Origin of the sequence: Hahella chejuensis KCTC 2396 (assembly GCF_000012985.1) — a bacterium.
Lineage (GTDB): Bacteria > Pseudomonadota > Gammaproteobacteria > Pseudomonadales > Oleiphilaceae > Hahella > Hahella chejuensis.
Map to the genome: position 1 here is coordinate 5,719,093 of NC_007645.1, position 115,343 is coordinate 5,834,435.

The 115,343-nt window shown below is 51.8% G+C and carries 115 protein-coding genes (2 of these 115 only partly in view); 47 read left to right on the forward strand and 68 right to left on the reverse strand.

The features are described from left to right. Positions 1-62, reverse strand: the beginning of a protein-coding gene (locus HCH_RS25095; RefSeq protein ID WP_011399315.1) for an alanine/glycine:cation symporter family protein. 1,486 nt of this gene lie to the left of the window's left edge; 62 of the gene's 1,548 nt are visible here — the first part of the coding sequence; its start codon is at positions 60-62; its stop codon lies beyond the left edge, outside the window. A 284-nt stretch (positions 63-346) separates the two neighbouring features. Between HCH_RS25095 and HCH_RS25100 the strand changes: the two genes are divergently transcribed. The 5 genes from HCH_RS25100 (at position 347) to HCH_RS25115 (ending at position 3,686) form a co-directional block, all read left to right on the forward strand. Next, entirely contained in the window at positions 347-1,669 is a 1,323-nt protein-coding gene (locus HCH_RS25100; protein ID WP_011399316.1) for an RNA polymerase sigma factor, read from the forward strand. Between the two features lie 131 nt (positions 1,670-1,800). After that, positions 1,801-2,628 carry a YciI family protein gene (locus tag HCH_RS25105; protein ID WP_011399317.1) on the forward strand — a complete coding sequence of 276 codons (828 nt, stop codon included), beginning with the start codon at positions 1,801-1,803 and terminating at the stop codon, positions 2,626-2,628. Between the two features lie 41 nt (positions 2,629-2,669). Further along, positions 2,670-3,107: a YybH family protein gene (locus HCH_RS25110; protein WP_011399318.1), complete on the forward strand. Its 438-nt coding sequence runs from the start codon at positions 2,670-2,672 to the stop codon at positions 3,105-3,107. 78 nt (positions 3,108-3,185) lie between these two features. Continuing rightward, complete coding sequence (locus tag HCH_RS34880) at positions 3,186-3,302, forward strand: YciI family protein (protein WP_274377855.1); 117 nt, start codon at positions 3,186-3,188, stop codon at positions 3,300-3,302. A gap of 15 nt (positions 3,303-3,317) precedes the next feature. Continuing rightward, the gene (locus HCH_RS25115) at positions 3,318-3,686 is read left to right on the forward strand and encodes a YciI family protein (protein ID WP_011399319.1); all 369 of its coding nucleotides are present in this window, start codon (positions 3,318-3,320) and stop codon (positions 3,684-3,686) included. Positions 3,687-3,756: 70 nt separating this feature from the next. Here HCH_RS25115 and HCH_RS25120 read toward each other — a convergent pair whose 3' ends face one another. From HCH_RS25120 to HCH_RS25135, 4 genes are all read right to left on the reverse strand, one after another. Beyond that, on the reverse strand, positions 3,757-4,164 hold the full coding sequence (locus tag HCH_RS25120; RefSeq protein WP_011399320.1) for a DUF3052 family protein: 408 nt from the start codon (positions 4,162-4,164) through the stop codon (positions 3,757-3,759). A gap of 62 nt (positions 4,165-4,226) precedes the next feature. Further along, on the reverse strand, positions 4,227-4,889 hold the full coding sequence (locus HCH_RS25125) for a hypothetical protein (RefSeq protein ID WP_011399321.1): 663 nt from the start codon (positions 4,887-4,889) through the stop codon (positions 4,227-4,229). A gap of 191 nt (positions 4,890-5,080) precedes the next feature. Next, a complete protein-coding gene (locus tag HCH_RS25130) occupies positions 5,081-8,134 on the reverse strand; it encodes an efflux RND transporter permease subunit (protein WP_011399322.1) in 3,054 nt (1,017 codons plus the stop codon). Beyond that, positions 8,131-9,213, reverse strand: coding sequence for an efflux RND transporter periplasmic adaptor subunit (locus HCH_RS25135; RefSeq protein WP_011399323.1), 1,083 nt, complete (start codon positions 9,211-9,213; stop codon positions 8,131-8,133). The genes HCH_RS25130 and HCH_RS25135 overlap by 4 nt, the downstream gene beginning before the upstream one ends. A 448-nt stretch (positions 9,214-9,661) precedes the next feature. On the opposite strand from HCH_RS25135, the gene HCH_RS25140 reads away from it, so the two are divergent. The 7 genes from HCH_RS25140 (at position 9,662) to HCH_RS34460 (ending at position 14,711) form a co-directional block, all read left to right on the forward strand. Continuing rightward, a complete protein-coding gene (locus HCH_RS25140; protein WP_011399324.1) occupies positions 9,662-11,071 on the forward strand; it encodes a hypothetical protein in 1,410 nt (469 codons plus the stop codon). A gap of 50 nt (positions 11,072-11,121) precedes the next feature. After that, positions 11,122-11,574 (forward strand): hypothetical protein, encoded by a 453-nt coding sequence (locus HCH_RS25145; RefSeq protein ID WP_148212659.1) that lies wholly within the window; start codon positions 11,122-11,124, stop codon positions 11,572-11,574. A gap of 30 nt (positions 11,575-11,604) precedes the next feature. Beyond that, positions 11,605-12,549, forward strand: coding sequence for a DUF4123 domain-containing protein (locus HCH_RS25150; protein ID WP_011399326.1), 945 nt, complete (start codon positions 11,605-11,607; stop codon positions 12,547-12,549). Positions 12,550-12,825: 276 nt separating this feature from the next. Next, positions 12,826-13,218 (forward strand): hypothetical protein, encoded by a 393-nt coding sequence (locus HCH_RS33970; RefSeq protein ID WP_011399327.1) that lies wholly within the window; start codon positions 12,826-12,828, stop codon positions 13,216-13,218. 72 nt (positions 13,219-13,290) lie between these two features. Further along, complete coding sequence (locus HCH_RS33975; protein ID WP_148212660.1) at positions 13,291-13,506, forward strand: hypothetical protein; 216 nt, start codon at positions 13,291-13,293, stop codon at positions 13,504-13,506. 8 nt (positions 13,507-13,514) lie between these two features. Then, a complete protein-coding gene (locus HCH_RS25160; protein ID WP_041598920.1) occupies positions 13,515-14,066 on the forward strand; it encodes a hypothetical protein in 552 nt (183 codons plus the stop codon). Between the two features lie 399 nt (positions 14,067-14,465). Beyond that, a complete protein-coding gene (locus tag HCH_RS34460) occupies positions 14,466-14,711 on the forward strand; it encodes a hypothetical protein (protein ID WP_193359408.1) in 246 nt (81 codons plus the stop codon). A gap of 9 nt (positions 14,712-14,720) precedes the next feature. Here the strand turns inward: HCH_RS34460 and HCH_RS25170 are convergent, their stop codons facing one another. The 4 genes from HCH_RS25170 to HCH_RS25185 form a co-directional block, all read right to left on the reverse strand. After that, positions 14,721-15,134, reverse strand: a complete 414-nt coding sequence (locus tag HCH_RS25170; protein WP_011399330.1) for a hypothetical protein — start codon at positions 15,132-15,134, stop codon at positions 14,721-14,723. Positions 15,135-15,160: 26 nt separating this feature from the next. Further along, on the reverse strand, positions 15,161-15,877 hold the full coding sequence (locus HCH_RS25175) for a hypothetical protein (RefSeq protein WP_041598921.1): 717 nt from the start codon (positions 15,875-15,877) through the stop codon (positions 15,161-15,163). A gap of 98 nt (positions 15,878-15,975) precedes the next feature. After that, positions 15,976-16,419, reverse strand: coding sequence for an IS630 family transposase (locus HCH_RS25180; RefSeq protein WP_274377856.1), 444 nt, complete (start codon positions 16,417-16,419; stop codon positions 15,976-15,978). A 163-nt stretch (positions 16,420-16,582) separates the two neighbouring features. Then, positions 16,583-16,981, reverse strand: coding sequence for a helix-turn-helix domain-containing protein (locus HCH_RS25185; RefSeq protein ID WP_011395272.1), 399 nt, complete (start codon positions 16,979-16,981; stop codon positions 16,583-16,585). 440 nt (positions 16,982-17,421) lie between these two features. Here HCH_RS25185 and HCH_RS25190 point away from each other — a divergent pair, with 440 nt between their 5' ends. Together HCH_RS25190 and HCH_RS25195 are read left to right on the forward strand one after the other, a co-directional pair. Next, positions 17,422-18,105 carry an endonuclease/exonuclease/phosphatase family protein gene (locus tag HCH_RS25190; RefSeq protein WP_041598922.1) on the forward strand — a complete coding sequence of 228 codons (684 nt, stop codon included), beginning with the start codon at positions 17,422-17,424 and terminating at the stop codon, positions 18,103-18,105. A 525-nt stretch (positions 18,106-18,630) separates the two neighbouring features. Then, the gene (locus HCH_RS25195; RefSeq protein WP_041598923.1) at positions 18,631-19,332 is read left to right on the forward strand and encodes a hypothetical protein; all 702 of its coding nucleotides are present in this window, start codon (positions 18,631-18,633) and stop codon (positions 19,330-19,332) included. Positions 19,333-19,413: 81 nt separating this feature from the next. On the opposite strand, the gene HCH_RS25200 is transcribed toward HCH_RS25195, so the two are convergent. Both HCH_RS25200 and HCH_RS25205 read right to left on the reverse strand, forming a co-directional pair. After that, positions 19,414-20,370, reverse strand: a complete 957-nt coding sequence (locus HCH_RS25200; protein ID WP_011399337.1) for a hypothetical protein — start codon at positions 20,368-20,370, stop codon at positions 19,414-19,416. Next, positions 20,367-21,542, reverse strand: a complete 1,176-nt coding sequence (locus HCH_RS25205; protein ID WP_011399338.1) for a hypothetical protein — start codon at positions 21,540-21,542, stop codon at positions 20,367-20,369. Before HCH_RS25205 ends, HCH_RS25200 begins: the two co-directional genes overlap by 4 nt. Positions 21,543-21,793: 251 nt before the next feature. Between HCH_RS25205 and HCH_RS25210 the strand changes: the two genes are divergently transcribed. Beyond that, on the forward strand, positions 21,794-22,114 hold the full coding sequence (locus tag HCH_RS25210; RefSeq protein ID WP_011399339.1) for a helix-turn-helix domain-containing protein: 321 nt from the start codon (positions 21,794-21,796) through the stop codon (positions 22,112-22,114). Between the two features lie 193 nt (positions 22,115-22,307). On the opposite strand, the gene HCH_RS25215 is transcribed toward HCH_RS25210, so the two are convergent. Beyond that, entirely contained in the window at positions 22,308-22,724 is a 417-nt protein-coding gene (locus tag HCH_RS25215; RefSeq protein ID WP_011399340.1) for a 4-oxalocrotonate tautomerase, read from the reverse strand. Between the two features lie 120 nt (positions 22,725-22,844). Between HCH_RS25215 and HCH_RS25220 the strand changes: the two genes are divergently transcribed. The 4 genes from HCH_RS25220 (at position 22,845) to HCH_RS25240 (ending at position 26,172) form a co-directional block, all read left to right on the forward strand. Beyond that, on the forward strand, positions 22,845-23,489 hold the full coding sequence (locus HCH_RS25220; protein ID WP_011399341.1) for a TetR/AcrR family transcriptional regulator: 645 nt from the start codon (positions 22,845-22,847) through the stop codon (positions 23,487-23,489). A 414-nt stretch (positions 23,490-23,903) separates the two neighbouring features. Continuing rightward, positions 23,904-24,395, forward strand: a complete 492-nt coding sequence (locus tag HCH_RS25230; protein ID WP_011399344.1) for a DUF2924 domain-containing protein — start codon at positions 23,904-23,906, stop codon at positions 24,393-24,395. Beyond that, on the forward strand, positions 24,392-25,747 hold the full coding sequence (locus tag HCH_RS25235) for a recombinase family protein (protein ID WP_011399345.1): 1,356 nt from the start codon (positions 24,392-24,394) through the stop codon (positions 25,745-25,747). The genes HCH_RS25230 and HCH_RS25235 overlap by 4 nt, the downstream gene beginning before the upstream one ends. Further along, on the forward strand, positions 25,744-26,172 hold the full coding sequence (locus HCH_RS25240) for a hypothetical protein (RefSeq protein ID WP_011399346.1): 429 nt from the start codon (positions 25,744-25,746) through the stop codon (positions 26,170-26,172). Before HCH_RS25235 ends, HCH_RS25240 begins: the two co-directional genes overlap by 4 nt. A gap of 15 nt (positions 26,173-26,187) precedes the next feature. Here HCH_RS25240 and HCH_RS25245 read toward each other — a convergent pair whose 3' ends face one another. The 3 genes from HCH_RS25245 to HCH_RS25255 form a co-directional block, all read right to left on the reverse strand. Next, on the reverse strand, positions 26,188-26,706 hold the full coding sequence (locus tag HCH_RS25245) for a GNAT family N-acetyltransferase (RefSeq protein ID WP_011399347.1): 519 nt from the start codon (positions 26,704-26,706) through the stop codon (positions 26,188-26,190). After that, on the reverse strand, positions 26,703-26,981 hold the full coding sequence (locus HCH_RS25250; protein ID WP_011399348.1) for a DUF1778 domain-containing protein: 279 nt from the start codon (positions 26,979-26,981) through the stop codon (positions 26,703-26,705). Before HCH_RS25250 ends, HCH_RS25245 begins: the two co-directional genes overlap by 4 nt. 364 nt (positions 26,982-27,345) lie before the next feature. Then, positions 27,346-28,488 carry a hypothetical protein gene (locus HCH_RS25255; protein ID WP_011399350.1) on the reverse strand — a complete coding sequence of 381 codons (1,143 nt, stop codon included), beginning with the start codon at positions 28,486-28,488 and terminating at the stop codon, positions 27,346-27,348. 140 nt (positions 28,489-28,628) lie between these two features. Here HCH_RS25255 and radC (HCH_RS25260) point away from each other — a divergent pair, with 140 nt between their 5' ends. The 6 genes from radC (HCH_RS25260) to HCH_RS34320 all read left to right on the forward strand — a co-directional run bounded on the left by radC (HCH_RS25260) (position 28,629) and on the right by HCH_RS34320 (position 33,988). Then, the gene (radC, locus tag HCH_RS25260) at positions 28,629-29,180 is read left to right on the forward strand and encodes a RadC family protein (RefSeq protein WP_011399351.1); all 552 of its coding nucleotides are present in this window, start codon (positions 28,629-28,631) and stop codon (positions 29,178-29,180) included. A gap of 349 nt (positions 29,181-29,529) precedes the next feature. Next, entirely contained in the window at positions 29,530-30,054 is a 525-nt protein-coding gene (locus HCH_RS25265) for a hypothetical protein (RefSeq protein ID WP_011399353.1), read from the forward strand. Positions 30,055-30,407: 353 nt separating this feature from the next. Then, a complete protein-coding gene (istA, locus tag HCH_RS25270) occupies positions 30,408-31,949 on the forward strand; it encodes an IS21 family transposase (protein WP_011395130.1) in 1,542 nt (513 codons plus the stop codon). Between the two features lie 11 nt (positions 31,950-31,960). Beyond that, positions 31,961-32,716: an IS21-like element ISSpu5 family helper ATPase IstB gene (gene istB / locus HCH_RS25275; RefSeq protein ID WP_011395129.1), complete on the forward strand. Its 756-nt coding sequence runs from the start codon at positions 31,961-31,963 to the stop codon at positions 32,714-32,716. A gap of 504 nt (positions 32,717-33,220) precedes the next feature. Beyond that, positions 33,221-33,685, forward strand: coding sequence for a hypothetical protein (locus HCH_RS33980; protein WP_148212661.1), 465 nt, complete (start codon positions 33,221-33,223; stop codon positions 33,683-33,685). A 129-nt stretch (positions 33,686-33,814) separates the two neighbouring features. Then, positions 33,815-33,988 carry a hypothetical protein gene (locus HCH_RS34320; protein ID WP_158304993.1) on the forward strand — a complete coding sequence of 58 codons (174 nt, stop codon included), beginning with the start codon at positions 33,815-33,817 and terminating at the stop codon, positions 33,986-33,988. Between the two features lie 159 nt (positions 33,989-34,147). Here the strand turns inward: HCH_RS34320 and HCH_RS25280 are convergent, their stop codons facing one another. From HCH_RS25280 to HCH_RS25305, 6 genes are all read right to left on the reverse strand, one after another. Continuing rightward, the gene (locus HCH_RS25280; RefSeq protein ID WP_011399356.1) at positions 34,148-34,867 is read right to left on the reverse strand and encodes an HNH endonuclease; all 720 of its coding nucleotides are present in this window, start codon (positions 34,865-34,867) and stop codon (positions 34,148-34,150) included. 137 nt (positions 34,868-35,004) lie between these two features. Next, on the reverse strand, positions 35,005-35,436 hold the full coding sequence (locus HCH_RS33985) for a hypothetical protein (protein WP_148212662.1): 432 nt from the start codon (positions 35,434-35,436) through the stop codon (positions 35,005-35,007). A 1,129-nt stretch (positions 35,437-36,565) separates the two neighbouring features. Further along, a protein-coding gene (locus tag HCH_RS33305) for an IS5-like element ISHch3 family transposase (RefSeq protein ID WP_085944396.1) occupies positions 36,566-37,388 on the reverse strand; the annotation gives its coding sequence in 2 pieces (ribosomal slippage) (positions 36,566-37,064 and positions 37,063-37,388; 825 coding nt in all). Positions 37,389-37,631: 243 nt separating this feature from the next. Then, positions 37,632-38,588 carry a DUF2971 domain-containing protein gene (locus HCH_RS25295; RefSeq protein WP_011399357.1) on the reverse strand — a complete coding sequence of 319 codons (957 nt, stop codon included), beginning with the start codon at positions 38,586-38,588 and terminating at the stop codon, positions 37,632-37,634. A 256-nt stretch (positions 38,589-38,844) separates the two neighbouring features. After that, positions 38,845-39,414 (reverse strand): hypothetical protein, encoded by a 570-nt coding sequence (locus HCH_RS25300; protein WP_011399358.1) that lies wholly within the window; start codon positions 39,412-39,414, stop codon positions 38,845-38,847. A gap of 348 nt (positions 39,415-39,762) precedes the next feature. After that, a complete protein-coding gene (locus HCH_RS25305; protein ID WP_238384929.1) occupies positions 39,763-40,227 on the reverse strand; it encodes a hypothetical protein in 465 nt (154 codons plus the stop codon). 620 nt (positions 40,228-40,847) lie between these two features. On the opposite strand from HCH_RS25305, the gene HCH_RS25310 reads away from it, so the two are divergent. Both HCH_RS25310 and HCH_RS33990 read left to right on the forward strand, forming a co-directional pair. Then, positions 40,848-52,436 (forward strand): Ig-like domain-containing protein, encoded by an 11,589-nt coding sequence (locus HCH_RS25310; protein WP_011399360.1) that lies wholly within the window; start codon positions 40,848-40,850, stop codon positions 52,434-52,436. Next, positions 52,433-52,921, forward strand: coding sequence for a hypothetical protein (locus HCH_RS33990; protein ID WP_148212663.1), 489 nt, complete (start codon positions 52,433-52,435; stop codon positions 52,919-52,921). Before HCH_RS25310 ends, HCH_RS33990 begins: the two co-directional genes overlap by 4 nt. A gap of 510 nt (positions 52,922-53,431) precedes the next feature. Here the strand turns inward: HCH_RS33990 and HCH_RS34885 are convergent. From HCH_RS34885 to HCH_RS25450, 27 genes are all read right to left on the reverse strand, one after another. Next, positions 53,432-53,971 carry a hypothetical protein gene (locus HCH_RS34885; protein ID WP_011399361.1) on the reverse strand — a complete coding sequence of 180 codons (540 nt, stop codon included), beginning with the start codon at positions 53,969-53,971 and terminating at the stop codon, positions 53,432-53,434. Next, on the reverse strand, positions 53,971-54,375 hold the full coding sequence (locus HCH_RS25325; RefSeq protein WP_049781088.1) for a DUF5675 family protein: 405 nt from the start codon (positions 54,373-54,375) through the stop codon (positions 53,971-53,973). Before HCH_RS25325 ends, HCH_RS34885 begins: the two co-directional genes overlap by 1 nt. 18 nt (positions 54,376-54,393) lie before the next feature. Next, positions 54,394-54,684 (reverse strand): DUF6127 family protein, encoded by a 291-nt coding sequence (locus tag HCH_RS25330; protein ID WP_011399364.1) that lies wholly within the window; start codon positions 54,682-54,684, stop codon positions 54,394-54,396. Between the two features lie 59 nt (positions 54,685-54,743). Then, positions 54,744-55,097, reverse strand: a complete 354-nt coding sequence (locus tag HCH_RS25335; protein ID WP_011399365.1) for a DUF2793 domain-containing protein — start codon at positions 55,095-55,097, stop codon at positions 54,744-54,746. Then, positions 55,097-57,283 (reverse strand): phage tail protein, encoded by a 2,187-nt coding sequence (locus tag HCH_RS25340; protein ID WP_011399366.1) that lies wholly within the window; start codon positions 57,281-57,283, stop codon positions 55,097-55,099. Before HCH_RS25340 ends, HCH_RS25335 begins: the two co-directional genes overlap by 1 nt. Beyond that, positions 57,273-57,488 carry a hypothetical protein gene (locus HCH_RS25345; RefSeq protein WP_011399367.1) on the reverse strand — a complete coding sequence of 72 codons (216 nt, stop codon included), beginning with the start codon at positions 57,486-57,488 and terminating at the stop codon, positions 57,273-57,275. The genes HCH_RS25340 and HCH_RS25345 overlap by 11 nt, the downstream gene beginning before the upstream one ends. After that, positions 57,485-57,718, reverse strand: coding sequence for a hypothetical protein (locus tag HCH_RS25350; protein WP_011399368.1), 234 nt, complete (start codon positions 57,716-57,718; stop codon positions 57,485-57,487). The genes HCH_RS25345 and HCH_RS25350 overlap by 4 nt, the downstream gene beginning before the upstream one ends. Positions 57,719-57,727: 9 nt before the next feature. After that, positions 57,728-58,537: a phage BR0599 family protein gene (locus HCH_RS25355; RefSeq protein WP_011399369.1), complete on the reverse strand. Its 810-nt coding sequence runs from the start codon at positions 58,535-58,537 to the stop codon at positions 57,728-57,730. Next, positions 58,534-60,225: a hypothetical protein gene (locus HCH_RS25360; protein WP_011399370.1), complete on the reverse strand. Its 1,692-nt coding sequence runs from the start codon at positions 60,223-60,225 to the stop codon at positions 58,534-58,536. The genes HCH_RS25355 and HCH_RS25360 overlap by 4 nt, the downstream gene beginning before the upstream one ends. Positions 60,226-60,227: 2 nt before the next feature. Next, complete coding sequence (locus tag HCH_RS25365) at positions 60,228-61,160, reverse strand: hypothetical protein (protein WP_011399371.1); 933 nt, start codon at positions 61,158-61,160, stop codon at positions 60,228-60,230. Then, positions 61,160-62,404 carry a discoidin domain-containing protein gene (locus tag HCH_RS32740; RefSeq protein ID WP_011399372.1) on the reverse strand — a complete coding sequence of 415 codons (1,245 nt, stop codon included), beginning with the start codon at positions 62,402-62,404 and terminating at the stop codon, positions 61,160-61,162. Before HCH_RS32740 ends, HCH_RS25365 begins: the two co-directional genes overlap by 1 nt. A 9-nt stretch (positions 62,405-62,413) precedes the next feature. Continuing rightward, complete coding sequence (locus HCH_RS25375) at positions 62,414-65,623, reverse strand: tape measure protein (RefSeq protein WP_011399373.1); 3,210 nt, start codon at positions 65,621-65,623, stop codon at positions 62,414-62,416. Positions 65,624-65,625: 2 nt separating this feature from the next. Beyond that, entirely contained in the window at positions 65,626-66,273 is a 648-nt protein-coding gene (locus HCH_RS25380; protein WP_011399374.1) for a DUF6441 family protein, read from the reverse strand. Continuing rightward, positions 66,263-66,454 (reverse strand): hypothetical protein, encoded by a 192-nt coding sequence (locus tag HCH_RS25385; RefSeq protein WP_011399375.1) that lies wholly within the window; start codon positions 66,452-66,454, stop codon positions 66,263-66,265. Before HCH_RS25385 ends, HCH_RS25380 begins: the two co-directional genes overlap by 11 nt. Next, positions 66,451-66,840, reverse strand: a complete 390-nt coding sequence (locus HCH_RS25390) for a DUF6631 family protein (protein ID WP_011399376.1) — start codon at positions 66,838-66,840, stop codon at positions 66,451-66,453. The genes HCH_RS25385 and HCH_RS25390 overlap by 4 nt, the downstream gene beginning before the upstream one ends. An 8-nt stretch (positions 66,841-66,848) precedes the next feature. Then, positions 66,849-67,601, reverse strand: a complete 753-nt coding sequence (locus HCH_RS25395; RefSeq protein ID WP_011399377.1) for a hypothetical protein — start codon at positions 67,599-67,601, stop codon at positions 66,849-66,851. Between the two features lie 2 nt (positions 67,602-67,603). Next, positions 67,604-67,783, reverse strand: coding sequence for a DUF7210 family protein (locus HCH_RS25400; protein WP_011399378.1), 180 nt, complete (start codon positions 67,781-67,783; stop codon positions 67,604-67,606). After that, the gene (locus HCH_RS25405; RefSeq protein ID WP_011399379.1) at positions 67,780-68,214 is read right to left on the reverse strand and encodes a hypothetical protein; all 435 of its coding nucleotides are present in this window, start codon (positions 68,212-68,214) and stop codon (positions 67,780-67,782) included. The genes HCH_RS25400 and HCH_RS25405 overlap by 4 nt, the downstream gene beginning before the upstream one ends. Beyond that, on the reverse strand, positions 68,211-68,510 hold the full coding sequence (locus HCH_RS25410) for a head-tail joining protein (protein ID WP_011399380.1): 300 nt from the start codon (positions 68,508-68,510) through the stop codon (positions 68,211-68,213). Before HCH_RS25410 ends, HCH_RS25405 begins: the two co-directional genes overlap by 4 nt. After that, positions 68,507-69,508, reverse strand: a complete 1,002-nt coding sequence (locus HCH_RS25415) for a major capsid protein (RefSeq protein WP_011399381.1) — start codon at positions 69,506-69,508, stop codon at positions 68,507-68,509. The genes HCH_RS25410 and HCH_RS25415 overlap by 4 nt, the downstream gene beginning before the upstream one ends. Before the next feature lie 22 nt (positions 69,509-69,530). After that, positions 69,531-69,902, reverse strand: a complete 372-nt coding sequence (locus tag HCH_RS25420) for a head decoration protein (RefSeq protein ID WP_011399382.1) — start codon at positions 69,900-69,902, stop codon at positions 69,531-69,533. Between the two features lie 3 nt (positions 69,903-69,905). Beyond that, positions 69,906-71,129: a S49 family peptidase gene (locus HCH_RS25425; protein WP_011399383.1), complete on the reverse strand. Its 1,224-nt coding sequence runs from the start codon at positions 71,127-71,129 to the stop codon at positions 69,906-69,908. Between the two features lie 7 nt (positions 71,130-71,136). Continuing rightward, entirely contained in the window at positions 71,137-72,609 is a 1,473-nt protein-coding gene (locus HCH_RS25430) for a phage portal protein (RefSeq protein WP_011399384.1), read from the reverse strand. Then, positions 72,609-72,812, reverse strand: coding sequence for a phage head-tail joining protein (locus tag HCH_RS25435; protein ID WP_011399385.1), 204 nt, complete (start codon positions 72,810-72,812; stop codon positions 72,609-72,611). The genes HCH_RS25430 and HCH_RS25435 overlap by 1 nt, the downstream gene beginning before the upstream one ends. Before the next feature lie 7 nt (positions 72,813-72,819). Further along, positions 72,820-74,787: a phage terminase large subunit family protein gene (locus tag HCH_RS25440; protein WP_011399386.1), complete on the reverse strand. Its 1,968-nt coding sequence runs from the start codon at positions 74,785-74,787 to the stop codon at positions 72,820-72,822. Beyond that, entirely contained in the window at positions 74,784-75,296 is a 513-nt protein-coding gene (locus HCH_RS25445) for a hypothetical protein (RefSeq protein WP_011399387.1), read from the reverse strand. The genes HCH_RS25440 and HCH_RS25445 overlap by 4 nt, the downstream gene beginning before the upstream one ends. A gap of 324 nt (positions 75,297-75,620) precedes the next feature. Further along, positions 75,621-76,139, reverse strand: a complete 519-nt coding sequence (locus HCH_RS25450; RefSeq protein ID WP_041598929.1) for a hypothetical protein — start codon at positions 76,137-76,139, stop codon at positions 75,621-75,623. A 340-nt stretch (positions 76,140-76,479) separates the two neighbouring features. Between HCH_RS25450 and HCH_RS25455 the strand changes: the two genes are divergently transcribed. The 5 genes from HCH_RS25455 to HCH_RS25475 all read left to right on the forward strand — a co-directional run bounded on the left by HCH_RS25455 (position 76,480) and on the right by HCH_RS25475 (position 78,650). Next, the gene (locus tag HCH_RS25455) at positions 76,480-76,992 is read left to right on the forward strand and encodes a DUF3489 domain-containing protein (protein ID WP_011399389.1); all 513 of its coding nucleotides are present in this window, start codon (positions 76,480-76,482) and stop codon (positions 76,990-76,992) included. Between the two features lie 76 nt (positions 76,993-77,068). Next, positions 77,069-77,344 (forward strand): hypothetical protein, encoded by a 276-nt coding sequence (locus HCH_RS25460; protein WP_011399390.1) that lies wholly within the window; start codon positions 77,069-77,071, stop codon positions 77,342-77,344. Positions 77,345-77,403: 59 nt separating this feature from the next. Next, positions 77,404-77,685: a hypothetical protein gene (locus HCH_RS25465; RefSeq protein ID WP_011399391.1), complete on the forward strand. Its 282-nt coding sequence runs from the start codon at positions 77,404-77,406 to the stop codon at positions 77,683-77,685. Positions 77,686-77,847: 162 nt separating this feature from the next. Beyond that, a complete protein-coding gene (locus tag HCH_RS25470; RefSeq protein WP_420794880.1) occupies positions 77,848-78,198 on the forward strand; it encodes a hypothetical protein in 351 nt (116 codons plus the stop codon). Positions 78,199-78,293: 95 nt separating this feature from the next. After that, positions 78,294-78,650 carry a hypothetical protein gene (locus HCH_RS25475; protein ID WP_011399394.1) on the forward strand — a complete coding sequence of 119 codons (357 nt, stop codon included), beginning with the start codon at positions 78,294-78,296 and terminating at the stop codon, positions 78,648-78,650. A 3-nt stretch (positions 78,651-78,653) separates the two neighbouring features. Here HCH_RS25475 and HCH_RS32745 read toward each other — a convergent pair whose 3' ends face one another. The 12 genes from HCH_RS32745 to HCH_RS25535 form a co-directional block, all read right to left on the reverse strand. Further along, positions 78,654-79,331, reverse strand: coding sequence for a hypothetical protein (locus HCH_RS32745; RefSeq protein WP_011399395.1), 678 nt, complete (start codon positions 79,329-79,331; stop codon positions 78,654-78,656). Positions 79,332-79,385: 54 nt separating this feature from the next. Next, positions 79,386-80,603, reverse strand: a complete 1,218-nt coding sequence (locus tag HCH_RS25485; protein WP_011399396.1) for a site-specific DNA-methyltransferase — start codon at positions 80,601-80,603, stop codon at positions 79,386-79,388. Positions 80,604-81,019: 416 nt separating this feature from the next. Further along, a complete protein-coding gene (locus tag HCH_RS25490; RefSeq protein WP_011399397.1) occupies positions 81,020-81,415 on the reverse strand; it encodes a DUF6362 family protein in 396 nt (131 codons plus the stop codon). Beyond that, a complete protein-coding gene (locus HCH_RS25495; RefSeq protein ID WP_011399398.1) occupies positions 81,408-81,620 on the reverse strand; it encodes a hypothetical protein in 213 nt (70 codons plus the stop codon). The genes HCH_RS25490 and HCH_RS25495 overlap by 8 nt, the downstream gene beginning before the upstream one ends. Then, entirely contained in the window at positions 81,607-82,086 is a 480-nt protein-coding gene (locus HCH_RS25500) for a crossover junction endodeoxyribonuclease RuvC (RefSeq protein WP_011399399.1), read from the reverse strand. The genes HCH_RS25495 and HCH_RS25500 overlap by 14 nt, the downstream gene beginning before the upstream one ends. 116 nt (positions 82,087-82,202) lie before the next feature. Further along, positions 82,203-84,533 carry a phage/plasmid primase, P4 family gene (locus HCH_RS25505; protein WP_202945273.1) on the reverse strand — a complete coding sequence of 777 codons (2,331 nt, stop codon included), beginning with the start codon at positions 84,531-84,533 and terminating at the stop codon, positions 82,203-82,205. Beyond that, entirely contained in the window at positions 84,476-85,222 is a 747-nt protein-coding gene (locus HCH_RS25510; RefSeq protein WP_011399401.1) for a PD-(D/E)XK nuclease family protein, read from the reverse strand. Before HCH_RS25510 ends, HCH_RS25505 begins: the two co-directional genes overlap by 58 nt. Next, on the reverse strand, positions 85,219-85,677 hold the full coding sequence (locus HCH_RS25515) for a DUF6511 domain-containing protein (protein ID WP_011399402.1): 459 nt from the start codon (positions 85,675-85,677) through the stop codon (positions 85,219-85,221). The genes HCH_RS25510 and HCH_RS25515 overlap by 4 nt, the downstream gene beginning before the upstream one ends. A 75-nt stretch (positions 85,678-85,752) precedes the next feature. Further along, positions 85,753-86,364, reverse strand: a complete 612-nt coding sequence (locus tag HCH_RS25520) for a hypothetical protein (protein ID WP_011399403.1) — start codon at positions 86,362-86,364, stop codon at positions 85,753-85,755. Then, on the reverse strand, positions 86,361-87,236 hold the full coding sequence (locus HCH_RS25525; RefSeq protein ID WP_011399404.1) for an ATP-binding protein: 876 nt from the start codon (positions 87,234-87,236) through the stop codon (positions 86,361-86,363). Before HCH_RS25525 ends, HCH_RS25520 begins: the two co-directional genes overlap by 4 nt. Further along, the gene (locus tag HCH_RS25530) at positions 87,233-87,703 is read right to left on the reverse strand and encodes a hypothetical protein (RefSeq protein WP_011399405.1); all 471 of its coding nucleotides are present in this window, start codon (positions 87,701-87,703) and stop codon (positions 87,233-87,235) included. Before HCH_RS25530 ends, HCH_RS25525 begins: the two co-directional genes overlap by 4 nt. Further along, complete coding sequence (locus tag HCH_RS25535) at positions 87,700-87,912, reverse strand: helix-turn-helix transcriptional regulator (protein WP_011399406.1); 213 nt, start codon at positions 87,910-87,912, stop codon at positions 87,700-87,702. Before HCH_RS25535 ends, HCH_RS25530 begins: the two co-directional genes overlap by 4 nt. 415 nt (positions 87,913-88,327) lie before the next feature. On the opposite strand from HCH_RS25535, the gene HCH_RS25540 reads away from it, so the two are divergent. Beyond that, on the forward strand, positions 88,328-89,029 hold the full coding sequence (locus tag HCH_RS25540; RefSeq protein WP_011399407.1) for a hypothetical protein: 702 nt from the start codon (positions 88,328-88,330) through the stop codon (positions 89,027-89,029). A gap of 85 nt (positions 89,030-89,114) precedes the next feature. Here HCH_RS25540 and HCH_RS25545 read toward each other — a convergent pair whose 3' ends face one another. Both HCH_RS25545 and HCH_RS25550 read right to left on the reverse strand, forming a co-directional pair. Further along, positions 89,115-90,065 carry a hypothetical protein gene (locus tag HCH_RS25545; RefSeq protein WP_011399408.1) on the reverse strand — a complete coding sequence of 317 codons (951 nt, stop codon included), beginning with the start codon at positions 90,063-90,065 and terminating at the stop codon, positions 89,115-89,117. Beyond that, a complete protein-coding gene (locus HCH_RS25550) occupies positions 90,062-90,496 on the reverse strand; it encodes a hypothetical protein (RefSeq protein ID WP_148212664.1) in 435 nt (144 codons plus the stop codon). Before HCH_RS25550 ends, HCH_RS25545 begins: the two co-directional genes overlap by 4 nt. Before the next feature lie 264 nt (positions 90,497-90,760). Here HCH_RS25550 and HCH_RS25555 point away from each other — a divergent pair, with 264 nt between their 5' ends. From HCH_RS25555 to HCH_RS25620, 14 genes are all read left to right on the forward strand, one after another. Further along, entirely contained in the window at positions 90,761-91,096 is a 336-nt protein-coding gene (locus HCH_RS25555) for a helix-turn-helix domain-containing protein (RefSeq protein ID WP_011399410.1), read from the forward strand. 370 nt (positions 91,097-91,466) lie between these two features. Then, positions 91,467-93,488: an AbfB domain-containing protein gene (locus tag HCH_RS25560; protein ID WP_011399411.1), complete on the forward strand. Its 2,022-nt coding sequence runs from the start codon at positions 91,467-91,469 to the stop codon at positions 93,486-93,488. Between the two features lie 841 nt (positions 93,489-94,329). After that, positions 94,330-94,821 carry a DUF2924 domain-containing protein gene (locus HCH_RS25565; protein WP_011399412.1) on the forward strand — a complete coding sequence of 164 codons (492 nt, stop codon included), beginning with the start codon at positions 94,330-94,332 and terminating at the stop codon, positions 94,819-94,821. Continuing rightward, the gene (locus tag HCH_RS25570; RefSeq protein ID WP_011399413.1) at positions 94,818-96,173 is read left to right on the forward strand and encodes a recombinase family protein; all 1,356 of its coding nucleotides are present in this window, start codon (positions 94,818-94,820) and stop codon (positions 96,171-96,173) included. The genes HCH_RS25565 and HCH_RS25570 overlap by 4 nt, the downstream gene beginning before the upstream one ends. After that, positions 96,170-96,652 (forward strand): hypothetical protein, encoded by a 483-nt coding sequence (locus tag HCH_RS25575; protein ID WP_011399414.1) that lies wholly within the window; start codon positions 96,170-96,172, stop codon positions 96,650-96,652. The genes HCH_RS25570 and HCH_RS25575 overlap by 4 nt, the downstream gene beginning before the upstream one ends. Positions 96,653-96,777: 125 nt before the next feature. After that, positions 96,778-97,329: a RadC family protein gene (radC, locus tag HCH_RS25580; RefSeq protein WP_011399416.1), complete on the forward strand. Its 552-nt coding sequence runs from the start codon at positions 96,778-96,780 to the stop codon at positions 97,327-97,329. Between the two features lie 628 nt (positions 97,330-97,957). Then, positions 97,958-98,470: a DUF6484 domain-containing protein gene (locus tag HCH_RS25585; protein WP_011399417.1), complete on the forward strand. Its 513-nt coding sequence runs from the start codon at positions 97,958-97,960 to the stop codon at positions 98,468-98,470. 66 nt (positions 98,471-98,536) lie between these two features. Beyond that, entirely contained in the window at positions 98,537-99,526 is a 990-nt protein-coding gene (locus tag HCH_RS25590) for a DUF2169 family type VI secretion system accessory protein (protein WP_238384931.1), read from the forward strand. A gap of 46 nt (positions 99,527-99,572) precedes the next feature. Beyond that, positions 99,573-100,610 (forward strand): 3-oxoacyl-ACP synthase, encoded by a 1,038-nt coding sequence (locus HCH_RS25595; protein WP_011399419.1) that lies wholly within the window; start codon positions 99,573-99,575, stop codon positions 100,608-100,610. Between the two features lie 27 nt (positions 100,611-100,637). Next, a complete protein-coding gene (locus HCH_RS25600) occupies positions 100,638-101,420 on the forward strand; it encodes an AHH domain-containing protein (RefSeq protein WP_011399420.1) in 783 nt (260 codons plus the stop codon). Positions 101,421-101,433: 13 nt separating this feature from the next. Beyond that, the gene (locus HCH_RS25605) at positions 101,434-102,018 is read left to right on the forward strand and encodes an imm11 family protein (RefSeq protein WP_011399421.1); all 585 of its coding nucleotides are present in this window, start codon (positions 101,434-101,436) and stop codon (positions 102,016-102,018) included. A gap of 25 nt (positions 102,019-102,043) precedes the next feature. After that, complete coding sequence (locus HCH_RS25610) at positions 102,044-102,628, forward strand: imm11 family protein (protein WP_083769824.1); 585 nt, start codon at positions 102,044-102,046, stop codon at positions 102,626-102,628. 36 nt (positions 102,629-102,664) lie between these two features. Continuing rightward, entirely contained in the window at positions 102,665-103,048 is a 384-nt protein-coding gene (locus tag HCH_RS25615; protein WP_011399423.1) for a DUF4150 domain-containing protein, read from the forward strand. A 1-nt stretch (position 103,049) separates the two neighbouring features. After that, on the forward strand, positions 103,050-104,084 hold the full coding sequence (locus HCH_RS25620; protein WP_041598931.1) for a hypothetical protein: 1,035 nt from the start codon (positions 103,050-103,052) through the stop codon (positions 104,082-104,084). Positions 104,085-104,112: 28 nt separating this feature from the next. Here the strand turns inward: HCH_RS25620 and HCH_RS25625 are convergent, their stop codons facing one another. The 6 genes from HCH_RS25625 to HCH_RS25650 form a co-directional block, all read right to left on the reverse strand. Next, entirely contained in the window at positions 104,113-106,140 is a 2,028-nt protein-coding gene (locus HCH_RS25625; RefSeq protein WP_011399425.1) for a UvrD-helicase domain-containing protein, read from the reverse strand. A gap of 40 nt (positions 106,141-106,180) precedes the next feature. Then, positions 106,181-107,836, reverse strand: coding sequence for a hypothetical protein (locus HCH_RS25630; protein WP_011399426.1), 1,656 nt, complete (start codon positions 107,834-107,836; stop codon positions 106,181-106,183). Further along, complete coding sequence (locus HCH_RS25635) at positions 107,815-109,179, reverse strand: DUF5710 domain-containing protein (protein WP_011399427.1); 1,365 nt, start codon at positions 109,177-109,179, stop codon at positions 107,815-107,817. Before HCH_RS25635 ends, HCH_RS25630 begins: the two co-directional genes overlap by 22 nt. Next, complete coding sequence (drmB, locus tag HCH_RS25640) at positions 109,166-111,001, reverse strand: DUF1998 domain-containing protein (protein WP_011399428.1); 1,836 nt, start codon at positions 110,999-111,001, stop codon at positions 109,166-109,168. The genes HCH_RS25635 and drmB overlap by 14 nt, the downstream gene beginning before the upstream one ends. A gap of 2 nt (positions 111,002-111,003) precedes the next feature. Beyond that, positions 111,004-114,153, reverse strand: a complete 3,150-nt coding sequence (locus HCH_RS25645) for a helicase-related protein (RefSeq protein WP_011399429.1) — start codon at positions 114,151-114,153, stop codon at positions 111,004-111,006. Positions 114,154-114,256: 103 nt separating this feature from the next. Continuing rightward, on the reverse strand, positions 114,257-115,343 hold the 3' portion of the coding sequence (locus HCH_RS25650) for a hypothetical protein (RefSeq protein WP_041598932.1). The gene runs 566 nt beyond the window's last position; 1,087 of the gene's 1,653 nt are visible here — the last part of the coding sequence; the start codon falls outside the window, past its right edge; it ends in the stop codon at positions 114,257-114,259.

Sequence of the window (115,343 nt, forward strand, 5' to 3'; positions counted from 1 at the left end):
CACAGGTAGATCAGAGCTGGGCTCCAGATCAGGCCGTTCAGATAGTTAACAATTTCTTGCATCAAAAATCTCCACGTAGAGTCTCTGTCGAATCGGACGCCGCATGCTGGCTACAGATTTGGATGAGACTGTTATTTTTGTAATGAAACGCTCGTGCGTATGGGATTTTCCCGGCGCCGCTTTGGTTGACCAACCTAACGCCCTAGGCTTCCCGGCATAAAAACCGGGGCGGATTATACAGCATCTTAGCCCCGTGTCTTCAGCATGCGACGAATATCCTAACGGCGCATCGTGCAAAAGTTAGTCAGCACTTCCCGCAATTCCCCTCATCACTTAGGATGGGATATTGGCATTCAACAAGTTACGAGGGAAAGCCGAAGTGCCGCAGCAGGAAGAAAATGCAAAATTGAGCGCCCGTCAGCAACTTGAGGCGGTATATCGGGCGGAATCCCGACGTATTTTGGCGACTCTGATTCGATTATTGGGCGATTTTGAACTGGCGGAAGAAGCCATGCATGAGGCCTTCGCCGCCGCAACCGATCAATGGGAGCAGGCAGGCGTTCCCGCCAATCCACGCGCCTGGTTAGTGTCTACAGGGCGTTTCAAAGCGATTGATCATCTACGTCGCCGCGCACGCTTTGACGCCTCGCTAACCGACATCGCCGAACGGCTTTACGCGGAAGCGACAGACGCGGAAGACAAACAGAACGAAGATATTGAAGATGATCGCCTGCGCCTGATTTTCACCTGCTGCCACCCCAGCTTATCCACAGAGGCGCAAGTAGCGCTGACGTTACGGGAGATATGCGATCTCACCACCGAGGAAATCGCACGCGCTTTTCTTGCTTCCCCCAGCACAGTGGCCCAGCGCATTGTACGCGCCAAATCTAAAATACGGGACGCCCGCATTCCCTATGAAGTACCGAGCGAATCCGAGTTGCCGGAACGCTTGGAGTCCGTGTTGCATGTCATTTATCTGGTATTCAACGAAGGCTACTCCGCGTCTACTGGCGATAGCCTTACACGTAGCGACTTGTCTGCTGAAGCTATTCGGTTGGGGCGCTTGCTGGTGGAATTGCTGAAGTCCAAAGGGGAGGCGTCAGAAGCCATGGGATTGCTTGCTTTGATGCTACTCAGCGATTCCCGCCGCGCCGCCCGCACCGATATGAAGGGCGACCTGATTCTGCTCGACGCGCAAGACCGATCACTGTGGAATAAAGCGCAGATAGAAGAAGGCGTACAGTGGGTCACTAAAGCCTTAAGCGCCCAGAGCATTGGAACCTACAGTCTGCAAGCGGCCATCTCCGCCATCCACGCAGAAGCGCCCAGCGCAGAGGCCACTGACTGGTCTGAAATCATTGGACTGTACACGCTACTGCTGCGCATCAACCCATCACCGGTGGTGGCGTTAAATCGCGCTGTGGCGGTGGCCATGCGCGACGGCCCGCAACGCGGGCTAGAGATCATTGACGGTATCTTCGCCGAGGGAGAGCTTCATTCTTATCACCTCGCCCACTCCGCCAAGGCGGACATGCATCGCCGTCTGGGACAGTTTGAGCAGGCGCGGGACGCCTATCAACAGGCGCTGGCATTAGCAAAGCAGGAACCCGAACGCCGATTTTTAGAAAGGCGTCTGGAGGAACTGGCTGTGTCATTAAAGGATGTTTAAAATTTTTTTGAATTTTTTTCTGCCGCATGTCGATTTGCCGTTTTCCCAATCGACAAGGAAGTACATCAAGGGGATAGCTTTATTGAAACGCCCCTGACAATCAAAGACTGAAATAGAAATGGAGCGTCAACATGCGATTTATGATCATACGTAAAGCAGACAAAAACACGGAAGCCGGCGTCATGCCTGAAGACGACCTGATATCCGCCATGGGGAGCTACAATCAGGAGTTGGCGAACGCCGGGGCCATGCTTGATGGGGCGGGTCTGAAGCCCAGCGATAAAGGGGCGCGCATCAAATTTTCCGGCGGCAAGCCCACCGTCTTCGACGGTCCTTTTGCGGAAACCAAGGAACTCATCGCCGGCTACACCATGATTCAGGCGAAATCCAAAGAAGAAGCCATCGAGTGGGCGTGTCGCTGGCCGGCTCTGGATGGCGACGGAGAAGTCGAGCTGGAAATCCGCCAGCTCTATGAACTGGAAGATTTCGCGCCCAGCGAGGGATTGGAGCGGCACAGCGCGCTGCAAGCGCAATTGTCAGCGAAGCCGCCTCAGGTGAATACCTATCTATTCTTCAATGGCCAATGCAAAGAGGCTTTCGAATACTACGCGCAAGTCCTGGGCGGAAAAATTGAGTATTCAGTGACCTTCGCAGAATGTCCCGACCTGACTCAGAACCCTCCAGGTTGGGAGGACAAGATCATGCACATCTGTATGGCGGTCGGAGATAGAAGATTGATGGCCTCCGATACGCCTCCCGGGCGCTTTGAAGAGCCCAAAGGCTTCTTCGTGCAACTTGATACGGATACCCCTGCAGAAGCCGACCGCCTGTTCAACGCATTGCTGGAAGGCGGTCAAGTGCGCATGCCATTGCAACAGACCTTTTGGTCCGTACGCTTCGGCATGCTGGTGGATCGGTTCGGCACGCCCTGGATGATTAACTGCAGCCAAGAAGCCTGATCACAGTCGAACTGACAAACAAGCAAAATAAGGAGACGGTTATGAGCGCAACAAATACCACTGAGAGCCAGATACGTCAGGCCCTGGGCAGCTGGGTGGAGGCCGCCTGCGCCAAGGATCTGGACCGCATCATGAGTCACTATGCGCCAGACGTGCGCGCCTTCGACGCGATCCTGCAATTGCAATTCGACGGCGCGGAGGCCTATCGCAAACATTGGGAAACCTGCTTGTCTTACACCTCTGGCCTCATGATCTTTGAAGTGGAAGATTTACGCATAGAAGCAGAGGGAGACCTGGCCGTCGGGCACTTTCTCAACCGCTGCGGCTGTGTCAATGAGCAAGGGGAAGCGCAAAGTTCCTGGATGCGCGGCACGGTTTGCTATCGCCGTCGCGAAGGCGCGTGGAAAATTGTGCATGAACATTACTCAGCGCCGTTCAGCGTGCCTGATGGCGCAGCGCTGTTAAACCTCGAACCCTGACAGAGCGGATCAGGGCGGCGCACTGATTAACTGTCGCCGCCCTCTTCTCTGTGCATTCGTCCCAGCAGGAAAGGCCCCATTGTTTCAGATGGTCCGTTTTTAGAAACCAAGGAGCAAATTGGCGGTTTCTTTATGATTGAGGCGAATAGTCTGGAAGAGGCTATTAACTCACTTAGGGTGATCGCGCCCCATTAATCTGGAGACCTTGTTATGAAATATCTGTGCCTTGTTTACTACGATGAAAACATTATTAACGCCATGACCAAAAACGAATGGGACTCTCTGAACGGAGAGTGCATCGCCTTCGGCGATGAGGTCAGAAAAAGCGGCCACTTCGTTGGCGGCAACGCTTTGCAACCAGTGGAAACCGCCACCACCGTGCGCGTCCGTAACGGCCGCGTCACCACCACAGACGGCCCTTTCGCGGAGACAAAAGAGCAGCTGGCTGGCTTTTACATGATGGAAGCCCGCGATTTAAATGAGGCTATCCAACTCGCCGGCCGCATTCCTCCCGCCCGCCTGGGCAGCATTGAAATTCGTCCCATTCGTGAACTGCAAGCGCCAGAGTCAGCCGGGTAAACCGGCGGCCTCTGGCGTGGAGGTCAAACAATGCTTGTGGAAAGAATAATAGAACGCAAACGCGCTGGACTTACTTCCTGTTTTCTCTGCGTATCACCAGCTTGAGGCCAGACCAAACTTCATCTACTGCGCATACTTTCACGTCCACCAGGCCCATAGGCAAAGCGATACGTCGGATTTCATCTTCCGTCATATCCGTCTTAACCTTGGAGGCCTTTTTAGGCCAGGATATCCATATCATGCCATTCTGCTTGATATGGTCAGCCAAGTTCCCAAGCTCCGCTTCCAGCTCATCTCGGCTTTTAGTGAAAAAATGGATCATGTCCAAATCAGGACGAAGCGCATCAACAATCAGTACATTGTCAGGCAGAGGGCTAACCAGCGCAGGGTAATCAGCTGGCGCATTTGACGGATAAAGCACAAAACCTTCTTTGACGCCCAGCTTTTTAGATAGTGGATTCTTGGAATAACCCGCCATACATTTTCCCCGTTTATGGAACAAGGCCAGGGGTCCGCCCCCTGGCCTGATCGTCAATAGTCTCAGTCGTATTGCGCTTCCCAAGTCACAGTGTAAACCGCCGTAATGCTTTGGGTTTTAGAGCCGCCTGACGTACCGTTGCCAGAGCTAAACTGCACCAGGTAATCCTTGCCTTCCTGCACCGGTATCTCCAGATATGAAACCCCGTCTTTAAAGCCGTTTTTGGGCGTGAATTTGATGGTTTCCCGATAGCCGTTTCCTGTCACGGTGACCTCCCCGTCAACACTCATGCACACCGCCCGTTCCGGGCAGTCGACCAATAAAGTGTCGATATTGAAATTCACTTTCAGCAAACCACTGTTTGTCGCACGAAACTTATGATTAACTGCGCCGCCATGTCCCAAGTCGACGGAAGCTCTGCTTTCTTCATCGCGCTGGATTTCGCCATCAATGGAATACCTTAATACAGCGCCGTTGTCATAGGGAGAATAGTCCAGGTCGTAGCGCATGGAGGATGTCGCGCCATTGCCGGAAGCGCTTAGGTTATAGGATTGATGTATCGGCGTCGCCTCTCGGTATGTCGTGGACTCCCACTCTGATTTTCCAACCCCGTCTACCTTGGCTCTGGCGGTTGTTTTGTAATATTCGAAGAGGGTGTCCGCCGACATGGCGGGCGTGGAGATGATTGAGGCGGCCAAAGCCAGCATTGCGAATTGCGTTTTCATTAATGAAGTTCCTTTTAAGTATTAGCCTGCTATCGAGAATCAGGTATTCAGTGAGACAGCCGTGACTGGCGCTGCCGGACCTGAACCCGTTCCCGACGCAGGTTAACCAAGCGCTCCATGCCTGACTTGTAAAAAAGTACTGTCCTACCCGACATTGTCGTCGCCAATGCCGGGTAGGTTCGCCAACCTGACTAAAACCGCACGCGGTAGAACGTGGCGTACAGCACGGGCACCACACAAAGGGTCAGGATCGTGGAGAACAGCAGGCCCGCCATGATGGCGATCGCCAATGGCTCCCACATTTCCCCCCCACCCAGATACAACGGCAACAGCCCCAGCACTGTGGTTGCTGTCGTCAACAAGATCGGTCTGGTGCGTTGTTGCGCAGCGTTGATAATAGCCTGGCCATGCTCAACGCCTTCCGCCAGTTCCAGATTAATGCGCTCCAACAACACGATCGCGTTGTTGATGACAATCCCCGCTAATGACACGATGCCCAGGAAGGTCATAAAGCCCATAGCGCTGTTCAACGCCAACAGCCCCGCCGACACGCCAATCAAACCCAGCGGAATCGTGCTCAAGATGATGATTGCTTTGCGGATGGAGTTGAACTGACCGACCATCAAAATCAGGATGACGAAGCCGGCGATAGGCAGCTTATCCACAATAGACTGGTTCGCCTTGCCGGAACTCTCCGATTCGCCGCCCAGTTCATAACGAGTGCTGGTCCCCCACTCTTTCTGCTGCTCCTTGAGCCAGGGCGTCAACTCAGCGAATTTCTCCGCCGCGGTGATATCCCCTTCCAGCTGAGCGCCGACGGCGACGGTCTTCAGACCGTTGCGACGAAAGATCTTCGCTGTATCCCAAACGACTTCGATATCCGCCACCTGCGAAAGCGGAACAGATTTGCCAGTAGACTGCACATAGACCGACAACGAGCGAACGCCGCTGATATTGTTGCGATTGGAGCCTTCCGCCCGCACCATCACGGGAATGATATCCTCCCCTTCCCGGTATTCCGTCAACTCCAGCCCGCTGATTCCCGCTTGCAGAGACACTGCTATATCCTGACTCGTAACGCCTGATCTAAGCGCCCTGGGTTGATCTATATGGATCACCAGTTTCTTGATGCGTTGCCCCCAGTCATCAGTGATATTGGTCAGGCCGCCAATCTCACGCATCCTCGCTTTCAAAGCGTCGACGTGCCGGAACAGCACATCCGCATCCGATCCGCTTAACCGCACTTCCACTGGATGCGCTACGGAGGGTCCATTGGCCATGGGCTTGATCGTGGCCTCAAGATCAGGGTGGTTATCCAGAGCATAACGGCCGATCCGCTCTATCAGGTTTGGTACAAGCCTGGCGTCGCTGGCGGTGACGATCATCATCGCATAGCTGCTGTTATTGGGTTTCGGGTTATAGGAGAGAATAATTCTGGGGCCTGCGTTGCCGATGTAGCTGACCCACTTGGTCACCCCGTCTTTGCGCGAGTCCGTGACCTGCAGGTCGGACTCAACAAAGCTCTCCATGTCGTTTACGACTCGGCGCGTCTCTTCTATCGCCGTACCTTCCGGCAGCTTCAGCTCTACCTGAAAGTAATTCCGGTCCGAAGGCGGGAAGAAGATTTTCGGCACGTAACCAAAGCCTTTCATCGCCACGAGAAACACCAGAACCGTCACCAGCAAGGTCGCCGCACGGTTGCGCAACATGCTCGTCAAGATACTGCGATAGGTACGATAAAACACCGAGCCGTAACTCTCTTCCTGCTGGGTGACTTTGAGGAAATACACGCACAACATGGGGATCACCGTTAGAGAAATGACCCAGGACGCCAGCAAGGTAATCGCCACGACTTTAAATAAGGACGAGGTGAACTCGCCGACATTGGACTCCGCCAGATAAATCGGCAGGAATGCGGCGATAGTGGTCAACGAGGCCGTCAACAACGGGATACGCAACTCCATGGCCGAGTCGATAGCGGCCTCGGTGGCGTTTTTGCCCTTCTCCATGAGCACCATGATGTTTTCCGCCATCACAATCCCGTTATCCACCAACATCCCCAAGGCGATAATCAGCGCCGCCAGAGAAATCTGATCCAGCCCGATATCCAGATAGGACATCACCAAAAACGCCAGCAGCATGGATAAAGGGATCAACGTGGAAACCACCAGCCCGGTTCTCAGGCCCAGGGTGAACAACATGACAATGGACACCACCGCGATCGCCTGCAACAGGTTGGAAACGAAATCGCTGACTTTCTGGTCCACTTCCGCCGGAGAAAAGCTGACCAGATCAAACTCAATGCCGTAAGGATATTGCTGCAACAGCTCGTTCATCATGGCCGAGACCTGCTCGCCCAGCTCGATATTATTACCGCCGTCACGCATGGCCACCGCCACCGCCAGCGCGAACTCACCGGAGGAGTGCAACAAGGATTCCGGCGGGTCTACATAGCCGCGCACCACCGTGGCGATGTCTTTCAGATACATCAAGCGATTGGCGCCGGGGATGTTGATGATGGTCTGCTCGATATCCTCCACCGACTCGAAATTGCCGCTTGGCTCAAGCGATATGCGCTCGCGCCCCAGATTAAAAGAGCCGCCGGAAATAATAATGTTGCGCGTTTCCAAGGCCTGCGACAGCTGGCTTGGAGACAGGCCCAGCTCAGACAGGCGAGCGTTGTTATACTCAACAAAAATGCGCTCTTCCTGTTCACCCCAGATTTCTACCTTGGCGACATCGGGAAACCGCAGCAACTCCGTTTTCACATCATCAGAAATCTTTTTCAGTTCCGCATAATTGAAACCTTCCGCCGTAATGGTCATGACAATGCCGAACACATCGCCGAATTCATCATTCACATAGGGGCCAACAACGCCGTCAGGAAGATCCGTGGAAGTAGACTCAACTTTGCGCCGCAGGTTATCCCAGATCGGACGCATGTTCTTGTAACTTTCCTTGATGTTCACCGTGACGATGGAGACGCCGGTGCGGGACTCGCTCTTCACGAAGTCCAGCTCGGGAATTTCCTTCACTGCTTCTTCAATCTGCGAGGAAACCAGCTCCTCCACGCGCGCGGGACTGGCGCCGGGGAAGTAAGTCACCACCTGCGCCGCACGCATGACGAACCCCGGATCATAAGCGCGGGGCATGCCCAGAAAGGTCAGGGTTCCGGCCACAGCAATCACCAGCAGGAGAACAATCGTCAGCCGGTTATTCTCTATCGCAAGCCGTGTGATATTCACTTGCTTCCCTCCGTGGTCAGGCGCACTTGCAAGCCGGAGTGCATCTTACTCATGCCTGCCGCCACCACTTCATCGCCCTCTTCCAGGCCGGACAGAATTTGAATGCCGTTATTCTGAATCGCCCCAGTCGACACTGCGCGACGACTGACCACGCCCGTCGAGTCGTTTTCATGGCTGACCGTCCACACATAACGGCCGTCGCCGTCTTCCTGCACCACATGCGGAGGAACAAAAATAGCGCCATCCTGCCCCGTCGCTTGCGGTGGACGCCCTCTAACGGTGACGGTCATGCCAGGCAGAATGTTGTATTTAGGATTGGCCGGCATGCTGAAGGTCACATTGAACAAACGCGTGGCTTCATCCGCGCGGGAGGACACTTCTTTCAGTTTCAGGGGGAAACTCTCGCCGGGAATACCTGAGAACAACGCCTGCACTTCCGGCTCAGTCCCTTCCTGCGCGGTAATCATCAGGCCTTCAGGAATATCCACTTTCACCAACAGAGAAGAGATATCCTGCAGTGCGTAGATCGACTGCATGGCGGACACTTCTTCATAGTTCTCAACATAACGCTTAGCGATCCTGCCACTGAACGGAGCCTTCAATTCGGTGTACTCCAAATTTCTCTGCGCGGACTCCAGCGCCGCCTGGGCCGCAATATCCTGCGCCTGTAATTTGCTGAAATCCGATTGCGAGATTACGCCTTTACCGATCAGGGATTTACCCCGCAAGAAATCATCATGGGCCTGCTGATAATCCGCCTGACGACTTTTGAGCTGAATAAGAAAGTCCGTATCGTCCAGCTTCGCCAGCACCTCTCCTTCCTTCACAATCTGCCCTTCATTCGCGTTCAGACTGTGCAACTTGCCCGACACCCGAAACCCCAGCTCCGCCTTCTGCGCTGCATCCACCGTACCGGGAAATTCACGCCAGTTCGCATTCTCCACCGCTCCCACCACAAGGGTCCTGACGGGGCGCAAAGGCTTCTCCTCTGTCGTCTGTTGGTCCGTTTCAGAACAACCTTGCAATACCCCAAGAGAAAGCAAAATCGCCATAAAACTGAACTTGCTTAGACTGGTCATCGTGACTCCCTAGCTGTTGATCTACTGTTAAATTTAACCGGGCGAACGCAAAGAAACGCTGCGTCTTGGAATGGTGGAATTATGGCTGGTAAGGGGGAGTGGGGCCAGTTTTCGTTTTATTAATATGGCAATGATATTGGCATGTTAATAATCAGGCGCATGGATGCGCCTGCGCGGCGGCTGGCCGCGGGAGACAGGGCCTGACCTGTGCAGGCCCTGTCGTTGCAGACAAATAGAAGGAAGCTATTTGTTTGCCTGATTAATAGTCTGGAGTCAAGATAGCGAAGCCTCCCCTAGCCATATATTCCTATACCGATAGAGCAATACGCCCAAGGCCGCTCACTCGGTAAAATGCACTTGCATTGTAACCGTACGTAACTTGTTTTTGAGCCCCACTTCATTTCGCTCCAACCATTAGAAATGATGTAATACAAGGGATGTTTCCTGCATGTATTCCACCCGCTCTTACGCGTTTAAGCATTGGTCTGATATCACTGTCGCCGACCTCCCATTTATCGAGTCTCCCTTTTTTGCAGCGAGCTTTGCCGACCGTTGCTTGAGCAATGACTTCAAGGTCAGTGATGTCGCCAGCAATTTATGCGGCTATCATTTCCGCTCAGGGTTTGGCGCTTTTCCCGGGCGTGGTTCTCTCCACTTTCGCAAGTGGAAGGATGACTTTGTCAGAGGCGTTGAGCGCGCCGAAATACTGTTGGTTTTTTCTGATAAGAAAAAGCCTTTCTGTCCAGTTATCAACGAGAGCGAAGAAGGACCAGTACCTGTCAGTTCAGAGGCGAGACTGGCCGAGCGTTTGATTGCTCTCGCCAATCCAGCCCCACCACCGCCGCCTGCGGTGACGGGAGAAGTTATGGATGTCACCTCTCTAAGTGGAAATCCCGGTTGGTCAAGCGCTCCCAACGAAGCGCGAAACTCTCCACCTTCTACTACAACACTCAGTTCGCCGGCGCCCGCCCAATCATCAGCCAGGCAACAAGAATCTGATAGCGCTCAGGTTCAGAGTAATAAAACTGCGGCTCAAGACGCTCAGCCCTTTTGTGAAGACTACTCATCTAACCCAAAGCCGGCTAAACCAAAAGCTCAACCTTCAAACGAAACCGAGTTCAACCAGCCTGAAAACTGTAAAGGATGGGGGTTAACAACTGATGAGTGTGTAGGCGAATATACAGCTGAAGTGAAAGATGTTTTCAGCCGCTGGGAAACACTATCCCCCAGTGAAAAACTAAAAGAACTTGGCGCAAAGCTAAATAGACAGTTAACAAAAGAGGGAATTCCAGGGATATTTATTCACGACGAATCAATTAAAGGTGCACAGTTTGACTTTAGGGAGTGGAAGATAGTGGTTGATAGTAGCCTTATTATGAAGTCATCACTAACTCAAGACGAACAGATGCAGCTCGCTGACCACCTGCTCCATGAAGCTAGACACGCAGAGCAATGGTTTGGAATGGGGCAGCTTCACGCAGCTAACGGCGGTCACCCGTCAGAAATAGGGCTACCTGGAGTTGTCGCAGAGGCGGCAAAAATGACCCCTTTGAATCCAGAGTCTGATAAGGGACAGGCAATCGACAAAATGTTCCAGTATGTCTACGGGGACAACTTCGAAGATCGTGATGCAGTCTATGACCAATTAGACGAGTCAGAGGCGGCATTGAAAGCCGCGATTGATAGGCGCGAAGCGATACAAAAAGATCCAAGCGCACCCACAGCAGCTATTGAACTGGCCCAAGCAGATGTCGCTGACGCAAATATTCAATACGTGAAGGCAGTCAAGGCGTATCAAAACTTACCAGAAGAAGTCGACGCATGGGCCACTGGAGCCAAAGTACGAAAGATCTGGTAGCCTGAACAAATACAAACTAATTAGCAGTCTATCATTTGGGGGATTTAATTGTGGACGTATCTAAAGAGTTAGTGGAAATTGCGGACATGTACCTAGCCGGAAAAAAAAGTGCGGCCGAATTACTAGCAGTAATTGCAACAGATATCGATCAAGATCGTATTTCTTTAGGCAAGATTTCTTTTACACCAGCCAGCACAAATTTTGATTCAGGCAGCTTATTTTTCCGTACTAAAGAAAGTACCTTCATAGTGGAGCATTTGAAACTCGCTCTTACACCAAAAACGACGTTATCTCTATCCGATTTGAATAAATATTGGGGGGAGTTTAGAAAAGTTCCAACCGGACCAGATCGCCTCCGCCACAATTATGCATTCCTTAAGGTATTAAAGCCTGAATACCAATATTCAGGATATATCAACGTGCGACTAAGCGCCCCAGTCGACACACCTGATTCAAAAGTGGTTACTATCATGATCCGCCGCGACCCTATTTCTAAAGCGTAATAATTTCATGACTTAGGACGTAATAACTTTATGGATATGGCAGCGACTATTGAAACACTTAAAGCTCAGTGCCCTAACTTCGAGTATTACTATGCCATCGTGGATTGCGCTCAAGATGATAGCCTGTATGAAAAGATACAATTAAGTGAGTGCCAATATTCAGCACTACTTGAAGCTGAAGCGAGCGAGGAACTGCTACGAGTTTCGCCTCACATTATTGAACTAAGAGAAAATGCATTTTGTTCGTGGCTTCTAGCTCGCGGATGGGGACGCTCCTGGGCGATTTATATCGCCAGCCAGCGTCCAATTGGTTATCTCATACGACACTTCAAAAAATTATCTAAGGTCACAGGCCCACAGCGTCAAAGTTGGTTCTTCCGATACTATGACCCAAGAGTATGCCGAGACTTGCTCCCCATATGCGACGCATCTCAATTAAACCGAATCATAGGTAACGCAGGTATTTTCTGGATGGAGGGTTTAGATCCCACAACTACAATAAAATACTCATGGAAATCCGGCCAGCTAGAATGCTCCACATACCTGGTTAACGGTGACAATCAAGCCATTAAGCAAATCATTCACCATCCAGATAAAGGACCGGCTGCTGACGATAGTGATTCATATATGAGTGTAAGCCAGAGTCAATATGACACTCTGAAGGAAGGCGCGCACCGTAACTTCATATTGAGCTTAATTAGAGAAGTTTCCACACGTCATCCAGACAAAGCCAAAGTATACAGCCAAGAACAGCTAATTAGATATATTGAATTCGCCTTAACACAGATGAATGAGCTTGGCGGACATGGAGTACATTCAGCTACTTGCTTTATCGAAGCCTGCTTCTCATTCGGATGGGACTTTTTATCCAATCCCGATTATTTCTGGGTCAGAGAAAAATTCCTAGATAACAAAAGCATAGGGGATACAAATAATCGATTAGATACGCTATTTAATTACTTAAAAAAACAATAAAAAAAACAACACACTCGCAAAACTTTCCTTCTCCGCAAAAGCATGAAAACATTTCTTCACACATTAAAGTTACCCCCCTAATTAACAACTTTAACTCACTCCATATTTATGATTATAAAATACCATTTACATCAACAGTCCATTACAGTGACTGATTTTGTGATAATCATGAATTTTAAATCAAATGCGGGGAATATTAATATTTTTCGATGAGTTATTATCGCTGAAAAAATATATTATTATAAGCGCCCTTTAACGAATTTTCTGGAAAAGATAGTGAAGACGTTTTCTTTAGACGCTATTGGGTACTGGTCTGCTTTCTATGAAAATGAAGTGACGCCAGCATATCTATGCGGAGAGCTAAATGCAGATTTGAAGTCCAGAGTGTCTAACTATCTGAAAAATGGAATTCGTGGCATGTCATTTTTAGGCTATGCCAGGTGCCGTTTTGAATGCGAAGACTCAGAAACGAACGCGCTTGGCTGCGCTGATATGACCACTACAATCAGCTCGCACGAATGGAATGCATGGCTAAAAGAAATGGGTGAAGACGAGTATTTAAAATCGCCTGTCATCGTGCCTAAGAAGGTGCATAAATTCGATCCTGACTACGACCCCATAGCAATGGCTCACTTAATGTTTGGGGACGACGATAATCAAAAATTCTGAATTCTGTTTACTCAAGAGATTTGCCATGGTCACTCACTTAATCTTGTGAGAGGCGCGGGATAGGATAGTTTTATGTTGGACGACTCTAGCTTGCAGCGCTTCAAAGAACATTGCCCCGGCTTTCGTCATTACCACGCGCTGTACGAATTAGATGAACAGAAGGCTGCCCAGCGCACTGAAGCGAAAGGTAGCCCCCTCACGAATGAAGAGCTAAATTCTTGTTTGCGTCCTGTAGGGGAAGGATTTGAAACCTTCACGCCTAATGGTTCATGTTCTACCGTCGCATAGGAATAAACATGAAAGTCACCACTTTGAATGAAGTCGGTTTCTGGTCGAATAATTATGAAAGCGGAGTCACACCGAGCTTTCTGTGCGGAGATATCGGCTCTGACAAAGAAAGTATCGTAAGTTACCTGAAGAATGCCGCGCGCGGCGATGGTTGGCTTGGGTACGCACGCTGTCGCTTTGAATGTGAACACTCAGAGAGTAGCCCGCTTGGTTGTGCTGAACGGACTGATGGAAAGTGGTATTGGCCAGAAGGGCTGGCTCACTACGTTGAGGCCCATAATTTATTGCTTCCCCCACAATTTCTGGAACACATCAGGTCGTTAAGCTACAAGGTCCCAGAGCTAGAGCCCGTGTTTTTAAAGGCGATCCGTAACGCATCCAACCAAAATGAAAACGACGAGCTCATGATCAAGTTCAGTAATCACATCTGGCTGAGCTGGCTCAGTGAAATGGGGGAGGAAGGCTATCTAAAACACCCTGTCGTTGTCCCTAAAGCAAAGCCGGCAGCTAGTTCGACTTTCGATCTGGATAGTTTACTACCGGGTGACGGAGACCTATAGGAGCTACGACTGGGGCGCTTGTTCTTGGCTGCCCAACTTTCGGCGACACTTTAAAATCAGGAAGAGTTGTACAGAATGCAGGACTTTTTCAATTTATCCAACTTAAAGGGCCATTGCCCCGGCTTTCGTCATTATTAATCAGGCAGACAAATAGCTTCCTTCTATTTGTCTGCAACGACAGGGCCTGCACAGGTCAGGCTGCGGCTCGTCGCCGCGCAGGCGCATCCATACACCTGATTATCAACATGTCAATATCACTGCCATGTTAATACTACGCGTTAGCCGACTGCGCCATTGACGAGTCTAGTGGGATCTTGTACGAGAGACAAACGCCCAGAACCTGGAACAGAAGAGTTTTACAAATGGCTAAATGAGAGGGCCAAGGCTTGGAGGCGGGAGATGCTTAAGAGAGGGTCTGTAGAATTTGACGAACATGGAGTTATTTTTGGCGGTGAAGAGTTTCTCAATTCTACTGATGCTGAAGCCTTCCCTGAGGAAGTTGGGGAGTTCGCCAAGCGCAGAAGCCGCAAACTCAAGAAAATATCTGAAAGCGTCGACGAGCCTGATTACCTTGCTTCAGGTACGCAGAAGTCTATAGAGGATATTTGTCAGGATAATGAAAATGACGGCGACCAAACCAACTGATCAAACAGATCAAGTGCCACAAGGCCCTTCTTTGTAATCCACCATGTCAATGCGATAGCCCCCATAGCCTGACTGGAATAACCGCATGGTGTTAACAGGATATTTGTGTAAATAGCCTTTGATGCAAACACCAGTTCCCGTTTTCTGCGCTAAATGAGCCCATTGTTCTTGAAGTGTGTCTTTGTCTTTTTCACTGCTGTAGGGGTAAATAGTTTTCCCTATGTATTGGCTCAAGTCTGAATTGTCTACGCTGGAAATGATAAACCCAACACAATGTCCATCAGCGCAATCATAGGTCGTCGCAGTGGCTGAAATCAGCGTTGGGTTTTCAAACTTTAGACTTCTCAGGTAAGGGCCGAGTAGTATTCCAACGAATACCAAACCAATTACAGTGATGGCGGCATAAAGAAGTCGCTTTGTCATTATTACCATCCTGAATTTGATTAATTTTAAAAGGATTCGTCTAAATAGCCTTTCTGTTTTGTCGTAAGAACCAGTTTTCCATTGCTGTAAATTTTGCGCTCACCATGGCGGTAATCTTGTTGAAGTAGTGTAGTGTTTTTTCCATTAATTAAAGGATTTCCGCGAGTTGTGTGACCAATGACAAGAGCTTTGCTTTTGCCCGCAGACTGCAATTCATCTGATATTTGTTCAACGATGTTATCTACCAGAATAGGAAAGATTTTCTTTCCATTGGGAGCTCTAAACCAGTCACTTGCTGTTAGACAGCCATGGAGCTGCACTCTGGCATTATCAGTGAATTTACTCCAATTAATATCCGACACGGAACGAGCTTGGGAGGTGAATGAATAGCTGCCATCATCATCACTGTAATAAGATTCGATGGCTTTTTTGCCTAACCAACTAGCGTAAAACCCACAAGCTTCGTAGGGTTTTAGCGAGAAATTTAATGTTAAAGGACTGCCATGACAAAGAATGTCTAATGAAGCAATGCTAGAAGTTTGTAGTGATGAAATGAAGTTCACTATATCTTGTGCTGTGGTGATCTTTTTCAAAATAACGCTGTCACCAAACTTTTGGTAAGTCTTTTCAACATTCAATGCTGCAAACTTGAAAGCACTATTGTCATTGATCCCTATTGTTCTGGCAGAGCCGTCAGCATTCATCTCCCTTGCACCGCCATAAAAGATAATCCTTGTCTTCATCTTAAGCCTTTCTTTATACCTTGCAGTCGAATTTCTCTAGGCGCGAGATGTTAGCATGTTTATGTGCTGGGCTATAACTGGCGCTTTAGACTAAGTACCTAAACAAAATTAATCTTATATTCCTGTCCAAACTTTGACAGGATGTCGTTCACTGACTCTTTCAGCCTGTCGAAAGTCTCATACGAATCCAAAGGCAGCCAGCTGTACTTCACCTTTCGCCACAAGATCTCTATCAGGTTTAGCTCCGGTGAATATTTCGGCAAATAGATCGGCCAGATGCCTTTATCTATCCAATCCAACCTATGTCGGCGAAACTCCGCAGAGCGATGCATGGAGGCGTTGTCCAGAAGCACCACGGCAGGCTTAAGCGGATCTTTGCTCTCCGCCAGCTTATTAAAAAGCGCTACGACTTTGGCGGAATCCACCCGCTCCTCTGTGGCATGGAATATCAGCTTCTGGCGGCGACTCATAAACCCCAGAACGTTCAGTCTCTTATTGTGTGGATAGGATTTCATTTGCGTCGGCTTCCCACAGGGCTCCAGCCATAAGGTAAGTTAGAACGCTGACTGAAGCCTGATTCATCAAAGTAGTAAAGCTCGATTTCGCCCGCATCCTCCCAGGATTGAAGATCTTTCACAAAGCCCTGAAACTGGCGGAAGGCGTCTTCATCCCGAAGCGCGCAGCGAAAAGCGGAATCGCTTGAAGCTATACTTTGATTTTTTTTAAGTTCCGTTTAACGGTCTCCAGACTGGCGCTTTTTCCAGTTTCTTTTTCCAGACGTACCTGGACGTCTCGTAGTTGTTGGGGCTGCTCGTCAATCCACTTACAAACCTTTTCTTGTTCCTGCTCCGTGTAAATGGGCGGTCTTCCCGGGGAGGCGTCGCTAATGAGGCCGCATATTCCCATGCTTTCCCACTGCTCAATCCAGATCGAAATGGTGTTGCGGTGGAAGTCGATAATGTCGGCAATTTTATCGATTTTATACCCTTTATTGCTGAGCAATATGGCGTGACAGCGAATACGGAAGCGGGAGCTCGGGCTGTAGCGAAATCCATCGGTAAGAGTCTTTATTTCAGCGGGCTTAAGATGATTGACGTACTTCACGGTGCAAAATATGATCAGATTGAGTGGTCGTAAGTCGCCTATTTTATTAGGAAATTTTTATTTTGCTACTTAGCTTTGGGTCGTGTTTCGTTCCATCCAAATTTTCAACAAGCGTAATTAAAGCGCGAACGGGTAGTTATTCCCGTCACTCTTTTCCACTCTTGCACTTGAGCCAGAAGTCATAACGCCATATCCAAAATAAGCGAAAACCACCGTGCCATGAACACTCATTTGGGGATAAGGGGGAGCAGTGCGCTATTAGGTTGTGCTGTGATACTCAGCTTTCCTTGACGCTCTTTTATACTTCTAACGCATTAAACATTTTGAAGACGAATTTATAGCAGCCATGCACCCAATTTTATTAAATAGGTGCCGGCGTCATAGCCTTGTATTAATATTCGTATTCGTTTAGCCCATGCAAATTTGAGAGGAGTTAGTTTGTGACGGATATCAATATTCTTACGTGGAATCTTCAGGGGTTCAAAGATGGGGCACTTGGCGGCAAGATCAGGGGGCTGCTAAAAGAAAAAAATATTCATATTGCTTGTTTGCAGGAAGTAACTTCAATGGGAGGCTGGGGAGGCGAAGAAAATGCTGAAAAGATAACCCAGTTTGGGGAGTACGACATGTTTTGGGTGCCATGGGAAGGGCCCAAGAAGGGAAACGCTCGTTGCTCCATGGCGGTCTTGTGGGATAGAGAAAGTGTGGCCAAACCAACAATCACATATGTCCCGTCAACAGTTGAAAGTTGTCGAGGACTCATCTTTGGCAAGTTTTCGGTTGGGCGGAAGAATTTTAACTTGGCGAACTATCATGGATTTGGAGAAGATCGTATCGTCGAAGCCATACGTTATATGAAAGTCCACTCTGGTCAGGCTGTGCGGTGGATGATCTTTGGCGACTTTAACTTCGAAGGAGCGAGCGCAGAAGGTGGCGTGAAAGAATCGGAAAGAGTTCAGATCTTGCGCAGCGGGCAGGTGACAAGGCCGGCGAGTGGTAAAGAATTGGATTATGGATTTGCCAGCCTTGAGGGACTAGAAAAGAATGGCGCAGTTGCCTTGGATAATGGAGGGCAGTCAGATCACCTTCCTGTTATTGCAAGTGTAAGCCTAACACGCGCGTAACTCTGACAGTTTTTGATGAGTTAAAATAGTTCTTATAGCTTACAGTAGCGCCCTGAAATCAACAGGGCGTTACCTGTTACACGGAAATGCGCCTTAGGCAAAAAAGCTTCGAGTTTTTGTAATACCAGCACAAAAAGAATAGACCCCTCCTATCATTTTTAATCAAAGTATTCCATAGCGGACGCTGTCCCCTTTAAGCAGAGTCCGATGAAATTCCTCATTAGTCTCCACTTCCGCGTTGATAAGGTCTTTATGTGTGCGTCCCCCTTCACGATATAGGGTTCTCATTGCTACAGGTGCTTAAGGATTTAGACACCGCAAGCACACCGGGGCATGTCTCGTGCTGCAACCGCTATTATGAACACATGCTTCCCCCTCCAAAACACAATAGAAATCCAACTTTCAGCCAAGAAAAGCAAGTCGCCCATGAAATGTGAAAGAAATTAGCAAATCAAAAAACATACGAAGGGTTCGCTCTCACGTTTTCGCTTCTTGAGCATCGCAAACAAAAAGAGATTATTGATCATGCCAATCCAAGCTAATAACTTTGTTTTTCAAGGGGCCAATGACATACCGCAATTGCCTCAATTGAATAATCGAAAAGCTATGATGAAATTCCAGACTAGCACGCAAACGATAGTAAATAACGGCATATATGTGCCCCAACAAGGTTATGTCATCGTCAGTAGAACTGACAGAGCTATCGCGGCTAATAGAAGGTATCTATATACGAACAGTGTTAACCCATGTGTTGCTGTATATATTTTGGTTAAATACAATGGGGACAATGATCTTGTGGCTCTTGCACACTTTGATTCGGATGCAATTGATGTGCAAAACTGCTTAGTAGGAAAAGTCTTCCCTGCGCTTGTAGAGAAAATGCATATCATGCTTAAACGCCGCTTTGCGGCTGTGGGCAACACATACGTCCAGACTTTGTTTGGGATAAACCCAAATAATACAAGCCGACAAATTAGGGACAGCATCAGAAATACTTGCCAGCAAAACAATTACGTTATTTCTCCAAATCCTGTATTTAACGGCCCTAACAATGGGTTGCGAGCCTTTCAGTCGACGGCTATGGCTTGTGACCTGAGAAATGGCGCCCACCGCATAATGAGTGAGAATGCAATCAATATACAGGATGACGTAGAAGAGCAGAGAAACCAAACATATGCAGCGCAAGGAATACTAGTTGCGGGCAGGCTAACAACTTCACTAACTTAAAGAACGCAAGCCCCCTGTGGAAATACTTCTACAGGGGCATTTGACGCTAAATTTGGGCTGACAAATACACCGTTCGTAAGTCTATAAGCGCCCATCGAGGAAATAATATCCACCACCTTCTTTTTTGATGAGCGTATTCCAAAGTGGATGTAATACCCATTTCCCGTCGATTTTATTCCGCATAATGCGATGCAACTCTTCATTGGTCTCTGCCGCCGCGCGCAGTAAATCTTTGTGCGCGCGTCCACCCTCTCGATGCAGCGCTTCCATCACGGCGGACTGCTTCTTGGTTAAAGCGTAGCTCTCTCCATTCCAGTACACGCGACGATAGTCGGAAGTGAAGCTCAATCCAATGCCGCCTTCCTCGCTCATCGCCACCGAGGAGCCTCGCAATATAGCTCTTATGGACAGGTCATCCAGAAAGCAGTGTTCATGGGATCGGCTCATCAAACTGACCAATGGCTCCAACGCCATGTCCCTTGGCAACCCCATACGCTCAGGCAGGCGGGATGAAGAACACACCACTATGGCTGGCGCTCGCGAAGCCTCCCGCTCCAACGCGCTCATAAACGTCAGCAGTCTCTCCGTAGAATCCAGGCTCCGCACAAAATACACATGAGTCAGGCATCCATGAAATCGAGTGGAGCCAAGATGCCAAAAGCGATCCGGGATCAAAGACGTTATCCGATGGTGAACCCCTATGCCGAACAAGCCCTGCAGCCAAATCAGCAATACAGCGACGTCCACCATGTAACGATTGATGCGTTCGGCGGAGACCTCCACCCAGCCAGCGCTGACGGAAAAGTAACGATGTCGACGAATTTCCGGGCACCAGACCAGATCGGCGAAGCCTTGGTGCCCATCAGTGAGATATCCCAGGCATCCTGTGGGTTTCAGAAACAGACCGCTTACCAGTTCCCCCGCCACCGCAGGAAACTCTTCAAACAGCAAGCTTCCAGAAATGCCCGGAGAGGGACTGTTTAACAAACGCAGCAACAATGCCAAAGCGTTCAACGTCAGTAGGGTTTCCGTCATCATCCATGAATATCGTTCAGCAGCCCCCACCGTTTGAGGTATTTCTCCCCAATCAGTCGCTCTTTATCCGTCCGGCTACGCAGGTCGCAGCCATTGGGCAGGGTAATGCGCACAGGCAGCGTTTTACTGCGAGCGCTGCCGTTATCCGGATGAAAACGAATCACCAGTTTCGCCTGTGTGGGTACGAACCCACCGGACGTCAGCGGGCTATGCTCGCTGAAATACTCCTGAGCGTATTCATGCAATCCCATGATGCTTTTCGCTGGCGTCTCTATTTGCAGGCGTCCCAAACCCGCCAGATCTTTTAATTTGAGCATAACCAAATGAACGGACTCAATGCCATCGGATGCATCCCAGGTCAAAGTCTGATTAGCCATCAGCGGTTCCAGATCGTATCGCCGCAACGGGGTCCGTTCCGCTTCCACGCCACGCGCCAGGAGGGCTTCGGTGAACGCCCGCGCGATAGCGTCCCTTCGCTCCGCTTTCGCTGCGACCACCTCGACCGCCCCATTGGACTCGCAGTAAATGATCGCGTGCTCGGAGATAGGACGCCTGATTCTGGAAACGATGTCGTTTTCTCCCTCGAATTCGAGGTAGGAGTCCGGCAGCCCTTCCTGATACACCATTATCTGGAAGACTTGAGACTGACCGCCGTCCTCCGCAGCCAACACTCGCTGAAACATATCCACTTTGACTTTTTCGCCCAGTCCGAACAGCGAACGAACCCTATCCTTAAACACTTCAAGGGACATTTCGTCCGAACGTAGCCTTAGACCTGTCTCAACCTGATACCCACTCCAATTACGCCCATGACGATACTGATCGGCGTAGCGAATATCCTCGGCGTGACGGAAACTTTCAGATTCATGCAAATAGGTCCAGAGACTGCGATCCTGGGCGGACGGTAAGCTTTTTAGTTTTGTCACATCTCGGACCGCTCCCAACAGCGCAGCTTGTCCCACCTCGTCGGACATCTGCTGGACACGCTCCATATCGACACGCAGCCGAACTCTTTCCTCCGGCGTAAACGTGTCCACCCATTGGGTCAGCGTGTGTAATAAAGTGGACCGGTCTTGTGTCCAGTCCACCCCGTCAACGGGGGGCCTTTTTCGGCTAAAATAGTCACGCATAATCTCGACCGACGCATGTCGGACGAATTGGCGAATGATAGGCATGAACAACAACCTTCACTGGTAATATTAACGATCAAACATAGGACGCCGAGTGGTGGAAGTCAGGAATGTGAGCTTCGCGGCATGCGTCCTCGTGGCGCCAGGTTTCCTCCCTGTTAAGTGCGGAATGGCGCGCTTGGTAGGCCAAAAGGATTATTTCCGTCAATCTTCATTCTGTCAAGTGGTACGTATTCGTTCATTATAGTGGTACTATTTTCTGAACGGCGATTAATAAATATAAAAAGGAGCATACTGTGCCATCAACACTAGGTCGCAAACTTCGAAAGTTACGTGAACAACAAAAACTCAGCCTTGAGCAACTGGCGGTGCTGTCCGACTCCAGTAAAAGTTATTTGTGGAACCTAGAGAACTTCGAATCGAGCAATCCTTCGGTGGATAAGATAGGCAAGATCGCTACAGCGCTTAAAGTCACCTCGGAATTTTTACTGAATGACTCCGCGGCCACGCCAGATCAAGGTGTAATTGATGAGGCCTTCTTCCGTAAGTACAAATCCCTGCCGGAAGCAGACAAGAAAAGGCTTCGTCAGATCGTCGAGGCTTGGGCTGGTGAATAATCCTCCCCCTTCCTCCTCAAGCAGTCATTCAGTATTGCAGTTATTGACTTCAAGTCATTGGTGGTAGGTTTATCTCAGCGGTAAAGATAGTGGTTCAGGTTACCGAATTGGAATCTCTTATCAAACCAGCCTGAAAAGCCCACTCCATCGATACCGTGCAGGAATGGGCAATCAACTATCGAAGTGGAACGACTTAACCTGCGGCGACGGCCTCCAGCAGCGTCAGGTTACTCACGGCCTGACCATTAAGACTCCATGCGCCATCCACCGCATGGGTTACATTGACATAGATATTCTCCTTGGGCTGCTTGCCTCCAGATAGCTCTTGAATAACCTGGGTGGCTTCAGCAAAGAAGCCTCTTCTGATTTCTTGGTCATTGAAAGCGAAAGACGGCGTCTTCCATTCAATCCATGCTCCCGCCACTGGCTTCCCGCCTGCAAATGTCGACTGCTTCGGTAAGACATGCACGGTAGCCGTGACGTTTGGGGTCATCACATTATTCCCCGTCAGGTTATGCCATTTAAGCATTGCGTCTGTAATGCGAACGACGGCCTCTTGTTCAGCTCCAGGCGGCAGCACGCCTTCGGTAAGAGTAATAGTGAGCGGCATGAGTGTGACTCCTGATGTTAATGAATGAGCTCTGGTTTTCCTTAAATCGCCATTAAATAGCGACCGTTATATTATTTGTGTAACGACCGTTATTTTGTCAAGAGTAACGACCGTTATTTTATGCTAGAATTTCATTTTCATTGCCAAAAGAGCGCTTTTGAAGGAGGTGACATGAGATATAAAGCAGGCCAAAAAGAAGAGACTCGCAAACGTATTATGCAGGCGGCGGGGCGTAGCTTCAGAAAGAACGGCTTCAGTGGTATTGGTGTAGACGGACTGGCCAAAGAAGCAGGCGTCACTTCCGGCGCGTTTTATGGACACTTCAAATCCAAAAAGGAGGCGTTTGAAGCGGCAGTCACTTCGGGGCTGAGGGAATTGGGTGAAGGCGTCACACATTTTCGCGAGCAATACGGCGATGAATGGTGGTCAGAGTTCGCAAAGTTTTATATGCAGGAGAAACGAACTTGTGACTTGGCTGAAAGTTGCGCGTTACAAAGCCTAACCTCAGAGGTAGGTCGTTCGGAAGCAGATATTCGCACCTTGTTTCAAACTGAGCTGTTGAAGGTCGTTCTATCGGCGCAAGGAAATGAAAACTCCATCAAGCAAGGGACCGAAAGAGAGAATCTCGACAAGGTGTGGGCTCGATTAGCCATGTTGATAGGCGGCGTTACCTTAGCGAGAGCCGTGGCGGATGAAGAACTGGCCTCAAGTATCGCTGCGGCTATAGAACGCACAATAGAAACTCACAATGGTAGAGGTCGTTGATGTCGAATCATATACACAATGTGCTTACTCACGTGTAGACCATATAAACATTAAATTTTTTACGCCGTTTCCGCATATGCCTGCAATCCCCCGCAACTGTTCGCAACAACCTGAAACTCCCTCATGGCCGAATGGGCGGCCTGGTCCGATAATGACGCACTCATCAAGCAGTTTGACAGTCAGGACCGCCCAGCAATGCAGCCACACCATTCCCCCTGTAATCCATGCCAAGCCATTCCTCCAGAGCGTATGAGCGCAGAACAACGTAGACAGGAAGTCGCTCTTATCCTGGTTCATGGACTCATCCGCTTGCGCGAGACCAATTATCAAAAAGAGAGCTCGGTGGGACTTGCCTTCCAGGGCCAACAGAGCGTTCATCCAACCCCGTCAAAAAACTGAGAGAACGGAGGTCAAATGAGCCAAACCGAACTTAAACCCACCCTTTCCGTTACAGCCCAAGTGGCCGCTTTGCCCACGCTGCCCATGCCCCAGCTCCGAGGTCTCTGGCGCAAGCTGTTCGAGACCGACGCCCCGACGCATGTGCGCGCCTTCCTAGAGCGCCGTATTGCCTATCGGTTGCAGGAGGTGGAGTTCCGCAAGACAAATCAGAAGCTGCTAGAGAGCAACCAACGCCGCATCGATGATCTCGTGGAGGCCACCAATCCGAACAAGCCTGTCCGTGACAACCAGCCGCCCGCGGGCACGGTGTTAACGCGAGAATATCGCGAGGTAGAGCACCATGTGACGGTGCTCGCAGATGGGCAATATGACTATCAAGGTCGGCTGTATCCCTCCCTGTCCATGATCGCTCGGGAAATCACCGGGACGCGTTGGTCTGGCCCGGCGTTTTTCGGACTGAAGTCAGCCACGAAGCCGAAAGGCGCGCGTAAGGGAGGCAAACGATGAACGATGCAGTTAAACGTCGGCTGCGTTGCGCGGTCTACACGCGTAAGTCCCATGAGGAGGGACTGGACCAAGAGTACAACTCGATCGACGCCCAGCGCGACGCCGGGCATGCCTACATCGCCAGCCAACGTGCGGAAGGATGGATTCCTGTAGAGGATGATTATGACGATCCCGCTTATTCCGGCGGCAACATGGATCGCCCAGCGCTATTACGACTGCTGAGGGACATCGAAGCGGGGAAAATCGATGTCGTTGTTCTGTATAAGCTCGATCGACTAACACGCAGTCTGACGGATTTTTCCCGGATGGTGGAAGTCTTTGATCGCCACAACGTCTCCTTTGTTTCCGTCACGCAGCAGTTCAACACGACCACGTCCATGGGGCGTCTGATGCTGAATATCTTACTTTCCTTCGCCCAATTTGAGCGTGAGGTAACGGGTGAGCGTATTCGCGACAAAATTGCTGCAAGTAAGCGAAAAGGAATGTGGATGGGCGGTATTCCTCCGCTGGGTTATGACGTCAAGGACAGGCGTCTGGTCCCCAATGAGCGCGAAGCCAAGCTGGTCCATCATATCTTTCGACGATTTTCCGAGCTGGGTTCCAGCACGACGCTGGTGAAAGAGTTGCGCTTGGATGGCGCTACGTCCAAATCCTGGACCACGCAGGACGGCAGGTTTCGTAAAGGCAAACCCATCGACAAGAGTCTGATCTATAAACTGCTGAACAATCGCACCTACTTGGGTGAGTTACGCCACAAGGATCAATGGCATCAAGCGGAACATCCTCCCATTATCGACCAGGAGCTGTGGGAGCATGTCCAGGCGATCCTATCGAAAAACGGTCGTGCGCGCGCCGCCAGCACCCGCGCGAAGGTATCTTATCTACTGAAAGGCATTGTATTTGGCTATGACGGGCGGGCGCTGTCGCCCTGGCACACCACCAAGAAAAACGGCAAACGATACCGCTATTACATTCCGCAACGGGACGCTAAAGAAGGCGCTGGCGCGTCCGGCCTACCGCGCCTTCCTGCGGCGGAGCTTGAGGCGGCAGTACTGGAACAGTTACGAGGAATACTGCGCTCGCCCACGTTATTACGAGAGATGGCTCCAGTCGCTGCTGGGATTGATCCTGAACTCGACGAGGCGAAGGTCGCCGTCGCGATGTTGCGGTTAGATGAGATCTGGGAGCAGTTGTTCCCAGTGGAGCAGTCGCGCATTGTCAGACTGCTGGTGGAAAAAGTAGTGGTTTCGCCCAATGACCTGGAGGTGCGGCTGCGCATGAATGGCATTGAGCGAATGGCGCTGGAGTTACAACCCTCCATAAATTCATCTCACGAGGGAGCCGCCGCATGAGTGGAACGCGTATCCAGAGTACAGGGAAAACCAGTCTGATCACGGATAGTAACGGCGCCGTGACGCTTACCACGCCGATCCGCTTCAAGCGGCGCAGTGGACGCAAGCTGGTGACGCTTCCAGAGGAGAGTCAAGATCCAAGGCCTTGGGATAAGGCGGTCACGCCGCTGCAGGTGGCGCTCGCCAGGGCGCATCGATGGTGGGCGCTCTTAGCCTCAGGAGAGGCGGAAACGCTACGCGACATCGCCGCCAAGGAAGAGGTGGATAACAGTTACGTCAGCCGCATCCTCAATCTGACATTGTTACCGCCTGATATCGTGGCGGCCATCCTGGACGACGCATTGCCCAACCACATCACGCTGTTTGATCTGGCGGTTGATCCACCGTTGCTATGGGAGGAACAGAGGGCGCGGGCTAGGCTTTGAGGTGGCGACACCACCTCAGTCCAACAAGCTCTTAAGATCCTTGAGCATTAGAAACAGGTGATACGGATCGGTCGGGCTGGGCTCAAATTCCCAGGACTCGTACCAGCGCCGCGCCGCATCGTCCTTGGCATGCACCAGCAGGCAACGGATGCCAGCGATGTCGGCGGCCTGTGCTGTGCGCAGCAGCGCATCCTTGAGCAATGCCTGGCCTAGCCCCTGACGCTGATGTTCCTTATCCACCGCGAGCCGGGCGAGGATCATGACCGGTACCGGATGGCGCGCCAGTCCCTTCATCACCCTCGACGGCGCAGCTTCCGGGTCGACGCTTCCGACGGCGAGGCTGTAGAAGCCGACCACCAGATCTCCCAGGCGGCAAACGTAGGTCTGCGCGCTGTTGGCCTTCTGGTTGACGAACGCGTAGCGCTGCAGGAACTGGTTCAGCGCGACTTGGCCACAGTCGAACGCATCGACCTGATCCGTTGCCGCAAGTTTGCGAACAGGTTCGTAGGGCGACACCCTGGCGTCGCTGGTCAACCCAGCACCCCGGGCTCACGCAGCAGCTTCTTCAGACGCGGTTTGCTTTGCACCGGACGATCAAGCGCTTCCTGGAAAGCCTGCCACTGTGCCTCGCCCAGCACGAACTGGCGACGATCCGCCAGCGTCTGCGTGGCGGCCGTCACGCCCGCATCAAGCAGGAACTCGCTGACGTTCTTGTGGCAGACGCGTGCAGCTTCCTGTAGCAGTTGCTTGACCGGCGTGCTTGCACGGACGTCAATACGTTCGGTCTTGGAAACATTCGGGGTGCTCATGCACTGATCCTCCGGACTTTGAATGACTCCATTTTAGTTGTCCGGACGGTGTCCTGACAAGTTGTTTCTTGTCTCAACCCTCCGCCATGCGCATGCATCTGTTGCAATGTGTCGGCAGTGATCGATAACTACCGACAAAATGCAGCAACAGTGCTTCTCTTTCTCCACCCAGTGCCCCAATCAGGACGGTGCGTTGCCAAATGATCGTACCTTGTTCTATATGGCGGTTGATTCAGTGCTTTTATGGGAAGAGTAACTGATGAGAATTGTGTTCTATTCCAAGGAGAAACAACAGGGCGGAAGGGGCGGCAGGCACATATCGCAAGTCTGCCACTGGCATTAACTAAGTTATCTCTTCAGGATTTTAAGCAGGCTCGGGAAGAATATCTTTTAGCAACTGATTAAACCCACCATCGTCTGTGCGCAGCAGAGTATTAAACAATACCCTGCTCACTTCCGACTGAGGCATCTCATAGCGCCGTTTAAATGACGGAACTTGCCAACTGTTCGCTAAAGCCCTTTCAATCTGCTTGTCTATGTTGCCCACAACAGTGTTCGCAGCATGCCGTTTTTGTGTCCCGCTTCGCACATAAAAAGCAACTGCGTCTTTGCTTGCTCTCCAAATAAAGCTGCACACTTGGGATACAGAGAAATGTTCCAGGGCTTTATTTAATACCAGATTTGTCTTTTCTCCAGGGCTGAAGCTGAGTTGATGCTCATTCAAGGTAAACTTTAGATACGCGATACATTCCCTCAAGGATATCTCTTTACAAAGTGAGATAACTTCTTTACATGACTCCGTTAAGAAATCCTGCGTGTTCAGCTTTCTTTCCAGGTTTTCAGTAAAACTTATGGGTCCGCCTTCCTGAGGGTTTAATGGAAGCGCCCACCTTACCATTCCAAAATTTCTGGAAAGTGAACCATCTTCATTGTACCTAACGGAATCTAGGCTTGTCTCAGGGGAAACGGCGATAATGTTTTTGCGAGCAAGCTCAACTATAATTTCTCCGCTATAATCTAAATCAGGTGAAAAAACATCCGTCTTATTTTCTCTGAACGCATTCAGATATTGCAGATCCTCACTTCCGCTATAGCGAATTAGAGCCATTAGGAATACGGCATGACGAACGCTAAGGTCTTCAAGTGAATATGCTCTTTTGGCGGAGTCATCCCAGAGAATTTGAAGCATTTCTCTTTTCGCTCTCTCCTCCATGGACTTCATGATGTCGCGGCAGTCATCGCATATCCAATGGATATTTAAAGGAACAGAGTTGTAGTCATTACGACTATCATACTCATATGGCTCCTGACAGGTGTCACAACCTATGCGACTTGAATAGGCGATTGAATTCGCTTTGACTATTTTGTGTATATGGTGGTATGGAACAGAGTACTCCTTGGCCAAGGCAGATACTGTCCACTTAAATTTTCCTAAGTCGTCAAGCTCCCAATATTTTTCACACAAATCGGAATATTCCATTCCATCTTCGAAAACAACTACTTCCATTAAATATAAAAACCACTATTACCTTAATTATATTGCAATACACCTACGATTGAGCGTTCATAGGCTACCTCTAATCGCCGGCGCTGAGTGCGGGAACACCCAACGCCGACTAACCACAACCAACTTGTAAGGAGTTGATCATGGCTGACGTCGAGTCTACTACGGCCACGCTTCATTTGAACAGGCGCACCGGGGAATTTACCCTATCCGCGCCCTTGGATTCGGACATCGTTTTAAAGGCCGCCAAACGCGCCCTGGCGCAACGGTTTAAACGTCATTCCTGCCACATGGATGACCCGGGTAAAGTGAAAGAGTATCTGATGATGCATCTGGCGCCAGAGCCGCGCGAAACGTTCGTAGGACTTTTCCTGGATACTCAGAACCGATTGATCGCCTACGAAGTGCTATTCCGTGGCGCGATCGACGAGGCCCATATTTATCCTCGCGAAGTGGTGAAAGCGGCATTACGCCATAACGCTGCTAAAGTCATTGTCGCCCACAACCATCCCTCCGGCGATCCCAAACCTAGCGTTAACGACCAGCTCATTACCTACCGTTTGCTACAGGCGCTTATGCTCGTTGAAATTCCGCTTATCGATCACTTTGTGGTGGGAGGGGATCAAGTTGTAAGTATGGCGGCGCAGGGTATTTTCGGGAAACGGCCACGGAAGCTGCCTGAGCCAGCAATGTAAAAATACTATGACGACGGGTACAGATAATGCCCGTCGTTTTATTCGCTACTCTTTCCCATAGGCAGCGGATATATCCTCACCGAAAGGCATGCCGCCACTGCATGCCAGGATAGCATTGAGTTCCTGTTTCGGCGTCATGTTGGCAAATAGGTAATTCATACGCTTACAACAAGCGACCTCGTTGTCTCGATAATTATCTCCATAGAGAGATTTTGTCAACAAAAAACCTCATTGAAATCAATAAATTAATTGAGATAACCCTAGTTGTTTTCGCCAATGGGAGCTCTTATACTCCCGCCCGCATTTATAACAAATAATTCTGTGCAACTTTCTAACAAAGGCAGTGTTCGTGAAAAAATTAATAAATACATTAGGTGTTGGTCTCTTGTGCTCACTTTCTATGCAAGCAATGGCAGGCGAAGGGCACGCCAAGACATATATTGGTTTTACAAATGCCACCTCTGAAACATTACATTTTGAGCTAAGTAGCTCAGGCGTGGTTGTTGATGAAGTGACGCTATTGCCTGGGACTGGGTATAAAAGCAAGGAAGCAGATAGCTTTTTATCGTATCCCGGACAATCTAGCGCCTCAAAAAGGGTGGAATTTGCCAGCTTTGTCAAAAAAGGGAAAAAGGAAAACCATCACGTTGATCTAGTCGTTAGAAATGATGAAGGCAGAATAATTGGAATTTATCAGCAGGATTTGCAATTCATTCGGGATAAAGAGAGTGCTTTTGAATCAACAAATAGATACGCTGAATGCCATTTAAAAAACGAAACTTTGGAATTTTTCAAAGACCATTTCGAAGGATGGAATGTGTTTTCTGACTACCGTCAATCTATTGATTGTGTACTCTACTTGAAATTTTATTAATACCTACAGGCACTATTTGATAGTCAAAAAGCATACACACAGAGAGTCTGCCTAACAGGATGGACGCTTAGCTGTGCTTTTTAGAATGAGATCGTCCTCTGCAAAAATAGTGGGGATTTCTCCTGCTCTTAACTCCCTGACTACAAAAATACGGGAGTTGGGAGCAAGGCTGCGTATTCCAGACCAAGGTTGCCACTGATTCCAGACGAAGCCTGCCACCCATTCCACGGCAAAGCTGCCACTGATTCCACGGTAAAGCTGCCACCCCGGCACGCTGCCTGAATTACCCATCAAAACGTCCGGCGCGGGATAACTAACGGTACTCTTGACCCTTTTCATCCGGAGAGGGCCAGATGCCAGCGAAGAGGTTATCCATGCGTAAAATTAAAGAAGTCCTTCGCCTCAAGTGGGAGCGAGGGCTGAGCAACCGGCAGGTTGCAGAAGCCTGCGGCATCAGCCGCCCCACCGTAAGCGAGTATCTCCGACGGGCCGCCGAAGCGGATGTTAGCTGGCCGTTGCCAGAGAATCTGAGTGGAGCCCAGTTGGAGCAGTTGCTCTTCCCGCCGCCGCCAGACCTGCCAGCACAGGCCCGGGGTATTCCGGACTGGCGGCGAATCCACGAAGAACTCCGGGGCAAGAACGTCACCCTGTTCCTGCTCTGGCAGGAGTACCGGGAAGCCAATCCGAACGGCTACCAATACAGCTGGTTCTGCGAGCACTACCGAATCTGGCGCGGCAAGCTGGACTTGGTGATGCGCCAGGACCATCGGGCCGGTGAGAAGCTGTTTGTGGACTATGCCGGGCACACCGTGCCCGTTATTGACCGCACCACCGGTGAGATCCATGAAGCACAGGTTTTTGTGGCGGTGATGGGCGCATCCAATTACACCTATGCCGAAGCCACCTGGAGCCAGTCGTTGCCAGACTGGATTGGCTCCCACATCCGGGCCTTCGAGTTCTTGGGCGGGACGCCGGAACTGGTGGTTCCGGACAACCTTCGCTCCGGTGTCAGCAAGGCCCACCGCTACGAACCGGATCTCAACCCAACCTATCAGGACATGGCCGCCCATTATGGCGTCGCCATTGTCCCGACAAGGGTTCGTAAGCCCCGCGACAAGGCCAAGGTGGAAGGCGGCGTATTGATCGTCGAGCGTTGGATCCTGGCGGCCCTGCGCCACCGTCAGCACTTCTCCCTGGGGCAACTCAACGCCACCATTCGTGAGCTACTGGAGACGCTCAACAACCGCCCCTTCCGTAAGTTGCCCGGCTGCCGGCTCGATCACTTCAAACAGCTGGACAAACCGGTTCTACAACCGCTACCCGCAGAGCCGTATGTCTACGCTGAGTGGAGGAAAGCCCGGGTACACATCGACTACCACATCGCCATCGACGGGCATTACTACTCGGCGCCTTACACCCTGATCAAGAAAGAGGTGGAGGTCAGGATGACCCACAACACCATCAAATGCTTCTACCGAGGCAACCGGATCGCCAGCCATCGGCGTTCGGATCAGAAGGGCCGGCATAGCACCATCGCCGCTCACATGCCAGAGTCCCATCGCCAAGCCGGTGAGTGGTCTGCGGAGCGGCTAATCGCCTGGGCGGCCAAGACCGGGCTGGCGACGGAGAAGCTTATCCGCACCGCATTGGGCGCCCGCAAACACCCACAGCAGGCTTACCGCTCCTGCCTGGGCATTCTCCGGTTGGGGCGGAGCTATGGGGAGACACGGCTCGAAGCCGCCTGCCAACGGGCGCTCACGCTGGGTAGCTACCGCTACAAGAGCATTGAGTCCATCCTCAAGCATCGCCTGGATCAGCAACCTCTGGAAGAGCAGCAGGAGCTGGCCCTGCCCGACACCCACGACAACATCCGCGGTCCCGCCTACTACCACTAAAGGAACCTGACATGCTGAAACATCCCACACTGGATAAACTCCACGCTCTCAAGTTAACCGGCATGGCCGCCGCCCTGGAGGATCAGTCGGCCACCCCCGACATCAGCGACCTGAGCTTCGAGGAGCGCCTTGGATTGCTGGTCGACCGGGAAATGACCGAGCGGGACAACCAGCGCATGAGCAGCCGGTTGCGCCGGGCCAAGCTGCGACACGCCGCCATCCTCGAAGACCTGGATTACCGGAACTCACGAGGCCTGGATAAAGGACTGGTCCAGTCACTGGCTGGATGCCAGTGGGTAAAGGAGCGCCTGAACGTGCTCATCACCGGCCCCACCGGGGTCGGCAAAACCTGGTTGGCCTGCGCCCTGGCGCATAAGGCCTGCCGGGAAGGCTACACCGCACAGTATGTGCGCCTGACCCGACTGTTGCGGGAGCTGATCATTGCCAAAGGCGACGGCCAATACTCGAAACTCCTGACCAGCCTCGCCAAGGTTGACGTGCTGATCCTGGATGACTGGGGGCTGATGAAGCTGAGCGCGGAGAACCGAAGAGACTTGCTGGAGGTTCTGGAAGACCGGCACGGAGGGCGCTCCACCATCGCCACTAGCCAATTACCCATTGAGGAATGGCACGGACTGATCGGTGACGCGACCCTCGCAGATGCCATTCTGGATCGTCTGGTTCACAACGCCTACAAGATCAATCTCAGGGGCGAGTCCATGCGGAAACAGCAGGCAAAGTTGACGGGCGCCGAGACTTTGGAGTAAGAAGAGAAACCCCGCGTCGCTACGCTCCGATGGGTGGCAGCCTTGCTCCGGTCCGGGTGGCAGGCTTCACGTGGAATGGGTGGCAACCTTCAGCGGTTTACGCAGAAAAAGAGCAAGAAGAAATATTCGATATAAAAGAAAAAATAGTTGAACTAGCTGAAGAAATATTCAGTGCTTGAAATCATGCAGCCAAGCCTTCAAATGCCCTTTAGTCCAGCTCCAAGGGGAACTGGCTGAGAAACACACTTATTATACAGATCATCAGGAACCATGGTCGCCCGAGATTGTAAGCAGAAGCGCATCTTGCCGCTGCCTTCAACCGCTTTGAACTATATTCTTGGTCTTAAGTTGATGACATTGACCTAAAGCCAGGATGAGTTATCGTAAACGATATCAAAACTTTCCAGAAGAAGCTGACGCATGGGCTACAGGCGCAAAAGTACGCAAACTTTGGTAATTGACTCACCTGCTTATCATCTAAATATACTATCAGGGTAGCTCAATATGTGCATATTAAGAGAAATAGAGGAAATTGTAGACCAATATCTTATGGGAAAATACAGCTCCCATGAGTTTTTAGCGCTAATATCCACAGAAATGAGAGAGGACTTCATATCTTTAGGCAGCACTAACTTTAAACCCGCCAACATCAATTTTGACTCTGGTAGCATATCATTCCGCACAGAGAAAAATCCCTCAAGGGTAGAATATTTAGAACTCCACTTGTCTCCTAAGCTAGATGTTACTCTATCCGAGATGAGTAAACTTTGGGGAGAATTCAAAGTGGTCCCAGTTGGCCCAAGTCGCATACGTCATAATTACGCTTTTCCCAAGGTATCGACAGCCTCCTATCAATATTCAGGATATATTCGCGCACAACTGAGCGCCCCAGTCGATACACCTGATTCAAAAGTGGTTACTATCATGATTCGCCGCGACCCTATTTCTAATAGATTAATAATCGCATGATTTAAAATGCAGTTAATTTATGGATATGACAAGAACTCTATAATCCATCAAAGTCCAGTACCCTAACTTCGAATATTGTTATGCTATTGTGGGTTCTGTTCAAGATGACCCGCAACAGAGATCGAGTAGATGAAACAATTACTGGAACACGCAAAGCTTTCTATCGAAAATGACCCAGAGCATCATTTACAACTTCCCATTCGGAAAAAACTCTGGTTAGCAATAGGACCTGTCGAAGAAGGTGCAGATGGACATGCAGTAAGAAGCCTCGCCTATAAAACCCGGGTAATACTATCCACATAACGTCCATGCAGGTCACCAAAGTGGTCATCTAGTCAGATTTCGGAACTGAAGCCAATATGGCTGGATAGGGAGAATTGCTGAATCTGCCCTTGAGAGATTAACGCCAGCGTAACGGGCCTGTTTGGAGCGCCAGCGGAAAACCGGCCCGTTACGCATTTGTTAGCGATTCGGGTCGAAGAAGCTACGGTGGACACGTAAGTATTTCCTATGTCGGTCGTCTAATTTTCTCAATTTCATGCTTTTGGAAAGGCCAAGATCTGCAGAGAGCCGCTTCGCCGACTCCGAGAGTATTATTCGACCGCTATCATCGAAGGAGATATATCCTCTATCGAAAAGAGCATCGTAGGTGGGAGAGAGCAAAATCCCATTGAAAGGGTCGAGCCGTTCTGTATGGTCAGACTCCCTCCACGGCTTGATGTGAGATGCCTTTAGTATTTCGGGAAGCTGGAGGCCACTCAGCGCGCAACCTCCCCAATACTCCATAAGCGCACTGCGGAATCTCTGTTGGCCTACTCGGGTCTTGATGGTCGCCGAACCGTCCGTATTTAGTTCGTTAAGGGGTGGTGAACCTTCATTCTCTTCCACATTAAGGACACGAACAACGAAGTAGGAGTTCGGGTTGTTCAAAACTATAGGCCTAATGATATCCTGTAATTCCTGGGGAAATCTGACCTCACGTCCACTAGTAATCTGAAAATAATCTATCAGATCAATGCCGAAACGTGGCTCAAAGGTAATTTGGAGTAACCGTTTCGTTCCGTCTTTCAGTTTGCAATACTCTGCGACCTCACTTTGAGAGGTCCACAAGTGAACTTCTTTTTTTCGGTCTCGGAATGGTTGTTCCCACGAGGTATTTGAGAGCTTTACTAGCTTAGCCATAATTCCTATATCCCCTCTCGCTAACGCCTCAAAAACCAGCTTGGTGAAGTTGGCGGCTTTTTTGAAGCGCAGCCCGAAAAAGGTGACAGTTTGCCCAACTCCGGCAAGATACACTTGTTAGAAACAGCCGTCCCTCGTTACTCAACTGGAACCTCAATTAAAGAGCTTATTGCCCAATAAAAATATGAGAATGCAAAGATAAAAATTAAGCCAAAAAGAGTGAACCCTGACGCGTTTGAACTGCCAGTTACAAACCAGCATACAGCTGACACTGTACAACTACCGGATAAGAAACTTACGACTTTAGCTGAGCCTTTTATTGACCTAACCGAAATATATTTAGTTAGGATATTGAGAGGTTGTTTTTTGTAGTGGGATATACCTAAAAGAACTGCCGCAATTAGAATTGAAAATACCAATAGATAACCGACACCTGAAACATATTTCAGAATTAGCGTTGGTATTGATGATGTACCAAATAACCAAGCAAAAATGCCAGTAAATGCTCCTACGCCATACCATTTATAGCATTCTTTCTTATCAACGTGCTGTTCCTGATTATCACTCATAGTCACTCCTTTTTTGTTTCTAACACCTTTGTTTAGCGGCGAAAATGTAGCGAAGCGAAATGGGCGTCCGGTGTGGGGCCGAAGGCCCTAAACATACTACAACAATTTGTTAAAGCAGACTAACTCTCATCTCTGTATGTCGCCCAAGCCCACAAAAACCGTAGCTGGAACCAGAATAGGCCTATTGCGAAAGCAGTGGCACAAGCAAAGCCTCGATAATCGTATACCCCGTAGACGAGCCAGAAAGGCAGCGTAGCGAGAATTACATTGGGGATATTGAAAATCATACTCAGCCAATCCCCATCGCGATAATTCTTCCGGAGCTCATCGATTATGATCATTGGCATCCAAGGCAAGATCATCCAGCCAACAGAGAAAAAAACTCCAGCGAAGGCTCCAATTACTATTTCAATTAGCACGTCCATTGGGTGCCTTTAACATTTATATATCACACATGCGCGATTCTCCATTCCAACACTTTGAAGATAGTTCCTTCAGATCAATGATTCCAGTGTAAACATCCCGGAAAGGCAAGCTACCTCACTTACAAGAAACCGTGCGTGCGCATATACACTTTCTTGGGGGGCTCGTTATCACAACGGGCTATAACCCCAAGTCATTGAGTAGAAGTACTTTTCAGGGCTTCATCATCGGAAGACTGAGCCATTCGGTAAGAAAAAGCGGAAGAGCACTTTGGCTTGCTGCACCGATACCATCTCCATGACAAAGCGTAATTAAGATTTTTAAAAACAGCGAGCTATAGGCACCCTCCAAGTGAGGGAGAGGATTGAAACGAGCCGACTAGAGATTAGGGCATAGACACATCGGAAGTAGCCCCCACGAGCGGCGACTTTTTTCTCTCACTTACAATTCATAACTCCTCAAAAATTTTCAATAAATGAACTTCAGCCCTTCCAGCGCGAGGGCCTCTCTGTTTTAGGGCTTTCCCTGCACAAAATTTTTCGCAAATAGCCTTGGAAGCAAGGGTATAGGGACCTAAAGTCCCTCAGTATTTGATACTGTGCCGGTTCAATTCCGCCCCTAGGACACCACTTAAATTCCAAAAAAAACAGGAAGTTCGATTTCTCGTAACTTCTTGTTTTTTACGCTTAGTAACTATCTCATAACCTCATTGACGCCCCTGTAGCCGCCACATCCGCCGAAACCATAACAGACCACATGCCAATTGCAGCAATCCCAGATAGTTGCTGTCCTTTTTGTCATAGCGAATCAGTAACGCACGGCACTTAGACAGCCAACCAAACGTGCGCTCCACTACCCAACGCCGGGGCTTTCCACTTGGATGACGGTCCGCTGGCTGCGCCTCCTCGCCAATTCGGCAGATATGCGGTATGTAGTCATGCCGGGCTGCCACGTCTTCGCTCGCCACATTGTCATACCCCTTATCCAGGCATAAATGCTGCCGCGCCTCCACCGTTGGAGCCGGACGCTCTACCACAATCGACTCCAGCGTCGCTTCCAGCAGCTTATGGTCGTTGACATTGGCTCCGGCGATGACGAGTCCCAAGGGGCCTCCCTCGGCTTCCACCAGCAGGCTTTTCTTGGTTCCCTTCTTGCCTCGGTCTGTCGGGTTCGGCCCCACATTCTCCCCCCCCAAAGCGGGCTTTCCCCAGCCAGCCGTCCGCACTTTGCCATTCCCAGTCCACCCCTTCCAGTTCCTGGCAGTCTCGCAATAGACTCGCCCAGATCTTCTCCATCACGCCGTTTTTACTCCAGCGCTGAAACCAGCGATGGACCGTGGCGTCATCCCCAAATCGGCGGGGCAACTGGTTCCACTGACAGCCTGAACGCATCCGAAAAATAATCCCGTTCAAATAGCCCCTCCAGTTGCCGATGGGGCGGCCACCCTTGGCGCTGGGTTGCCAGTCTTCTTTTAAAATGGGTTCGATTCGTAGCCATAGCTCGTCCGGTACTTCCCATAGAGTGTCCAGGGGTTTCGATTTACTGGACGGGGCGCTTGAGTCCTTTTGTGACATGACGTTTCCTTATCAGAGAAGTGGCGCCTCAGTGAACCGGCAAAGGTTAAAAAATTCAAGTGGGGGTTATGAGATAGTTACTTAGCCCAAAAGTGTCAACACAATTTCAAAATAGGCATTTTTCGAATATTCATTGTCGCTGCTTTAGCGGCGGTATCACCGCAAAGATTTTGGTTCTTCTCCACTATGGGTATCCAGTCACCCTGACAAATCAGTAACTAGCTCCCCAAACATCTCAATACCCGACATTGCAGTGTATGGTAGAAATGCTTGCATTTCACCAGTATCCACTGGCCTCCGTAATAGATTGAAACTTCCCCGCCTACGATATATTTCATAGAACTTTACCGCACCACTCCTCGATTCAAGGGCTTTAATTACGGAGTGCTTAATTGCCACTGGACAGCGAAGCCCAAAAGTAACGTCCACAAGTGCTAGAGGTGAGTCCTGAAGCCCTCTATCACCTATCAATCGCCATTCGCGCTCATATTTCCATGGGGATGCCTTTCGGAGCAACACATCACGATCAAGCTTATCCTGAGATTTTTGATCCTTCTCAAGAAACGCTTTAGTTATCAAACTAGTCTTTACCTCCCGGTTACCACCGTATTCAACTTTGTGTACAGTCGGTATGGGAGTTCGATTAAGCGTATAACCAATGCAAAGTCCATGATGCTGATCTCCGTAGTGGCTCCAAAGAAGGGGGTTATTAACCGTGGACGAAAAGCAGCAGACTCCACGATCGTACTGCTTCAAAAGCTCGCTCTCGATTTCACTGGTCAAAAGCCAATTTTCAGCCTCTTCTTTGCCACACTCATATTCTGGATTCGTGGAATGATAGGCAATACTTGAAAGCTCAAATTCGGCCGCTTGTGCGCCCAGTTTTTCTGCATGATTTCGGGCTCTATCTCCACCAATACTTGCTTTCGTTAAAGAGGCGATCGATTGGGAAGTAACTCTCCGCTTTATTAACTCTGACAGGAGCTTACGTAGCGTCTTGTTGTCATTGTCAGAAATTACAGATGGTTGACAATCTAAAGGGTCATTAAAGTTCGCTGGACTTGAGAAGTACAAATTGTCGTGACACAGCGACTCAATTGTCGTTGCACTAAACTGACGGTAACGATAGAGGTTTTTGGGTTGATCAGAAGACATGGGTTATTCCTAGTAGTCATCTACTTAAAGGAGGTACCAGCGTGGCGAAACTTTTATCAAGGGTATCCATTCTATTTTTCCCACTGTTGCTGCACAGAATAACAGTAACCCATAACCATGCTGGTATCGGATACGAAGCTGCATGTCATCTCCTGTATCTAGACTATCATAGTCTTCAATGGGTAACTTTGTCATTTTGCAGCCTTACTTCATCCTAGTTTTCCATTTATATAATATTTAATCGCCAGAATCTCGTTTAAGCACACTCACGGTCTTTATTAGAATGGCTCTTTACGAAATTCAGCGGAGCTACATCTGCAAGCTGCCTCCTCTTGCGTTTAACTATTGAATGTATTAGTGCAAAAAGCAACAATGACAATGAAATTCCAACAATAAATATATTGTTTTTAGTCCACTGCGCAACTGCACCAATCTCCACCCCATTTTCAACTTTATTTAAAGAAGTCGTTTCAATATTTTTTTCACTTTTAACTTGCTGTTGAATCTTGTCACTTAAGAGGTCCATCTGATATTTTAGCGAAGATAGATCTATCCTTATTTTCTCTAAATTTTCATTTTTCTCAGTTGTGTCAGATTTTTTTTCAATAGTCGATATTTTCTGATTGATTTGATCAACTTGAGTTTGAATTTCTTCCATTTTATTTTTAAGTGAATTCAGTCTCTCTTCTTGTTGAGATAGCCGCTCTTCTGTCTGCGGAACTCTTTTGGGGGCGGATTTCAAGAAGTCAAAGTCTATTTTGAAGAGTAGGACATATAGTATGATTAAAATAACAAGCCACTGAACGCACTCATTTACTGTCTTCATATCCTATCCTAATAGATTGAACGTAACACATCCTTAGATCGAGATAGAAAGAAAAGGAAGTTACAATCTGGTATCTGAAAAGTTCAATCCGCTTCAGCCTACAAAAATGCCTTTTTACACAAAGGGTAAAAGCAAATATAGCACTTCCACCAATATCTGCTTTAGATGAGTAGGAAATAGTGGAGCCTTATGGCATTACCCCTGTGATCTGACTTTTCAAAGCGCCCGCGCGGCTCGCCTGGCTGCTATGGCTCCCATTGCTTGATGGTGTCCCGTTTCCTCCTCCGCCATGTGTATCGCTTGCCATCGTACTCGCCAACTCCTGAACCACTCCAATTAGATCCGCAATCACCTGCAACACATCCCCCCCCCACTCATGGCGATAATCGGTGCTTGGATGGTCACAGCGGCGCTTGCTTTCAGTTCGATGACTTGCGCTTGAATCTTCCTGGCTGCGTTGGCTATGTTGGCGGTGTCGGTATGGCTTCCCTGAAAGTTTATGGTTTTGTTGGCGCTGGTCTGAGTGTCGCTGCCGCTGATCATCGCGGAGCGCGAGCCGCCCATCATTACGCTGTCGTCGCCTTGGATCGACGCCTTTCTGTCCCGCGCGACCGCTTGGTTAAGATCGGCGGCGGTGGTCAGATTCAGGTTATCCGCCGCCGATAGGTTTAACCAACACATGGTCAATACCGGCATTTTCAGCCTCGAGCGGACTTCGGCAGTAAAAACAGTTCCAACAACAAACCTTGCAAAGAAGCCATATTTCTCTCTTGTACTGTAAGCTTCAGAGTTAATCTCCTCTATCTTGTGCATTTTCTCCACCGAATCAGCTATCAAACCGCTCGATTAGTCCGCCATGTAACTAGCTGTTTACAAAGGAAAAGTGGTTTTGGAAAGTCGCGGACTTCAAGGTTAGCGGAGAGTGAGGGAAGAGAGAGAAATGGCCAGGAGAGAGCGAAACAGGGGCAAATACCCGGTTCTGGGGTGACTCGCCAAGTCCGCGAGAACCCGCAGAAACCCGCGACAGTACGCAGTAGCAGGCAATAAAAAAGGCCAACCCGAGAAGGTTGGCCTTTTGAATTTGGTGGTGGGGCGGCAAGCGTGGAACAAACCATGTTGACGGTAGTATTTCTTAATACTTCTGGTTTGTGCGTGTTCCTTCGGGGCCTTTCAAATACTCTTGCAGTCAAGTTCACTGAGCTGAAAATTGTGATAGAGCCCTCCCCGGCCAACGAAAAGCCTAATCCTTAAGTGTCGTGTTTGTTCGTGCGGATATCTCCCTTTTGGGTTAAAAAATGTAAAAAATTACAAAAAGTTTACTTAAAGACTATTCCTGTCGCTTCCAATCCGTATAATCGCGCCGTCGCTCGGTTTGCCCCCTAGTCAGGGCGTTGCGAACCGCCCCACGATCAGGATGTAATCAGGATAGTTAAATGACTAAGTATGTCGCCTCCTTTCTCTCGACCGTCATTCTCGGTCTGTTCAGCTTTCAGGTTTCCGCCAAAGATTTTGGACCCGCACAGCGCTTTAACGCTTTGGTGTTCGATGAGTTCCTGGCGTTGTCTTCCGATGTGGAAGGTCGTCTCGCTGCTGGCGGCGACATCTCCCTGAATAACTACAGCGTAGGCGATAAGCTGAATGCGTCTGAGGCGGGCGACGTATTAATCGCCGGGGGCGATATCAAGTTTCCCAGTGGGCGTGTTTACTATGGCAACGTGATTGCCGGCGGCTCTGTCACAAACATTGGCGATGCTGTACGACATGGCATGGCCCAAGGCGCCAAGATCAAGGGCGGAGCGACGCCCTCCGTCGACTTTCCAAGTGTGCAGGCCTATTTAGAGCAACTGTCGCAAGATCTATCCAAGTTGAAAGCCAATGGCAAGGTGGAGTCCAAGTGGGGCGGGCTTTATCTGACGGCGGCGTGCGACAGTAATCTGCAAGTCTTCCAGCTTTCCGGGGATCTGGTTTTTCCCGCGCATACCTTTGAAGTGGATCTTTCCTGCGCGCCAGCCGACGCGACTTATATCTTGAATATTGATGGCCAACAAACCGGTATGTCCGGAATGAGCCTGCAGTCTCTAGCCAATGTGGCGGACAAAGTCGTTTTCAATTTCTTTGAAGCGCAGGTACTAGAGCTTCAGTCTATTGGTGTGGAAGGCTCTGTATTGGCGCCGCAGGCGGTTGTGATTGAACCCCAGGGCGTACTTCGCGGCCATCTGTTCGCCAAGGCCTGGTATGGGGAGATGCAGATCAACTGGTTTCCTTTTACGGGGCGCCTGCCTGAGTCCACTCCCTCCAAGCCGGAGCAATGCCAGCTTTATCCCATCACGTTTGATTATGGCTCGCTGCCCTCCAGAGTTGGAGAAACCGTGATCCTGTATCCTGGTATGGATCAAGGGAACTTCATCTGGCTGTCCTGGGCAGGCAGCGTCAAGCAGAGCGATCTGGTGAGCTCTCTCACCTCCGCTAATGCCGATACCTATATCAATCCGCTGGATGGGCAGGACCGCGTCCTGAACCGCATGGACTGGATCAGCGCCGTGCCTGGCGTGAAGAACAGCAAGGCCGTACGTACCGCCATGGACGGACTATTGAATAAAGAGATTATCGTACCGGTTTGGGGCGATCTGCAGGGCGGCGGCGCTAACCGGATTTATCAGGCGGCGACGTTCGCCAAAATCGCGATCACGGGATACAAGCTCAACGGTAAGGGCTATCTCACGTTCAAGTATCTGGGCGAGGAAAACTGCGGTGAAGCGACCGTTGAGCCACCCGTTGCTCAGGACCAGGACGTCAGCACGAAAGAAGATCAGTCGATCGATTTTACGCTGAAGGCGACGGGAGACATCTCCGGCGAAGCGGAGTTTGTTATCACTCAGGCCCCGCAACACGGGACTATCGCACAACAGGGTGACGCGATTACCTATACCCCGAATGCTGATTTTCACGGTCAGGACAGTTTGCGATTCAAATTGGTCGACGGCGACGTTGAATCCAATGAAGCCACTGTCAGCATTGCAGTCGTTCCAGTGAATGATGCGCCTTCCGCCAACGATCAGGCGCTGACGGTTGCAGAAGACCAGACCCTGGCGATTGTGCTGACTGCGCAGGACAACGATGCGGACGCACTGACTTTCACCTTGGTGAGCCAACCTGTTAATGGCGTTCTAACGGGCGATGCGCCGACACTGACTTATACGCCTAAAGCCAACTTCCACGGCGACGACGCCTTTATCTTTACCGTCAGCGACGGCCAGGGCCAGTCTGAACAGGCTACAATTTCCATCACCGTTACACCTGTAAACGATCTTCCTATCGCTCAATCACTCGAACTGACGCTGGATGAAGACGCCTTTATCGATGTGATCTTGCAAGGCGCTGACATAGACAGCGACAGCCTGACTTTCTCCGTACTTGAAGGTCCGGCCCACGGAACGCTGAGCGGCGAAACGCCTACGCTGCGCTATACGCCAAGCGCCAATTTCAATGGTGTTGATTCCTTCACCTACCGCGTCAACGATGGCTTGGCTGACTCCACCGTCGCGACAGTGACGCTGACAGTACGTCCGGTGAGTGACGCCCCAGTGCTGACTGGCGAGCCGCTCACTGTTACGCCGGAAGGTTTAGTTTACGCTTATACAGCGAACGCTACTGATCCAGATGGCGACGCCTTGGCGTTTCACCTGGATCAAGCCCCGCAAGGCATGACCATCGATACCGTCAGCGGCCAGATCAGCTGGACGCCGCCGCAAGATTACGTGCAATCCGTTAAAGAGCTGAACAGCCAGTGCTACGTCACCCATATTGGCGACGTGAGTACGGACAGCAGTGGTTCAACCACTGGCGCCCAAGTTAATCATCCCGATCTTCGCCTGGGCTCCATCGCGCTGGAAGCTGGGGCGGACCATGTGTATCAAGTTAGCGTAGCGCTATCGAATCGTGGCCTGGCGGACGTCAGCGCGCCGGTGGATGTGTCTTTTTATGTAGGCGCGCCGGAGAACGGCGGTTTACTGGGAACGCAGCGTCTGACCCATCTGGCCAGCGGAGAAACCGCTCGTCTCAGTCTGGGTGTTTACGATTATCTGCTGACTGACGATATTTATGTGACCATGGCGGTCAGCCAAGTGGTGGAAGAGTGCGACATTCGCAATAACCAGGCCCGTGCGGCTCTGGTTTCGTTACGCGTATCCGATGCCAGCGACCTTTCAGACACGCGCCTGTTCGCAATCAATGTGGAAGACCGCAATGCCGACCCTGTCATCACCAGTGATGCGGAACTGAAACATCAGGCAGGTCAGACGCTCAACTTCCAAGTTAAAACCACCGATGCAGACATCGGTGACGCTCACCACTTTACACTGGTGTCCGGCCCTGATGGCCTGAGCATTGATCCTCGCACCGGCCGTTTGATCGCAAACATTGGCGACCTGGCTGCTGGCGATTATCAGATCGTCGTGCAAGTAGAAGACCTGCGCGGCGCTACAACCCAACAGACGCTGACCTTGTCCATCGCGGAGAACTTGCCGCCGCAGATTGTGAGTGCGCCGGTATTAACCGCCAGTACGACACTGCAGTACGGCTATGATGTAGAGGCGACAGACCCTAATGAAGGCGACAAACTTACCTACGCCTTAGTCAATCAGCCTGCTGGAATGAGCATTCAGCCCAAGTCTGGTCTTATTACCTGGCTCGGCGATGAGCGCTACGTGGATAACCGCGCGGATGATAATGGTTACTGCGCAGCAGACCCACAAGACTTGCGAACGCTTGATCCGGTTATCAAGTGGTCCTGGCCACTGGACGGCGAGTCCATACCCCATGACGAATATAACCAGGTCATGCATACCCCACTTGCTGTACCACTCTATGACACAAATGGCGATGGCAAGCTGAATGATAAAGACGACATCGCCATTATTTTCCAGTCTTTCAGGAAATCTGGTTACCAAAACGCGGGATTCCTGCGCGCCATCTGGGCCAAAGACGGGACGCATATCTGGACGTCCGAGTCCGTCCGACCCTATCCGCTAAGGTCAATGGCTGCGGCGGATTTGGATGGCGATGGGACGACGGAAATTGTCATCATAGACATCACGGAAAAGCTGAGTGTCGTCTCTCATGAAGGCGAGCTGGAATGGCAGGCGAATACACTGGAGCAAGCTCAGTGGGGCGGACCTTCTATCGCGGATCTCGACCAGGACGGTTCGCCGGATATTATCCTGGGGCGTGCGTTGTACGATAACCAAGGCAATCTCAAATGGCTGGGTAAAGCGCCCTTTGGCGCTAACCCGCAGGGCGAGAACGCCAGCGGTCCGCTTACCTATGCGGCGGATATCGACCTGGATGGCGATATGGAGTTGATCGCCGGCCCTACCATCTATGACCACACTGGCAGACGTATTATCACCAACGGTGAGGGTACATCCGCGTTAGGAAACTTCGATAGCGATGACTTCCCTGAAATCGTCAACGTTTATGACGGCTATCTCTCTCTGTATAACCATGATGGCAGTGTCATCTGGAAAGATAAGAAAATTGAGGGCGGCGGACGCGGCGGCCCGCCTGTGGTGGCGGATTTGGACGGCGACGGCGTGCCTGAAATCGGCGTCGCCGGCAAAACCCGCTATGGGGTCTACAACGCCAATGGCGACGTTGTCTGGAGCCAGCCTACCCGGGACCAGTCCTCTGGCGTAACCGCGTCTTCCGCTTTTGACTTCAATGATGACGGACGCATGGAGATTGTGTACGGGGATGAGTATTACTTGCGCGTCTATGACGGCGTCAGTGGCGATGTCATTTACGAAATTGAAAATGTCAGTGTGACCGCACACGAATATCCTGTTATTGCGGATATTGATCACGATGACCATGCGGAAATTATTGCCGTCAGCAATAGCTTCTTTGATGTGACCAACAAAGGGTTGCATGTCATTGAAGACGCCACGGATTCATGGGTGGGGACGCGCAGCATCTGGAACCAGCATGCGTACAACGTTAATAACATCAATAATGATCTAAGCGTTCCTGTGCATCCCACAAAAAGCTGGTTGGATCATAACAGCTTCAGGGCCAATGTATTTCCAGATCAGCCCGGCGTAGGCCAGGCGGATTTGACGGTATACGGATTGCGACTGGATGGCGGCGCTATCTCTGTGACGGTCAAAAACCGTGGCCGCAAACCCGTAAATACCGCTTTCAATGTTAACCTGTACCACCTTGCGCCTGGCGGCGACAAAGAGCTGCTTGGTTCGCAGTCTATTACAAAATTAAGCGCCAGCGAGGCGCTGAACCTGAACTTCCCAGCGAACATAGACGGATTAACCGGCGATTTGTTGGCGGAAGTCATTACGGACGGAAGCTTTCCTGAGTGTTTGACTAACAATAATCGAGTGTACGCGGCGATTATTCGGGCGTCTGTGTCGGATGAAGCCGGCTTGTCCGACTCCCAGGTCTACGCCCTGTCTCTGCAGAAAGAGAACTCTGCTCCTGCGATTGTCAGCGCCACCATTATTGAGGCGACCGCTGGGGTCTATACGGATATGCAAGTCAGTGTCCAGGACGTGGACAGCGGCGATAGCCATACCTTTGAATTGATTGATCCGCCAGGTAATGTGTCGATTGGGCGCTATTCAGGCTTGCTGAAAGTTAAGAATCCAATAGAAGGCAGCTACTCCTTCCGCGTGCGTGCGACCGACTTATCCGGCGCAAAGGCTGAACAGGTTGTCTCCCTGGTTGTCTCCAGTCCCGATAACCTGGCGCCCGAGTTTACCTCTACACCAGTCACATCCGCCAAACATGGTTTCAAATACGAGTATCAAGCTCAGGCGGTTGATCCAGAAGGCGATGAGGTGATTTACGTTTTAAGCCGGAAACAGGACGGCATGACCATCGATAGTCATACTGGTTTGGTGCAATGGACGCCCGAAGAACGGCACATTGGCGTAAAGTCAGCGGAAATCAGCGCGATCGATGCAAAGGGCGCGGTGCGTAAGCAGTATTTTGTAATTGATGTTAACTGGGGCTATCTACTCAACCACGCGCCTCGCATTGTGTCCTCGCCGAACGGCTCTGTATATGTTGGCCAGCAATATGAATATCAGGTTGTTGTCGATGATGCAGACTCAGATACCGAGTTCGATTATCGCCTGTTAGCTTCCGAAGAGGGCATGACTATCTCCGACACAGGGCTATTCACGTGGCGTCCTTCTGCGGAGTGGGCCGGTAAGACCGCGCGAGCCGAGATTGAAGTGCATGATCGTAAGGGCGGTTACGCAACGCAGAGCCTGAACTTGCCCGTCAACCAAGGGGCGAATCACGCGCCTGCGATTACCAGTGCGCCCCCTTTGAGCGCGGCGGCGAACGATAGTTATGTCTATGTTATTAGAGTGGTGGACCAAGATGGCGATGCGGTTTCTCTGAGCTTGAGTCAGTCGCCTAATGGCATGACTCTGGCTGATGGCGTGATTACTTGGACGCCCTCTCTGGCGCAGGCCGGTCAGGCGCATGAGGTCATTCTACGCGCCGAAGACGCCCGAGGAGCGGCCTTTGTGCAGACGTTTGGGGTGGTTGTGAACGACCCCTTGGCGCCGAATACTGCGCCGGTCATTGATAGCATTCCCAATTCTCCCGCTCGCATTGGCGTGGAATATATTTACCAGGTAACCGCTCGCGATGCGGATGGCGATACGCTGACTTATCAGTTGGAAAATGCGCCAGACGGCATGGCGATTAATGACCTGGGAGCCATTCGCTGGATGGCGTCAGCAGAGCAGCAAGGCCAATACCAGATCACGGTGATCGTTAGCGATAGCCGGGCGCGTGCTGTGCAGCGCTTTACGTTGCAGGCGGTTGCGGCGAATGATGCGAATGCGTATCCCGTTATCGTCAGTCGTCCCTTCGATCAGGCGTCGGTTGACCGGGAGTACAGCTATCAGATACAAGCGACGGACGCGGATGGCGATGTGCTGTCATATGGCCTGATGTCTGGGCCTGTCGGCATGTCTGTCGCCGCCGACGGCGCGCTGCGCTGGACGCCGGGGGCTGATCAGGTTGGCATCCAGGACGTGGTTGTCTATGCGGAAGATGGCGCCGGACGTTCACTGCAGAGCTATAGCATTAACGTCACTCAGAAAGTTAAGCCCCTGACGGCGACGGTCGTTGTCTCCCCCGAATTCGTTAATCCTGGCGATACTCTTTCCATCAACGTGTTTGTGGATGGCGGTCAAAGCGCACCAACTATCGCCTTGTGGCTGGATGGGGTGGAGACGGCAATGGGCGATTTCGGTCAAGTGATCGTTAACGCAGAGACCATTGGCGTACATACCATCGAAGTTGGCGTGACGGATGGTGTGGATACGGTGATTGAAACCGCGCGCTACGCGGTCCGCGACGCCGCTGACGAGAACGCGCCCCTGGTGAGTTTAAGCGCGCCTACTCTGGATGCGACCATCACTGCGCCGACGGATGTGATTGGCTCAGTGCAGGATGCGAATCTGGCGCTTTATAAAGTGATGCTTTCGCCACGAGGACAACAGGCCTGGCAAGTGATTGCTCAAGGCGGTGAAAATGTAAGCGAGGCCAAAATCGCCACCTTTGATCCCTCGTTGCTGCTTAACGGTCAGTACGATGTTGTGTTGTACGCTGAAGACGTAAACGGCTTGAGCGCGACGGCCAATACAGTGATCGCTGTAGAGGGCGACCTGAAGGTCGGCAACTTCTCTATCACCCTGGAAGACCTGAATATTCCTGTGGCGGGCATGCCTGTTCGGGTGACGCGCACCTACGACAGCCGTCGTCGCTCTGAGGCGCTGGACTTTGGTTATGGCTGGAGTTTGGGCTATCAGGATGTGAAGATCGAGGAATCACGCACCCTGGGCGGCCTCTGGGCGTTAAATCAATACAAGCGTGGTCCATTCAGTCTGATTCTCGACTTCTGCGTTGAGCCGCTGGGCGCGCCGACGGTGACGGTGACGCTGCCGGACGGCGATGTCGAGCGCTTTGAAGTCTCCGCTTCTCCTCGTTGTAATACTTATACGGCAATGGAGGATGTTGAGCTGGCGTTTAAGCCGGTTGGCGATACGGCGTCCACGTTGGAAGCGTTGGATGATGCGTCTGGCCGCTATGTGAATGGCAAGCTGGTTGATAATGACACATTTTCCCGCGCGCTGGACCCCAGCCGCTACCTGCTAACCACTCAGGCCGGCTACAAATATTACCTGAAGCAAGGCGTCGGCATAGAAAAAGTGGTCGATCCCAATGGCCACACCCTGACGTACACCAACGATGGGATCTTCCACTCCAGCGGTAAGGCGGTGCGTTTTACCCGTGACAGTCAAGGTCGCATTGTCAGCATGACCGACCCCAATGGAAATGAGCTGACTTATACCTATGACTTTAACGGTGACCTGGAAGTCAGCACCGACCCCATGGCGGCGCAGACCAGCTATACCTACAACCGCTCTCACGGTTTGCTGGATATCATTGATCCGCTGGGCCGTACGATAGTCAAAAACATCTATGACGATGCAGGTCGTCTGATGGCGCAGGAAGACTCCGAAGGCAACCGTACTGAGTTTGACCATGATATCGAAGGACGTCAGTCCGTCGTGACGGATCGTAACGGCAATACGACCTTCCTGTATTACGATGATCACGGCAATGTCACCTCCAAGGTCGACGCGGAAGGCCATACCTGGTCCTACGCTTATGACGATCACGGCAACCAGTTAAGTGAGACAAACCCGCTCGGTTATGTCAGTTCCGCGACATTTGATGAGCGCAATAACCAACTGACGCAAACGGACGAACTGGGCAATACGGCTTCGTTCACCTACAACACCCGCGGCCAGGAACTCACGATTACCGACGCGAGCGGGGACGCTTTTACTAACGTCTACGACTCTATCGGCAACATGTTGTCGGTCACGGACCCGCTGGGGAATGTCGCTGAAAATACCATCAACCGTGACGGCCTGGTGGAGAAGAGCAAAGATGCCCTGGGGAATGAAACCCAGTACACCTATGACAAAGACGGCAATAAGTTAACCGAGGTTGATGCGCTGGAGCAGCGCATCATTTACACCTATGACGACAACGGCAATGTCCTGTCGGAAACCCGCAAGCGTACGGTGGATGGCGTCAAGGTCGATGAAACCACACGTTACGTCTACGACGCGCGCAACCGGGTTATCGAGACCCAGTATGCTGACGGCTCTACCACGCAAACCGAGTATGATCTTGCGGGCAATCAAATCGCCACCATTGATGCGCAGGGACGTCGCACGGATTACGAGTATGACGTCTATGGCCGTCTGTTGGCGACGACTTATCCAGATGGAACCTCGGAGAGCAAAACCTACGACGTGGAAGGCAATGTCCTGACGGAAACCGATCGTCTGGGGCGGGTCACTGTTTTTACCTACGACAAACTGAATCGCGTTGTTCGTACTGAGCTGGCGGACGGCTCATTCTCCAGCGTGACCTATGACGCCGCCGGACAGGTTGAGTCCGAGACGGACGCCAAAGGTAACGTCACTCACTACGAATATGACGCGGCAGGTCGTCGCACCGCCGTGATCAACGCACTGAATCAGCGCCATAGCTTCGTCTACGACGCGGACGGCAACCTGATCAGTGAAACGGATGCGAACGGTCACACGACGACGTATGAGTACAACATCCTGGATCAACGGGTTAAAACCCTGTTCCATGACGGCTCAAGCCTGCAGGAAACCTTTGACGCTCTTGGTCGTCGCCTGAGTAGCATCGATCAAGCTGGTCGAGTGACCCAGTACGGTTATGACAAGCTGGGCCGTTTGATTACGGTGACGGACGCGCTGAATAACGTCACTTCCTTCACCTATGATCAGGCCGGCAATAAGCTGACGCAGACCGATGCGGAAGGCCGCACGACCCGCTGGACCTATGACGCCATGGGCCGTGTGCTGACGCGGACGCTGCCGATGGGACAGGTGGAATCCTTTAGCTATGACGACGCTGGCAGGTTGCTCAGCCATACCGACTTTAATGGTCAGACGACCGTCTATACCTACGATGTGAATGATCAGGTGAGTCGCATCAACTACGCAGATGGTGAGGTCGAAACCTTTACCTATAACACCATTGGCGCTCGTCTCACTGCGACGAATTCTCTGGGAACGACGAGTTATCAATACGACGCATTGAACCGATTGGTGGAAGAGACTCAGCCGACTGGCGCGGTGCTCAGCTACAGCTATGACAAGGCGGGCAATAAAACCTCCGCCACTCTCACCCACCAGGGGAAAGCGGAAACGACGACTTACCTGTACGATGCGTTAAACCGTCTGAGCAAAGTGATCGATCCTCAGGGCGGAGAAACCCTGTACGCGTACGATGCGGTGGGCAACCGTGAGAGCGTGACGCAAGCCAACGGCCAAACCACCGTCTATGTCTATGACGCCTTGAACCGACTGACGCGTCAAACCACGACGGATGCGGCGGACAATGTCGTCACCGACTACCGTTACACCCTGCACAGCACGGGGAGACGGGAGCAAATCGAAGAGCTGCACAACGGCCGGGTGTCGGCCTATACCTATGACGCTCTGTATCGCCTGACGCATGACGTCATCAGCGATCCGGTCAATGGTGACTACAGCGCGGAATACCGCTTCGACAAGGTCGGCAACCGCATCTACAGCATCATCGACGGCGTGCACACCGCCTACAGCTATGACGACAATGATCGCCTGACGCAACAGGGCGGCGTCACCTACGCGTATGACGCCAACGGCAATACGCTGACGGAAACCGAAGACGGTCTGGTCAGCGCTCGTTACACTTACAGCGCGAAGAACAAACTCCTCGCAGTAACCAAAGCGGGCGAGACCACTAACTTCGGTTATAACCCGGACGGCATTCGCACCCGGAAAGCGGCAAGCGGCGCAACCACCGACTTTATCGTCGACCAGAACCGCGACTACGCCCAGGTGCTGCAAGAAGTCGTCAATGGCGCCAAACAAGTTAGCTATGTGTACGGCGACGACCTGCTAAGCCAGGCAAGAGCCGGCGACGTCAGCTACTATGTCTACGATGGCCAAGCCTCCGTCCGCTCTTTAACAAACCAGACCTGCGTCCAAACCGACAGCTACCACTACGACGCTTTCGGCATCCTGCTGCACAGCGAAGGAGACACCCCAAACAGCTACCTGTATACCGGAGAGCAGTATGATGCATCGCTGGATCAGTATTACCTAAGGGCGAGGCATTACGACCAGGGTGTGGGCCGTTTTACCCAACAAGATACTTACCAAGGACGTATGGGAGAGCCTGCGACCCTTCATAAGTATGTTTATACACATTCAGACCCTGTAAACAGCGTTGACCCTAGTGGCCATATGACTTTAGGGGAGATTGGTGTCGGTTTGAACTCAAATTTACAAACGACGTTAGGGGCAACTCTCAGCTATGTAAGGCTTGGCTTGAGATTACAAAATGCTGCGGAGTTTCTAGGTACAGGCTACGAAATTCTTGGAGCACTTCAAAATGTATTAAGCCAATCAGGATCAAATGAAAATATAGGAAAACCCCAAAACCCAGGAGCTAGGGGATGGACGTTTGCAGATGCTGCCGACAGTTGTTTGGTTTATTGTCCGAGGGCAATAGCTGCCGGGATTTCCGATTGGAGTAGTGGTTATGCCAAGCTAAAAGGCAAAGATATAACATCTATTGAAATATATGCTCCAAGTTTTGTTGGCATGGGGAATAAAACTGGTTACACCCCACCTCTTCCAATCGGTAAAAAGATACGATTTGGAAAGAAACGAATACCTTTAAGAATGGTTTTTGGAGGACCCAAAAATACTGGGGATACTCTGTATGGCGTAGGGATAACTGTTGGCAAAAAAGGTACTATGCAATTAATCAGAACTGATATTGGGCCAGGCCATAAAAATGCAAAAAAATCTGAAGTAGTTGCGCCTTTAAATGATAACAACCAATTTCACTACCATGTATATAAGTGGGGACAACAAACCATATGATTCTTGAAGATAGGCCTAAACAATGGCCAGAAGATGACTGTTTAGATGATTTCTGGATTATGTTGTCGATAATATGTTCTACAAAGAGTGATATAGAAGGTGTTTTGCCTGGTCGAATTCCAAGTAAGGATAGCCCTTACTTGGAAGATGGCAGATACAACCCTCTTATATCATTCCTGTCTTTGGTATCAACATCAGGTGGTTGGTGGTGGGTAGATTTACCAGAAGTAGAAGACGAGATTCACGCGCTAACAGATTTTATTAACGCTGGATACTCTAAACATGACCCTTGGGAATTGCATTCAGTAGAAGGATTGAGTTCAAAATGGTGGGAAGAACTTAAAAACCTTGCGGAAAAAGTTCTTCAAAAAGGAGTTGGAGGCAGTAGAGCCAAATTGCCAAAAAAATTTGATCCATGTGACTATAATGAATTTGAATCATGCCAGTTTGATGTTGACTATGATTCTTTATATCCTAAATATTAGATGTACTAAAAAGTGGCAGATTGGTTTTTATCTGACTAACACCTAAAAAACGTCAGAGTCAGTCTGGTACATTTCCATCTATAGTTGCTTCGATCGGTTATCAGTTAGCGCAACATTTCTTGTCGAAAGCCGGATTTAGGCTCCGCTCATCTGATGTTGGGCGGTAGAGCCCTTGGAGTGGAGTCGTAAAAAAGTATTGGTCATAATCCTGTTCAAAAAAGCCGGGTTGCTGTGCGACAGTAGATGTGTATGAAGGCACCTTTTTGATAAGTAATACTACACTTGCTCCAGAATAGATATATAAGATTCTTAGGAGCAGCGGCTAACCATGGGTGGCAATTAATCCTGAGACTTGGTCTACGAACAAAGGGCGCAGAGAATTTGGCCGCTTTGCAAGAAAAAATAAGTTTGTCGCAAAAATTGCTCAAGTTGTTGGTTGTGCAGCAGGTACATCATTAGGTTGCGTCGCAGTTTCAGCTATAATCACCTACTGTGTTTCTGCCTCCAAATTTATTGGCGTTTTAGCTGTCGCAAACTACTCGGCCTTGACCCAAACCACCAGGTAACGGCCGTCGTTGTCAGAAATAACAGCTGCGCGATGGCCTCTTTGTACAGAACCATTAACTCGACCGGGCTCAACGCGCCAGCACCACCGAGATGGCGGCTAATATTCAGGGTGACAAACGTCGCCAGAATAAGCAGATAGACAGTAATCAGCGGTCGCATCAGGCCCCGGATAGCGTCCACAAACCACATCCCATACGTTTGACTCTGCTCTTTAAGCCCATCCTTGAACGCCGCGGTCTCCGCGATATCTCTGTTTATCCTTCCTTCCGTGTCCGCTCTTAGAATTTGTTTGTCCGCCAGCGCCAGTTCATGGTCGTACTGAAGCTCCGCTTCCTGTTTGCGAAGCGTGGCCATTTTCAGCTCATAGGTGAGCCGGAATTGCTGATCCTTGCGTTCTTCTCGTTTGGTTAACCAGCTGCCAAACATGCCCACCAACGCGCCTAACCCTGACGAGGAAAACAGCGCCAGCAGTCCTTCCAGCATTAGTGTTCCCCTTGAATGGTCAGCCGCAGTGGTTCTCTATTGAGAAGTTCGGTGAATACATGGAGGGCTGAGCGGGAGTTGAGGACGGCGGGTTTACCAGAGAGCCAGCCACGGCGATCGCCAATCAGAAGGCATCCCTGTGTGTGAGTGACAATATTGCCATTGTGAATCAGGATGCCGGTTCTATCTGGCACATCCTGCAGCCAGTAAACGTTCTTGTACTTGCCGCTGCTGGAGCGTTCCAGAAACGTTGCTTCATAAACGCCAGCAGGAATGCAGCTCACCTTCGGCCGGTTATCTAACCAGGGCCGCTCAAGGATCTGAAACGTCGCCCCTTTCACTGTCAGCGTACTGAGAATACACCCCGAGTGAATTTCATCCCGGATCATCATTGCCTCAATCATCGTTTGCTCCTTGCGCGATCAAGACTGAAACAGTTTCAACTTAATCGCCGCACCGACCAAAAATGCCGCTAACAGCCCGGTCGTCATGGCTTTCACCAGCGTGCGCCAGGCAGTGCGTCGAGCATCGCGCCAAGCTTCAAGCAAGTCTCGTAGTTCTCTGATGTCGCGAGCGGCATGACCGTTCTCCAAGCCAAGATGAGATAGCACGCGCAAGGCGCCTTTTTCCGCCGCATGATCGAGTAGTTCGTCCAGTTCTTCCCGCCGCAACAGCAGGATATCTTCGGGCACAGAGAGATTCGTCTCCGTCATTAGGGAACTCCAAAGAAAGTTTAGATCGTTTTCTTAAATGGGATGGGACGCTGTCGGCGTCAGAGCGAGACGCCAGCGCTCCAATCCGTTCCGGTATAAGCGCAAAGCCTAGCTTCCTCTTCCACAAAGCACAGCCATCCCGTTTGAGGTGTGTAATAGTCCCAGGCGTTTTGAATACGGACGGCGACCTGTCCGGCCTTGTTCTCCCATTCCCCGGTCGCATTGACGGGAATCAGATAACGATCGCCCTCTTGGGCGGTAGCAGGTGGAGCGCTTGTATGTCGCCCCTTCACGGATAGGCCCACCAACGCGCCAAGGCGTTTAAGGTTGGCGTCCATCCCCGCGGCCCATCCCGACTCCCCCGTGCTCCAACCGTAGTTCAATCCAAGATTGGGGTCAGTACGTGCAGACATTAATGCCCTCCATAATATTGGTCATAGTTAAGGCCATACCCCGCGCGCTCGACACTGATGTTGTGCTTTTGCCAACTGGCGAGCCCATTCCTCATGGCTTCTAAAGTGATGAATAGACGCCCGTTGGGACGCCCCAGTCCGGTATCTGTTATTTCCTGCTCTATTGAATAAGTCAGAGAGGTTTCCTGCAGAGAGGGAACGGAGAGAATCCGGCGTTTGGTTTCGCTATACACACTTAAGACGTAAGTCACACCCGGCTCAGGCCCAATATTCCCCATGCTTTGAGACGTTAATTCCACCGTTTGCGTGAGCCGATCACGATGCGCCCACGAGACCGTTAAGGCCCCAGTGATGACGTCAGGATAGGCGGCGCCGTTAACTTTCAGATTGCCTGGCGGGTAAGGTCGGTCCTGACGCCGATTCATCGATAAGGACTCGACAGGCGCGGAGTCCAACGCCAAGGTTCCCTTCCCTGTCACGGTCAGCAAGCGCACATCCACCTTTTCGCCGGCGGCGTATTCCGTAGCGTCCACGCCCTGAAACCCATCGGCAAACCAAAGGCGACTGCCTGCAGGATGCGCCACGGGTACCGTATCGAGCACGCCACGCAACAGGGTGAGACTGCGCTGCGACAGGTCCATCGCAGTCACCGCCACAACTTCATCGTTCAAATAGGCGTACCCGCCAATCTCCACCAAGTCGAGATCGCGCTCTTCTATGACCATCACTGTCGTTTTTACCTGAGGGCCAATCTCATCGGCCAATACCGCGGAAGGACAGAACTCCCCCTGACCTCGCCGTTGGTAATGGGGCGCGGTATGCGACTTACTGTGCAGCTCATAATTGAGCGCCCCAGATGAGGGACGCACCGCCAACGTCTGCAGATAACCCTCAGACGGCTCCAGATACTCCAGGTCCGCAGGCTTTAACGACCTTACAAGGTCCCAGTATGGGGCTTCCACCAAGCGTCGATATGGGGAGGTTGATGGCGCTGGGACAGGATCGCTCCATCCTGTTGGCTGAGCGGAGGTATAACTGGCCGCAGGTAAGCCAAACACGTCTTCAACCGCTTCTATATGAATCGCGCCCTGGGTCAGGGTTCCGCCATCGATGGCGGCGATGCGTAACACCAGTGACTCAATGCCTAATGCCGGCCAGGTGAGGATAAACACATCTCCCGGCGCCAGCCGCCATCCATTGCGGTTTACCTTGAGACGGACCTTCGCCAGAGGTGTGGAAACGGCGGTTAAGTCGCGCATGGCCACCCGGGACGCCAGCACATCCGATGTAATGCCAGGGTATCGCCGGGTTTGGGATACCACTGCGCCCTGGGCCTGGATATTGGCCAGGTCCTGCACCGTCACACTGGTTTCCTTGAAACTCTCGGGATGGGTGTAGATCAGCACCAGCTCGTTGGTGGTTTCTCCCCAGGCCGCTCGCTGAAAGCTCTCCAGTTCGATCACAGTGTTTGGACCAAAAACCGGTAAGGCGGACTGCGCATAGTTGGCTCGCACCAGCTTCAGCACAAAGCGCCCGTTGGTGGGAGAGGTCGTCAGAACGCCGCCAATATGATCCAGCACCTCTTTCACAAACTGCTCGATTTTACTTTGCTGCGACCAGATCAGGCTTAATCCGAAGCCTTCCTGATACAACGCATCGGCCGCCGCCCGAAAACCGCCGTCATCCAAACTGATGGCGGGATAGCCCATGCCCCATACGGGGTTGGTCAGACACTCGTAAAGGATATGGGCCGGATTCGCGGCGCCATGAATCTCCGCCTTGTCGGGATACCAGGCCCTAAAGCAACGCTTCACCCGCACCGCCCAGGGTTTGATATAGGGATTGTTGGCGGCGAGGCAGACCTGCCTCAGAATGAGGCTGAACAATCCGCGATAGGCGGGCTGAGGATCTCCCTGGACGGCTTTAAGGTAGTCGTTGGGTAGTTGCGTCTCTTCCCCAAACGCCGCATCCACGGAGCCATAGACGCCGCCCTCACGTTTGTCGCCGCCAAATAACTCTTTCTCGTTGAGCTGAAGTCGCCCACTAGTTTTGAGGTCGCCTTTCCAGGCTTGGCGATCGCCGACCTGAATTTCGGTGAGGGCGTCCACCGGGCCGTGGCAGATCGCCAAGTGCATCCCGAGGTAGTATCGATACCCAACGGTGACCGACTTACTGCTACCGCCCATCCTGCTCCTCGTCTTGGCGTGTTTGCGCCTGAGCCACGACCGCTTGGGCCATGACGTCGCCGGTGGCCAGCAATGTCTTCGCCGGCAATCCCACTTCCAAAAACCGGGACCAGTCCAACCCATGGCGAGCGAACCAGGCGCGGCCGCCGCGATTGCAATAGCCTAGCGCCCGCATATCGGCGTGAGTGACAGTCAATGATTTCATTTCTTACCGCCTTTGGATTTGATGGGCGTGGTGCGCAGATCGCCGTACCAGACCACATTGGCGCTGCGCACCAGCACTGTTCCAAACACCACGGGAATGGGACGCCCCTCGTCGGCGGTGGGCGCGTCCAAGTCCTTTAACTCCGCCGCCGGCGGTTGCGGCGGTTTGGGCGCCAGCGCGTACTGAACCAGTGTGGCGACGATCCACACGACGATTTGCATCCAAGGCATGAAAGGTCCTCAGTAAATTGGGCTGCCGCCGAACGGGTTCTTGGAGGGAATAAAGGGAAAGCCGCCGTAGTTCAGACTATTGCCAAACTTGGCGTCACAGGTCATCAACGTGTGGTCGCAGCCTGGATACAACATCACCGCTGCGCCAACGCGAAGACCCGGCGGCGCTGTGGACAGCGTGATTGCGTCGCCACTCTGGCCGACGATCATGCGCTTTTCCGTCAATCCCTCGGCGGACCAGGTGGCGAATCCTCCCGCGAAATAGCCGTCCGCATAGTCGGCCGCGGCGGCGACGTGAATGACAGGGCCTTCCAGGGCCATCACATTCCCCTTAATGCGATGCGCCGTGGGACTGGCTCCGCAGGCCGCGCCATAGAGCGCATGAGGACAGTTGCGTTGATACAGGCGACGCAAGCCCGTTCGCTGCAAACTGGTATAGACCGGCTCGCAATTGAACTCCACTTCAGAGCCGCGCCACTCCGCATTCAGCACCCGTCCCATCCACACAGGAACCGTCTCCGGGTCATCCCGATGTCGCCGGTATACCGTCAACAACGTCACTTCAGAGGGAGGCGTGGTAATAAACGCTTGGGCCACCGTCACATCCCGAGGCAGGGTGACGCGAAAACCTGCGCGTCCGCTTTGCGCGCTGCGCTCTATCACGCCGCGCTTGAGTGCGATGGCGGCATAGACAAACGCGTTAAAGCGTTCATCCCTGGCGGCGCTGGTATAACGCCAGACGCGCGTTCCCCGGCGAAACTCATAGAGCTCGACCGGACAGGCTTTGTCCGTTGATGTCTCTCGGTCTGCGTAACTCATAGATCGTCCCGTAAACTCATTAAGGGCAAGCTGACTTCCGCCAGCGCATCGGTATGGTGGGAAATTTCGACGGCGTCAGCATCCAAACGCATGAGCGTCATAAAAGAAATTCGAGCGATCTCCGCGGGGGAGAGAGAAACGCCAAGCGGTTGGTCCAATGCAATCAGCTCACGCTGCGCGTCCACCTCAGAGGCGCCGGTAATACGACGATAGAAGCGTTCTCCTGAAACTGTCTGAATAAGCAGATCTCGTCGTCCCGCCCAGGCGGCGGGACCTGCGGCGTAACCTCTGTTATCGATGGTCCAGGCCGCATCCTGCGCTCCAAATGGCGCGACGACGGCGATGTCCGATTGAAAGCTAGGGAGCCAGAACGGTTTCAAACGCCCAGCCCGGGCCGCCAGCCAGCGCCTGAAATCCGCAATGGCGGGACGTCCCGCCAACAGCCAGCGATGGACGCGCCGGCGGCGATCGACCCCGGTCAGGTCGTCCACGACCCGGCGTCCGGTCAGATAATCCAACTCCCGAAGGTCTCGCATTACCGAGGCGTCCAAATCATCACGCCAGTTTGGCGGGACCCTAAGCACGGGATAGCCTTGGTAGTCGGGCTCTTCCGTCATTGCAATCAGCGCGCATTCCTCCTCCAACCGAAACTGAGTTTTGGCGGCGACAATGGCGTCGGTCACGTAGGTCAGATTCTGGCTACTCCCCACGCGAGCGGAGTGTACCGGCGCTATTCGGGTTCCAGCGGGCCAGCTTTGCTCCAGGGGCCGTTTAAGGTGCAACTGGTTTGGCTCGACCGCGGCGATCTCCGCAAACTCCGCACGCAAATCGTGTACGAGCGTCAGCAAGCCGCCGACCGCATAATCACGGTGCGACGTATCGACGGTAAGCGTCTGGACGCCGGCGGCGATGGGGGTTGCGGAAACGGCGGCGTCTATCCACCATGGCAGTCCATACACGCGCGCTTGCCAAGAGATAAGCAGGTTCTCCATCATCACACGGGGGCGATCCACACCTGCCAACACTCTGTATTCCAGCATGCGTCGAGGATGCGCCCGCACTCTGACTCGCTGTTCCACGCCAGAGTGGGAGCGCATCACGTCAGTGAGCCACTCCAAGCGTTCAATGACGGGTTCAGACCAGTCCGGGGATAGCGTCCAGCCGACAATGCGTCGCCCTGTCACCCCTAGCGTGGGCGTATCCGAGCTAAATAGAAACCGAAATCGCGCCTCCACCTGCGGCGGCCCATTGGGAGCCACGGACAACGAATAGCGGCGCGACTCCAAGGCGCCAAACTGCGTCGGTGGCGAAGCCGGCCCGGTCAGCGTCATGCCTTCGGCGGCTTCACGCGCCACGGAGTTGAGCGTCTGGGGCTGCATGTGCGCATTCCAGACTTCTATCTCGCGCATCTGCACCGAGGCCACACTGCCCAGATCAATGCGCTCAGGCAGAACATGCACCCGGTGATACCAATCCACGCCAAAGCTGGCGGCGAGCGTCCCTTCTTGAGGTATACGCGGCGTAAACGTGGCGGCTTTGCGTTGTGAGCGTGTCGACGCAGGGCTGGCGATGGCGCTCACGTCGGGCGGCCAGGCCGGCAGCGCGAGATGCTCCATGTCCTGCGCCAAGCGTGGGTTGTTCCATACGGCGCTACAGGACGCGGGGATAAAGCCTTCTACAGCGGTCATGGTCAGGGACCGTCATAGCGTACGGCGAAACCAAACGTGCCCGTCGAGAGCCGCGATCCCGCAGAACTGCCATAGGAGCCATTAGGACTCTGAATGTCTTTTTCCCACCAGGGGAACACTTTCCAGCGCTCGCCCCCTAACGTGAGGATATCCCCGGCGTTGTAGTAATTGAGCCGCAGGCTGCGCCAGTGCTCCAAATGCCCTAACAGCGAAATGTAGCCGTCTGAGCGCGGCAGCCACAACCACATCGGCGTCATCACCGATTGCTGGCTCCAACTGTTGGGCTGCCGCATCTGAATGGGATGCGCGTACTGGGCAAAAGACGGCCAGACCGTATTGTTGGCGTTCGCGCCGGGCCAGATATTTCCGTCCACCCGACAGTGCAGAAAGCTCGCCCGATAATGCTGAAAGCCGTTGGAATGAGAGTCTGTATTACGAGTGTTCCAAAACGGCGCCGCCGGTGAGCGCCAGTAGCCCGCTCGGTATTGGCCTTCTCCCGCCTGCGTTGGTGTGAAATAGAACCCGTTCGTCGATTTGGCGGCCATGCAGTGGGACGCCGCAAACCAGTTGCCGCCCTCCCAGGCGCCGTACTTCTGAATGTCGCCAAAAGCCATCCACTGATGCCGGGACACGGAGTAATTCACGACACAGAGCATCAGGTCGGGCGACTCATGGGCGAACAAGTGATAAGTGACGGGCCACGCAGAGCTGGGCAGCCAGATACGCGCCTTTTGCGGACAAGGATCGACGCTGAAATCCGCGCTGTTGGCGCCGGCGATAACCACTTGGTCGGGATCAGCCAATGTCAGACTCACATGATTGACGCCTTTACTGAGCGAATCCCCCTGAACGCGCCAACCATTGGCTTCGGCAAACAGCATCATGGCGTCCCTCAGCGCGGAGTTAGAACCGACCTGGCCAGTTTCATACGCCATTACGCCAACCTCAGCGCAAAGTAGTCGCGCACGCCCGTGCGAAACACATCCTGGACCACCAGATGCTCGAGGCCGTCGGCAACGACAGTGCTTTCCACCGCGTTGGCGAACCCCGGCACAAAATACACGCCGTCCAGTTCGCCGTAGGTATTGGCGGGATCATTGAGCACAATCGGCATGAGCGGATAATGGCCTTCCGTGTCGCGGGTGATCACGCTGTTATTCCAGGGCCAGCTTTCTGGCTGGAGCCATTCACCGTCGATGAAGCGGAATTTGAAGTTCGCGCGATTGCCTTTGTAGGGTAAAACCAGCGAACCATCCGAATAGCGGGTCAATGCATCGGTGGGAGTCATACCGGCGGCCAGCAAGGGATAAGGAAACTGTCCTGGTGTGGCGTAAGGGAGAAACTTGCCCAGGTAAAACGTCATGTACGACGTATCCACTTTCACCACACAGACAATGCGTTGGCCGTTGGCCACGAACCAGTACGGCATCGCCGCATTCCACACAGGAAACCCCATCATGGGCGATGCGCCTGGCTGCTTGCTGAAGCCATTCGCTTCGACAAACCCTGAAAAGCCCGCCAGGCGCCAGTTGAAGATATCGGTGGTGGGCGACGCATAGGTTTCTATTCCCACAAAAACGGCGTCGTTACCGGACAGTCCTGGCCCCTGCAGAATCAACTGCGCGGGGACGCCATGGCTGATGCGGGAGGTCTCCAGCGTTTCCAACAGATCAAAATCCCGCAGCCCGCTGTAACCCCAGTCGCCGTTATTGGCGTGAATCAGAATGCGCCAGTGGGTTTTCGCGCCGATGCTTGGCGTACTGACGCTGTATTCCCGAAACTGCGCATTACTCCAACTCTGGTCATTCCAGGTTTCCTGAGCGGTCCACACCTCGCCATCGTCCGACCCTTCCAAGGTGAAGGATTTGGGGGAGCGCGAGGCTTTGCCCGCTCCCCTCAGGGTAAATGCCCGCACTTCCAGAGGGCGCACCAGTTCCAGCCCCAGATGAGACGGCGCCGCCTGACTTTGCGCGGTTAACCATTCGCTGGCGCTGTCCGCGTCAAAGCCTCTGAAGGCCTCATAACCGCCCAGTTCGCTGCTGCAAAAAATGCGCTTATACCCAATCCAACGCAGCGCCCGCCAACGCTGCTCAACAGGCGTCATCGTTTGCGTCACGAATTGGTATAAGCGCATCAGCAAGTCGACGTAATCGCCCGCCGTGCCGGATTCGTAGGCCATAAAAAAGTCTCAGCTTAATAATTGCCGCACCGCGCCCGCGTTGCGTTGCAGAATGTTCAGGATGGTTTTCTCCCCGGAGGAGGATGTGAGGTAGTCGGCCGCCATCGCCGGATCGACGACATTCACGATGCGGACGGCGGAGCCGCCATTCGCGCCAGGCGCCCCTGCCGCTGCGCTCGCCGACGGACGCGGGCCAGTGGGAACCAAACCGCCGCTGGCGAAGCCCAAGGCGCCGCCTTGCAGGCGAGGACCGGCGGACAGGCCGTTGATAGAGTGCAATAAGCCCACGCCGACACGGCGTACGGCGGCGGCATTGACGACGAACTCCCCGGCGGACAACCGCGCGGGAATGGAATCGCTGGTGGACGTTCCAGGTCCGCTGACATAGCCGCCTTGGGCAAAGCCTTTGAACAAGGAAGACAATATGGCGCCGGGACCGCTGGCGGAGCCGACGGAGCCAAACAGACCGCCAAACAACGACTCAGCGAGCTTTTGCGAGGCCATGCGTTGAATCGTCCCCAGTACGGAACGGCCAAAATCCGCAAACGCGGCGCTGGCGCTCTTGGCCCCAGCGCCCACCGACTCGAACAGATTCGCCATCCCGTCGCGCAGTGAGCCGTCAAAGGACACCGCCACCTCATCCACGACCTGATTAACCCGGGTGATTTCGTTTTTCCAAGCCTGCACCCGCGCCAACGCGTCCGGCCCGATCGCGGAAGCCGCCGCCTCTAACTTGGGCAACATGGATGTAAGCTCATCGCCTGTCGCCTGGTGTAGCGCCAGTAGTTCCCGTTGAGCCTGCGCCTCCCCCAATTGTCCCGCTTGCCGCTGCAACTGAATGGCTTGCTCTGCGGCATTCATGTTCGTCAGGGTTTGATGAAAGCGCTGCTCCCAGGCCGCCAAATCCGCCTCCGCCGCCTGCACGTCGATGAGTCGGTTCACCAGGGCGGCGCCTTCCTGATCGCCTTCCGCCTGCAGTCTCGCCACCAGGGACTGATATCGCTGGGCCACTTGCGCGCGTCTGTCCGCGCTATCGGCGACGCCCGTTAATTCCCTTAACTCGGCTTTGACGCGCGCAAGCTCGTCGCCGAGCTCTTTCTCCGCCTGCGCCGCCCGACGCGCATTGGCGACTTCCGCCTCCGTCCGCTGTCGGTTGAGCAGGGTCAGCTCCGCTTCCAGTTTCACCAGATCCGCTTGCTCCTTGGCGCGCCCAGCAACGTCCTGGTTCGTCTTTAGCAATGCCTTCTGACGCTGTATCGCCGTGCGCACCCGCTCGATGTTCGCGTCGATGTCGCGCTGTGCGAGTCGCGTTTTTTCGGCGTAGTACTCCCGCAATGACAGCTGACGTTCCGCCAAAGCGCGATCCAATTCGGCGTTTTCCCGCGCCAACGAATCTTTGAGCAGGCGCAGTTCCGCGTCGGCGCGCGCCTGGTCCAGGGTCAGTCGTGCGCCTTCTGCGCCCGGCGCCGCGCCTGCCGGTTGGTTGCGTCCAAATACGCCCGGTTCATGGGTTTCTGGTTTGATGCGTGACGCGATCGCCCGCGCCGCCTCGCCGACATAGTCCCGGGAGAAGGACTTGCGTAGCTCCCGAGAAACTTGCCGCCCGTAGACGCCCACCTCCCCAAGTTGACGCGTCATGGTCGTCTTTAGAGACTGCATGGAGAAGTCGCCCTTGAAAGCCGCGTTCACATCGCGTCCCAGCGCCCTCGCCATTTCTCCGATATTAGAGAAGGCGCGCCGAAACCTTGTGACCAGAAAAGCCGCTGTGATTCCCGCCACGCGTCCGACCGCCGTAAAGGTTCCAAGCACCAGATTGATTCCGCTACGGACCGACGCGCCAAGTTCCCGCAGTTCCCTGATCGCTGCCTCACGCACTCGCCGCCAGCCGACTTCGCCTGCGCCCATGAACTGCCCCAGCGCCTCGATGGCGGCGCCGATTTTCTCGGTGACAAGGTCCCAGGTCGCCGCCGCAATCTGCTTGAGTGTGGCGGTCTTTCCGCCGAATTGAACGGTGGCGTCACGGGCGGAGTACAGCATGCCCGCCACCACGCCCAAGGCCGTCACTAAGGCGCCGACGGGGCCGCCTAACAAGGCCAGCGCGCCGCGCAGTACTGTCAAACCCCGTCCCCAAAGCGTGGCGGAGGCGGCCGCCTGAGCAAAGGCGGAAGACGCCGCCATCGCCTGGGTGCGGGTTTTCGCCACATCCGCGACTAAGGCCCCAGTCGCCACGCCTTGCGCACGGGCCTGGGCCAACGCCGCCAATGCGCTTTGATGCCGGGCCGCCGCCTCCGCCGACAGTATTTTCAGACTGGCCAGTCGCGCCGCATTTTCCGCCCGGGTGGCGGCAAGACTCGCCGTCAAAGAGGCGATCATGCGTCCCATGGCGGCCACCAGCGCCACGCCAGCCAGATCGATCAACACCTCCAAATGCTGCGCCAGAAACTGCAGACTCTGAGCCAGTGCGGCGGTCACGCCGCTATGGGAGTCCCGCTCGCCAAACGCGCGTAGAAAGGCGTTTTTCAGGCGCACCAACGCGCCCGACACGGTATCCGGTAAGCTCGCCATTTCCAGCGTCAGGCGCGTCTTCTCATTTTTTAGCGCATCCATGACCGCCTTGGCGGTGATCTTGCCTTCCTGCGCCAGAGCACGCAGCGCACCCATGGGAACGCCCATGCCATCCGCAATCGCCTGCGCCAATCGCGGCGTCTGTTCCACGACCGCGTTAAACTCCTCGCCGCGCAGCTGCCCTGACGCAAACGCCTGACCCAACTGCAGCAGCGCCCCCGCGGCGGCTTCGCTGGAGGCGCCGGATAAGGCGACCGCCTGACTGATGGTCTCCGTCACCGCCAAGGCTTCGCTTTGCTCCCTCCCCAGAGCGCGGACTGAGGGCGCCAGTCGCGCATACAGCGTGACCGTCTCCGCCAACGGCGCGCGGTTGCGTTGAGAGATCGCGTAGAGTTCGGCGTCGGCGCGATTGAACTCTTCCTGCGAGGTGACGGCGAGCTTGAGTCGCGCCTGCAGGTTCTTATATTGGTCGGCCGTCTCCGTCAGCTCGCGCACGCCCAGTCCAAGCCCGATCAATCCGCCCAGTCGGGACAGCAGATCCCCTAGCTGGTTGGCGTGTTCACGAAGGTGCGAGAGGCTGCCGTTGACGGAGGTGAATGCGCGCCGGGTATCATCGACGGCGGAGATAAGGATTTGAGCCCGTGGTGAAGCCATGGTCAGAGTCGTTTAAGGATGACGCGCAGCGACGCGGTCAATCGGGGCAGTTCCGCGCGCACTGACTGCTGCAGGTCGAAGCGCTTTTTCAAGGTGACTTTGGAGACCAGCACGGCGATAGGAATGGCTTCGCCGCGGGTCAGTCGACGAACGCCTCGTCGCTCACGCTCGGCGCGGCGAAATCGAGACAAAACCCGCGACGACTCTGGCGTGCTGTGCGCCATCAGAATCAGTTTGCCGTGGCGCTTAACGAAGGCGGTGAGATTCGCCCGTCGTAAGTCGTCAACCAGGCGCGCGAAGGCCTTGCGTCCGATTCGTTGATGCGCAGGCAACAAAGGGATCAACATGCGTCCCCGTATCACCTTGCCGCGCTCATGAACGCCCAACCAGGGAATCTTGGACCCCACCCACAAGGCGGGTAATTGGTTTGACTTGGCGTCATACACTTTGGCGCGCACGGAACGCAGCAGCGCCGGCGACGTGCGTGAGAAACCGCGACGCATGTCATCACGCACCCGCGTCACCATGTCCCGGCCGGAAGCGCGCATGACTTTGCCCACCGCCGAATGCACCGCCTGACGCTTTTCTTTGCGCCAGGCGTTAAATCTCCGCCGATCCAACAGGCCATCCGCGACCAGATCAATCCGCAAAGCGTAACGCCTCTCGCAAACGACTCACATCCTCAGGGCCGCCCTGGGCCGCGATATTCAACATCGTCAACTGCGCCAGCATCCGTTCGTTTTCATAACGCTGGTCCGCAATAAGAAAAGTCTGGATTTGGGCGGGGGTGTACGTGAGCAGATCCGGGTAGCGGTGGCCTGCGCGAATCAAACGGGCGATGGCGTCGCTCCAGGTAATCGGGCGGCCAGTCGTTGCGCCAGCTGGTCGAATCCCGGAGCCACCCTTTGCATGAAAAAATCGGCGTTCGCCTCGAACAACGCGGTCGCTAATTTCAATGCGTCATCCAGCGCCAACGCTTCCACCCAGGGTAACGGTTGCCGGCTCGCTATCGCCAACGCCGTCAGAAGCGAGTCGGCGTGGTCGCAGAATAACGCCAACCAGTCCGGCTCGCCGCCCAATTGGGCGATAAAAGGCCGCACGGCCCGAATCAACGCGGGCAGTTCGCCCAAGGTTAATGGCGAAAGCGTGAGCGTAACTTCCGCAATATCCAGGGTATGTGCGGGCGGCGCCAGCACGTCCCATTCCGATGTGTCCACGCGTCCTCCTACAACAACACGATGCGGCCGAACTGACCCAGGTCGCCCTGCGCCGATTTCAGCGTGTCCGCCAAGACCTGGCCGGACAATTCGAATTTCATCAGCTCGTCGGTAATGATCGACAACTCTTTGGCGGGATTGATCGCCACCCGGTACAGATCGATGACGACCTCGCGGTTGCCGTCGGCGGTGTTCAGTCCCTCAAAGCGAATCCAGCGCTCGGGCAGCGGCTGGGTGAACATGGCGGTGCTCTGCGCCGTTCCGTAGCTGTAATCCACCTTGAAGGGCTCGACAAAGGGGCCATTCTCGGATTTATCGAGCACTGTCAAAGAACCATGCTTGGCGTTCACGCGGTACTGCGCCTGGGCCAGGGTTTTCGCTGGCGAACCGGAGTCTTTGATCATGACCTCGGACAGATTCTGCTTCGCCAGCAGGTATAGCTCGCCCGGATTCAGCGGATTCGGCAGCGTCTCCGCGGTCACTGTGCCGGCGGTTTGTTCGGTGGAGACGCCATAGAGTCCTAACGCCAGGTTGGACGGAATCAACTCCTCCAAGGTGCAGGAAAATTCGCCTTTCTTGGTTTTGATCAACTGCAGATCCGTCAAGCGTTGTCCGCTGACGGACTCCTGGTGCTCAAGGGTTTCCACCGACAGCGACACTTTCAACTCAGGAACGTTGCCCACGTAACTGAGTCCCAAGGGATGGCCGAGGGGATCGCGCGCGCCGATATAGACGCGCCCCTGGCCGGAGAAATACGACATGTTCAGTTTCCTTTTTGGTGGGGAGTGCGATCTTTGGCCTGGGCCGTTTTCGTCGATGTGATGGCTTCAGCCACGCCAAGCTCGATCAGCCAACGGGCGGCGGCCGCATCGACCTCAATACAGTCGCCGGGACCATAGGCGACGCCGGCATGGATGTGAGGACATAAGAGCTTTAACGTCACAATACGCTTCCGTCTCGGGTTAAATCATGGATGTGTGTGCGATATCGCACTTCATAACGCAATGGCAGTGCGACGGCGCCGGCATCGGCGTCTTCCGCGTCCCATTCCGCGTCGATTTCCAGTAATGCGTAAGCCAGTCCGCCCATATTGGCGTCGCGCATCAGCGCCGTATGGGCCGCGACCGCGAGTCGGTCCGCTTGTTCAAACGCATCCCGACCACGGGTGATCGCCACCAGACGAATATTCAGTGCGCGTTCAACCCGGTCATTCACGCGGGCGAGGACGACGTCCGACTCCGTCATCAATAACAGGGCCGGACTTGCTTCCCGATTGATCGGGGCCGTGGGATAACGCCAGACCGGGACCGGAGCCAGCGCCTTCTTGAGCGTGTCCAGGCAAGTGCGTTGAATGCGTTCACGAATGGAATTCACCTGAGCGGCTCCAACCGGGTCAGATCCGCCCGTCGTTCTGCGCCATCGCCCACGGCCCGGATATCGCGAACCTGATAGCGAACGCCGGCGATGTAAATCTCGTCATCCACCGCCAAGGTGGGAAGCGCTGACGCCGGATAGCGAATCGCGTAGTCAGCAGACAGCGCCAAGCCGTCAAGCACAGGTTCGTCCGGCGCGCGGAATTCCACCGACGCCGAGCCCCCGTCAGTCTCTGCGCGAACTAACAATCCTGCTCGATCAGCGGCGTCATATAACGCCTCCAGGCGCGCGATCATGCGGCCAGGCGCACCAGCACACCCGGGCGTCGACACATCGGCAGCGGATTGGACTGGGTATGCAAATCCGTGCCGCGGCCAAACTTGCGCGGTTCCTGTTTCGCATACAGCGGCTTACCGATGGTATTGACCGTTTCATTGAAGTCCGCTGGCGCGCAATGTGTGGCGAAGGTGTCGATCGTGCCTACGGGAAACGCATGCGCTTCGCCGGGCGCGATAAAGCGACGTGCGACGCCATCGATATCGTTGGCCTGGCCGCGATACTCTTCGAAGACGATGCCGCCGAAGGTGAATCCGGAGCGCACATCGTTAATCAATATCGCGCCGTCCTGCCAACGCTCGTAGGCTTTCTCCACTTTGGCGTGGCCCGTCAGCGCCGCGAAAAACTCCGGCGAACACAGGCAATGCACCCCGGTCATGAACTCGCCGCGAAGGTTGTCCTCGATGTGCGCCAACACTTTGATGCAGCGATCCTTAACCGCCGTAGCGGCATTGCCCAGGTTAAAAGGAATGGTGGTCGGGGCGATGTCGAACTCGTCGTACAGGTCGTACAGCACCGATCCATCGGCGTCCAGAATGACGCCTTTCAAGGCGCCCATACGCAGATGCTCCAGCGTGATGGCGTGCTTGTTGCGCATGGTTTGCAGGTTGCGCGCCATGATGCCTGCGATCGTCTCCATGTCGGTTTCAGATCCGAAGGCGCGCACGCCTTGCACCTCATCCGGCAGCACCACATCGTCATGGGGAATGTGCGGTATCACGAAAGAACGCAGCGAGCGCTTGCCGCGACGTCCCACCGTGCCGGGCGAGCCCGGCGGCAGGGTTGGCAGCAGATTCAGCACGCCATTCATTTCTTCCACGATGATCTGGCGCGTGCGAACCGGCTGCATCGGCATGAGCTTCATCGATTCCAGGCGCCCATATCGGTTGGGCAGAATATTGATGGCCGCCGTCAACGCGGCCATGGAAAAGGCGGGGGTATCAAAGGGATTCAGCATGAACTCTTTCTCAGGAGGGACGTCAGGCGCTCGCGCGCACCAGCAGGCCGCGCGCTTTCAGTTGCGCCATTGCAGCGGCTTTTTGTTCGGGGGTAATGTCGGAAGGCCAGATCAGCGCATCGCTTGCGACCACCGCGTGACGGGCGATAAAAAGCGCGTCATGTCGCTCCGCGCTGGTGGCGTCGATGCTCACGGCCAGAACGCCGACGGCCGTATCGCCGCCCTCGGCGGCTGGCGTCAGCGCTTTCAGTCGTCCCTCCGCATCCAGGGAAACAACGGCTCCCAGCGCCAGCTTTTGTCCGACCGCTACGCTGGCCACATCGCGGGAATAGAGATTAGGGGCTTCGAACTTGAGCAGATCCCCTAGATTGTTGGCTTCGTGAATGGCGGGCATTGACTACGCCTCTCCCGCCAAACGCTTGACCGCGGCGACAACCGGACTGTGCTCGGGGCGCAGCTGCGTCCCGGTTTCCGCTGTAATGCGCGAGGCGATGTCAGGCTGCTCCGCTCGCGCGCTCAGCAAGACCTGCCGGACCTGCGCCTCACTGCTGCCCGCGGCGAGAAACTCGGCGGTGCGTTGGGGAACGCCAGCAATCAAACAAAGCTCGGCAATGGCCTGCGCCTGGGCGTAAGGCGGCGCCTGCACCGGCGGCGAAGCCGGCTCGATAGACGCTTCCACGACAGGATCGTCAATGTGGTTGGGTAAGGCTTCTGGGAGGACTTCAGACACAATAAGCTCCTTGGACGAGCGGGGGTAAGCGTGCGCGTTGCGACGTTCACGAGGCGTGAGTGCGCCTTGTCGTCGTAACGCATCGGTGAATTCAGAGAGGGTTTGATCAAAGCTTGAGACGGCGTCCGCCAGCCCTAACGACACGGCTTCTTCGCCAAAGAACAGACGCGCTTTCGTATTGCGCACGTCGTCCTCGCTCAGGTTGCGCATCTGGGCGACCTGGCTGACGAAAATCCGGTACAGACGATCCACTTCCGCCTGGAGAGAACTGGCGGCTTCCGGCGATAACGGGGCATGGGGAGACAGATCGTTTTTATGCTCGCCGGCGTACAGGGCCGTGTACGCTAATCCGTCGCGGGCGTCTTTCGCTGACTGGTCTACGTGCAGCGCGATCACGCCTACCGAGCCCACGCCAGCGGTCTGCGACACGCTGAGCCGACCCGCGCTTGCGGCGATGGCGTAGGCGGCGGAGAAAGCGGAGTCATTGGCGTGCGCCCAGACTGGCTTGCGGGCGTTCACCGCGCGGATGCGTTCAGCCAGCTCAAAGACCCCGCCGGCCTCACCGCCCGGCGAATCAATGTCGAGTAAAATACCCGCCACCTGTGGGTCGGCCACGGCGGCATCCAGGCTTTGCGCGATCTGGCCATAAGAAGACAGGCCTGACGCGGCTTCAAGGCCCAGCGTGCGCCGCACCAGCGAGCCATGCACGGGGATAACCGCAATGCCGGGCGCGCTGTCTTTGCGCGCTCGCGGCGCCGGCGGCGTGAGGCTCACGCCCGTGTTGGCCAGTCCTATGCGACCCCCCACCACCGCCAGGATCACATCCAGTTTGCAGCGGGCGATCAGTAGCGGCGTCCCGATCAAGCGGGACGCTAAATGAATCATGGGCATATGTGTTTTAGTCTTCTGAGGAATCGGAAGGGGCGGCGTCGGTCGCTGCTGCGGCTGGTCTGGGATCGGAGTCGAACGTCAGACCGAGCTCGTCTGCGCGCGCGTTATCAGCGGCAATTTCTCTGTCGATGGTTTCCGCGTCATAACCAAACGCGGAGATGGCTTCAGAGCGCGACAGTAACCCGGCGCGAATGGCCACGATCAGCGCATCGAATTCTTTCTTGGGATCAACCCACTGCCATCCCTGGGGCACCCATTTGACGGCGAGATAGTCCCGCCGACGGTTAGCGAAATCGGGCGCGCGCAACACGCCTTCCAGCACCGCTTGAGTCATCCATGCGCGCCAGATGGGACGGCATAGCTGATGGACAATGACGCCGTGTTGAATCGCTTCGCAGCGACGTCGAAATTCCAGCAGGCCGGCGCGGATCGAGGAGTAATTTACCTGGGTCAAATCGCCAGTGAGCATCTCGTAGGTGATGCCCATCGCTGCGGCGACGGCGCGAAACTGTTGACGCATGAAGTCCGCATAGCTGGCGCCGACGTCCGCCGGTTGCGAGAACTTGATGTCCTCGCCGGGCTCAAGAATCTGCAACGCCCCGGGCTCCAGTCCCGCCAACGCGGCTCCCTGTCCGTCCGGCGCGCCTTCGCCCATCAGGTTGTCCTCCGGGCCGATGCGCGTGATGAAACCGGCGAACATCGCCGCCGTTTTCTTGCGCACCAGCTCGGCGTCGTCGTATTGATCCAGCTCGTTGAGCTTGACCAGGGCCCGGGCCAGCCAAGGTTCGCCGCGGATCTGACCCGGTCGCAGCGGCCGGAACACATGTAGGATTTCGGCGGCGGGAACCCGCACTGTTTCCAAGTCCGTCGCGCCGGACGCCGGGGCGAGCAGACCGTCTCCCGGATGCGTGCGAAAAAGGTGGTAGGCGACGCGCCGCCCCAGGCAATCGAACTCGATGCCAGCGCGCACGGTATGGCCGTTGGGCAGGTCCTGATTCAGCGTCGGGTCCAGATGCTCCGGCTCCAACACCTGCAGTTGCAGACCTACCGGCAGATCGTCTTCCGGACGACGGTAGCGCAGGCGCACCAGGCACTCGCCGCCCTCCAGCATGGCGCGACACACCAACGCCTGCAGGCCGTAGAAATCCGTCAGTCCGGCAGCGTCGGCATCCTCGCACCAGTCGCGCCACCGTTCATGAATGGCTTCCCGCAAACGGGGATCTTTGACCAGGGACTGCGGCTTGACGCCGACGCCGATGGCATTGGCGACGTAGGCTTCGACGCCCGCCGCGGCCCAGACATTGCGGCGGGCCAGATCCCGGCTTTTGGCGCGCAGCTCATTCTGGGTAAACGCCAACGCCGCCACCGCACCGGGATTGCCCACTTGCCAGGCGAGCGCCCGCCGGCCGCCGCCAACGCCGTCATAGGTTGGCGCGGTCTGCCCGAACAGCCCTTTGCGCAGACGCGCGAACCAGGCCATCAGGCGCCTTTGCCCGTCGTCATATAAATCCGTCGCACCCGCGGCGTAAGTTCGCGTCGGGAAATCTCCGCCTCCACGGTGCGTATCGCCGCCTGCAGCTCGGCCACCGAACGGTACTCCACCGTTTTGTCGCCGAAGCTCACCCGGCGCTCGCCGGTGGCCAACGCCCGCTTCAAAACATCAAGTTGCTCTTGGGTATACATGGGTCTCTTATCGTGTCAGCCACGCGCTCTGAATGCGGCGTCGACTTGGGGATCGGGATTTAGAAACGACAAGGCCGCCTTCGAGGGCGGCCTTGTCGTCATAACGTGCAATAGGAGGTTCTGGCGTATCTGGCGGACGCAGTGTTTTTTCGAGCTCGCGCCAATGGCGTTCTTCAAAACGATCCAACCCCGCCGCACAGGCCGCGGCGCGGGCGTAGACATAACAGTCCAACGCTTCATTGCGCTCACGCATCTTGCGCCATTCGCGCACCGGAAAACCGTTGCGGTCGCGGCGCGTCACCAGCTGCTCCGCACAGAGCTGCTGGAGGAACTCGGCGTCGACCCGGGGTAAGTGAATGTAGCCAGCCGGATAGACGGGAGTGACCCCATCTTCCGCCATGTCCGCGTGTTTGCGCAGGTTGTTGTATAACTCCAGTTTGGCGATGCCCACCGCCACCGAGAACAGTTTGACGCCCCGACGCAATTTGCGACCGCCTTGGGTGACGTCCACTGCGGTGGGCGATCCGACCAACGCCGCGCCACGCGCTCGTCCTTTGACGGCCATGAGGCGTGGATCGCGACGGGCGCGCACGAATGCATAGGCTTCCTGTGTAGCGAAGCCGGTATCCAATGCGAATCGCGTTAGGGGGATTGGCGCGCCGTCCTCATGGCTCCAGGTTTCATCAAGTAACGCCGCCAAATGCTTCCAGACGTCCTCGCGCGCGGTATCGCCCATCAGCACCCGATGCTCAACCAGCCACGCTGTCTTGCCGCGACCAAAGGCCCATATCGACGCTTCGATGCGATCCTGTTGTACGTCCGCGCCTCCCACCAGCAAGAGGCCGCCAGCGGGTACGCAACCGATCGGATATTCCTCACGCCGCTCGGCCAGCTGTTGCCAATCCGGCGTTTCGCCTTCCTCCACCCAGGTCTCGCCCAATTCGGTGTTCTTGAAGGTTTTGATCGCGGCGTTGGAGCCGGACTCTTTGTTGACGGCGCTCTCCCAGGCGTAGGCGATATCCGCCCAGGTGCGCCAGCCTATCGGGCTGTACAAGGAAGATAAGTGAAAGCCTGCAGTCTTGGTTCCGCGCCCGGGCGCCATCGCTAGCCACTCGCCGCGCTCCAGCATCCAGGTTTTGTGGTGCTCGGCGATGGGGACGACGCAGGCTTCGCACACGTAGGCGGCGGTGTCGGGACGGCCACGCTCCCATCTTAGCTGCTCAAAGCGCAGCCACTGCGGGTGGCCGCAATGTGGACAAGGCACGACATATCGCCGCTGGTCGGACGCCTCGTATTCGCGCTCAATCGCGCTGGCTCCGGCGATAGTCGGCGTGGAGACAATGAAGATCTTGCGCCGGGAGAAGGTGCGCGTGCGCGCTTCCGCCAAGGTGATGGCGTCGCCTTCGCCTTCCACATCCACCGGGTAGGCGTCCACCTCGTCCAGGAACAAATAACGCACCGGCATGGAGCGCAGCCCCACCGCGGAGTTGGCGCCGGTCATGACCAATACGCCGCCGCGATACTCCTTCGACAAGATGGTGTTGCCAGAGTCTCTTGATCTCGCGGGGGCGACCAATTCTGTCAGCGCCGGCGTCTCCTCCAGCAAGGGATCTATCCGCTGCTTGGAGCTCCGCTTCGCCATATCCACGGTAGGCCAGACCGCCATCATGGGACCGGGGGAATGATGAATAACGTAACCGATCCAGTTAGTGCCGGCCTCAGTACCGCCGACCTGCGCCCCCTTCATAAACACGACGCGTTCAACTGGCGAGGTTGGAGAGAGGCAGTCCATGATCTCGCGCAGGTAGGGCGTGCGTTGAGTGCGCCAGCGCCCGGGTTCCGCAGAGGCTTTGCTGGACAGGACCCGATGGTGGTCGGCCCACTCCGACAGGGAGAGCAAACGCTCTGGGGTCAGTCCCTCACGCCACGCCCGTTCGATATCCGCCGCCCCGTCATAATCCGGGCCCGAAATCATCCATCCACTCGGGGACGCAGCTCGCCAAGTTCTTGCAAATGCTCGCGCACCGCCGATTCCAGCGCCACATGGAAAGCGTGTGGATCAACGCCAAGATGGGCCGCCATATGAGGGGACACCCGCGAGGGCCAATTCAGCCAGGCGTCGCGTTCGGTGCGCGCCAACTGAAACACATGGGCGATCGCCTGCGAGCGATCCACCAATTCTCCTTTAAGCCGCGCCAGGCGAACCTTGTTCGTCTGCGCCTTGACCACCTCATTAACGGTGCGCGCTTGTAGAAGTGAGGCATTCCCGTTGCCGGCGATGTCTTCCGGGGTTCGCGCTTTGACGACGCCTCGGCGCGATCCCACCTTGGGTGATTCGGTATTGCGCTCCCACTCCCGATCCGCCCGTTCCTGATCCAGCGTTCCGTCCTGCTCGGGGGTGATGCGTCCTGTCTGAATCGCCTTACGAACGGCGGTATCGGAGACGCCTCGATGACGCGCATAGGCGCGAATAGAAATTCCCATGAGCTGTATCAATCACATCGGGAAATAACGCTTAAAACACTTGGATTGCATCTTTTGCTTTTCGGGATGCGCTGTGTCGCCACTAAGCTAAACATGTATAAGGTTCTGAGCGCCACAGCGCCGAGGTCATCGTTTTGTAGGCCTTTGACGTAGAAAAACGTGTCGCCTTGTATTTGGCATTGGCCGTTTGTTGCAAGTGCTTCGTGAGAAATGCGAGGAGTATCTATAAATCATCAAAAGCTGTTGACTTCATATCTGCCTAGCCAAAGTACAATAAATTGTGAGTTTTGATTAGGCAGACGAATATCAATTATGCGTTTTCTATTAGCACACCGCTAAATAGATACTTAACGTCCAACCGTCAGGTAGACTAAAGTCCTCCCTTTGGACATTATCGCCAAAGTAAGAATCAGTCTCCCTTCTTGCTTCGTCGCTAATGATGAACATAAGAGCTAGCGGTATGCTTTGTTGCCTTGTTCGTGATCTGAGCTTTTGGATATCGTCTTGGAAGTTTAGATAGAATCTGTTGCCAGCTTGTTGCGTGGCGCTGTCTGCAGAGGCAAATAGCGATTCACATTTTAGCTCTACCAGGAATGATTTTTGTTGGTTGACGTCTGTAATCTTTATGTCGACCGCTTGCCGCGCATTTTCATATGCGTGAACTTCTCTTTCAACATTAACAACACCGTCGCCAGGTAATGTCTGAAATACATTCGTCAGCTCTACTTGAGCCCAGCCTTCCCATCCACCTTTTTGCATGAAATTTCTAACAATTTCCCCTCCTTTGTTTTTAGCCCAGCCTTGCGCCCAGCCAAAAATCTGTTTTTCCGTGATTACAGGCATTCCAAAGTCTCCAAGATAAAGTTAACCATAATAAGTTAAGGCGCAACATTTAAATCTCGCCGCTAGTGAATGCGCGAGATATGTGCAAATGCCGTCAATAAACTTTTAGGCCACTCACATATCCGTATGCCAAAACGGAGCTTTCACAAGGCCAGTCACTTACCCCCTCTCATTCGACTAATAGCTCTCGCTACGGGGGCCTTATTAGCAGCATAAACGCGAATATGCATTCCCATGAGCTGTATCAATCACTTCAAAAAAATAACGCTAAATCCACTTGGCTTCCTGCTCGAATGAAGCGTTCATGTCGGCGTCTTAACCAACCCGCCAAGGAGCTTTTATGAAATCTACATTGTCACCCACACAACACGCTGTTTTGTCCCACGCCATCGATCACCGCGAGGGTCGCGTGGACTGGTTTCCAGACCACATCAAAGGCGGCGCGCGCAAGAAAGTGCTGACCAGCCTGATGAGGCTTGAATTGATCCACGCTGAGGGAGAGGCATGGCGAATCAATGACGCCGCCTACGAGGCGCTGGGACGCGGCAAGCCAATTCCTGCAGAGCCCGAGCCTGAGTCCCTCGACACGGAACGGGACGTGGCCCAAACAGCGCCACAGCGCCAGCCACCTCGCCTGCGCGCCAACAGCAAGCAAGCCCTTGTCATCCAGATGCTGGAGCGCCCGGAAGGAGCCACCATCGACCAACTCAGCCATGCCACAGGATGGCAAAAACACACGGTGCGCGGAACGCTCTCTGGGGCGCTGAAAAAGAAGCTGGGACTCAACGTGATCTCAGAGAAATCCGCAGATGGCGAGCGCATTTACCGCATCGCCAAAACCGACCAGCCCTAACGCTCTAAATCACTTGCTAAGCCGGCGCTATGAAGCGTTCATAGCGCCACACGAACCACCCAAAAGGAGCGACAAAATGGGAACCTGGAGCCAACCCAACACCGAAGAAAAAGCCGCCAAACTGGAACGCCTGATGGCCAAGCCGCTGCTGAAGAAAGACGCCAGCGACAAGCTTTACCACCTCACCGGTGACGACGACCTTTTTGACTTTTTTGAAGAGTTTGAGGAGGACGCCGATGTCCGCCTCCTGGTGCGCTTTCACCTTGAGCGGGCGCTGGACAACCTGCACCTCTCCTACGTGACCTGGGACGAGGCGGCCATCGCCATCTGCAAGCGCATCATCGAAGCCTGACCCTAGCAACTACCCGGCGGCGCGACGCAGCCGCCTCACCACAAAAAGGAGAAGCCCTAATGGAAACCATCCACCAACCACACACCGAAGAAAAAGCTCTTGCTCTGACGCGCCTGATGTCGGAACCGCTCCCCAAGCGCGAGGCGATCACCAAGCTGCATGGGTTGCTGATAGATGAGCGTCTTGCCCGCTACCTGGGCAAACTTGAGGAAGACGAAGACGCCCGGTTATTGATTCGGTTTCATCTCCTCGGCCTGCTATCGGACGCTAGCCGCCTTATCGCCCCCTGGGAGGACATCGCCTTAAAGTTGTGTTGGCGGCTGATTGATCGGCCCTCCTGAACGCTTACAGCCGGCCTCGTCGCCGGCTTTTTTTGTTCGCCGCCCCTGACGCAAAAAACCTCGGTTATCCCTCCAGATTCAACTTGGATTTCCGCTCATATGAAGCGTTACTAGGGGCGTCAAGATTAACGACGCAACACAAGGAGAAAGACAGTGAAAACCATGACCCTCACCATCACCCGAACCCCTCGCACTCTGATCGTTGATGGCGCCAGCATTGAGGTGGAAGAGCTGGGCGTCCGTCTGCCCCTCGCCCGGAAGCCGGTCGACCTGAACGAGGTCGGCGGTTACGGACAACACAGGATCTACGTTACCGAAACCCGGGAAATGACGACGATTGAGTTTGACGTGTTCACCAACCACCTCAGCGCACGTCGGGATTGGCTGCGCGGCAAAGGGGGAAGCGTTCACGGCGGTGAGCTTTGCATCGAAGTCACCGCCCCGGGCCGCCCCTACCTCTACATCAACCCCGATCATGGAGACTACCCTCGCTACGTCGCCAGACTTGGGTAGCGATTTATCCAAAGGGAAGCCGAGGATTAACTTGGCTTCCCGCTCATATGAAGCGTTACTAGGGACGCAACAAACTGACCCAAAGGAAATCAAAGATGGAACGCTCAACACCCATACCCACCACCCAAAACGTCGCTTGGGGCTTCTTCGGAACGATGAATGAGGAGGCCAATGTCGCTTGGCCTCTAGCCATGACAGCCATTTCGAACGCGACGGGGCAACCGCTTGAATCCATCCGAAACTTTTTGGATAGCCGCTACGGAAGACGCTTTGCGGATGAGGTTCAAGGTAAGCAATTGTCCGGGCTAACCCTTGCGGCCGCTATTGAGGCAACCACCCAAAGCTGGATGAAACGCACCATCGGACGAATCACCAGCGTACAGCGCGGCATCCCTTACGGACTGCCTGAACTGGTTGGGTATGTGGTTTATTGCGAGCCTGCTGAGGCTTAAGCGTCAACCGCCACCCAGCTTCGAGCATGGGTGGCCATTATCGGTTGGATCGAAACCTTTACCATTTGGATTCGCTCCAATCTCATCCACATTCGCCCCCAGCGCAGACAGCCAGTCACGAAGTTTGACGCAGGCTTCTTCCGGCTCTCCATGAATTCCCATACTCCAGCGTGATAGCCAAATTTTAAATCTGTCTAAATCGGTATCGCGTCGATTCTTATGCACGATATTACCTTGGTGTGGCGGCGACAGATGAGTCAGGTCGGTTGAGATAAGCTGGCTATTGGCGCCGAAATACCAGAATTTATTGCTGACCAGCACCGTAAGGCTACGAATATATTCCTCATAATTAGGGCCGATGTGAGCAGGACTTACTTTGTGCTCCAGTTGCCTCTTCCTGTCGAGGATGTGGATATTCTCTGAGGATGTGGCGGGTTTAGGGATAGAGTCAGCAAATCTCTTGTCTTTCAAGTAATCAACTAGAGATAGTGTTTCCCTGACTTGCATGGCGTACACGACGTGATTTGGCGTTTTGCTCTGAAAGCCAATCATCCAGTCATCTATTTCTACCGGCTCTCTGATGTGGGACATGCAGACAGGCATGACGCAAAAACCCTCATAGAGACTTGGTGCGCTCTCACAGTCGTAGCGAACCACATAGCGAAAGATATTCGGTTTCATGACTTCCCCCTCCTGAAAGTCTTGAACGAGATAGTCCAATTAAAGCACATTATCTCAGCCGTCTAACTTGAGATTCTCGCCATACTTAGATCCATCACTTTCACGGATAGCGCTTTCTCCCGTCCACTCCTGCCAGCGGCGCACGATCACATCCACGTATTTGGGATCAAGCTCGATCAGACGCGCGACGCGTCCTGACTTTTCCGCTGCGATCAAGGTGGTGCCTGAACCGCCGAAAGGATCAAGCACCCTATCTCCCGGCCGGCTGGAATTGCGGATGGCGCGCTCCACCAGTTCCACGGGCTTCATGGTGGGATGCAGATCGTTTTTCGCCGGCTTTTTAATTTGCCATACGTCGCCTTGATCGCGATCGCCACACCAGTGTCGGCGCGCGCCTTCCGGCCAGCCGTACAGTATCGGCTCGTATTGGCGCTGATAGTCTGAACGTCCCAGCGTGAAGGTGTTCTTGGCCCAGATGATGAAAGTCGACCACTTGCCTCCCGCTTCCCGAAACGCCGCCTGCAGGGTGTCCAGCTCGCTGGAGGACATGGCGATGTATATCGCGCCCCGACAATGTGCAAGGGTTGGGCTCAACGCCGCCAACAAGAAGTCGTAAAAACCGTCGCCGAGATTGTCGTTTAAGATCGCGCGATTCTTACCGCGCAGCTTGTCTTTGGCGCTGTTCGCGTAATTCACGTTATAGGGAGGATCGGTAAATACCATATCCGCCAGCTTCCCATCGCTGAATAATGCGGCGTACGCATCCGGTAAGGTTGCGTCGCCACAGAGGACGCGATGTTCGCCACACAACCAGACGTCGCCGGATTGGGAGATTACGGCCTCTTCCTCTTCGGGAACCGAGTCGTCGTCAGTTTGCCCCTCTACCTCGGTTTCCTCCGCCTCCAACAACGCTGCCAGATCGTCGGCGTCGAAGCCGGTCAGATCCAGGTCGAAACCATCTTCCTGCAACGCCTCCAACTCAACGCGCAACAATTGCTCGTCCCAGCCCGCCTTCAAGGCCAGCTGATTGTCCGCGAGGATATAGGCGCGTTTCTGCGTCGGCGACAAATGCGCGAGCTCAATGACCGGGACCTCAAGCAGTCCCAATTTTCTCGCCGCCAGCAAGCGCCCGTGGCCGGCGACCACGCCGTTCTCTCCGTCGACCAGGATGGGGTTGGTCCAGCCAAACTCCGCAATACTGGCGGCGATCTGCGCCACCTGTTCCTCGGAGTGCGTACGCGCGTTTCGGCAATACGGGATGAGCGTTTCCACTGACCGGTATTGAACAACCAATGGCGGATAGCTTGGGGCGCCAACCGCGAACAAAGAATTCAGATTCAGGGCCTCAAAAAAGAAACCCGCCGGTGAATCGCTTCACGGGCGGGTAAAGGGAAGTACGTTGGAATCGGGCCTGCGAACCGCAAACCCTGCAAACCTCGTTTTTAGCGCTGACGCTAAACAAACGCGGCGCTCACGCCCCCCGCTTCAATTCATGGCCAGGAAGGACCCATCGGGAGCCCAAAAGGCGCCCAGATAGGCCAAATAATCGCCTGACGGCTGCCATAGCGGGGAGGTGCGCTCGTGTCACGAGGTAACGCAAATATTACCAAAAAAGCCGGCGGATGTTACGCCCCCAATTGGCGTCCAACCCGCACCAATACTACGTTTTCCGCAGGAGTTGTTTATAACTAATTAAAACTAATCCTTTCCTCGGGATCGTTAAGTCGAACCGCCACAGTAGACAAGGCCGCCTTCCAGCGACGCCACCCTGTGGTGCGGTCCATACCGAAGTGCGCACAGACTTCTTTCCAGGGACAGCCATCCGCCCGCATCCACACCAGGTGACGTTGATCCTCGGTCAACCATTTCACCCAACGGAAGGTCTCAAGCATGCGATCAATCGCGGCCGGATCGGGCGGCAATCGCTTCACCACAGGCTCCGCGCCCATGTTCTCCCAGGGCTTGCGTAGAATGGCTGGCCAGCTGTTAGCGTATCCCTGTACCCGGACAGGGGGCAGCCGTTGCGCTGTGATTGCCGCGTCGGTGAAACGGTCAGCCACATGCTCTAAAGTCCAATCACTCATGCTTAGGTTCCCCTGCGCCGTAGAGGCGCTCTCCAATCCGACACAACAGCTCGCTCTCTATCCAGTTCAACCGGTCATCGTCAGGTGAAATCACCAGGATACGTTGACTGCGCCACCCCTCGCGTTTGATTTTCTCGGGATCGGGTCCTTGATCAGGCTGATATTTTCCCAAGGGGCTGCGGTAAATGGGCTTAGGCGTTTTCATATTCCGTCTCCTGTGTGTCCTGCACCCACAGCATGATCGCCAGGGCATCCGCCTCGTTATCATCCGAGGGATTGAATCCCCGTTTCCGTACAGCCGCTATCACATCCTCCTTGCTGGCGTTGCCTTTGCCGCTGACGTGACGCTTGATGGTCCCCACAGGCACGCCTTGGTATGGGATCTCATGATGCTCGCACCACGCCGTTAGCGTCGCCAGAAAGCCGCCATAGGCATGCGCGGAATCGGTGGAGACATGCCGGCGAACCTCTTCGAAATACAGCGCGTCAATGCCGTCCAGATTCGCTTTCAGCTCGGTCAGCCAACGTTTGAATCTCAAAAAGCGCATACCGCCGCCTTCAAAGCGCTGGGGTTTAAAGTTCATCACGCCACTGACGATGGCGCGATCCTTTCCTTTCGCCGCCCATCCGGTGCGTGTTCCCAGATCCAGCGCCAATACTGATAAGGTCATTTCCATCTCCGTTTGAGAGAGTGGTGACGGATAGTGACTGGCCTACCGAATAACACTATTACGCGTACGCGCGTATAGGGGTAAATCAGAACGATGGTCACCATCCGTCACCAGAGTTAGTCGTAATAGCTATATTGATAAGGTTTGGGGCGTAGCCTCAGGCCTTTAAAACCACGCGTTCCGCCATGCAAACGGCTTTGCATGAAATCCCGCGTTATGAGGGTTTCTGAGAAACGTTTGATGGAACCCACGTATTCGCCTGCGCGCTCGGCCCACTCACGCCAGTCTGCATAAAGCTCGGACGATGCGGTTTTCGCCTGCCCAATACGTTCGCAACGTTCTTCAATCCACTGTCCAAGGGCGTCCTCCGCCTCAAAATACTCCTCCGTCGCCGCCCGTACGCAATCTGGGGGCTTGAGCCCATCGCGCAGCCACTCCAGACATCCTTCCACTGCCCAAGCGAGAATGCCGCCGCGCTCGGCGAGTAGTTTGTCGGTCAGGCCGCCATCGCGCTTTTCCGGAGGTACGGTCACAGTGAATGGGATCAGATGTAACCGACGCTTCATCGCTTCGTCGACGTTGCGAATGGCAGGCTTGTGATTACCGGCGATCAGCAATTTGAACTGGGGGGCATACTCAAAGAAGTCCTGGCGCATGAAGCGCGCGGAAATCTTGTCGCCACCGGTAATGGCTTTGACCTTGGACTCGTTCCAACGCCGGCCTTGCTCGGTTTCAATGGCCGACACGAATCGTGCTCCGCGCAGGCCCGCCAGATCCGTTGGGTGCCGATCGCCGCGCGCCTCCATGAAGGTGTCCATGGGCGCATTGGCGGCGTAGTCGCCCAGGATGGCGCCGACCACGTTCACGAACACGCTCTTGCCGTTGGCCCCTGTGCCGTAGAGGAAAAACAACGCATGCGCGCTGGTGGCTCCACTCAGGCAATAGCCGACCACTCTTTGCAAATACTCCTGCAGCTCAGCATCCTGTCCGGTGACGTCCGCCAGAAAGGTGCGCCAAGTCGGGCAATCGCCTTTGGGTGTCGCGGAAGTTGACTTGGTCATGCGGTCCTCGCGTCTGTGGGCCCGGATCTGACCCGTTCTCAGCTCGACCACACCACCGGGCGTATTCAACGCCCAGATATCCGCATCCCACTCCTCAGGGGTGGAGGCATGTGCGGGATCAGAACGCGCGATCTTTTCCACTGCGGCGATTGTCGCAGCGCTTGCGAGTCGGCCCTTACGTTTGTCGCTGTCCGCTTTTTGAGACGCGGCGCGACAAACACCGCGCACAAGATGCTGAACAAACAGCATTTGGTCTGAGTTCCAGCGCATGCCTGACCACACCAACCATTTGCCCCAGAGAGAGCAATACCGCCAGTCCTCGCCATAGCGACGCGTGAAGGCCATGGCCAGGCCGTCCTCGGTGGCCCAGTCGACGTCACTCAGGAGTGTTTCTGAATCCTCCTCGTCGCAGCTGGGTTCTATGGGCATGCGGGGGCCAGCTGAAATAAACCCGACGGCATCAAAGCCTTCCTCCAGAGCGTCCGCTGAATCCCAGCCCTCGGGTTTGTCCTCCGATGGCGTCAGAATGGCGACCGATAGTCCTCCCGCCCGCAGAATCGCCTGAGAGGCCTGGTCGGCGTAGGCCCAACCCGGCGCATCCCGATCAGGCCAGATGATCACATGCTTGCCAGTCAGCGGACGCCAGTCGGTTTTGTCCACTGGCGCTTTGGCTCCATTCATCGCCGTGGTGGCGCAGATACCTGCATCGATCAGCGCCTGGGCGCATTTCTCGCCTTCCACCAACACCACCTGTTCCGACTGCGCGATACCGGGTTGGTTGTACAGGGGACGTGGCTCAGGCGGCGTCATCTTGCGACGCTTGGCGTCCCACGGCCGAAACTCCTTCCTTCGCCCAGGAGGATCGTAGCGATACACCACCCCCAGGAGTTTTCCATTCGCGTCCAGATAATCCCACTTGGCTGTCGCCGGACCGAGATCATCCATCGGCGGCGACTTGCTTCGCTTGCGTGTGGGCTGGGTGCGAGAACGCCCCAACAACTCGACGGCCAGATCAAGAACCCTGGAAAAGTCCACGCATGCGTCAACGTGGTAATACCCGGCAATCATGGCGTAGATATCGCCGCCGACGCCTTCCGCCCGATCAGTCCAAAGACCCGCTTTTTCGCCTTCAAGGACCACTTCCAAACTTTCGCCAGGACTGCCCAATACGTCACCAATCAAGAACAGATTGCGGCGACGTTTGCCCGCCGGATACAGCGTTGTCAGCACCGACTCCAGATTGGCGATCAGTTCGGCGCGAATCGCCTCACGCTCGGCATGGAGATCGCGGTTTTCCAAAGGGGGAGCAACGCGCTCGTTGAAGTCGATCATCCTGTCGCCTCCCCACTGGTCCAGCACCGGTTGCGCCATGCGCACATCCGACATTCCCAGTGCTCTTCGTCCAAGAACGAGCGAGGCAGCAACTCTCCCGCATCGGTCGCCAGGATGATCTTCACCGCGCGATCGGACATACGCTGCGCGAGTTCGCCGTTATAAGGGACAAGCTCGGCGTAGATGTCCATGGTGTCGGCGTTCAGGGCGGTAAACAGCGCAGGCGCCTCATGCAGCCCCAGATAGGCTTGGTAGATCGCCACCTGAGCCGCATAGACCGGCTTTGATTTGGCCAGACGATGCTTTTCAAGATCACGCCATGACTTGGCGCCAAGGCATTTGTGCTCCCACAACGCGGGGTAAACGAATCCCTCCGGCCCACTTACGATAACGCCATCGACATGCCCCTGAAGGCGTTCGTCCACAGCGGAAAATCCAAACTGTTCGCCTACCTCATTGCGGGTGAGAACCGTGAAGCCGGCTTTTTCCAGCCAGTTCAGCATGCAGTCCTCCATGACATGACCACGCTCAAAGATCCGCAGAATACGGCCCTGCGTTTCGCGCCCCGGATCGACCGGCGCCTGGGCGTATTCAAACTGCAGCGCCCGTTCGCAGGCTACGCCCAACCGTGAGGCGCCCAGGTAGGTCCTTGGCGATTGCTCATCCCTTACTTTGCGCAGCCCGATATCGACCAACGCCGAAATCCGTCCGGAGAAACTTTCGGTTGAGTTGAAATCCATCATGCAGATTTCTCCCAAGGCAGTTCTCCCTCCAAATCGGAAAACAGATGCGCCTTTGGCTCTGACCTCACGCCAGACGAACGAACCGGAGCACAGCGTGCGGACTCGTGGTATTGAGTCATCGCCGCCACGTACCCGCTTATAATCGCCTCGACAACCGTCATCGCCTCCGCCTCAGAGTAAGCGCCTAACGGCTTGTCAAAACCGATGGCGGTCGCCGCGTCGCCGAAGGGTTTCAGACACCCTCGTAAAGCGGCTTGCTCAATGTCGGTGGTATTTAGCATGACTTCCTCCTTCGCCCCTCTCAGCCAATCCGCATACAGCGCGTGAAAGGCTTTCTGACATCGCGCCGAGCAGAACCGCCAGTCGGTGGGATAACGCTTGGATTCGCCCGGTCGATGCCGTGTGTTCAAGTGACCAAACCCTTTGGCCTGGCGAGCGCAGACTCGGCATTTCATAAGATGTGTTTTCCTTAGCCGCCCTAGTGACGGCGGCTGTTTGACATACTTCGAACAACATGAGAAATAACGCTCCTACTGAGCCCAGGCGGGCTTGCCCGCCGCAACAGCCGGTTGCATGGTTGCAGGCGCCGCAGGCGCGCCGCCGCCATTTGGAGGCGTCCTATATGGAGCTGCTCCCGCCACCCAGGCGGCGTATTCTGGATGGTCCGGCTCCACCGCGTTCTTGATCACATTGCGATCTCCGCCTTTGGCGTCTTTTTCAACGTCCACCCGGGCCAGAAACTCCAGCCCATTGAGCTCCACGAAACCATGAATGCGACGCGCGGCGGCCGCCTGGGGCGAGTTATCGTTAGGGTTGACTCGTCTGGCGCTGTTGAGCGCGGCGCGGATAAAACTCCGTCCCATTTGCGCCCAGGTCGGTCCTTTCGGCGAGTACAGACCGATATTGCTCCACAGTTTTCGCTTGGCGTACTCGCCGCCAGTGACGATGAACTCCGCCGCCAGGTAGACCGCTCCGGTGTCGTTTGAGTAGGTGGCGTAACCGCCGTCCCAGCCTTGGTTGGGATCGTCATAGCCACCGGGTTGCAGCGACATGCGTACGGGCACGACCGTTCCCCGGGGAATCACATCGAATGCGGACTGTTGTGGATCGGCATCGTTAAAGTCGTTCCATGCCTGATTCATAGAGCTTGCTCCTTGGTTTCATTGAGGTGATCGACAGCGGGCGGCTGCGTGTATTCCAGACGCTCCAGAGCCGGTTTCGCGGGCCCTGCGACCTTTTCCATAAGCCGCCCCAGGTGCGGTTCCTCCACCGCCTCCAGGCGGCCTGAACGATCCTTGGCGGGGTATCCCCAGGGATTAAGGGTGTGACAGACGAACGCGCGATAGCCCGCGCCGTCATCCGACTTCAGTTCGGCCAAGGTGACGACCTCGTCGACAATGCCCGGCAGTTCCAGTCCTGTTTTTGAGCCGTCGATCTGCAGGGAAAATATGCGGCGGTTGTAATCATCGAGACGTTCATCAAGGATGCCGACGAACCAGACATTTTTGTCCCGTGTGTGCTGCAGATGGGTGAGCCAGGCGATCATCTCCTGGCCCATCAATCCGTATGCGCCGCGTGCGTCAGGCTTGCCAGTTCTCTCCGAATGCGCCTGCGGCTGCCCCTTGCACCACTGCATACACAGACGGCCCGCCACGGTAATCGAGTCGACAAACAAGGTGTCGTATTTGTCCAAAATGGACGGGTCGCCAAAACGCTCGCATACCGCCTGAAAGTGAGCTTGGCTGAACGGCTGATCCTCGCGGAGCGCGGGATTGGGTCCACCAATGAACACAGCGAAGTCTCGGCACTCCGGCCACGTGCGTGGACGGATGGAGTCGCCTTTCCATCCCTCAACCGCGAGATCGCCGGCCTCCAGATCGAAAAACAACGTGCGCTGGGCGTCGAGCGTCCACAGTTGAGACGTCTTGCCGATGCCGCTTTTGCCAATCAACACGCCTTTGACGCCGCGCTTTTCAGCTAACCTTTGATCGGCGGTGATGATGGGAAGACTCATGAGCGCGCCTCCCTGAGAGACAAACGAATCGACGGCTTGCCTGGTTTACGAATGCGCGCCTGCTCGAAAGAGCGTCTCAAACTCTGCGGCCAGGCGTTATACTTGTCCTCGCTGACGCAGTAAGTGATATCCAGAAAGTCAGCGGGATCGCAACCCGCCTCAGCAATGCGTCGCGCAATCTTCGTCAGGGCGTCCTGACGCCATTCCACACGCTCGGATACGCTGGCGTGAACATCCACTGCGCCGTCCTCAAAACTCACGGAATCAGCTTCTTTCCACCGGCGTAACGCCTTAGCGCGCCGGCCGTATTTGGCCTCCAACGCATAATCCAGGTGGGACACCAACACTTTGGCGGCGGCGAGCATGATTGACGCTTCCGTTCTTAGACGGTAGAGCGTTTCGCCGGAATACTCCGCCAGTTCTTTGGCGGGCGTCCCGATCAGTTCCTCCATGGCATATCGGCTCATGCGGCGTCTCCCTTCTCAAACCGTTCGGAAGTGCTCTTACGCAGGCTCTCCGTTTCGAAGGCCTCCACGTCTTCAATGCGGTAAAGCACGCGCCCATGCAGCTTGAGATAGACAGGACCGCTGCCGATAGTGCGCCAACGCTCCAGACAGGCTTCAGATACGCCCCAGCGATGAGCCAACTCACGTTGACTGAAGTGTTTTATTTCCACGATTAGCTCCTTTGGGTTATTGCGGAATCGTGGATCTATCTTGCAAAACAGGTAGTGGGAAAATTGGGAGGGTTACACAGAGGAAAGGCAGTGGGATTTTCAATATCTGGTTGAGTTATGACTGTGTGCTTTGCAAGACGATTGTAGGCAGGTAAATCAAAGTCTAGCTTCCACCGTACAAAGGAAAACCAGCATTTAGATACGGCAAGCACACCGAAGCGAGTCTCATGCGACAACCGGTGTTAAGCCCATATGCTTCAAACTGCCCCAAAACACAATAAAAACCCACAAGTCCCACCTCAAACACAAGTCGGCCATGAAATGTGAAAGAAATTAGCAAATCAAAAAACTCGCCAAGGGTTAGATCTCACTTTTTCGCTTCTTGAGTACAGCAAACAAAAGGAGATTATTGATCATGCCAATCCAAGCTAATAACTTTGTTTTTCAAGGGGCCAATGACATACCGCAATTGCCTCAATTGAATAATCGGCAAGCTATGAGGAGATTCCAGGCTAGCACGCAAACGATAGTAAACAACGGCATATATGTGCCCCAGCAAGGTTATGTCATCGTCAGTAGAACTGACAGAGCCATCGCGGCTAACAGAAGGTATCTATATACGAACAGTGTTAATCCATGTGTTGCTGTATATATTTTGGTCAAATACAATGGGGACAATGATCTTGTGGCTCTTGCACACTTTGATTCGGATGCAATTGACGTACAAAACTGCTTGGTAGGAAGAGTCTTTCCTGCGCTTGTAGAGAAGATGCATATCATGCTTAAACGCCGCTTTGCGGCAGTGGGCAACACATACGTTCAGACTTTGTTTGGGATAAACCCAAATAATACGAGTCGACAAATTAGGGACAGCATCAGAAATACTTGCCAGCAAAACAATTACGTTATTTCTCCAAATCCTGTATTTAACGGTCCTAACAATGGGTTGCGCGCTTTTCAGTCGACGGCTATGGCTTGTGACTTGAGAAATGGTACCCACCGCATAATGAGTGAGAACGCAATCAATATACAGGATGACGTAGAAGAGCAAAGAAATCAGGCATATGCCCAGCAAGGAATACTAATTGCAGGTAGGCTAACAACTTCATTAGCTTAAGGAACGAAAGTCCCCTGTGGTAATACTTCTACAGGGGACATTTAACGCTAAATGTGTGCAGATAAATACGAGATTAGTAAGCCTATCAATACCCATCAAGGAAATAATATCCACCCCCTTCTTTTTTAATGAGACTATTCCAAAGTGGATGTATTACCCATTTCCCATCGATTTTATTCCGCATTATTCTGTGCAGCTCTTCATTAGTCTCCGCTTCTGCACGAAGCAAATCTTTGTGTGCACGTCCTCCTTCTCGATACAAGGCTTCCATCACTGCCGATTGCTTCTTGGTGAGCGTATACCACTGTCCATTCCAGCGAACGCGCCGAAAGTCAGTAGAAAATCGAAGTCCGATACCGCCTTCATTTTCAGACGCTTCAGAATAGCCTTGTAGAATTGACAGGACGGAGAGCTCGTCCAGCACACAGTAACCGCCAGTTCGGCTCAGAAGCCTATCAAGAGAAACTAACGCTATATCTTGCGGCATATCTATGCCCGTAGGAAGTTTGCTTGAGGTGCTTACCACAATCGCTGGCGCTCTGGCCGACTCTTTCCTAAGTTCCTTCATGACAGACAACAAGCGCTCTGTCGTATCCAGGCTCCGCACAAAATACAGGTTCACGCGATATCCGCGAATCCGAGTCGCTCCCAAGTGCCACAGCCAGTCGTCCAATAGAGGCGTGACCCTATAATGAGCGCCAATCGTGAAGAAGCCCTGCAGCCAGAGAAGCAACCTATCCACATCAACTGTATACCGATGTATCTCCTCGGCCGGAACGCTGACCCAGCCGGCGCTGGAAGAGAAGTAGCGATGCCGCCTCGTCTCCGAGCACCAAGTCAAATCAGCAAATCCCTGATGCCCATGAGTTAAATAGCCCAAGCAACCTGTTGGCGTTAAGAAAAGCCGATTCACAAGCTCGTAGGCGACGCCAGGGAACTCTTCAAACAGCAAACTGCCAGCGATAGTCGGCGCCGGACTATTTAGTAATCGCAGAATGAGCGTCAATGCTTCCAGAGTAATTGAGTCAGTTGTCATCCGTGAATATCGTTCAATAGCCCCCAACGTTTTAGATATTTCTCACCAACAAGCTTTTCTTTGCTCGTGCGCGTAAGCAGGTCGCATCCATTGGGGAGCGTGATATTGATTGGCAGAGTATTACTTCGACTGCCTTGCTTGTCAGGGTGAAAGCGAATAATGATCTTCGCTTGTGTGGGAATAAACGCGCCAGATGCGAGAGGACAGTGGCCTCCGAAATATTCGCGCGAATATTCATGCAGACCAAGTACGCTTTGCGCGGGAGATTCCACCTGGATACGCCCGTATCCAGCAAGGTCCTTTAGTTTAAGCATGACCACGTTCACTGACTCAATACCATCTTCGGCATCCCAAGTCAGAGGCGCTCCCGTCATTAGCGGAGTTAAGTCATAGCGTTTTTGTGGCGGTAATTTATTTTCAATGGCAGGCATAAATACAGCAACCTTCACTGGTTAATGTTCAATAGAATCCGTTACCGTTTATACGGAATGGGTGATCTATCATCTGCTCAGGCAATTGTTTTTTGTTATTGGCACCCAGCCCTCCTTGGGGGTGTTGGACGGAATCGTTCGGTAGGCTGAACGGATTATTCCTAATGGGCTATTTTCTGTCAAGAACAAGAAGATGCGCGTGTAGTTGGCATAGTGATATGATTTATAAATAAAAAAGTAATAAATATAACAAAGGAACGTCTTGTGCCATCAACGCTAGGCCGCAAACTTCGTAAGTTGCGTGAACAACAAAAACTCAGTCTTGAACAGCTGGCAATGCTGTCCGGTTCCAGTAAAAGTTATCTGTGGAATCTGGAGAATTTCGAATCAAGTAACCCTTCAGTGGAGAAGATAGACAAGATCGCCACAGCGCTTAAAGTCACCTCGGAATTTTTACTGAATGGCTCCGCCACTACGCCAGATCAGGGCGTTATTGATGAGGCCTTCTTCCGCAAATACAAATCCCTGCCGGAAGCGGACAAGAAAAGGCTTCGCCAGATCGTCGATGTGTGGACGGAGGAGCACACTAGGCAAGTATAGTCTTGAGTAGGCTGTGGGCCTTCCAAGATTAAGTGTCACAGAACCCGCTTACGGGTGTCATTTCTAGCACCCTCATTTTTCGGTCGGCAATGATTGCTGGGACTTCCCCCCCTACAAATCAACTTTTTCGAGTGTCTGAATTCGGACTGCTTAGCATATCTAGCTGGTTAATACCCAATCAATTTATAGGGCGTAACTCTAAATCTCCTTCGCCTGTATCCTACATCTATAGGATATTTAAAGTATAGCTAACCGTGTGAAAATCAACGAACTGTTGATGGATTGTATGTTAGGCAATGGAGGTTTTAATTTATATCAGTAGAACTAGGTTTTAATAATTTAATAAATTATAATTTTCTGAGATATAAATATGTCAAAATTATCGAAAGCTTTGATTGTTTCATGTTTGGGGCTAACGTTCTCACAAAGTCATGCGGCTAGTATTGGTGATTCTGTTCGACTAGTTGATGCTTATAGCGATGCGACTAATGCTGCTAATAAAAGAGTGCTACGTCATTCTGGCTCTTATATTTGGGATGTTAGTCTAAACCCTCGGCCAACAGATCTTGATATTAATGACTCGCAATTTTTTCTTAGGCAAGGGTTGGCTTCAGAAGAGTGTTATTCATTCGAGTCGGTGAACTATCCAGGATATTTTATTCGTCATGAAGGTTTTAGATTGAAAATATCTGAGGATGTCGAAATGTATCCTACTTCACGTGAGGATGCTACTTTTTGTTTTGATGATTATGGAAAGCTGGCTGCTTTCAATTACTCTGATTATAAATTTGGCTTCGAACAAGAAAATGGCCTTAATGCTTGGAAAATAACTAATGACCCCCAGTTGCAAAGAAGTATTAGGCTGGAAACTAGCGATATACTGCATACCCCATTCAGTAACGACGGTAGTGAAAATAATAAACAAGGATACAACTGGTACCTTGATAGACACTTTGTCAATTGCTCCAATAGTGATAATGGAGCCTTGCAAGGGTTTCAGCTAGAGCGCGATAATTCTGGAAAACAGATTAGGTATAGATTTAAATGTGATAGCTATAAAGAGGTTGTTAATAAAGAAATCAAGTCTACTGCAATAAATGATGACGGTGATGGGAACTCTATTTATCTGGATAGGCATAATGTAGATTGTGGTTACAACCCTGTTATATCCTTTAAATTGACTAGGGTTGGTAGTGATCATATAAAGTATGATTATATTTGTGGAGATAAGGAGTTGTTGTCTTCAAAACCAATATATGAGAGGCATACGTCTTATGGGGCGGACGGTGCTTCTGATAGCAACTTTGGTAGCTCTTTGTATCTTGATAGACATAATGTAGATTGCCCGGATGGAAATTTTATTTCAGCTTTTAAGTTGCATGTAAATGGCTCTCACGAATACAGATATAATTATACTTGCCGCCCCTTTATAGATAGCAAAAGTAGCGAGGTGAATTGGCAGCCATCAGCAGGGCGATCATCTAGTTCTTCTGCTAATCCAAGATTGTTTTTTCGGGTTATAGAGCGGACAAATGTAGAAATAACTTTAGAGTCTGATGATGTGGATACTTTCTTGTATCTTGTTGATGAAAGTGGGCGTGTAATTCGCTATAACAATGACTTCCATATTAATCCCGACGATGACAATACTAATTCTAGGATCGCTTTGACTCTCGATCCAGGTAGTTATGCTGCTGTATCTGCTACTAATGGTATAGCTTATGGTGATGGCATTATTAGTATAGAGTCTGCCTTTGGTACAGTTACCAATATATATGGCGGAAATGAAGTGAGGAATGCGTTGCATAAGGCTGAGACAATATTTGCAGGGGAATCAGATAATATCCGGGAAAATAAAGATGACTTGTTTGAGTTTATGACATGGAGGCGACCTGATATACAGCCTATTTCGTTTGATTTGCCATATGTTAAAAAGCATGTAGAAGTTAGCTCTTGCGTTAATGCTATAGGAGTTTCTGTAGTAAGGTTTGCATTGTTTGCTTCGTCTCTTGCAGGCCTACCTGCTAAGTTTTCTAATGATGAAATAAATGCAGTTGTCTATAAACTCTCTCAAAGCAGCCTTCCAGCTGGCTTGCAGGCAGCAATAATTAGATACCATAATCAAGTAGGCGCTTATGATAAAGCAAAGGCAGCTCTGAATGTGTTGAGCCAAATAAATAACGCATCATTAATCTATCCAATATTTCAGGCCTACAAAGGAAAGATGGTGTTTGGAGACTGGATAAAAGCCTTTGTGACACTTAGCCTCCAACTCACAGCTTGGATAGCTAGTGATGGAACGGCGTTCATTGCTGAAGCTGGGTTCGTAATAATGAGTGCTGATGCACTGGCTGAAAGTTCAGCTGATGTATACCACTATTGTAGATCATAAAATTAGCGCAGGCTAACAGCTATAAATATAGCTTATGTATGAAGAATAGTTAGATTAGCTGGAAAGGGAGTTCCAGCTTTAGCCTTCTCAGACTAACTTACCTAGTTTTAACTCCTACTCATTTAGAGTTCGCTCTCAAATACCTGCAGCTCCCTCGTAGTGAAAAAGACCAGCCCCGCAATCCAAGGCATAAGATTCCGCGCCTTACGTTGATTTTCCTCATTTAACTGTCCCAGGCTTCCAGCTAGGAAGCACCAGCTATCACTAATCAGAACGCGGCTCCGATGAACACAATGGTATAAAGCAGATATAGTGTGACTAGAACTCCCTAAGTCATGCAATCTCCCAGGAAAAATCGCGTCTAATAATGATTCTCAACCATGCTATGTTCGAACGAAGGGGTTAATCATTATTAAGAACAAGCTCTTGCTGCGGTGTGCCACTTCCCTCCGTTCACGCCACTTTAAGGGGGAGAAGCATTAAAATTTTCCGTCCTTCCCTAAGTCGCCTGAAACCCCTCACAACTGTTCGCAGCAGCTTGAAACTCCCTCATGGCCAGGCTGGTTGCTTGAGCCGATAATTGCCCCTCCATCAAGCAGTTTGACAGTCAGGACCGCCCAGCAATGCCATCAAGCCATTCCCCGTACAGCCCTTGCAAAGCCATTCCTCCCGAGCGTATGAGTGCAGAGCAGCGTAGACAGGAGGTCGCTCTTATCCTCGCTCACGGGCTTGTTCGCCTTCGCGAGAAGAATTATCAAAAAGAGAGCAAGGTGGGACTTGCCTTCCAGGGGCGACAGAGCGTTCATCCAACTCCGCTAAAAACTGAGAGCACGGAGGTTGAATGAGCCAAATAGAATTGATATCCACGCCTTCCATCGCAGCCCGAGTGGCTGCTTTGCCCACGCTGCCCATGCCCCAGCTCCGGGGGCTCTGGCGAAAGCTGTTCGAGACCGATGCCCCAACGCACGTGCGCACTTACTTAGAGCGCCGCATTGCCTATCGGTTGCAGGAGGAAGAGTTCCGCAAGACAAATCCAGAGCTACTAGAGAGCAACCAACGCCGCATCGCTGAGTTGGTGGAGGCCACTGACCCGGGCAAGCCTGTCCGCGAAAACCGGCCGCCCGCTGGCACGGTGCTGACACGTGAATATCACGAAGTTGAGCACCATGTGACGGTGCTTGCGGATGGGCAATATGACTATCAGGGCCGCCTGTATCCATCCTTGTCCATGATCGCTCGGGAAATCACGGGCACGCGTTGGTCTGGCCCAGCGTTTTTTGGGCTGAAGTCAGCCTCGAAACCCAAAGGCGCGCGCAAAGGAGGCAAACGATGAACGACGTAGTGAAACGTCGGCTGCGTTGCGCGGTCTACACGCGTAAATCCCATGAGGAGGGCCTTGACCAGGAGTACAACTCGATCGACGCCCAGCGCGAGGCTGGTCACGCCTATATTGCTAGCCAACGAGCGGAGGGGTGGATTCCCGTAGAGGATGATTATGACGATCCCGCCTATTCCGGCGGCAACATGGATCGCCCTGCGCTAACGCGACTGCTCAGGGATATTGAGGCGGGTAAAATCGATGTGGTTGTTCTGTACAAGCTTGATCGACTCACACGCAGCCTGACAGATTTTTCCCGGATGGTGGAAGTCTTTGATCGGCACAACGCCTCCTTTGTTTCCGTTACGCAGCAGTTTAATACGACCACGTCCATGGGACGACTGATGCTGAATATCTTACTCTCGTTCGCCCAATTTGAGCGTGAGGTAACGGGTGAACGTATTCGCGACAAAATTGCTGCAAGTAAGCGAAAAGGAATGTGGATGGGCGGTATTCCTCCGCTGGGTTATGACGTCAAAGACAGGCGTCTGGTCCCTAATGAGCGCGAAGCCAAGCTGGTCCATCATATCTTTCGACGATTTGCCGAACTGGGTTCCAGCACGACGCTGGTGAAAGAGTTGCGTTTGGATGGCGCCACTTCCAAGTCCTGGACCACGCAGGATGGCCGGTTTCGTAAAGGCAAACCCATTGACAAGAGCTTGATCTATAAGCTGCTGAACAATCGCACCTACTTGGGTGAGCTGCGCCACAAGGATCAGTGGCATCAAGCGGAGCACCCTCCCATTATCGACCAGGAGCTGTGGGAACAGGTCCAAGCGATTCTATCGAAAAACGGGCGGGGGCGCGCCGCCAGCACCCGCGCGAAGGTATCTTACCTGCTGAAAGGCATCGTGTTTGGTTATGACGGTCGGGCGCTGTCGCCCTGGCACACCACCAAGAAAAACGGCAAACGATATCGCTATTACATACCGCAACGGGACGCTAAAGAAGGAGCTGGCGCGTCCGGTTTGCCACGTCTTCCTGCGGCGGAGCTTGAGGCGGCGGTACTGGAGCAATTACGCGGCATTCTGCGCTCGCCTACGTTATTACGAGAGATGGCGCCAGTCGCCGCAGGGCTTGATCCTGAACTCGACGAGGCGAAGGTCACCGTCGCCATGTCGCGGTTGGACGAGATCTGGGACCAGTTGTTTCCGGTGGAGCAGACACGCATTGTCAGGCTGCTGGTGGAAAAAGTAGTGGTTTCGCCCAATGACCTGGAGGTGCGGCTGCGCATGAATGGCATTGAGCGAATGGCGCTGGAGTTACAGCCCGCCATCAATTCATCCCACGAAGGAGCCGCCGCATGAGTGGAACGCGTATCCAGAGTACAGGGAAGACCAGCCTGATCACGGATAGTCATGGCGCCGTGACGCTAACCACCCCGATCCGTTTCAAGCGGCGCAGTGGGCGCAAGCTGGTGACGCTTCCTGAGGAGAGGAAAGATCCAAGACCCTGGGATAAGGCGATCACGCCGCTGCAAGTGGCGCTCGCCAGGGCGCATCGATGGTCGGCGCTCTTAGCCTCAGGAGAAGCGGAAACGCTACGCGAAATCGCAGCCAAGAATGGCGTGGATAACAGCTATGTCAGCCGCATCCTCAATCTGACATTGTTACCGCCTGATATCGTGGCGGCCATTCTGGACGACGCATTGCCCAACCACATCACGCTGTTTGATCTGGCGGTTGATCCACCGCTGTTATGGAAAGAGCAGAGAGAAAGAGTTCAAACAAGTATGTCGAAGAATTGCTGTACGACAGGAGATCAAAGTGAGCGCTCACCTTTCTAATAACGCACTGATTCAGTTGCAATCCATCGATGATTGAGCGTTCATAGGCGACCTCTAATCGCCGGCGCTGAGTGTTGGTAGCACCCAACGCCGACTAACCAAAACCAACTTTCAAGGAGTTGATCATGGCTGACGTCGAGTCTACTACGGCCACGCTTCATTTGAACAGGCGCACCGGGGAATTCACCCTATCGGTGCCCTTGGATTCGGACATCGTTTTAAAGGCCGCCAAGCGTGCTCTGGCGCAACGATTTAAACGTCATTCCTGCAACATGGATGACCCAGGCAAAGTGAAAGAGTATCTGGTGATGCATCTGGCTCCAGAGCCACGCGAAACGTTCGTGGGACTTTTCCTGGATACTCAGAATCGATTGATCGCCTACGAAGTGCTATTCCGTGGCGCGATCGACGAGGCCCATATTTATCCTCGCGAAGTGGTGAAAGCGGCCTTACGCCATAACGCTGCAAAAGTCATCGTCGCCCACAACCATCCCTCCGGCGATCCCAAACCTAGCGTTAACGACCAGCTCATTACCTACCGTTTGCTACAGGCGCTTATGCTCGTTGAAATTCCGCTTATTGACCACTTCGTGGTGGGAGGGGACCAAGTTGTAAGTATGGCGGCGCAGGGTATTTTCGGGAAAAGGCCACGGAAGCTGCCAGAGCCAGCAATGTAAAAATCCTATGACGACGGGAATAGACAAGTCCCGTCGTTTCACTCGCTAACCTTTCCAATAGGCAAAAGTCACCAGCCCCGGGACTTCATCCTCTTTAGCTGATACTCCATTGACGATTGGCTCATTAGACGTGTGATCTCTTTTAAGCTCAATCCACGATATGCTTTATATTCTTTATGAGAGCTATTGCCACTTAGCAATGGCGTTTCAAAATCAGCCCTGCTTGCAGCGTTAGGTAAGTATCCAGAGAGGCTTTGTTGGGTCGCTTCTTGAGCGAATGTATGAAGGGACTTCTTACTACGCGAATCCATGTGAATCAACCATCCTTGAAATACAAGATAAAACAAGTGACAATGCTGCTTGATTGCTAAGCATGCTGTCAAGCTAGTAGTACCGGCTAGTTCTGGAGGTCTAATCGAATTAGACTATACCCCCATAATTGCTAAGCTAGTAAAATTTACTTGCATTGTAATTTATTGTAACAAAAATGAAGGCAGACTACACAATCATTGTGTGCAGGGAAATGGAGCAATGAGGCATATAGAAGCGCTCTGTTACGAGTACACTGCAAAGTAGTCCCTACAGAACTGGAAAGCATTTTTCAGTAATGCAAAGGAAGTCATCAGGCATGAACGCTCTAACCACATCTGAACCTGCTACTGCATCTGATAAACAAGGCACACAAACTAACGGCTTATTAATTGGCTGGGTTGTTTCAATCGACAGTCAGGGAATGCCTTTGGTTGCATGGAATGAAGAAACCAAACAGTCACCTCAGCCTGCGTTAGCAACCATTCCCGTGAGTGAGCAAGATAGAGGTCGCCAGATAGCCTTATCTTTCGCCCAAAATGCCAACAGCCAACCCATTATTATCGGCTTCCTGTTTAGTCAACTGGATAACGCCATTGCCTACACTCAAACGTCGTCACCAGAAATAGACATTACTTCTCCTTCCCCGGCAAAGGTTCGCGTTAACGACAAAACCCTGGATATCCAGGCTGACAAATCGATCACCATACGTTGCGGCAAAGCGAGGATCACGTTAACTGCTGACGGGAAAATACTGTTGCAAGGGGAGCAAGTATTAAGTCGAGCAAGAGGAGCTCACCGTATTCGCGGGGGAAGCATTCAGCTCAACTAATTCTCATTGTCGTGTATCAGGATAAGGCGGTTTAGGACCATGCTCCGACTATTCAATCAAACGCCCATGAAGGCTCAGTTGGATGTGGCCAGGGACGAGACAGGACGCGATGTAATTTTACTCGTGGCAAAAGCATCTTTTACTTTGGATGAGCATCCGCGCTTTCATGAGAAGCAGGCTCCCATCTTAGTTCAAAACGAGTTTTGGGATGAGCCCGAGACTTCTAGTCTTAAGTATCCAGCAGATAACCATCTGCCACAGCCGGGAATGAGTTGCATACTTGTCGGCTCAGCATGGTCGCCTCAGAATAAACCCACTACGCAACTGCAAGTATGCGTGGAGGTCGGCGAGATGCTGCAGCATTTAACAGTATTCGGAGATCGAGTTTGGACGGAAAGCGGCCCCAGCTCGCCAGCACATTTCGAAACTATGCCTTTAACCTACGAAAATGCATTCGGAGGTAGTCACCGCTTATCGCAAAATAGCGATCCAGGACAGAACTCTATCTTGTTTCATCTCGGTAATCCGTTAGGAAAAGGGTTTCGAGGTAAACGCACGGATAAGGAAATGATTGGGCAGCCTTTGCCAAATATTGAGGCTCCTGATTCGTTGATTAAAGCGTTAAAGGATATGCCAGAACCAGTTGGTGTCGCAGCTATATCACCAACCTGGGAGCCGAGAGTAAAACTCGCGGGAACTTATGATGAGAGCTGGAACCAAACTCGAGCTCCATTTCTACCCGAGGACTTTGACTCTCGTTTCTTCGTTTGTGGGCCACAATCGCTATATCGTCATGATCAGTTCTATCATGGCGGTGAAGCTATACATCTTAAGCATGTTCATCCAGAACGTCCCACTATCCACTCTAAGGTTCCCCATTGCGCAGTTACTGCAATGATTGAGTTTGCGGGCGCAAGGCATGTAGTTGAGCTGAGAAATGAGACCCTAATTCTTGAGCCTGAGCTTAACCGTCAACAAATAGTGATGCGCGGCGTTTTCCCCTGCGAACGAAAAGTGTTGTCGGTTAAGTCAGTAATATTGAGGCTAGGCAGGTAATCAAAGTGACCGTCCATATAGCATCATTGAAAGCGAAGCTTTTCTTATGAATAAAGTCGCAATACTTTCATCCGGTGTGGTGTCTTCACTTGCTTTGGATGTCCCGGTTATGTCGACGGCGGTACAAGCAGGAATTAGTACCCTAAAAACTTACGATTATATCGCCTCAACTGGTGAGCCATACCGGATGTCTATACTGCCAGACGAATGCTTACCTGAGCTACAAGATGGCGTAACTAACCAAACGAGCTATCGCTACCGGAGAATGCTGCAACTACTGGCTGTGGCATTAGAGCAACTCAAGATCAGTGAGAAAGTTACAAGTCCCACTCCATGTTTTATCAATCTGCCTGAGAAACTGAGCTTACGTAAAACGGTAGCGCCGCAGACACTTCAAGAGATAAACCGACTGACAGGCCTTTCCATCGACTGGTTACACAGTCGTGTTTATCACCAGGGCCGCGCAGGTGGATATTCAGCACTCGCGGACGCATATCGTTTAGTTAGTGAGGGTGTCGTTAAAACAGCACTCGTTGCTGGCGTAGATAGCTGCCGATGTTTAAAAACGCTAGGAACATGGGAAAGCGAAGGCCGCTTGCTACTATCCCATGTCGGGGATGGATTTTTACCTGGAGAGGGCGCCGGCTGCCTATTGCTAAGCGCCGCTGATGAAAACTCTAAGGTAATATTAGATCCGCCAGGCGTCAGCCAAGAAGAAGCACACTATTACAGTGACCAGGTTTGTCGGGGAGACGGTTTAACTGCTGCAATGCTTGCTGCCTGTGACCAATTAAACAGTCCTGTCCAGCAGATCATTTGTGGTCTCAATGGTGAGCATTCACCGACAAAAGAATGGGGCGTTGCAGTTAGTAGACTTGGAGACAAGCTCGATAACAACGCAAGCATCATGCACCCAGCAGACTGTTATGGCGACATTGGAGCTGCTACCGCGCCCGTCCTTGTGGCGCTTAGCGCCTACATGTTAGAGCAAGGCGATGTTGAAGGTCCTGTGTTGACATGGAGCGCTTCGGACTATGAAACCCGAGGAGCAGCTGCGCTCTCAATCCCAAAATCAGTTTCTTAACGTAGAAGCATGTAGAGGTAAAAGTCTATGGAACTTGGTGAGCCTATTACCGAACCGGAAATTGCATCCGAAAATCATGATGAGTCTTGCTACTTTTGTCGTCAACAGCCTGAACTTACTGAAGAAGTAAACGAGTTAACTGACGACATTGATGAAGACCAAGAGGCAATGGATGGCTCTTTGGGGGATTATAAATTTAAAAATGACGCTGGAAAGCTTGGGCGTGCCTTAGGCGGAAAGCCCAATGCACGCAAAGTGACCATTGGAGGCAAGACTTTTGACGCTGCTGTAGCTGCCCATCACCTGATACCAGGAAATGCTTCTCTCAAAGAGAGTGAAATCATGGCTTACTTACACATAGATGGAAAAGCTGCAGGCAATATAGGTTACAACGTAAATTCCATGCCGAATGGAGTCTGGTCACCCGGGAATTATGGGGTGCGCCCATGGGGAGGTGAAGGTAAAGCGTTTAAAGCCAAACACGGAATAGAACCGAAAGACTTTGCATTCGCCGCAATGGATGAGTGGCGCTGCCAATTCCACGATGCTCATGAAAAGTACAGTATTTTCGTTAGAGGAGTGCTTGATAAAATAGCTGATAAGTTACGCGATCAGGAAACTATCTGGTGTCCAGAGCAGAAGCATAAAGAGCAAGAGCAGACACAAATCTTCGCGTTAGTTAGTCGGTTAAACACAGTGTCGACAAGAATGAAGCGAATGCTTAGATTTCCGACCAGAAACTGGAAAGAGAACGTTTATACTTCCAGGTTTGTACGGATGTATATGATAGAAAAAGACCACAGAGACTAGAAGGAAAGCTTCAATGTATTACGTATTTGATAGAGATTGCCCTGGAAGATGGATTAAGGGTGCGCGCGGAGATATTCCTGGGGTCGACTGGTACTACTGGCGCAAGGGGGCGGTACTTCCTTCTCAGCCCCCTAATCCTCTTAAGTTTACTTTAAAACCATGCAGCCCAGATGTATGGGATCATTCGCCATACCTACCATCATTCCTGAATGCATCCGCCCCTATTTTTAGAGATGACCTAATTGAAGCGCTGGAAGAGTGTGGAGTCGATAATTTAGATACCTATGATGTTGAGATAACAGACCCAGACAATGGCGCAGTTTATTCCAACTATAAGGTTGTAAATATCATTGGCCTTATTGCTGCCGCCGATATGCAGAAATCAGACGCGACAATCCACGACTCAGGCAGTCCCCCTCTTTATGATGTGGATTTTGATAGCTTAGTCATCGATCCAGCAAAAGCTGGTGGGCACTACTTTTTCCGACTTGCTGAGTCAACTAACGCTCTTATCGTTCACGAAAAAGTTAAGCAGCACTTACTGGCTAAAGGCTTTACCGATATCACATTCTATGACCCTAGCAAGGTTGCGCTATAAAACGATGAGCATGTGGTGTTGAAAGATGTATTACGCCTTCGACCGTGATTGCATTGGAAGATGGATTGAAGAGCCAGATGGAGATATTTCAGATGTCGACTGGTTTTACTGGAGGAGAGGGTCTGCTCTTACTGTGCCTCCTCCTACTCCACTGAAGTTTACGCTTCAGCCATATAATCCATACTCTGAAGATGATTCGCATCATATGCCTTCTTTTTTGAATGCTGCCGCTCCGATTTTCAGTGATGAGCTGATTAGCGCACTGCGAGAGTGTGGGGTTGATAGCCTTGATGTTTACGATCTTGAGCTAACTGATCCCGACAGCGACCAAGTCTATACACACTACAAAGTGGTGAATATTGTTAGCTTGGTCTCTGCCGCAGATATGAAAAGATCTATTGTTACGGGGCATGGGCCTACCAATTCGGCTTTGTACGATGTGGACTTTGACCGCTTGGTTGTTGACCCAGGAAGAACCAAGGGGCACAACTTTTTCCGCCTTGCGGAATCCACCAACATGCTGATCGCGCATGAAAGTGTGAAACAACATCTACAAGCCAAGGGTTTTACCGATTTGGCTTTTTATAAGCTTGGCAACATCGCTACATAAGCGTTCCGACAAAATTCAGGAAAACAGGAGAGTTTTATGGCAGTCACCGTTTTCGCCAATACCCGTGGAATATCCCACAAAGGCAGCGGGGGTAAGAGCATTGCGTTTCCCGATGTTTGCAAGACTCCCACTCCAGGAGGCCCTGTGCCGATACCATATCCGAACCTGGCAATGTCTTCGGATCTGGTAAAAGGAACAAAAACCATCAAAACCGACGGGCAAATGGCGACGATCAAAACTGCGCAGTATTGTACGTCCACAGGTGATGAACCAGGCACTGCTGGTGGTGGTATCAAGTCTGGAACCATTAAGAATACTGCAGAGTTTATGATGTATTCTTTTGATGTGAAGTTTGAAGGAAAAAACGTCTGCAGACTCGCCGACCCGGTGTTTCATAACAAAAAGAACACGGTGCTTTAATATGTCTGAGCAGCTCTCCTATAACCCAGAAGTGCTCCAATTCTTTATCGAGGACGCAGCAGCGCTCTGGGATAGCTGGTGGGCGCAACGGCAAGAATCAACGCCAGACGAGTACTACATTGCCCAGCTTAAACAGCGGCTGAAACCTAATATTAAAGGCGTTAGGTTGCTGCGCGAATACGCCTGGGAAGAGCTTGAGGGCCTACTGGACAGTTCCCATGGAGGTGAGTATTTCGTGGGATGCATGCTCTCTCTGGAGCCTTTCGACTTTAACCGATTTAAACAAATAGTCGATGCCGGCATAGAGTCGTACATCTTCTGGCATGCGTTATTAGATGCTTTGACATGGTCTCCCTCGCCAGAGGTTAAGCAGTTATGCTCTCGCATGGTGACCTCGGGTAAACCTGCCCATGCAGCTCTTGGATACTGCGCGCTTATGGCTATGGATATACAACCAAGCCTTTCCTGGAATGAGCTGATCAATGCCGCCCAAAAACAGAATAATGAAGTTGCTGTTCGCGGACTTTGTGAATACTGCAGTGCAGACGCGACATCAACATTGATCACTATGCTAGACCAAATGGAAATGAGCGAAAAAGCAGTCGTTCTGGAGCGTTTGGTCAAGCTAGGCGTACCAGCTGCATCACTACCTCTTGGGCAGTTTGTCTATGAGCCAGGCCCATACAGGGAAAGGCTACTAAAAATCGTTTTCCGGAATCTAGATGCAGACTCTGCAGACCATTTAATGCGAGTGCTGCAATCAAAGCCGGAGCCAATACGCTCATGCTTAATTGCCGTGGGGGCAGCCAAGCGCAGAGACTTATTGCCCTGGGTGCTTCAACAAATGGAAAATTTGGAACATGCCCGCATAGCCGGTTGGGCTGTAGAGCAAATACTAGGAATAGATTTTATGGAACTGGGTTGGTTGAACCAATCTGAAAGCTTGGACGAGGAATGGCTTAATAGCCCTGTTGATGCGGATCTGAATTGGCCAGATGTAGAGCTGGTGCGAAGAAGTGTTATTGATTACATATAATATGAACTAGTACAGCCTAAATCAGACATTAGTCATTTTCTACAGTTATTGCTAAAAGGAAATCTCTGGCGCGAGATATTGCCACATAATCTTCAAGCAAAGCTTTTCTTTCCGTAGAATTACCATTTAATATTACTGCAACAGCCTTGAACTCTAGTCCTTTCACTCTTTTTTTAGTTCCATATCGGATACCGGGAGCGGTTTCGCCAGGATCTTGCTTGTCTGCTTGTAGTTCATATATATCTACCCCTTCTCTGTTAAGGGAGTCGATGAAATATCTGGACCTGCTTGTTATGCAAATTTCATGATCCTTTATATTACCTTTGCTTGAGCTCTTAATATCCACTATCCAGTTGGCAATCTCCGTGGCGGCTTGCTGAAATGATGTCACTTTTAAAACTCTTGGCGAAGCGCCTTTAAAAATAGACCTATCACCGTTAGTATTTGTTACTCCTTCGTCTAGATCGTCGATTGACAGTCCGGCTATTGTTGCATGAGCAAAGTTTCGAATTTGTTCACTCATTCTATAGTTAATTTTTAGACGGCGAGATCTCCCAATGACATTTATACCAGCATGGCGTAAAGATACTTGTGTGTTACTGTATATCCTTTGATGTCCATCACCAACTAGGCACAAAGGGTTGGATGAGCTGCCATCAAGCTTGGACAATGACGCTACAAGACCAAGAGCAGTTAAACTAAAGTCTTGCAGCTCATCAACTAATACGTGTTTGTATTTTGGGTGCTGGCTGTTTTCAACTTCATTGAGTGCCATCCTTAATAATTCTTCGAAAGAAGCTATCCCTTCTTTATTAAGGAAAGCTTTCATCTCAACAAATATTGGCCAGAGAGATAACCTTTGAGTGCGTTTTATACGTGGTCGCCCCTTACGAAGAACTTCCAAATACTTTCCTTCAGTCTCGATGCTCATCTTTTCTATAACTTCATAGAATTCATCTAAAATAAAGTTATGGGAGAACTCTGTTGTGACCGGCATGTCGCTCAAAAACTGTCTTAGCATAGAAGTGACAGTTTTATCATCTGATGTACGCAGGTTGAAGCTTGTCTTATGGCAAATATTCTTGGCTAAAAGATGTAAATTTATTACATCAATATTATCCATATGCTCAGGAATCATTTGACCTAGCAAGCCTTTGATGGTTACTGCAAGGTTTTTTGTGAAAGTCGTAATGAGAATTTTTTCATTAGGTTTAATCTGGCGGGCAAGCCACTGTGCTCTATGCATTAACACTACGGTTTTTCCTGTACCCGCTGCACCATTAACCTTCATTGGGCCTTGAATATTCCACTCAACCAGTCTTTTCTGTGACGGGTGGAGGAACAATCTCCACTCAGCTATATCTCCTTGAAGTATTTCTCTTAAATGCTCTTCTCCTTCTATAAAAATGAGATTGGAGTAGTAAGTGCTTTCAGAGCCTGAGATTGTTTCGTGAGAAATTGTTGAAAGCTGAATTCCAAGCGTTTCCTCCATTGCCACATCAAGTGTTAAACCACAGGCAATACCATAAAGAATTTGTTTTGCTTCTTCTGGTAGGAAATCTGCAAGGCGTTCAAAGTCATCGTCGCACTTTACTGCTCGTACAGATGGAATTAGAACTTTCGGTATCCCGGCATAAAAGAGGTCTTCATCAGATAGTGCTGATAGAGGATACTGAGAGCAATTTTCGATTGACTCATCTTGTTCCTTGGATAAATTGATAATATCAGTGTTCAAGACATGGAAGTAACCGAGTCTTTTGTTTTCTAAAAATAGCTTATTCTTACACCACTGATAGGCCTCGTCATGGTGATCTACATACACGACAATATACGTGCTGCCTTCCTCCGGAGCGATAAGAATTGCTCTATAATCGTCTCCTAAACGAGCGCTTCTAACTCTAGAGTCTTGAGCCATCTCTAATTTTTCGAGATTTATGCTTGCCTGAGTATGATCTTCTTCAAATTTACGAACAAGCTCAACCAGCTTTTTATGTACCTTCTTGGGTAGGGTCCTTGACTGAAATAATACATCCCGATGAAGAGCTAGTTGAGCCACATATATCTCCAGGCCGAAGAAATAGATTTAAAATTATCAGTTATACTTTTTTTCTAGAGCTTGATTTTGCCCTTTTTGTGCCTTTTTTCTTGTTTGACTTAAGAGATATTAGTGAATTTATAAAGACGCTTAAAGTCTCGTCAAAATAGTCCTGTGACAGCGTTTCAATAGGGCAGGCAATTGCTTCCAGATATACAGAGCTGTTATCCATTTTTATACGTAAAACGTCTTTGGTTGAATACGATAATTTGAGAAGCTCAATAGCCTTCTCTTTTGTCAGCCTCTCTTTTTGACTTTTCACTTTAAGATCGATGATCTTGACTTTCATCGTGACTAGACTGGCACCATATAGCTGCTGCTCTGCCAATGCGATCCTCGTGTTTTTTGGAAGCTGCATTAACAAGTCCGCTCTAAGTTTTAAAGCAATCCCTTGTTTATTGCTATTAATGATGCTTGCAACTAACTTAGAGTTCTGCGCATATTCAACTAATCCCGGCTTTTCTAACTCTGTGCAGCCTTGGTCATTTTCCTCAACTGACGGAGATATGGTTTCTCTGATGCAGTCCAACATAAACTTTTCTCGCCAGTAGAGCTTGGTATTTACATCATCAGTGTCTCGGTATAAATGATCAAGACTTGCTTCTTTTTTGTTGATCCAACCGGAAATGATTTCACCATATAGAAAGAATAGGCCAGGATGATTAATTTTCTCTTCCGCTAATAATGAGGCATAGCCATAGTTCCATGCGGCAAAAAATCCAGCCAACCAAGAAACAGCTTCCCCTGGAGCGGAAGGACTTTCTTTCATCCTATTTATAGAATTTTCATCGGGATTCTGTATGTGAAGGAGTATGGCCCTAAGAACAATATTCTTCTCATCATTAAGCACAGGCATGTCACGAATACCTCTGCTTATATCCTTTACCATGGACGACCAAGCAGCTATATCTTCTCTAGAGCTCAAATTGTCAGGAAGCGCTCGTACAAAATTATCTATGATCTGCTCTCTAACCCAGCTGCCATTGCCTTCATTTTCTATTAGTACTTTTAAATAGGTTGATATTATGGTAGGCGTAGTTGGGTCGCTTTTCTCAAATTGAGACGCAAGCTGGCTGGAAATAGATTCAATATTTTTTCTGAAGTCTGAATTACAGTAGGCTTTAATTGTCTCCAATATTTCATTTTCTTTTTTATTGGAAAATATTAAATAGTTTATTCCTGCTATAGCTGAATCAAAATGCCTATACTTCTTGCTAAGCGCTCTTTGGTCAAGCTTTGGTAGAAAAAATTCAGCTCTGATGGTGCTATTTTCTATTAGCTTTGATTCAGGTAATGTATCGAATTTGAAAAGGCAAAAAGGAACGTTCTCGTATCCGCGACAAAGCAGGTCTTCGTACTCATCTTTGCTTTTAAAAAGTATTCTTGATACATCTGCTAGTGGTATTGAACCAGCGTCTATTTCCGAATTATTTATCTCTATTAAAGCGGGTCGGGATAGAGGGGTGCCAGATTGCCAAACTAATGAAAGCTGATTTTCTTCAAAATTGGCAATTCCACCTTCACTAGTTTGACCAACTAAGTCTGGTACAATAAGCCCCTGATCTAGTATACGTAGTAGATGCCGCGCACTGGTCAGTAAGTAACGGGGTTTTGTCTCAATGCCGGAAAATAAGTCTACTGTGAGTGATTCTGCCATGAAATAGATTCCAATATATCTGTCTCATTTACTGGAAGATGAGTGAGGATATCAGGTTTCTCATCTAGATGGGATGAGTATGTTAAGAATAGTGCGTCTCTGGCCCTGGAACACATTACATACATGTTCATTTTGAAATTGTCCAGTTCGCTATTGTCTACTTGATAATCTTGTAGCTCAGGTAAAAAAACTATATCAAACTCAAGACCTTTACAGCTTTGATAGTTCAAAACTGTTACCGTTCCAACCTGATCGAACACTAAGTCGTTGGGGTCTTTAGCCTCATCCTGGTTGGATGAGTATGTCTGCACGCTATAACGATCGCCTATCAAGGCCTCTAGCTTAGCTACAACTTCCTTCCTTATGGAATCCCGTGGAACGATAACGCCAACTTCAGCGGGGGACCTCGAATTTAGGACCTTCACTATATGGCTGATTTGTCCATCCAGATCGGTAGAGCTAATTAGTAAGGGCTTATCTCCGTGCCGGTCAGGTAACAATGGACACCCTGTGGAGAGGCCTACGTAGAAGCAGTTTGCGAGTTTGGCTATCTGTAGAGTATTACGAAAATTCTTTGTTAGAAGAAATTCATTCTCTTTTGAGATGGATAGTTCTTCTTTAATATTATTCAACGTCGAGTTATTCTCAGTAAGTCTTTGATTTTCATCTGCTAGTATCGTTAAGTTTACGTCATTCAGCACCAGACTAACCCTTTTAAAAAAGTGATACATTTCCGGGGGGAAGTCTTGGCCCTCATCAACTATGAGATGTCCCCAATCGGTCAATGGGTACTCTCTCATTGGGTGTGTCACTAGTGATATGGACATTTTCTCCCAATCATACAGAAATGGGGCTAAGCGTGGAGGAAAAATAGATTGATCGCTTTTGTCGTTAATCCACTGAGAGAAACGCTGACCAATTTGTTGATGCAGTTCATGGCTTATCCACCATTTTTTTTCATAATTGTCCCATTGAGCTCCAAGTCCCTTCGCTGCCGCCTTTTCTTCGAAAGGACAGTCTAGGTATACTCTTCCTGGATAGGATACTTTCGATGCTATTTTATTGGTTTTCCACCACTTGAATAACCAGCTATGGAGAGTACAGGTCTTCACAGCCTCTCCATCGACTTCAACTGCATTGGATGTATACTTTTGAAGTACTCTGTTGTACATGAGTACAGTTACGCTTCTTTTTCTTTTCAGTAATGTGCCCGCACGAAGAAAAGCGAGCACTGTTTTTCCTGTACCAGGAGGCCCGGAAATTAATATATTGCCGGACATTGGCGCATCAAGATAGATAGTCTCTTGCTCGTCACTGATCTGTCTAGAGTTAGGCATCCTCATGAGAAAAACTAGTTCCTTCCGTTGCTCTGATTTGTCGGATTGTGCTTGTGAAATAGCCTTCGCCAGAAACGTCACCTAACAATAGCTTTCTGTCTAACAACAAGTTATTCATTGTACAGCTGGTTTCTGACACGAGAGAGCATGAGTGGCAGGCCGCCTTGTTAAGTCCCATCACTCCCTGTGTTTCCATTTCACTACACACAGGGTCGTTTGAGCACCAGCATGCAGTTTCTAAGGCAGCAGCAATCGTCGCATTTAATTTATCTACTTGCCCCTGCTGAACTAGTCCACCAAGACTGCCCTCAGAATCTGAGTCTGCTGTATATATGAGAACTCCAGCCTGATTTTCTGCTGCGTATATACGCTCTCGTATGGAGCCACTGGAATAACCACTTTGAAAACTTAGCTGCCTAATCATCAAATGTGCGAATGTATGAATTAGAAGCAACCTAGGAGTTGGCGTGTCAAGATAGTTGACTTGGCCTTCATCATAACGCTTCTTTATCGGGTCAATTCTCGAACTAATAAAGTCAGCCTCTTTTCTCTCCCATTGTTCCATTTCTGACTCAGAGAATTGGAAAAATATCCCTTCACCGTATACTTCAATCGCTGGCAACCAGTTAATGTCATTATTCCCGCTTGGGCTGACGAGAGTATTTCCACCCGGATTCACCCTCTCGAACCCTAAAAATGCTCTTACTTCTCTTAGACGGTCAAGCAATACAATTCGATCAAATTTTTTCTCTAAGTCCCACTGGGTGGCTTGATGAAAGCCATGCTCTACTCTGGCAGAAAACGTATTTTCTCTATGAGACTCTATATTCTCGGATATAAGGAATGACCACTCTGCTTCTTGGATCTCATAGTGGTCTATAGGTACTTTTGTATCGGAGGGTGTCTGGTGACTTTCGTTACTTGCAGCATGTTCCAGGTCCTCTAATGTACAATTTTCTTCATTTGTAATTATTTTGGCGAGCAACTCAGCTGAGTTCTTGTCTATGCTTAGTCGATTTATATATTCATCAAAAAGACTATTGCTTTTTATTTTTTCGGTTATTGAGCTATCAACTCTACTATTATCTATGGGGATATCTAATGCAGAGCGTACGACTGGAAAATAAAGGTTACTGGCACCACGCTGTAGTACCACTGGAGTTGCAGTGCAAGTGCCCAATTGCATCTTTTGCCATGGCTGCCTTCCTGTACAACTTAAGCCTATATTTGAAAGCGCACTTGGTGACGTAAGCATTTCGAAGTTTCTACTAGCTCCACAAGATTTACATTCAACACGTAAGGCATCTAAGCCGCTTCCTTTATTTGAGTCAGTGATAAAATAAAGATAGTTAGCCTTTGATTCACAATGATTTCCTTTAGACGCTGCATGGGCCCATATATCCCAGGGCACGTCATCCAAATGTCCTTCCTCACATGCAACGACAAATCTCATTGGTACAAGAACACGCTTTTTGCACTTCTCATATGGGCAGGTTGGCTTATCTTCCAACTCGTCTTTTAATCTTTGTTGGCTACTTTTACCCCATCGCACCATGTGTCGGCAGTTTGGACAAAACATCCACTTTGGAAACCTAATGGCGCTTATCGAGTGCTTGTAATTGTTTGATCCATACTCCTCTTTGTGAGGTGGAGCTTTTAATTTCTTTCTTAACAGGCGTGTGAGGCGATCTAATTTGATGGCTTCAAGGTTTTTAGGCCATCCAGCCAAGTCGGTTAGTAGTAAGGACTCCTCTCCTATGTCTAAAATAGCGCCAGGCCCAAAAGGGGTTATCAATTGAGAGCTTCTTACACTACGGTCAATAGCCATTTTTAACTCCAAAGATCAATTTCAGTTTCTGTGTCGACATTTCTCATAGAGTTTAGAGTTGGCCATAGGCCATTTCTCTTTGGAGCTTTGAAAGCTTTAATGAGGGGATGGAATTGTTTGCTCGGCGACTCATAACGATTAACGTATCCCTGCTCAGCTTTCTCCTCCCATCTCGAAGCTAATTCATCCAAGTAATGCATTACTTCATCAATTTCTCTTTTCTCAAGCCCCTTCATGGCCTCCGTAATTCTTGTCTTTAACAACTCGATTTGGCGCTGGATCTCAGGGGATTTTAAAGAGAAGTTCCCAGCGCTTTCGTTGCTCCCCATGTTTTCTGAAGCTCTTATGACAGAAACTAGCGCTGCGTGAAGTGCTCTTTGACGTGCGGGTAAAGCCCACGGAGTAACGCTAGTTGGTTCTACATAGCGATACAGCGCCTGATGATAGGTTGAAAAAGTTTCGTAGTGAGAGCGATCTCGGGGTTTTGATGGCGATAGTAACGTTACAACAATTGCAGGGGGTCTTGTTTTGTCCCGTCCAACCCGGCTGGATGCTTGAATATACTCAGCTGTGGTCTTGGGCTGCCCATTGATAAGCATTATGCCAAGACGACCAATATCAACGCCCACTGAGATCATATTTGTGCAGGGGAGTATGTCTATGGCATGTTTTTTATCTGCTTGTATTTTTAACTTTTCTAGCACCTCGGGTATACGAGTCCCTTTTATATTAGCCGAAAGCTCTTCTATGGTGTCACACTGCCTGGGGGAATGGTTTCCTGCGATTACTTTTATACGAGCGGGAATGTCATCCCTTGCTAGAGTCATGGTTTTACCCAGCTCCCGGCGACTATTATGGTAAATAGGAAGGGTCCACCAAGTATCGCGACATTGGCCATGTTGCCCCGTTGTTATTGGGGCTTGTAATAAGGCCGCAGAGGTCTGGATTAAAGCAGTTTGCCCCGTATGCCCTGATGGCATGACGCCGATGTACAATCTTCCAGGTGTATTTCTGTCCTCACTTGAAAAGAAAGAGTCCGAGTCATTTAAGCCTGGAGAGGGAAATACCTGTACCGTACGCCCAAACAAACATTTAACCTGTTGGTTCGCTGCGCGAATAGTAGCAGTTGCGGCTATGACTTTAGCGCGTCCGCCTAGACTCCTGATAATTGAGTCTATCGCAGCCTCATAAAGTCCTGCGATGGTCCCTAAAGGACCCGAAATCAGATGTAGTTCATCCTGAATAATTAGACTGGGGGGACAGAAAGATTGTCGGCCATTAGGAGAAGAACCAAAGAATACGCTTGTTTCTTGAAGCCAGGGTAGACGAGCAAACTTATCAACCGTTCCAATCAGCAGTGTTGGAGGAGCTTTATATAGTGCTTCGTCAACTATTTGGATCGGAAGTCGTTCGTGAAATTCGCATGAATCCGTGGGGCAGAAAAATGAAAAGCTTTGAACTGTTGCATTAACACCATAGTCATGAGCGTCTGAAGACTTGGTGTGTGGGACAATAGATGTTCCGCACCAGGGGCAACTGTGCAATTGGAACGGATTCTCTGGCTTGGGCTCGTCAAGCATTAGCTCATACTTTTCTTTGGCTCCTGGTCTATCGTTATCCCCCGTGGAAAAACAATTTGGAGTACTGTCTTGTCCCACCCACAATCCAAGTGATATAACTTCATTCCCGAGTAGCTGCACATTTTCTCTTCTAATTGTTTCTAGTGCACAAATCATCGTCCCTGCTCTTTGAAACTGCTGAGAAGTAAGCAATCTTAAGGTGTATCTTTTAATTACAGCCGTGCCTCCACCTTTTGGCCCCTCTTCAAGACGACGGTAGATTATCTCCCAAGCAGCTATACTTAAGTACGCTTCTGTTTTTCCTCCGCCTGTTGGAAACCATAGTAAGTCAACAATGTCACGTGATTCAGGTATATCACCCACAGAGTTGTATGCGAGCGACTCAATCACTAAGAGCTGAAATGCCAGCTGGAATGGGCGCCATCTTTTGGATTCGTACTTTGAATCCATATAATCTGGTGTGGAAAAAGTTTTGCTATTTCTTCCTCTTACGACTCCCCCGAAGTCTTCACTGCTGTGAACCATTTGCCGTAGCATTGTTACGTTCGCAAGCCGGAAAGCGGTATGTGCATTCTTATTATTTGATAGCACTTCAATACCAGAATACATACGGGTTAGTGAATCATGAAGTCTATTTATGATTCTCTCTTTTGCTCTTTCTAAATGCTTTGGAACTTTTGTTTTATTTTGATGTGAAATCCAGCTTCTGTAAGCATTTATTAGTGTTTTTAGTCCGTCCGTTAATTCAACGGAAGAGGTTTTATTGCTAGATATCCATTGTAGGCTGAATATTTTTTCCGGTATTTCAGGGTATTTTTTGAAGTCTATATCGGTGCCAAACCCAAACACCTCGCAGCAAGGTAGAAAGGTTGAGCTTATCCAGTTAGGACTGCTATCTGCTTGATCCCACTCAATCGCGCAGCCATGGCCCACTCCCCAGTTAATCCTTTCACTATATTGCAGCACAATTTCTTCTTGCTCTGGATCAAACTTAAAGCGGTCTGTAGACGGGTACTCTTTAAAGCACCCCTCAACTGCCTCGCAGTATATTTTGGGTTGATATAGGCAATCTCTGCTATTAAGTATCTTATCGCTATTTACCTCATTAGAGAGCGCAATAGTTAGTATGTACCCCTTTCCTAACTCTCGTTTTCTAATGGACAATCTACCAGCGCCGTCAAATAGTGTAATTGTCTGGTTCTGTTGATTCTGGCAGTCAAATACAAGATTAGTACTAAGTGGCTCCCGCTCCCACTCATTACCTGTTTGTGTATAGCGCCCGGCCGAAACTCTAAGCTTTAGAATAGCAATATCATTGGTTGCAAATGATATTGCCACTGACGATGGCTTAAACTCTGATGATAAGGCAATGGAACTGTCAACTTGATCGATTGTTTCGGAATCATCCTCATCGCCCTCATCCTGCTCTACGGCCTTGGGAAACAGTACTCCCATAAGGTATCTTTTATGGGGTTTGTCGGTAAGAACTTCTTTCTCTCCGCCTAGGGGACCGACGAGCTCCTTTTCTAAAAGCATTACGATATCGCTTCGGGGGTCATTTAACTGGATCATATTGCATTCCTAAACCAGTAGTGTCTTTTGTTGTCTCATCCTACGACCTTGGCAATCAAATTGATCCGGACAATTGGCGGACAAATTTAGTCTCAATCTTTCTTTAGGGAAAAATCCGGGTGTCAACTGCCAGCTTTAAAAGGTTGCTCTCTAGCCGGACTAACCCTCTAAGCCCTAAGGTTTGGCAGGTTGGGTTTATATCTCTTCGTGCTATTCTTTGGACTGACTCTATAAAGCTAGTGTCAACTTCGCCTTGTTTAGCCATAGTAAAAACAGCTCGTTTAAAAGTTACTCCAGCATTTAACTCGACGCTTTCGCTTGGAACTCTAAAAAAACTGCCAATAAACTCTTTCCTTTCTAACGATAAAGTAGATTTGGTTGAGTCAACTCTAAGAACAAAAAGAGATGGGGAAATAAATAATAAACTAGGGTTAATCTTCAATCGAAAGTAGCACTCGTCGTGGGCTTCTATGATTGGAAAGGTCGAGCCACTCAGCTTGTTAGCCAAGTTCCCAAACTCTTGAGAAAGGGAGGGGGTGCATATCTGAGCCCAGCCTCCGCCAATACTAGCCACTTTGATTGCTGCTTGGTCTGACGTAGTCTTAAAATTCTTACTTAGTGATGCGAGAAAAACTAGGATTTCAATTTCTCTACCGGTTAGAGAAATTGATTGAGTTCGCTCTTTACCGGGCCTACCACTTAATAGACTTTCGCCATAGACTGCTGGTAATGTAAGGCTTCCAATTTCGTCGTCTCCCCAAGTCTCTTCCTGGTAGGAAACAGGGATACTGCCTATGAATTCTTGCCAATCAGAGATACACGAAAAATCACTAACTAATGCATCTATATACGCCATTTTTCCATCGGTTGTCTTGGCGTTGATGAGTTCCTGCTGCTCGAACCATACTAACTCTTGATAATGTGACAGCGATTCGATCAGCTTGAAGAAGCCTTCAGTTGTTAGCTGAAGTTGAAATATTTTGATTTGGTAATTCGTGAAAGAATGATTTGCTCCAGCCCCTTCAACTTCTCTGTAGGGAGCAACTGAACGAAGAAGCTTAAAGTCATAATGTTCGTCTGCAGTTAGCCCTGTTTCTTCGTATATCTCCCTCTTAAGTGCAAATTTGAATGCTTCAGGATAATCCGCAGCGAAAGGGCTCTGAAGAGCTTCCAGCGGATTGGGGATGCTT

Coding starts and splice junctions, on each gene's coding strand:
- HCH_RS25495 (WP_011399398.1), bottom strand. CDS start 81,620: ATGAAAACGCCTAAGCCCATTTACCGCAGCCCCTTGGGAAAATATCAG.
- HCH_RS32740 (WP_011399372.1), bottom strand. CDS start 62,404: ATGGCCTACGAATCCGGCACGGCGGGCGATTACGTCGACTTGCTGATG.
- HCH_RS25335 (WP_011399365.1), bottom strand. CDS start 55,097: ATGTCTGCACGTACTGACCCCAATCTTGGATTGAACTACGGTTGGAGC.
- HCH_RS25200 (WP_011399337.1), bottom strand. CDS start 20,370: ATGATGACGGAAACCCTACTGACGTTGAACGCTTTGGCATTGTTGCTG.
- HCH_RS25300 (WP_011399358.1), bottom strand. CDS start 39,414: ATGAAGACAGTAAATGAGTGCGTTCAGTGGCTTGTTATTTTAATCATA.
- HCH_RS25355 (WP_011399369.1), bottom strand. CDS start 58,537: ATGAGTTACGCAGACCGAGAGACATCAACGGACAAAGCCTGTCCGGTC.
- drmB (WP_011399428.1), bottom strand. CDS start 111,001: ATGGCTATTGACCGTAGTGTAAGAAGCTCTCAATTGATAACCCCTTTT.
- HCH_RS25365 (WP_011399371.1), bottom strand. CDS start 61,160: ATGGCGTATGAAACTGGCCAGGTCGGTTCTAACTCCGCGCTGAGGGAC.
- HCH_RS25460 (WP_011399390.1), top strand. CDS start 77,069: ATGGGAACCTGGAGCCAACCCAACACCGAAGAAAAAGCCGCCAAACTG.
- HCH_RS25630 (WP_011399426.1), bottom strand. CDS start 107,836: ATGGCAGAATCACTCACAGTAGACTTATTTTCCGGCATTGAGACAAAA.
- HCH_RS25620 (WP_041598931.1), top strand. CDS start 103,050: ATGTCTGAGCAGCTCTCCTATAACCCAGAAGTGCTCCAATTCTTTATC.
- HCH_RS33985 (WP_148212662.1), bottom strand. CDS start 35,436: ATGAGTGATAATCAGGAACAGCACGTTGATAAGAAAGAATGCTATAAA.
- HCH_RS25330 (WP_011399364.1), bottom strand. CDS start 54,684: ATGACGGAGACGAATCTCTCTGTGCCCGAAGATATCCTGCTGTTGCGG.
- HCH_RS25295 (WP_011399357.1), bottom strand. CDS start 38,588: ATGTCTTCTGATCAACCCAAAAACCTCTATCGTTACCGTCAGTTTAGT.
- HCH_RS25310 (WP_011399360.1), top strand. CDS start 40,848: ATGACTAAGTATGTCGCCTCCTTTCTCTCGACCGTCATTCTCGGTCTG.
- HCH_RS25525 (WP_011399404.1), bottom strand. CDS start 87,236: ATGAGTCTTCCCATCATCACCGCCGATCAAAGGTTAGCTGAAAAGCGC.
- HCH_RS25610 (WP_083769824.1), top strand. CDS start 102,044: ATGTATTACGCCTTCGACCGTGATTGCATTGGAAGATGGATTGAAGAG.
- HCH_RS25175 (WP_041598921.1), bottom strand. CDS start 15,877: ATGAAGACAAGGATTATCTTTTATGGCGGTGCAAGGGAGATGAATGCT.
- HCH_RS25280 (WP_011399356.1), bottom strand. CDS start 34,867: ATGGCTAAGCTAGTAAAGCTCTCAAATACCTCGTGGGAACAACCATTC.
- HCH_RS25605 (WP_011399421.1), top strand. CDS start 101,434: ATGTATTACGTATTTGATAGAGATTGCCCTGGAAGATGGATTAAGGGT.
- HCH_RS25115 (WP_011399319.1), top strand. CDS start 3,318: ATGAAATATCTGTGCCTTGTTTACTACGATGAAAACATTATTAACGCC.
- HCH_RS25560 (WP_011399411.1), top strand. CDS start 91,467: ATGTCAAAATTATCGAAAGCTTTGATTGTTTCATGTTTGGGGCTAACG.
- HCH_RS25530 (WP_011399405.1), bottom strand. CDS start 87,703: ATGAGCCGATATGCCATGGAGGAACTGATCGGGACGCCCGCCAAAGAA.
- HCH_RS25230 (WP_011399344.1), top strand. CDS start 23,904: ATGAGCCAAACCGAACTTAAACCCACCCTTTCCGTTACAGCCCAAGTG.
- HCH_RS25470 (WP_420794880.1), top strand. CDS start 77,848: ATGACCCTCACCATCACCCGAACCCCTCGCACTCTGATCGTTGATGGC.
- istA (WP_011395130.1), top strand. CDS start 30,408: ATGCCAGCGAAGAGGTTATCCATGCGTAAAATTAAAGAAGTCCTTCGC.
- radC (WP_011399416.1), top strand. CDS start 96,778: ATGGCTGACGTCGAGTCTACTACGGCCACGCTTCATTTGAACAGGCGC.
- HCH_RS25600 (WP_011399420.1), top strand. CDS start 100,638: ATGGAACTTGGTGAGCCTATTACCGAACCGGAAATTGCATCCGAAAAT.
- HCH_RS25120 (WP_011399320.1), bottom strand. CDS start 4,164: ATGGCGGGTTATTCCAAGAATCCACTATCTAAAAAGCTGGGCGTCAAA.
- HCH_RS25510 (WP_011399401.1), bottom strand. CDS start 85,222: ATGATGGATTTCAACTCAACCGAAAGTTTCTCCGGACGGATTTCGGCG.
- HCH_RS25125 (WP_011399321.1), bottom strand. CDS start 4,889: ATGAAAACGCAATTCGCAATGCTGGCTTTGGCCGCCTCAATCATCTCC.
- HCH_RS25575 (WP_011399414.1), top strand. CDS start 96,170: ATGAGTGGAACGCGTATCCAGAGTACAGGGAAGACCAGCCTGATCACG.
- HCH_RS25540 (WP_011399407.1), top strand. CDS start 88,328: ATGCCAATCCAAGCTAATAACTTTGTTTTTCAAGGGGCCAATGACATA.
- HCH_RS25645 (WP_011399429.1), bottom strand. CDS start 114,153: ATGATCCAGTTAAATGACCCCCGAAGCGATATCGTAATGCTTTTAGAA.
- HCH_RS25440 (WP_011399386.1), bottom strand. CDS start 74,787: ATGATTTCGGGCCCGGATTATGACGGGGCGGCGGATATCGAACGGGCG.
- HCH_RS25375 (WP_011399373.1), bottom strand. CDS start 65,623: ATGGCTTCACCACGGGCTCAAATCCTTATCTCCGCCGTCGATGATACC.
- HCH_RS25340 (WP_011399366.1), bottom strand. CDS start 57,283: ATGGGCGGTAGCAGTAAGTCGGTCACCGTTGGGTATCGATACTACCTC.
- HCH_RS25635 (WP_011399427.1), bottom strand. CDS start 109,179: ATGAGGATGCCTAACTCTAGACAGATCAGTGACGAGCAAGAGACTATC.
- HCH_RS25425 (WP_011399383.1), bottom strand. CDS start 71,129: ATGCCCATGATTCATTTAGCGTCCCGCTTGATCGGGACGCCGCTACTG.
- HCH_RS25505 (WP_202945273.1), bottom strand. CDS start 84,533: ATGTCGGATGTGCGCATGGCGCAACCGGTGCTGGACCAGTGGGGAGGC.
- HCH_RS25545 (WP_011399408.1), bottom strand. CDS start 90,065: ATGACAACTGACTCAATTACTCTGGAAGCATTGACGCTCATTCTGCGA.
- HCH_RS34460 (WP_193359408.1), top strand. CDS start 14,466: ATGCTTAAGAGAGGGTCTGTAGAATTTGACGAACATGGAGTTATTTTT.
- HCH_RS25415 (WP_011399381.1), bottom strand. CDS start 69,508: ATGCTGAATCCCTTTGATACCCCCGCCTTTTCCATGGCCGCGTTGACG.
- HCH_RS25430 (WP_011399384.1), bottom strand. CDS start 72,609: ATGGCCTGGTTCGCGCGTCTGCGCAAAGGGCTGTTCGGGCAGACCGCG.
- HCH_RS33980 (WP_148212661.1), top strand. CDS start 33,221: ATGTGCATATTAAGAGAAATAGAGGAAATTGTAGACCAATATCTTATG.
- HCH_RS25110 (WP_011399318.1), top strand. CDS start 2,670: ATGAGCGCAACAAATACCACTGAGAGCCAGATACGTCAGGCCCTGGGC.
- HCH_RS34885 (WP_011399361.1), bottom strand. CDS start 53,971: ATGCTGGAAGGACTGCTGGCGCTGTTTTCCTCGTCAGGGTTAGGCGCG.
- HCH_RS34320 (WP_158304993.1), top strand. CDS start 33,815: ATGAAACAATTACTGGAACACGCAAAGCTTTCTATCGAAAATGACCCA.
- radC (WP_011399351.1), top strand. CDS start 28,629: ATGGCTGACGTCGAGTCTACTACGGCCACGCTTCATTTGAACAGGCGC.
- HCH_RS33975 (WP_148212660.1), top strand. CDS start 13,291: ATGTTGGACGACTCTAGCTTGCAGCGCTTCAAAGAACATTGCCCCGGC.
- HCH_RS25475 (WP_011399394.1), top strand. CDS start 78,294: ATGGAACGCTCAACACCCATACCCACCACCCAAAACGTCGCTTGGGGC.
- HCH_RS25325 (WP_049781088.1), bottom strand. CDS start 54,375: ATGATTGAGGCAATGATGATCCGGGATGAAATTCACTCGGGGTGTATT.
- HCH_RS25235 (WP_011399345.1), top strand. CDS start 24,392: ATGAACGATGCAGTTAAACGTCGGCTGCGTTGCGCGGTCTACACGCGT.
- HCH_RS25220 (WP_011399341.1), top strand. CDS start 22,845: ATGCTAGAATTTCATTTTCATTGCCAAAAGAGCGCTTTTGAAGGAGGT.
- HCH_RS33990 (WP_148212663.1), top strand. CDS start 52,433: ATGATTCTTGAAGATAGGCCTAAACAATGGCCAGAAGATGACTGTTTA.
- HCH_RS25105 (WP_011399317.1), top strand. CDS start 1,801: ATGCGATTTATGATCATACGTAAAGCAGACAAAAACACGGAAGCCGGC.
- HCH_RS25135 (WP_011399323.1), bottom strand. CDS start 9,213: ATGACCAGTCTAAGCAAGTTCAGTTTTATGGCGATTTTGCTTTCTCTT.
- HCH_RS25500 (WP_011399399.1), bottom strand. CDS start 82,086: ATGACCTTATCAGTATTGGCGCTGGATCTGGGAACACGCACCGGATGG.
- HCH_RS25305 (WP_238384929.1), bottom strand. CDS start 40,227: ATGCACAAGATAGAGGAGATTAACTCTGAAGCTTACAGTACAAGAGAG.
- HCH_RS32745 (WP_011399395.1), bottom strand. CDS start 79,331: ATGAAACCGAATATCTTTCGCTATGTGGTTCGCTACGACTGTGAGAGC.
- HCH_RS25240 (WP_011399346.1), top strand. CDS start 25,744: ATGAGTGGAACGCGTATCCAGAGTACAGGGAAAACCAGTCTGATCACG.
- HCH_RS25215 (WP_011399340.1), bottom strand. CDS start 22,724: ATGCCGCTCACTATTACTCTTACCGAAGGCGTGCTGCCGCCTGGAGCT.
- HCH_RS25255 (WP_011399350.1), bottom strand. CDS start 28,488: ATGGAAGTAGTTGTTTTCGAAGATGGAATGGAATATTCCGATTTGTGT.
- HCH_RS25455 (WP_011399389.1), top strand. CDS start 76,480: ATGAAATCTACATTGTCACCCACACAACACGCTGTTTTGTCCCACGCC.
- HCH_RS25345 (WP_011399367.1), bottom strand. CDS start 57,488: ATGAAATCATTGACTGTCACTCACGCCGATATGCGGGCGCTAGGCTAT.
- HCH_RS25490 (WP_011399397.1), bottom strand. CDS start 81,415: ATGAGTGATTGGACTTTAGAGCATGTGGCTGACCGTTTCACCGACGCG.
- HCH_RS25205 (WP_011399338.1), bottom strand. CDS start 21,542: ATGCCTATCATTCGCCAATTCGTCCGACATGCGTCGGTCGAGATTATG.
- HCH_RS25590 (WP_238384931.1), top strand. CDS start 98,537: ATGAAGGCTCAGTTGGATGTGGCCAGGGACGAGACAGGACGCGATGTA.
- HCH_RS25140 (WP_011399324.1), top strand. CDS start 9,662: ATGTATTCCACCCGCTCTTACGCGTTTAAGCATTGGTCTGATATCACT.
- HCH_RS25450 (WP_041598929.1), bottom strand. CDS start 76,139: ATGCCTGTAATCACGGAAAAACAGATTTTTGGCTGGGCGCAAGGCTGG.
- istB (WP_011395129.1), top strand. CDS start 31,961: ATGCTGAAACATCCCACACTGGATAAACTCCACGCTCTCAAGTTAACC.
- HCH_RS25150 (WP_011399326.1), top strand. CDS start 11,605: ATGGATATGGCAGCGACTATTGAAACACTTAAAGCTCAGTGCCCTAAC.
- HCH_RS25615 (WP_011399423.1), top strand. CDS start 102,665: ATGGCAGTCACCGTTTTCGCCAATACCCGTGGAATATCCCACAAAGGC.
- HCH_RS25250 (WP_011399348.1), bottom strand. CDS start 26,981: ATGAGCACCCCGAATGTTTCCAAGACCGAACGTATTGACGTCCGTGCA.
- HCH_RS25585 (WP_011399417.1), top strand. CDS start 97,958: ATGAACGCTCTAACCACATCTGAACCTGCTACTGCATCTGATAAACAA.
- HCH_RS25550 (WP_148212664.1), bottom strand. CDS start 90,496: ATGCCTGCCATTGAAAATAAATTACCGCCACAAAAACGCTATGACTTA.
- HCH_RS25170 (WP_011399330.1), bottom strand. CDS start 15,134: ATGACAAAGCGACTTCTTTATGCCGCCATCACTGTAATTGGTTTGGTA.
- HCH_RS25360 (WP_011399370.1), bottom strand. CDS start 60,225: ATGACCGCTGTAGAAGGCTTTATCCCCGCGTCCTGTAGCGCCGTATGG.
- HCH_RS25350 (WP_011399368.1), bottom strand. CDS start 57,718: ATGCCTTGGATGCAAATCGTCGTGTGGATCGTCGCCACACTGGTTCAG.
- HCH_RS25420 (WP_011399382.1), bottom strand. CDS start 69,902: ATGCCCGCCATTCACGAAGCCAACAATCTAGGGGATCTGCTCAAGTTC.
- HCH_RS25515 (WP_011399402.1), bottom strand. CDS start 85,677: ATGAAATGCCGAGTCTGCGCTCGCCAGGCCAAAGGGTTTGGTCACTTG.
- HCH_RS25435 (WP_011399385.1), bottom strand. CDS start 72,812: ATGTATACCCAAGAGCAACTTGATGTTTTGAAGCGGGCGTTGGCCACC.
- HCH_RS25195 (WP_041598923.1), top strand. CDS start 18,631: ATGCCAATCCAAGCTAATAACTTTGTTTTTCAAGGGGCCAATGACATA.
- HCH_RS25570 (WP_011399413.1), top strand. CDS start 94,818: ATGAACGACGTAGTGAAACGTCGGCTGCGTTGCGCGGTCTACACGCGT.
- HCH_RS25395 (WP_011399377.1), bottom strand. CDS start 67,601: ATGTCGTATTTCTCCGGCCAGGGGCGCGTCTATATCGGCGCGCGCGAT.
- HCH_RS25520 (WP_011399403.1), bottom strand. CDS start 86,364: ATGAATCAGGCATGGAACGACTTTAACGATGCCGATCCACAACAGTCC.
- HCH_RS25160 (WP_041598920.1), top strand. CDS start 13,515: ATGAAAGTCACCACTTTGAATGAAGTCGGTTTCTGGTCGAATAATTAT.
- HCH_RS25465 (WP_011399391.1), top strand. CDS start 77,404: ATGGAAACCATCCACCAACCACACACCGAAGAAAAAGCTCTTGCTCTG.
- HCH_RS25410 (WP_011399380.1), bottom strand. CDS start 68,510: ATGATCGCGCGCCTGGAGGCGTTATATGACGCCGCTGATCGAGCAGGA.
- HCH_RS25595 (WP_011399419.1), top strand. CDS start 99,573: ATGAATAAAGTCGCAATACTTTCATCCGGTGTGGTGTCTTCACTTGCT.
- HCH_RS25565 (WP_011399412.1), top strand. CDS start 94,330: ATGAGCCAAATAGAATTGATATCCACGCCTTCCATCGCAGCCCGAGTG.
- HCH_RS25445 (WP_011399387.1), bottom strand. CDS start 75,296: ATGGGAATTTCTATTCGCGCCTATGCGCGTCATCGAGGCGTCTCCGAT.